At 64.6% G+C, this 113,801-nt stretch carries 96 protein-coding genes and 4 tRNA genes (2 of these 100 only partly in view); 63 read left to right on the top strand and 37 right to left on the bottom strand.

Annotated elements, in window-relative coordinates; all coding sequences use genetic code 11:
* From MJ122_RS01015 to MJ122_RS00945, 15 genes are all read left to right on the top strand, one after another.
* Positions 1–70, top strand: the 3' end of a protein-coding gene (locus tag MJ122_RS01015; RefSeq protein ID WP_239741835.1) for a FimV/HubP family polar landmark protein. Its footprint begins 1,070 nt before the window's first position; 70 of the gene's 1,140 nt are visible here — the last part of the coding sequence; its start codon lies off the left edge, out of view; it ends in the stop codon at positions 68–70.
* Positions 71–164: 94 nt separating this feature from the next.
* Positions 165–1,175 (top strand): aspartate-semialdehyde dehydrogenase, encoded by a 1,011-nt coding sequence (locus tag MJ122_RS01010; protein WP_239741833.1) that lies wholly within the window; start codon positions 165–167, stop codon positions 1,173–1,175.
* A gap of 168 nt (positions 1,176–1,343) precedes the next feature.
* Positions 1,344–4,241 carry a FimV/HubP family polar landmark protein gene (locus tag MJ122_RS01005; protein ID WP_239741830.1) on the top strand — a complete coding sequence of 966 codons (2,898 nt, stop codon included), beginning with the start codon at positions 1,344–1,346 and terminating at the stop codon, positions 4,239–4,241.
* Positions 4,242–4,260: 19 nt separating this feature from the next.
* The gene (truA, locus tag MJ122_RS01000) at positions 4,261–5,118 is read left to right on the top strand and encodes a tRNA pseudouridine(38-40) synthase TruA (protein ID WP_088416794.1); all 858 of its coding nucleotides are present in this window, start codon (positions 4,261–4,263) and stop codon (positions 5,116–5,118) included.
* A 57-nt stretch (positions 5,119–5,175) separates the two neighbouring features.
* Entirely contained in the window at positions 5,176–5,799 is a 624-nt protein-coding gene (locus MJ122_RS00995) for a phosphoribosylanthranilate isomerase (protein ID WP_239741828.1), read from the top strand.
* A 256-nt stretch (positions 5,800–6,055) separates the two neighbouring features.
* Positions 6,056–6,931, top strand: a complete 876-nt coding sequence (gene accD / locus MJ122_RS00990; protein WP_088416796.1) for an acetyl-CoA carboxylase, carboxyltransferase subunit beta — start codon at positions 6,056–6,058, stop codon at positions 6,929–6,931.
* On the top strand, positions 6,928–8,208 hold the full coding sequence (folC, locus tag MJ122_RS00985; protein WP_239741826.1) for a bifunctional tetrahydrofolate synthase/dihydrofolate synthase: 1,281 nt from the start codon (positions 6,928–6,930) through the stop codon (positions 8,206–8,208). The genes accD and folC overlap by 4 nt, the downstream gene beginning before the upstream one ends.
* A gap of 23 nt (positions 8,209–8,231) precedes the next feature.
* Positions 8,232–8,897, top strand: coding sequence for an SPOR domain-containing protein (locus MJ122_RS00980; RefSeq protein WP_088416798.1), 666 nt, complete (start codon positions 8,232–8,234; stop codon positions 8,895–8,897).
* A gap of 104 nt (positions 8,898–9,001) precedes the next feature.
* Complete coding sequence (locus MJ122_RS00975; protein ID WP_088416799.1) at positions 9,002–9,544, top strand: CvpA family protein; 543 nt, start codon at positions 9,002–9,004, stop codon at positions 9,542–9,544.
* Between the two features lie 106 nt (positions 9,545–9,650).
* Positions 9,651–11,156: an amidophosphoribosyltransferase gene (purF, locus tag MJ122_RS00970; RefSeq protein ID WP_017520383.1), complete on the top strand. Its 1,506-nt coding sequence runs from the start codon at positions 9,651–9,653 to the stop codon at positions 11,154–11,156.
* A gap of 27 nt (positions 11,157–11,183) precedes the next feature.
* Positions 11,184–12,395, top strand: coding sequence for an O-succinylhomoserine sulfhydrylase (locus tag MJ122_RS00965; RefSeq protein WP_017520384.1), 1,212 nt, complete (start codon positions 11,184–11,186; stop codon positions 12,393–12,395).
* 2 nt (positions 12,396–12,397) lie between these two features.
* Entirely contained in the window at positions 12,398–13,159 is a 762-nt protein-coding gene (locus MJ122_RS00960; RefSeq protein WP_239741825.1) for an SDR family oxidoreductase, read from the top strand.
* A 200-nt stretch (positions 13,160–13,359) separates the two neighbouring features.
* Positions 13,360–13,435: transfer RNA gene (locus tag MJ122_RS00955), tRNA-Val, on the top strand.
* A 16-nt stretch (positions 13,436–13,451) separates the two neighbouring features.
* Positions 13,452–13,528 (top strand) — tRNA-Asp (locus tag MJ122_RS00950).
* A 96-nt stretch (positions 13,529–13,624) separates the two neighbouring features.
* Positions 13,625–13,701, top strand: a tRNA-Asp gene (locus tag MJ122_RS00945).
* Between the two features lie 252 nt (positions 13,702–13,953).
* Here the strand turns inward: MJ122_RS00945 and MJ122_RS00940 are convergent.
* Entirely contained in the window at positions 13,954–14,991 is a 1,038-nt protein-coding gene (locus MJ122_RS00940; protein ID WP_088416801.1) for an AraC family transcriptional regulator, read from the bottom strand.
* A complete protein-coding gene (locus tag MJ122_RS00935; protein WP_088416802.1) occupies positions 14,988–16,106 on the bottom strand; it encodes a carbon-nitrogen hydrolase family protein in 1,119 nt (372 codons plus the stop codon). Before MJ122_RS00935 ends, MJ122_RS00940 begins: the two co-directional genes overlap by 4 nt.
* Before the next feature lie 210 nt (positions 16,107–16,316).
* Here MJ122_RS00935 and MJ122_RS00930 point away from each other — a divergent pair, with 210 nt between their 5' ends.
* From MJ122_RS00930 to MJ122_RS00920, 3 genes are all read left to right on the top strand, one after another.
* Positions 16,317–18,350, top strand: coding sequence for an NADPH-dependent 2,4-dienoyl-CoA reductase (locus tag MJ122_RS00930; RefSeq protein WP_239741823.1), 2,034 nt, complete (start codon positions 16,317–16,319; stop codon positions 18,348–18,350).
* Positions 18,351–18,621: 271 nt separating this feature from the next.
* The gene (locus tag MJ122_RS00925; protein ID WP_239741821.1) at positions 18,622–20,082 is read left to right on the top strand and encodes a chromosome partitioning protein ParA; all 1,461 of its coding nucleotides are present in this window, start codon (positions 18,622–18,624) and stop codon (positions 20,080–20,082) included.
* A 10-nt stretch (positions 20,083–20,092) separates the two neighbouring features.
* Positions 20,093–21,037, top strand: a complete 945-nt coding sequence (locus tag MJ122_RS00920) for a pyridoxal-phosphate dependent enzyme (protein WP_239741819.1) — start codon at positions 20,093–20,095, stop codon at positions 21,035–21,037.
* On the opposite strand, the gene MJ122_RS00915 is transcribed toward MJ122_RS00920, so the two are convergent.
* Positions 21,025–21,963, bottom strand: coding sequence for a DUF1853 family protein (locus MJ122_RS00915; protein ID WP_239741817.1), 939 nt, complete (start codon positions 21,961–21,963; stop codon positions 21,025–21,027). The genes MJ122_RS00920 and MJ122_RS00915 overlap by 13 nt on opposite strands.
* Positions 21,964–22,076: 113 nt before the next feature.
* Here MJ122_RS00915 and MJ122_RS00910 point away from each other — a divergent pair, with 113 nt between their 5' ends.
* The 10 genes from MJ122_RS00910 (at position 22,077) to MJ122_RS00865 (ending at position 36,545) form a co-directional block, all read left to right on the top strand.
* A complete protein-coding gene (locus MJ122_RS00910) occupies positions 22,077–22,964 on the top strand; it encodes an NAD(+) kinase (protein WP_017519352.1) in 888 nt (295 codons plus the stop codon).
* Positions 22,964–23,944 carry a metallophosphoesterase gene (locus tag MJ122_RS00905; RefSeq protein WP_239741814.1) on the top strand — a complete coding sequence of 327 codons (981 nt, stop codon included), beginning with the start codon at positions 22,964–22,966 and terminating at the stop codon, positions 23,942–23,944. Before MJ122_RS00910 ends, MJ122_RS00905 begins: the two co-directional genes overlap by 1 nt.
* Complete coding sequence (locus MJ122_RS00900) at positions 23,941–24,813, top strand: rhomboid family intramembrane serine protease (RefSeq protein ID WP_088416808.1); 873 nt, start codon at positions 23,941–23,943, stop codon at positions 24,811–24,813. Before MJ122_RS00905 ends, MJ122_RS00900 begins: the two co-directional genes overlap by 4 nt.
* A gap of 191 nt (positions 24,814–25,004) precedes the next feature.
* Complete coding sequence (locus MJ122_RS00895) at positions 25,005–25,265, top strand: DUF1315 family protein (RefSeq protein ID WP_017519349.1); 261 nt, start codon at positions 25,005–25,007, stop codon at positions 25,263–25,265.
* Positions 25,265–26,092, top strand: a complete 828-nt coding sequence (locus MJ122_RS00890; RefSeq protein WP_017519348.1) for a DUF2797 domain-containing protein — start codon at positions 25,265–25,267, stop codon at positions 26,090–26,092. Before MJ122_RS00895 ends, MJ122_RS00890 begins: the two co-directional genes overlap by 1 nt.
* A gap of 145 nt (positions 26,093–26,237) precedes the next feature.
* Positions 26,238–28,895 (top strand): aminopeptidase N, encoded by a 2,658-nt coding sequence (pepN, locus tag MJ122_RS00885; protein ID WP_239741812.1) that lies wholly within the window; start codon positions 26,238–26,240, stop codon positions 28,893–28,895.
* A gap of 488 nt (positions 28,896–29,383) precedes the next feature.
* The gene (locus tag MJ122_RS00880) at positions 29,384–31,351 is read left to right on the top strand and encodes a DUF1302 domain-containing protein (protein ID WP_088416810.1); all 1,968 of its coding nucleotides are present in this window, start codon (positions 29,384–29,386) and stop codon (positions 31,349–31,351) included.
* 62 nt (positions 31,352–31,413) lie between these two features.
* Positions 31,414–32,781 carry a DUF1329 domain-containing protein gene (locus MJ122_RS00875; protein WP_239741810.1) on the top strand — a complete coding sequence of 456 codons (1,368 nt, stop codon included), beginning with the start codon at positions 31,414–31,416 and terminating at the stop codon, positions 32,779–32,781.
* A 285-nt stretch (positions 32,782–33,066) separates the two neighbouring features.
* Positions 33,067–34,149 (top strand): YCF48-related protein, encoded by a 1,083-nt coding sequence (locus tag MJ122_RS00870; RefSeq protein WP_239741808.1) that lies wholly within the window; start codon positions 33,067–33,069, stop codon positions 34,147–34,149.
* A 14-nt stretch (positions 34,150–34,163) separates the two neighbouring features.
* The gene (locus tag MJ122_RS00865; protein ID WP_239741806.1) at positions 34,164–36,545 is read left to right on the top strand and encodes an RND family transporter; all 2,382 of its coding nucleotides are present in this window, start codon (positions 34,164–34,166) and stop codon (positions 36,543–36,545) included.
* 173 nt (positions 36,546–36,718) lie between these two features.
* On the opposite strand, the gene MJ122_RS00860 is transcribed toward MJ122_RS00865, so the two are convergent.
* Positions 36,719–37,516, bottom strand: coding sequence for a cyclase family protein (locus MJ122_RS00860; protein ID WP_239741804.1), 798 nt, complete (start codon positions 37,514–37,516; stop codon positions 36,719–36,721).
* A 120-nt stretch (positions 37,517–37,636) separates the two neighbouring features.
* On the opposite strand from MJ122_RS00860, the gene MJ122_RS00855 reads away from it, so the two are divergent.
* Positions 37,637–38,053 carry a carboxymuconolactone decarboxylase family protein gene (locus MJ122_RS00855; RefSeq protein WP_088416813.1) on the top strand — a complete coding sequence of 139 codons (417 nt, stop codon included), beginning with the start codon at positions 37,637–37,639 and terminating at the stop codon, positions 38,051–38,053.
* Between the two features lie 123 nt (positions 38,054–38,176).
* On the opposite strand, the gene MJ122_RS00850 is transcribed toward MJ122_RS00855, so the two are convergent.
* The 8 genes from MJ122_RS00850 to MJ122_RS00815 all read right to left on the bottom strand — a co-directional run bounded on the left by MJ122_RS00850 (position 38,177) and on the right by MJ122_RS00815 (position 47,073).
* Entirely contained in the window at positions 38,177–39,277 is a 1,101-nt protein-coding gene (locus MJ122_RS00850; RefSeq protein ID WP_239741802.1) for an alpha/beta hydrolase fold domain-containing protein, read from the bottom strand.
* 37 nt (positions 39,278–39,314) lie between these two features.
* Positions 39,315–40,958, bottom strand: a complete 1,644-nt coding sequence (locus MJ122_RS00845; RefSeq protein ID WP_239741800.1) for a BatD family protein — start codon at positions 40,956–40,958, stop codon at positions 39,315–39,317.
* Positions 40,955–42,715 carry a VWA domain-containing protein gene (locus MJ122_RS00840; RefSeq protein ID WP_239741799.1) on the bottom strand — a complete coding sequence of 587 codons (1,761 nt, stop codon included), beginning with the start codon at positions 42,713–42,715 and terminating at the stop codon, positions 40,955–40,957. The genes MJ122_RS00845 and MJ122_RS00840 overlap by 4 nt, the downstream gene beginning before the upstream one ends.
* Entirely contained in the window at positions 42,712–43,746 is a 1,035-nt protein-coding gene (locus tag MJ122_RS00835) for a VWA domain-containing protein (protein ID WP_239741797.1), read from the bottom strand. The genes MJ122_RS00840 and MJ122_RS00835 overlap by 4 nt, the downstream gene beginning before the upstream one ends.
* A complete protein-coding gene (locus MJ122_RS00830; protein ID WP_239741795.1) occupies positions 43,739–44,236 on the bottom strand; it encodes a DUF4381 domain-containing protein in 498 nt (165 codons plus the stop codon). The genes MJ122_RS00835 and MJ122_RS00830 overlap by 8 nt, the downstream gene beginning before the upstream one ends.
* Entirely contained in the window at positions 44,233–45,177 is a 945-nt protein-coding gene (locus tag MJ122_RS00825; protein WP_239741793.1) for a DUF58 domain-containing protein, read from the bottom strand. The genes MJ122_RS00830 and MJ122_RS00825 overlap by 4 nt, the downstream gene beginning before the upstream one ends.
* Before the next feature lies 1 nt (position 45,178).
* Positions 45,179–46,138 carry a MoxR family ATPase gene (locus MJ122_RS00820; RefSeq protein WP_017519334.1) on the bottom strand — a complete coding sequence of 320 codons (960 nt, stop codon included), beginning with the start codon at positions 46,136–46,138 and terminating at the stop codon, positions 45,179–45,181.
* A 62-nt stretch (positions 46,139–46,200) separates the two neighbouring features.
* Complete coding sequence (locus MJ122_RS00815; RefSeq protein WP_239741791.1) at positions 46,201–47,073, bottom strand: DUF1353 domain-containing protein; 873 nt, start codon at positions 47,071–47,073, stop codon at positions 46,201–46,203.
* A gap of 305 nt (positions 47,074–47,378) precedes the next feature.
* Here MJ122_RS00815 and MJ122_RS00810 point away from each other — a divergent pair, with 305 nt between their 5' ends.
* The gene (locus tag MJ122_RS00810; RefSeq protein ID WP_239741790.1) at positions 47,379–52,241 is read left to right on the top strand and encodes an NAD-glutamate dehydrogenase; all 4,863 of its coding nucleotides are present in this window, start codon (positions 47,379–47,381) and stop codon (positions 52,239–52,241) included.
* Positions 52,242–52,503: 262 nt separating this feature from the next.
* Here the strand turns inward: MJ122_RS00810 and MJ122_RS00805 are convergent, their stop codons facing one another.
* Entirely contained in the window at positions 52,504–52,719 is a 216-nt protein-coding gene (locus tag MJ122_RS00805) for a hypothetical protein (RefSeq protein WP_088416822.1), read from the bottom strand.
* Between the two features lie 198 nt (positions 52,720–52,917).
* On the opposite strand from MJ122_RS00805, the gene MJ122_RS00800 reads away from it, so the two are divergent.
* On the top strand, positions 52,918–53,448 hold the full coding sequence (locus MJ122_RS00800; protein ID WP_239741788.1) for a hypothetical protein: 531 nt from the start codon (positions 52,918–52,920) through the stop codon (positions 53,446–53,448).
* On the opposite strand, the gene MJ122_RS00795 is transcribed toward MJ122_RS00800, so the two are convergent.
* Positions 53,439–53,651, bottom strand: coding sequence for a DNA-binding protein (locus MJ122_RS00795; RefSeq protein ID WP_088416824.1), 213 nt, complete (start codon positions 53,649–53,651; stop codon positions 53,439–53,441). The genes MJ122_RS00800 and MJ122_RS00795 overlap by 10 nt on opposite strands.
* A gap of 121 nt (positions 53,652–53,772) precedes the next feature.
* Here MJ122_RS00795 and MJ122_RS00790 point away from each other — a divergent pair, with 121 nt between their 5' ends.
* A complete protein-coding gene (locus MJ122_RS00790; protein WP_081596683.1) occupies positions 53,773–54,186 on the top strand; it encodes a helix-turn-helix transcriptional regulator in 414 nt (137 codons plus the stop codon).
* A 9-nt stretch (positions 54,187–54,195) separates the two neighbouring features.
* Here MJ122_RS00790 and MJ122_RS00785 read toward each other — a convergent pair whose 3' ends face one another.
* Positions 54,196–55,077, bottom strand: coding sequence for a DUF6685 family protein (locus tag MJ122_RS00785; protein WP_239741786.1), 882 nt, complete (start codon positions 55,075–55,077; stop codon positions 54,196–54,198).
* 149 nt (positions 55,078–55,226) lie between these two features.
* On the opposite strand from MJ122_RS00785, the gene MJ122_RS00780 reads away from it, so the two are divergent.
* Together MJ122_RS00780 and MJ122_RS00775 are read left to right on the top strand one after the other, a co-directional pair.
* Positions 55,227–55,448 (top strand): DUF2835 domain-containing protein, encoded by a 222-nt coding sequence (locus tag MJ122_RS00780; protein ID WP_088416826.1) that lies wholly within the window; start codon positions 55,227–55,229, stop codon positions 55,446–55,448.
* Positions 55,449–55,501: 53 nt separating this feature from the next.
* Positions 55,502–56,527 (top strand): quinone-dependent dihydroorotate dehydrogenase, encoded by a 1,026-nt coding sequence (locus MJ122_RS00775; protein WP_088416827.1) that lies wholly within the window; start codon positions 55,502–55,504, stop codon positions 56,525–56,527.
* A gap of 103 nt (positions 56,528–56,630) precedes the next feature.
* Here MJ122_RS00775 and rmf read toward each other — a convergent pair whose 3' ends face one another.
* The gene (gene rmf / locus MJ122_RS00770) at positions 56,631–56,849 is read right to left on the bottom strand and encodes a ribosome modulation factor (protein ID WP_081519407.1); all 219 of its coding nucleotides are present in this window, start codon (positions 56,847–56,849) and stop codon (positions 56,631–56,633) included.
* Between the two features lie 480 nt (positions 56,850–57,329).
* On the opposite strand from rmf, the gene rlmKL reads away from it, so the two are divergent.
* Positions 57,330–59,516: a bifunctional 23S rRNA (guanine(2069)-N(7))-methyltransferase RlmK/23S rRNA (guanine(2445)-N(2))-methyltransferase RlmL gene (gene rlmKL, locus MJ122_RS00765; protein WP_239741785.1), complete on the top strand. Its 2,187-nt coding sequence runs from the start codon at positions 57,330–57,332 to the stop codon at positions 59,514–59,516.
* Positions 59,517–59,698: 182 nt separating this feature from the next.
* Positions 59,699–62,029 (top strand): diguanylate cyclase, encoded by a 2,331-nt coding sequence (locus MJ122_RS00760; RefSeq protein WP_239741783.1) that lies wholly within the window; start codon positions 59,699–59,701, stop codon positions 62,027–62,029.
* A gap of 39 nt (positions 62,030–62,068) precedes the next feature.
* On the opposite strand, the gene dacB is transcribed toward MJ122_RS00760, so the two are convergent.
* The gene (dacB, locus tag MJ122_RS00755; RefSeq protein WP_088416830.1) at positions 62,069–63,505 is read right to left on the bottom strand and encodes a D-alanyl-D-alanine carboxypeptidase/D-alanyl-D-alanine-endopeptidase; all 1,437 of its coding nucleotides are present in this window, start codon (positions 63,503–63,505) and stop codon (positions 62,069–62,071) included.
* Positions 63,506–63,754: 249 nt separating this feature from the next.
* Between dacB and MJ122_RS00750 the strand changes: the two genes are divergently transcribed.
* Positions 63,755–64,105 (top strand): YggL family protein, encoded by a 351-nt coding sequence (locus MJ122_RS00750; protein ID WP_239741781.1) that lies wholly within the window; start codon positions 63,755–63,757, stop codon positions 64,103–64,105.
* Here MJ122_RS00750 and MJ122_RS00745 read toward each other — a convergent pair.
* Positions 64,080–64,496 (bottom strand): response regulator, encoded by a 417-nt coding sequence (locus MJ122_RS00745; protein WP_239741779.1) that lies wholly within the window; start codon positions 64,494–64,496, stop codon positions 64,080–64,082. The genes MJ122_RS00750 and MJ122_RS00745 overlap by 26 nt on opposite strands.
* 796 nt (positions 64,497–65,292) lie before the next feature.
* Between MJ122_RS00745 and MJ122_RS00740 the strand changes: the two genes are divergently transcribed.
* Both MJ122_RS00740 and MJ122_RS00735 read left to right on the top strand, forming a co-directional pair.
* Entirely contained in the window at positions 65,293–65,919 is a 627-nt protein-coding gene (locus MJ122_RS00740; RefSeq protein WP_088416832.1) for a response regulator transcription factor, read from the top strand.
* Positions 65,920–65,927: 8 nt separating this feature from the next.
* A complete protein-coding gene (locus MJ122_RS00735; RefSeq protein WP_239741777.1) occupies positions 65,928–69,572 on the top strand; it encodes a transporter substrate-binding domain-containing protein in 3,645 nt (1,214 codons plus the stop codon).
* 14 nt (positions 69,573–69,586) lie between these two features.
* Here MJ122_RS00735 and MJ122_RS00730 read toward each other — a convergent pair whose 3' ends face one another.
* From MJ122_RS00730 to MJ122_RS00710, 5 genes are all read right to left on the bottom strand, one after another.
* Complete coding sequence (locus MJ122_RS00730; protein ID WP_239741775.1) at positions 69,587–70,918, bottom strand: deoxyguanosinetriphosphate triphosphohydrolase; 1,332 nt, start codon at positions 70,916–70,918, stop codon at positions 69,587–69,589.
* Between the two features lie 69 nt (positions 70,919–70,987).
* Positions 70,988–72,154 carry an EAL domain-containing protein gene (locus MJ122_RS00725; RefSeq protein WP_017519316.1) on the bottom strand — a complete coding sequence of 389 codons (1,167 nt, stop codon included), beginning with the start codon at positions 72,152–72,154 and terminating at the stop codon, positions 70,988–70,990.
* Positions 72,155–72,236: 82 nt separating this feature from the next.
* Positions 72,237–72,584, bottom strand: a complete 348-nt coding sequence (locus MJ122_RS00720; RefSeq protein ID WP_239741773.1) for a hypothetical protein — start codon at positions 72,582–72,584, stop codon at positions 72,237–72,239.
* The gene (locus MJ122_RS00715; RefSeq protein ID WP_088416836.1) at positions 72,581–72,961 is read right to left on the bottom strand and encodes a phage holin family protein; all 381 of its coding nucleotides are present in this window, start codon (positions 72,959–72,961) and stop codon (positions 72,581–72,583) included. Before MJ122_RS00715 ends, MJ122_RS00720 begins: the two co-directional genes overlap by 4 nt.
* A gap of 15 nt (positions 72,962–72,976) precedes the next feature.
* Entirely contained in the window at positions 72,977–73,294 is a 318-nt protein-coding gene (locus MJ122_RS00710; RefSeq protein ID WP_088416837.1) for a YqjD family protein, read from the bottom strand.
* Between the two features lie 403 nt (positions 73,295–73,697).
* Between MJ122_RS00710 and MJ122_RS00705 the strand changes: the two genes are divergently transcribed.
* The gene (locus MJ122_RS00705; RefSeq protein WP_017519312.1) at positions 73,698–74,906 is read left to right on the top strand and encodes an ammonium transporter; all 1,209 of its coding nucleotides are present in this window, start codon (positions 73,698–73,700) and stop codon (positions 74,904–74,906) included.
* Positions 74,907–75,059: 153 nt separating this feature from the next.
* On the opposite strand, the gene MJ122_RS00700 is transcribed toward MJ122_RS00705, so the two are convergent.
* The 3 genes from MJ122_RS00700 to MJ122_RS00690 all read right to left on the bottom strand — a co-directional run bounded on the left by MJ122_RS00700 (position 75,060) and on the right by MJ122_RS00690 (position 78,054).
* The gene (locus MJ122_RS00700) at positions 75,060–76,331 is read right to left on the bottom strand and encodes an OprD family porin (RefSeq protein ID WP_017519311.1); all 1,272 of its coding nucleotides are present in this window, start codon (positions 76,329–76,331) and stop codon (positions 75,060–75,062) included.
* Between the two features lie 177 nt (positions 76,332–76,508).
* Complete coding sequence (locus tag MJ122_RS00695) at positions 76,509–77,375, bottom strand: MBL fold metallo-hydrolase (protein WP_239741771.1); 867 nt, start codon at positions 77,373–77,375, stop codon at positions 76,509–76,511.
* Between the two features lie 82 nt (positions 77,376–77,457).
* Positions 77,458–78,054 carry a glutathione S-transferase family protein gene (locus tag MJ122_RS00690; protein ID WP_088416839.1) on the bottom strand — a complete coding sequence of 199 codons (597 nt, stop codon included), beginning with the start codon at positions 78,052–78,054 and terminating at the stop codon, positions 77,458–77,460.
* Positions 78,055–78,230: 176 nt separating this feature from the next.
* Between MJ122_RS00690 and MJ122_RS00685 the strand changes: the two genes are divergently transcribed.
* Positions 78,231–78,788 carry a TetR family transcriptional regulator gene (locus MJ122_RS00685; protein WP_088416840.1) on the top strand — a complete coding sequence of 186 codons (558 nt, stop codon included), beginning with the start codon at positions 78,231–78,233 and terminating at the stop codon, positions 78,786–78,788.
* 27 nt (positions 78,789–78,815) lie between these two features.
* Entirely contained in the window at positions 78,816–79,055 is a 240-nt protein-coding gene (locus MJ122_RS00680) for a glutaredoxin family protein (RefSeq protein WP_275590564.1), read from the top strand.
* Positions 79,056–79,226: 171 nt separating this feature from the next.
* On the opposite strand, the gene MJ122_RS00675 is transcribed toward MJ122_RS00680, so the two are convergent.
* From MJ122_RS00675 to mobA, 3 genes are all read right to left on the bottom strand, one after another.
* A tRNA-Pro gene (locus MJ122_RS00675) sits at positions 79,227–79,303 on the bottom strand.
* A gap of 145 nt (positions 79,304–79,448) precedes the next feature.
* Positions 79,449–79,670, bottom strand: coding sequence for a YgdI/YgdR family lipoprotein (locus MJ122_RS00670; protein ID WP_017519306.1), 222 nt, complete (start codon positions 79,668–79,670; stop codon positions 79,449–79,451).
* A gap of 94 nt (positions 79,671–79,764) precedes the next feature.
* Positions 79,765–80,349 carry a molybdenum cofactor guanylyltransferase MobA gene (gene mobA / locus MJ122_RS00665; RefSeq protein ID WP_239741769.1) on the bottom strand — a complete coding sequence of 195 codons (585 nt, stop codon included), beginning with the start codon at positions 80,347–80,349 and terminating at the stop codon, positions 79,765–79,767.
* Between the two features lie 70 nt (positions 80,350–80,419).
* Here mobA and moaB point away from each other — a divergent pair, with 70 nt between their 5' ends.
* Together moaB and glp are read left to right on the top strand one after the other, a co-directional pair.
* Positions 80,420–80,959: a molybdenum cofactor biosynthesis protein B gene (gene moaB / locus MJ122_RS00660; protein ID WP_088416843.1), complete on the top strand. Its 540-nt coding sequence runs from the start codon at positions 80,420–80,422 to the stop codon at positions 80,957–80,959.
* Positions 80,956–82,170, top strand: a complete 1,215-nt coding sequence (gene glp / locus MJ122_RS00655; RefSeq protein ID WP_239741767.1) for a gephyrin-like molybdotransferase Glp — start codon at positions 80,956–80,958, stop codon at positions 82,168–82,170. The genes moaB and glp overlap by 4 nt, the downstream gene beginning before the upstream one ends.
* Before the next feature lie 81 nt (positions 82,171–82,251).
* On the opposite strand, the gene MJ122_RS00650 is transcribed toward glp, so the two are convergent.
* A complete protein-coding gene (locus MJ122_RS00650) occupies positions 82,252–85,440 on the bottom strand; it encodes a VCBS domain-containing protein (protein ID WP_239741765.1) in 3,189 nt (1,062 codons plus the stop codon).
* 480 nt (positions 85,441–85,920) lie between these two features.
* Positions 85,921–86,949: an AraC family transcriptional regulator gene (locus MJ122_RS00645; protein ID WP_088416893.1), complete on the bottom strand. Its 1,029-nt coding sequence runs from the start codon at positions 86,947–86,949 to the stop codon at positions 85,921–85,923.
* 157 nt (positions 86,950–87,106) lie between these two features.
* Between MJ122_RS00645 and MJ122_RS00640 the strand changes: the two genes are divergently transcribed.
* From MJ122_RS00640 to MJ122_RS00615, 6 genes are all read left to right on the top strand, one after another.
* Positions 87,107–88,702 carry an FAD-binding oxidoreductase gene (locus MJ122_RS00640; RefSeq protein ID WP_239741763.1) on the top strand — a complete coding sequence of 532 codons (1,596 nt, stop codon included), beginning with the start codon at positions 87,107–87,109 and terminating at the stop codon, positions 88,700–88,702.
* A gap of 4 nt (positions 88,703–88,706) precedes the next feature.
* The gene (locus MJ122_RS00635) at positions 88,707–90,284 is read left to right on the top strand and encodes a glycerol-3-phosphate dehydrogenase/oxidase (protein WP_239741761.1); all 1,578 of its coding nucleotides are present in this window, start codon (positions 88,707–88,709) and stop codon (positions 90,282–90,284) included.
* Positions 90,285–90,310: 26 nt separating this feature from the next.
* Positions 90,311–91,870, top strand: coding sequence for an FGGY-family carbohydrate kinase (locus MJ122_RS00630; RefSeq protein WP_239741759.1), 1,560 nt, complete (start codon positions 90,311–90,313; stop codon positions 91,868–91,870).
* Between the two features lie 87 nt (positions 91,871–91,957).
* Positions 91,958–92,878, top strand: coding sequence for a lipid kinase YegS (yegS, locus tag MJ122_RS00625; protein WP_088416897.1), 921 nt, complete (start codon positions 91,958–91,960; stop codon positions 92,876–92,878).
* A 113-nt stretch (positions 92,879–92,991) separates the two neighbouring features.
* Entirely contained in the window at positions 92,992–93,921 is a 930-nt protein-coding gene (locus MJ122_RS00620) for a chemotaxis protein CheV (protein WP_017519296.1), read from the top strand.
* Positions 93,922–94,089: 168 nt separating this feature from the next.
* Complete coding sequence (locus MJ122_RS00615) at positions 94,090–94,899, top strand: MOSC domain-containing protein (RefSeq protein WP_088416898.1); 810 nt, start codon at positions 94,090–94,092, stop codon at positions 94,897–94,899.
* Positions 94,900–94,966: 67 nt separating this feature from the next.
* Here the strand turns inward: MJ122_RS00615 and MJ122_RS00610 are convergent, their stop codons facing one another.
* Together MJ122_RS00610 and MJ122_RS00605 are read right to left on the bottom strand one after the other, a co-directional pair.
* Positions 94,967–95,347 (bottom strand): lysozyme inhibitor LprI family protein, encoded by a 381-nt coding sequence (locus MJ122_RS00610; protein WP_239741757.1) that lies wholly within the window; start codon positions 95,345–95,347, stop codon positions 94,967–94,969.
* A gap of 62 nt (positions 95,348–95,409) precedes the next feature.
* Entirely contained in the window at positions 95,410–97,335 is a 1,926-nt protein-coding gene (locus MJ122_RS00605; RefSeq protein ID WP_239741755.1) for a transglycosylase SLT domain-containing protein, read from the bottom strand.
* 207 nt (positions 97,336–97,542) lie between these two features.
* On the opposite strand from MJ122_RS00605, the gene MJ122_RS00600 reads away from it, so the two are divergent.
* On the top strand, positions 97,543–99,453 hold the full coding sequence (locus MJ122_RS00600) for an ATP-binding cassette domain-containing protein (protein ID WP_088416901.1): 1,911 nt from the start codon (positions 97,543–97,545) through the stop codon (positions 99,451–99,453).
* A gap of 62 nt (positions 99,454–99,515) precedes the next feature.
* Positions 99,516–100,202 (top strand): hypothetical protein, encoded by a 687-nt coding sequence (locus tag MJ122_RS00595; RefSeq protein WP_017519291.1) that lies wholly within the window; start codon positions 99,516–99,518, stop codon positions 100,200–100,202.
* Between the two features lie 43 nt (positions 100,203–100,245).
* On the opposite strand, the gene MJ122_RS00590 is transcribed toward MJ122_RS00595, so the two are convergent.
* Positions 100,246–100,686 carry a universal stress protein gene (locus MJ122_RS00590; RefSeq protein ID WP_024766849.1) on the bottom strand — a complete coding sequence of 147 codons (441 nt, stop codon included), beginning with the start codon at positions 100,684–100,686 and terminating at the stop codon, positions 100,246–100,248.
* An 81-nt stretch (positions 100,687–100,767) separates the two neighbouring features.
* Here MJ122_RS00590 and MJ122_RS00585 point away from each other — a divergent pair, with 81 nt between their 5' ends.
* On the top strand, positions 100,768–101,202 hold the full coding sequence (locus MJ122_RS00585; protein WP_239741753.1) for a hypothetical protein: 435 nt from the start codon (positions 100,768–100,770) through the stop codon (positions 101,200–101,202).
* Positions 101,203–101,207: 5 nt separating this feature from the next.
* On the opposite strand, the gene MJ122_RS00580 is transcribed toward MJ122_RS00585, so the two are convergent.
* Positions 101,208–102,014 carry a hypothetical protein gene (locus MJ122_RS00580; protein WP_239741751.1) on the bottom strand — a complete coding sequence of 269 codons (807 nt, stop codon included), beginning with the start codon at positions 102,012–102,014 and terminating at the stop codon, positions 101,208–101,210.
* Between the two features lie 474 nt (positions 102,015–102,488).
* Between MJ122_RS00580 and fadB the strand changes: the two genes are divergently transcribed.
* The 6 genes from fadB to MJ122_RS00550 all read left to right on the top strand — a co-directional run bounded on the left by fadB (position 102,489) and on the right by MJ122_RS00550 (position 109,863).
* Entirely contained in the window at positions 102,489–104,636 is a 2,148-nt protein-coding gene (gene fadB / locus MJ122_RS00575; protein ID WP_017519287.1) for a fatty acid oxidation complex subunit alpha FadB, read from the top strand.
* Positions 104,637–104,666: 30 nt separating this feature from the next.
* Complete coding sequence (gene fadA / locus MJ122_RS00570) at positions 104,667–105,842, top strand: acetyl-CoA C-acyltransferase FadA (RefSeq protein WP_239741749.1); 1,176 nt, start codon at positions 104,667–104,669, stop codon at positions 105,840–105,842.
* Positions 105,843–105,964: 122 nt separating this feature from the next.
* Complete coding sequence (locus MJ122_RS00565; RefSeq protein WP_239741747.1) at positions 105,965–106,228, top strand: DUF1653 domain-containing protein; 264 nt, start codon at positions 105,965–105,967, stop codon at positions 106,226–106,228.
* Between the two features lie 92 nt (positions 106,229–106,320).
* Positions 106,321–108,927 (top strand): type I DNA topoisomerase, encoded by a 2,607-nt coding sequence (gene topA / locus MJ122_RS00560; RefSeq protein WP_088416905.1) that lies wholly within the window; start codon positions 106,321–106,323, stop codon positions 108,925–108,927.
* Between the two features lie 67 nt (positions 108,928–108,994).
* Positions 108,995–109,516: a DUF6586 family protein gene (locus MJ122_RS00555; RefSeq protein ID WP_088416906.1), complete on the top strand. Its 522-nt coding sequence runs from the start codon at positions 108,995–108,997 to the stop codon at positions 109,514–109,516.
* Positions 109,517–109,623: 107 nt separating this feature from the next.
* The gene (locus tag MJ122_RS00550) at positions 109,624–109,863 is read left to right on the top strand and encodes a hypothetical protein (protein WP_017519282.1); all 240 of its coding nucleotides are present in this window, start codon (positions 109,624–109,626) and stop codon (positions 109,861–109,863) included.
* A gap of 49 nt (positions 109,864–109,912) precedes the next feature.
* On the opposite strand, the gene sulA is transcribed toward MJ122_RS00550, so the two are convergent.
* Both sulA and lexA read right to left on the bottom strand, forming a co-directional pair.
* A complete protein-coding gene (gene sulA, locus MJ122_RS00545; RefSeq protein ID WP_239741745.1) occupies positions 109,913–110,386 on the bottom strand; it encodes an SOS-induced cell division inhibitor SulA in 474 nt (157 codons plus the stop codon).
* Between the two features lie 13 nt (positions 110,387–110,399).
* Positions 110,400–111,014, bottom strand: a complete 615-nt coding sequence (lexA, locus tag MJ122_RS00540) for a transcriptional repressor LexA (RefSeq protein ID WP_026079098.1) — start codon at positions 111,012–111,014, stop codon at positions 110,400–110,402.
* Positions 111,015–111,265: 251 nt separating this feature from the next.
* Here lexA and MJ122_RS00535 point away from each other — a divergent pair, with 251 nt between their 5' ends.
* The 4 genes in view from MJ122_RS00535 to MJ122_RS00520 are tightly spaced (at most 56 nt apart) and all read left to right on the top strand, a layout consistent with a single transcriptional unit that may run on beyond the window.
* Positions 111,266–111,982, top strand: coding sequence for a TetR/AcrR family transcriptional regulator (locus MJ122_RS00535; RefSeq protein ID WP_088416908.1), 717 nt, complete (start codon positions 111,266–111,268; stop codon positions 111,980–111,982).
* A 56-nt stretch (positions 111,983–112,038) separates the two neighbouring features.
* Entirely contained in the window at positions 112,039–112,563 is a 525-nt protein-coding gene (locus MJ122_RS00530; RefSeq protein WP_088416909.1) for a L,D-transpeptidase, read from the top strand.
* 11 nt (positions 112,564–112,574) lie between these two features.
* Complete coding sequence (gene nagZ, locus MJ122_RS00525) at positions 112,575–113,573, top strand: beta-N-acetylhexosaminidase (RefSeq protein WP_017519278.1); 999 nt, start codon at positions 112,575–112,577, stop codon at positions 113,571–113,573.
* Positions 113,574–113,582: 9 nt separating this feature from the next.
* Positions 113,583–113,801, top strand: partial view of an S-methyl-5'-thioinosine phosphorylase gene (locus MJ122_RS00520; protein WP_088416910.1) — the 5' portion only. The gene runs 519 nt beyond the window's last position; the window shows 219 of its 738 coding nt (coding positions 1–219); it begins with the start codon at positions 113,583–113,585; the stop codon falls past the right edge of the window.

Genomic DNA, 113,801 nt, shown 5'->3' with positions numbered 1-113,801 from the left:
GGCAGCGGAGGTCGCCCAGGCGAGCGCACCGCTGACGGCCCAGGCTACGGATGGCGCGCCGCGCCCCTGAGCTGCGGCGATAGGCGGCGGAGCCCTCGATTGCTTCGCCGCTGGTGGGGGCAGTAAAGTGCTGCGCTACTTTCCCACCGATTGTGAGACACCGGATGCCTGAAACACTCGACATCGCCGTAGTAGGCGCCACAGGACTCGTTGGCGAGGCTTTGGTCGAACTGCTGGAGGAGCGCGACTTTCCCGTCGCCAACCTGTATCTGCTGGCCAGTGGCGAATCTGCCGGCAAGTCGGTCGCCTTCCGTGGGCGCAACATCCGGGTCGGCAAGCTCGATGATTTCGACTTCGCCAAGGTGCGCCTGGCCTTTCTCTCCGTGGGGGCTGAAGCGGCTGCCGAGTGTGCCGCCCGCGCCCTCGAGGCCGGCTGCAGCGTGATCGATCTCAGCGGTGCATCGCTGGATAACGCTTGCGCGCTGCTGGCCCAGGCCTGCGTGAATGGCGATGCCGTCCGAACCCTGCAGGTTCCTGCCTTGATTGCCGCGCCGGCGGCGCCTGCCGCCGAGGTTGCCGAAGTGCTCGCCGCGCTGCGTGGTGTGGTGGAGCTGCGCCAGGTCGCGGTGAGCGCCTGCCTGTCCGCTTCTGCGCTGGGGCGCGAAGGTGTTCAGGAGTTGGCGCGGCAGACCGCCGAGCTGCTCAATGCCCGACCGCTGGAGCCGCGCCTGGTGGATCGCCAGTTCGCCTTCAACATGCTGGCGCAGCTGGGAGGCGTCGACGAACAGGGTTATTCCCCGGTGGAGCGTCGTATCGCCGCGGAACTCGCCGCGCTGTTCCCTGAGCTCGAAAAGGGCTTGAGCGTGAGTTGCAGCGTGGCGCCGGTGTTCTTCGGCGATACCCTGATGCTTTCCATCAAGACGGCAGCGCCGGTTTCCCTGGGCGCGATCAGTGTCGCGCTGAACGCAGCCGACGGCATCGAGCTGGTGGAAGACGATTACCCCACTGTCATCGGCGATGCGCAGGGGCAGGATAGTGTTTACGTCGGTCGCCTTCGTACCGGTCTGACAGATTCGTGCGAACTGAATTTGTGGATTGCGTCAGATAATGTGAGAAAAGGCGCAGCCCTAAATGCTGTGAACTTGGGCGAATTGTTGATAAAACACTATCTGTAAAAGATACTTACCGAATATTTGAAGAAGTATTCTAGCTTGGCAATACTGGCCGGGAACGTCGCTGACAGGGGAGAACACTGCCGTGAAAACGGACAGTGCAGTGGGCAGCGGCGCCCGTTAGACGTTGTTCTAATCCAGAAAAAAGCTATTAAAACAAGGGATTAATATATGGTCCGGCTTCGCAAACTGGTGCAGGCAATCGCAGCTGCTTCGGCACTGACCTCGGGCATGGCGCATGCGCTGGGGCTGGGAGACATCCACCTGCGTTCGGCACTGAACCAGCCGCTGGATGCGGAGATCGAGCTGGTCGAGGTTCGCGACCTGTCTTCGGCCGAGGTGATCCCGAAGCTGGCGTCGCCGGAGGACTTCAACAAGGCCGGCGTCGACCGTCAGTACTTCCTGACCGGGCTGAAGTTCACTCCCATCGTCAAGCCCAACGGCAAGAGCGTCATCCGCGTGACCTCGGACCGGCCGGTACAGGAACCCTACCTGAACTTCCTCGTGGAGGTGCTTTGGCCCAACGGTCGTTTGCTGCGCGAGTACACCGTGCTGCTGGACCCGCCGCTGTACTCCCCGCAGACCGCCGCTGCCGTGCCGCGCGCGCCGATGGCCGTACCCGCTCCGGTAGTTCGTCCGTCCGCCACCGCCGCGCCGCGCCCTGCCGCCGCGCCAGCGCGTAGCACGGCTCCCACTGCTGCCGCGCGTCGACTGGAAGGCAACGAGTATCGCACCGGCAAGAACGACACCCTCTGGGAGATCGCTGCCCGTGCGCGCCCGGACGGCAGCGTGTCCGTGCAGCAAACCATGCTGGCGATCCAGGACCTCAATCCCGATGCCTTCCTCGGCGGCAATATCAACCGCCTGAAGAGCGGCCAGGTGCTGCGACTGCCCGACGCCGGGCAGATCAAGGCGCGTACCCAGCCGGAAGCCGCGACCGAGGTCAACCAGCAATATACTGCCTGGCGCGAAGGCCGCAGCCTGCCCGCCGGCGGCGCCCGTCAGCTGGACGCCACTCCGCGCGCCAATGCCGGTAACGCTCCTGCCCAGGCAGAAACCAAGGACAGCCTGCGCCTGCTCTCCGGCGAGAACGGCAAGGCGAAGGGGGGCGACAAGGGGAGCAGGGACGGCCAGGCCGTCGCTGACAAGCTGGCCGTCACCAAGGAAAGCCTCGACAGCACCCGTCGCGAAAACGACGAGCTGCAGAGCCGCATGACCGACCTGCAGAGCCAGATGGACAAACTGCAGAAGCTCATCGCGCTCAAGGATGCGCAACTCGCCAAGCTACAGAGCGAACTGGGCAACGAGAAGGCCGCCGCAGCGAATGGCGCAGCTGCCGTGCCGGTTCCCGCGCCAGGTGCTGATTCGGCTGCCCAGCCGGGTACACCGCCAGCTCCGGCCGTTGCCGAACAGCCCGCTGCACCGGCGCAACCGGCCGCGCCCGCTGCCGATGCAGGCGCTCCGCCGGCGCCTGCCACCGAGGCGCAAGCGCAGTCGGTTCCGGCACCCACTCCGGCTGCTCCTGCGCCTGAAGCGCAGAAGCCCAAGCCAGCCCCGGCGCCCGTCGCGGCCCCGGCCGAGCAGGCGCAGATCAGCTTCATCGACGAGATCCTGGCCAACCCGATCTGGCTGGGCGCCATCGCCGGCAGCCTGCTGTTGGCGCTGCTGGTCCTGCTGATGATCATTTCCCGCCGTCGCGCTGCCAAGGAGCAGGAAGACCTCGCTGCCCTCGCCAACGATGACGAGCCGACCCTGGATGACGACCTGAGCCTGGCTGGCAGCGAGCTGGATACCCTGGACATTCCCCAGGCTGCCGAAGTCGCCGCCCCGACCCAGGCGTCCGAGCGCGTTGCCGCGCAGACCAGCGATGCGCTGGGCGAGGCGGACATCTATATCGCCTACGGTCGCTTCAACCAGGCCGCCGAATTGCTGCAGGGCGCCATCTACGACGAGCCGCAGCGCACCGACCTGCGCCTGAAACTGATGGAGGTCTATGCCGAGATCGGTGATCGCGAAGGTTTCGCTCGCCAGGAAAACGAGCTGCGCGAGATCGGCGGCGCCGAGCCGCAGGTCGAACAACTGAAGTCCCGGTACCCCGGCATGGTCGCCCTGGCTGCCGTGGGTGGTGGCCTGGCCGCTGCCGCCGCAGCTTCGGACGACGACCTCGACGGCTTCAGTCTGGACGACTTCGCCATCGATAGCCCGTCTGCGGGTAGTCCGGCTCTCGCAGCGGAGCCCGCTGCGCAGCCCCATGGCGACCTGGACGATGCCTTCGACCTGGCGCTGGACGACCTCGATCTGGGTGACGACAAGCCCGCCGCGCCGGTCGCGCAGCAGGACGACGAGCTTTCCTTTGGCAGCTTCGACCTGGACGACGACCTGGGCCTGGGCGGTTCGCCGGCCGCAGCGCCGAGTGCCAAGGCCGATGACGAGTTCGCCTTCGATCTGGACCTGCCGGAAGAGCCGGTTGCCAAGGCCGAGGCTCCGTCCCTGGTCGACGATCTGAGCGACTTCTCCCTGGACCTGGACAAGGGCCTGGAGAAGGACTCCCACTCCACCCTGGCTTCGGCAGAAGAGGACTTCCTGCTGGGCCTGGACGACGACACCGCTTCGCTGTCCGGCGTGAGCCCCGAGGAGTTCAGCCTGGATATCGAGAGCAAGGCGCCGCAAGCCGACGACCTGCCGGATGACTTCGACCTGTCCCTTGCGGATGACGAGCCGGCACCGGCCAGGGCGGACGACAGCTTCGCCGCCCAACTGGACGAAGTCAGCGCCGAGCTCGACCGTCTTTCCGCGCACAACGATGAGCCGCAGGCTCCCGTCGAGTCGCTGGCAGAGGAGAGCTTCTCCGCCAGCGAACTGGATCTGCCGGGCGAAGGTGCCGACGACGAAGACGATTTCGACTTCCTCTCCGGTGCTGACGAAGCGGCCACCAAGCTCGACCTGGCGCGTGCCTACATCGACATGGGCGACACCGAAGGCGCCCGCGACATCCTCGATGAAGTCCTCACCGAGGGTAACGACAACCAGCAGCAGGAAGCTCGCGAACTGCTCGGGCGTATCGCCTGAGCCGGAAGGCTCCAGATAGATGATTGAAGCAGTACCCTCAGCGGCGGCCGAATCGGCCGCCGTTGGCGTTTCCAGGATTGCCCTGGGCGTCGAATTCAAAGGCTCGCGTTACCGCGGTTGGCAGCGCCAGGAAAGCGGTGTGCCGACCGTGCAGGGCGCGCTGGAAAAAGCGCTGTCGCGGGTGGCCGATCATCCGGTTTCGTTGATGTGTGCCGGGCGTACCGATGCCCTGGTACATGCGAGCGGGCAGGTGGTGCATTTCGATACGACCGCCGAGCGCTCGCTCATCGCCTGGGTCATGGGCACCAATGCCAACCTGCCCAACGACATCAGCGTGACCTGGGCCAAGGTGATGCCCGCCCATTTCCATGCACGCTTCACCGCCATGGCGCGGCGCTATCGCTACGTGATCTACAACGACCAGATACGCCCGGCGCATATGGCCGAAGAGGTCACCTGGAACCACCGTCCGCTGGATGTCTCGCGTATGCGCGAGGCGGCCCGGGCGCTGGTCGGTACCCACGACTTCACCTCGTTCCGCGCGGTGCAGTGCCAGGCCAAGTCGGCCATCAAAACCGTGCATCACCTGGAGGTGATCGAGCATGGGCGCTTCATTGTGCTGGATGTCCGCGCCAACGCCTTCCTGCATCATATGGTGCGCAACTTTGCCGGGATGCTGATGACCATCGGCGCCGGCGAGCGCCCGGTGGAGTGGGCGGCCGAGGCGCTGGCCGCGCGCGATCGGCGTGCCGGCGGCATCACGGCGCACCCTTACGGGTTGTACCTGGTGAGCGTGGAGTACCCCGAGGAGTTCGTGTTGCCCAAGCGCTACCTCGGGCCACATTTCCTTTCAAGTTTGCCGGATATCGTCGGCTGACGATGCCTGGGGCATTTGCTACCATCGATCGATCACTTGCCTGAAGGTTGCTGCATCTTGTCCGCCGTTCGCATCAAAATCTGCGGTATTACCCGAGTCGAGGATGCCCTGGCCGCCGCCGAGGCGGGCGCCGACGCCATCGGCCTGGTGTTCTACGCCAAGAGTCCGCGCGCGGTGAGCATTCAGCAGGCGCGGGCGATAGTCGCTGCGCTGCCGCCCTTCGTCAGCACTGTTGGTCTGTTCGTCGATGCCAGCCGCTGCGAACTGGGGGAGATCCTCGATGCAGTGCCGCTGGACGTCCTGCAGTTCCACGGCGACGAGACGCCCGAGGCCTGCTCCGGCTGGCACAAGCGCTACCTCAAGGCTCTGCGTGTGAAGCCCGGCGACGACGTGGCGGCGCAGATCGACAAGTACCCGCAGGCCAGCGGCTTCCTGCTCGATACCTATGTGGAGGGTATTCCTGGTGGAACCGGGCTGGCCTTCGACTGGTCCCTGGTGCCGAACGACGTGCAGCGTCCGCTGATCCTGGCCGGCGGCCTGACGGCTGCCAACGTCGCCGCTGCCATCGCCCAGGTGCGCCCTTACGCCGTGGATGTCAGTGGCGGGGTGGAGGCGAGCAAGGGCATCAAGGATGCGCAGAAGATTCGCGATTTCATCGCGCAGTGCCGTTCGGTGGCCTGACGCGGAATCTTCATGTGACGACGAGCGGCCTGCCGCCGTCCACTACCCAATCGCTGCCCATGGGTGGCGCTGGGAGTCGTCGGTATTGGCAGTCTTGCCATCGGCGACCCGCATCGAGTGCTGTATCCGTGGCGACGCCCCAGGCGGCGCCTTTGTTTGCGAGGGGTTCCGGCCTTGAGGTCGGAACCGCGACGATGAATTTGCTCAGCGGCACGCGCAATCCATCGCGGCGTGTCACTGCACTGGAGACGAGAGCATGAGCAACTGGCTGGTAGACAAGCTAATCCCTTCCATCATGCGTTCCGAGGCGAAGAAGAGCTCGGTACCGGAAGGCCTGTGGCACAAGTGCCCGTCCTGCGAGGCGGTGCTTTACCGTCCGGAGCTGGAAAAGACCCTCGACGTCTGCCCCAAGTGCGATCACCACATGCGTATCGGCGCCCGCGCGCGCATCGATATCTTCCTTGATGAGGAAGGCCGCGAGGAGCTTGGTGCCGAGCTGGAGCCGGTGGACCGCCTGAAATTCCGCGACAGCAAGAAGTACAAGGACCGCCTGACCGCCGCGCAGAAGGATACCGGCGAGAAGGACGCGCTGATCTCCATGAGCGGCAAGCTGATGGGCCTGCCGGTCGTGGTCAGCGCCTTCGAGTTCTCCTTCATGGGCGGTTCCATGGGATCCATCGTCGGCGAGCGCTTCGTGCGCGCCGCCAACTATGCGCTGGAAAACCGTTGCCCGATGATCTGCTTCTCCGCTTCGGGTGGCGCGCGCATGCAGGAAGCCCTGATCTCGCTGATGCAGATGGCCAAGACCTCCGCCGCGCTGGCCCGCCTGCGCGAAGAGGGCATCCCGTTCATCTCCGTGCTGACCGACCCGGTCTACGGCGGCGTATCCGCCAGCCTGGCGATGCTCGGCGACGTGATCGTCGGCGAGCCGCGCGCCCTGATCGGTTTCGCCGGTCCGCGGGTGATCGAGCAGACCGTGCGCGAGAAGCTGCCTGAAGGCTTCCAGCGCAGCGAGTTCCTGCTGGAGCACGGCGCCATCGACATGATCATTCACCGTTCGGAAATGCGTGAGCGGCTGGCCAAGCTGCTCGCCAAGTTCACTCACACACCAAGTACCGCGCTCGCAGGATGACCCAACGTACCCTTGCCGACTGGCTCAGCTATCTCGAACAACTCCACCCCACGGCAATCGACATGGGGCTGGATCGCTCCCGTGAAGTAGCTGGCCGGCTTGGCCTGGGGCGCCCTGCGCCCCGCGTGGTGACTGTCACCGGCACCAACGGCAAGGGTTCCACCTGTGCCTTCCTGGCCGCCCTGCTCGGCGAGCAGGGCCTGCGCGTCGGCGTGTACAGCTCGCCGCACCTGCTGCGCTACAACGAGCGCGTGCTCATCGACGGCGTCGAAGCCAGCGATGACGCGCTCTGCGAAGCCTTCGCCGCCGTCGAGGCGGCTCGCGGCGAAACCTCCCTGACCTACTTCGAAATGGGCACGCTCGCGGCCTTCTGGCTGTTCGAGCGCGCCAACCTCGACGCCGTGGTGCTGGAGGTCGGGTTGGGCGGCCGCCTGGATGCGGTCAACCTGATCGACTCCGACGTTGCCGTAGTCACCAGTATCGGCATCGACCACGCCGACTGGCTGGGCGATACCCGTGAAAGCGTGGCCTTCGAGAAGGCGGGCATCTTCCGTGCCGGCAAGCCTGCCGTCTGTGGTGACCTGGAGCCGCCAGCGCCGATCCTCGAGCAGGCGCGCAAGCTCGGCTCGCCGCTGGTCCTGCGTGGCCGAGATTTCGACCTGGCGATGGGTGACGCCGATTGGCACTGGCGCGGCCGCTCCGCCACGGGCGAGGCGCTGAGCCTGCACAACCTGCCGCTGCTCGAGCTGCCGATGGAGAACGCGGCACTGGCCTTGCAGGTCTACGCCTGGCTGGATCTGCCGTGGCAGTCCGAGCAACTGGTCGCCGCGCTGCAGCGCACCCGCGTGACCGGGCGACTGGACCGCCGCACCGTGCAATGGCGCGGCGAAGAGCGCCACTTGCTGCTCGACGTCGGGCATAATCCGCACGCTGCGCAATACCTCGCCAGCCGCCTGCGTACGGCGCCGCCCAAAGGTGTGCGCCACGCGGTGTTCGGCCTGCTGGCGGACAAGGACCTCGACGGCGTACTGGAACCCGTGCTCGGCTTGGTGCAGGATTGGGCCGTCGCGCCGCTGCCCACTGGACGCAGCCGTCCGGCCGCGGAGCTGGAGGCCGCGCTGCAGGCTCGCGGCGCGCAGGTCAGTTGCCATGGCGATATCGCCGCGGCGCTGGCGGCGCAGTGCGATGCAGCGGGCGCCGATGACGAGATTCTGGTGTTCGGTTCGTTCTACAGCGTGGCGGATGCCCTGGAGTGGCTCGCCAAGGCTGCTCAATAAAGTAGACCTAAGGGGAGTTGTGCATGGCGTTGCTCGATAAGGGGCTCAAGCAGCGGGTAGTCGGAGCGCTGGTGCTGCTGGCACTCGCCGTGATCTTCCTGCCGATGCTGTTCTCCCGCGAGGATGAGGTACGCCAGGTAGTGGTCGAGGCGCCGGTAATGCCTAAGCCGCCGGCCATGCCCACCGTCGAAGTGCAGCCCACCGAAGTTCCCGAGCCCCAGGCCGAGGATGCCGATAACGCGGTGCAGCCGGCCGAAGTGGCGCCGGCGCAGACGCCGTCCGCCCCCATTGCCAGCCTGCCGGCCCAGCAGGTCCAGCCGACGCAACCCAAGGCTCCGGCTCAGCCAGCCGTTACCAGGCCGGCCGCGCCTGCGGCGCAACCGGCCCAGGCCAGTACCGCTCCCGCAGCGCCCGCGCAACAGCCAGCCCAGCGTCTGGACAGCAATAACCTGCCGGTGAGCTGGTCTGTGCAGCTGGCCAGCCTGTCCAGCCGCGCCCGCGCCGACGAACTGCAGAAGTCCCTGCGCAGCCAGGGCTACAACGCCTACGTGCGCAGCTTCGACGGCATGAACCGGGTCTTTGTCGGCCCGGTGGTCGAGCGAGCCGAGGCGGATCGTTTGCGCGACCAGCTCGGCAAGCAGCAGAAGCTCAATGGTTTCGTCGTGCGCTTCCAGCCTGAGCGCGGCTGAGCCCGTTCGTTAGCTTCTTTCAATCGGCCTCATGTCAAACTGGGGCTCTTCTAAATCGAAGGCCTCTGCTAAAATGCGGGGCCTTTCCGTTTCTGGGCCGCAACGTGGCATTTACCTGGGTCGATTGGACGATGATCGGCATCATCGTCATTTCCAGCCTGATCAGCTTGAGTCGTGGTTTCGTCAAGGAAGCCCTGTCGCTGGTCACCTGGATCGTAGCCGGTGCGGTCGCCTGGATGTTTGGCGGCGCCCTGGCCGAGCATCTCGCACCCTACATTCAGCTGCCCTCGGGGCGTGTCATCGCCGCTTGCGCTCTTCTTTTCGTCGTCACGCTGCTGCTGGGCGCACTCGTCAACTTCCTCATCAGCGAGCTGGTGCGGGTGACCGGCATGTCCGGCACCGACCGCGTGCTCGGCATGGTGTTCGGCGGCGCCCGTGGCGTGCTGCTGGTGGTTCTGCTGGTCGGGCTGCTGAGCCTTGCACCGGTGCAACAGGATCCGTGGTGGCAGCAATCGGTGCTGATGCCGCATTTCCTGATGGTCGCCGACTGGTCGAAGAACTTCATCCTGACTTTCGCCGGGCAGTGGATGTCCGGCGTGACCATCACTCCGCCATCCGGAGTGGGGACCTTGCTGCCGGCCCAGTGACGGGCGGGCAGAGGCGACGGGTAGCCGTCGCCGCTACGGCAGGTCCGGTGGATACTGCCGAATACGGAATTGTTTTAGCCTGAACACCAACTAGGGGTTGCGTCGCATGTGTGGCATCGTCGGTATCGTGGGCAAGTCGAACGTGAATCAGGCGCTTTATGACGCCCTCACTGTTCTCCAGCATCGTGGCCAGGACGCTGCGGGGATTGTCACCTGTCAGGACGACCGTCTGTACCTGCGCAAGGACAACGGGCTGGTCCGTGACGTCTTCCAGCAACGCCACATGCAGCGCCTGGTCGGCAAGATCGGCATCGGCCATGTGCGCTACCCGACCGCGGGCAGCTCCAGCTCCGCCGAGGCGCAGCCGTTCTACGTCAACTCGCCCTACGGCATTACCCTGGCACACAACGGCAACCTGACCAACGTCGAGCAGCTGGCCAAGGAAATCTACGAATCCGACCTGCGTCACGTGAACACCAACTCCGACTCGGAAGTGCTGCTCAACGTGTTCGCCCATGAGCTGGCGGTGCGCAACAAGCTGCAGCCCACCGAGGAAGATGTCTTCGCCGCCGTGGCTGGCGTGCATGCCCGTTGTGTTGGTGGCTACGCCGTGGTGGCGATGATCACCGGCTACGGCATCGTCGGTTTCCGCGATCCCCATGCGATCCGTCCGATCGTCTTCGGCCAGCGCCACACCGAGAACGGCGTGGAATACATGATCGCCTCGGAAAGCGTGGCCCTGGACGTCCTAGGCTTCACCCTGATCCGCGACCTGGCTCCGGGCGAAGCGGTATACATCACCGAAGACGGCAAGCTCTACACCCGCCAGTGCGCGGCCAATCCGCAGTACTCGCCGTGCATCTTCGAGCACGTCTACCTGGCCCGTCCGGACTCCATCATCGACGGCATCTCGGTCTACAAGGCGCGCCTGCGCATGGGCGAGAAGCTGGCCGACAAGATCCTGCGCGAGCGTCCGGACCATGACATCGACGTGGTCATCCCGATCCCGGACACCAGCCGCACCGCCGCCCTGGAGCTGGCCAACCGCCTGGGCGTGAAGTTCCGCGAAGGCTTCGTGAAGAACCGCTACATCGGCCGTACCTTCATCATGCCCGGCCAGGCTGCGCGCAAGAAATCGGTGCGCCAGAAGCTCAACGCCATCGAGCTGGAATTCCGCGGCAAGAACGTGATGCTGGTGGACGACTCCATCGTTCGCGGCACTACCTGCAAGCAGATCATCCAGATGGCCCGCGAGGCAGGTGCGAAGAACGTCTACTTCTGCTCCGCCGCCCCGGCGGTGCGCTATCCCAACGTCTACGGCATCGACATGCCGAGCGCCCACGAGCTGATCGCGCACAACCGCAGCACCGAGGAAGTCGGCGAACTGATCGGCGCCGACTGGCTGGTGTACCAGGACCTGCAGGACCTGATCGAATCCACCGAGGGCGGCAAGATCAAGATCGACCACTTCGACTGCGCCGTGTTCAACGGTGAATACGTCACCGGCGACGTCGACGAAGCCTATCTGAACAAGATCGACCAGGCGCGCAACGACGTCACCAAGACCAAGAGTGCCGCGGTAAGCGCCATCATCGATCTGTACAACGACTGATTCAGAAACGAATAGGGAGAGCAGGGCATGGCTCAGGATTGGGAAGCCGGCCGGCTGGACAGCGACCTGGAGGGTGTCGGTTTCGACACCCTCGCAGTGCGCGCCGGGCAACGCCGCACCCCGGAGGCGGAACACGGCGAAGGCCTGTTCACTACCTCCAGCTATGTGTTCCGCAGTGCCGCCGATGCGGCCGCGCGTTTCGCCGGTGAAGTGCCGGGCAACGTCTACTCGCGCTACACCAACCCCACGGTGCGGACCTTCGAGGAGCGCATCGCCGCGCTGGAAGGCGCCGAGCAGGCGGTGGCCACCTCCACCGGCATGTCGGCCATTCTTTCCCTGGTGATGAGCCTGTGCAGCGCCGGCGACCACGTGCTGGTCTCGCGCAGTGTGTTCGGCTCGACCATCAGCCTGTTCGAGAAATACTTCAAGCGCTTCGGCATCGAGGTGGACTACCCGCCTTTGAGCGACCTGAAAGCCTGGGAAGCGGCCTGCAAGCCGAACACCAAGCTGTTCTTCGTCGAATCGCCATCCAACCCGCTGGCTGAGCTGGTCGACATCGCCGCATTGGCCGAGATCGCTCATGCCAAGGGCGCATTGCTGGCGGTGGATAACTGCTTCTGCACCCCGGCGCTGCAGCAGCCGCTGAAACTGGGTGCGGACGTGGTGATCCATTCCGCGACCAAGTACATCGACGGCCAAGGCCGCACCATGGGGGGGGTGGTTGCCGGTCGCCGAGCGCAGATGGAGCCGGTTGTCGGCTTCCTGCGTACCGCTGGCCCGACCCTCAGCCCGTTCAATGCCTGGATCTTCATCAAGGGCCTGGAAACCCTGCGCGTGCGCATGCAGGCTCATAGCGCCTCGGCCCAGCAAGTCGCCGAGTGGCTGGAGCAACAGCCGGGTGTGGAGCGTGTGTACTACGCAGGCCTGGGCAGCCATCCGCAGCACGAACTGGCCAAGCGTCAGCAGAAGGGCTTCGGTGCGGTGGTGAGCTTCGAGGTGAAGGGTGACAAGGCTGCAGCCTGGCGCTGCATCGATGCCACCCGGATGATCTCCATCACCACCAACCTGGGTGACACCAAGACCACCATTGCGCATCCGGCTACTACTTCCCACGGTCGCTTGTCGCCGCTGGAGCGTGAGAACGCCGGCATTCGTGACAACCTGATCCGCGTTGCCGTGGGCCTGGAAGATGTCGATGACATCAAGGCCGACCTGGCGCGAGGCCTGGCGGCACTGTGAGCATGATGGACGCCCTGGGCAACGGCCAGGTGGTGCTGGTCACTGGTGCGGCGCATGGCATCGGCCTGGGCGTCGCCGCCTGGCTGGTCGCCGAGGGCTGGCAGGTGGTGCTGGCCGACATCGACCGCGAGCGCGGCCCGAAGGTTGCGGCGGCGCTGGGCGAGCGCGCCAGCTTCATCGCGTTGGACGTGGCCAATGAAGGGCAGGTCGCTGCAGCCGTCGCCGAATTGATCGGCCAGTTCGGCCGCCTCGATGCGCTGGTGAGCAACGCGGCCATTGCCCGGCCGCACAACGCGCCGTTGGAAGGCCTTGGCCTGAACGAGTGGAACCGTACCCTGGCGGTGAACCTCACCGGCCCGATGCTGCTGGCCAAGCACTGCGCGCCGTACCTGCGTGCGCACAGCGGTGCCATCGTCAATATCGCTTCCACCCGGGCGCACCAGTCCGAGCCGAATTCCGAAGCCTACGCAGCGAGCAAGGGTGGGTTGTTGTCGCTGACCCACGCCCTGGCCAGCAGCCTGGGGCCTGATATCCGCGTCAATGCGATCTCCCCGGGCTGGATAGACGCCCGCGACCTGCGTGAGCGCGAGGCCGAGCCATTGACCGAGCTGGACCATGACCAGCACCTGGTCGGTCGCGTCGGCACGGTGGAGGACATCGCCTCGGCGGTGGCCTGGCTGATCGGCGACAGCGCCGGCTTCGTCACTGGCCAGGAGCTGGTGATCGATGGGGGCATGACGCGCAAGATGATCTACCTCGACTGAATGTCGGGTGTGTAAGAGGAGGGCGGCCCGAGGGTCGCCCTTTTTCTTTTCCGGAGGTCCGGTGACGGGCGTTCGCGAGCAAGCCAACACCCAGGTACGGATCGGCATCCCCATCTTTTTTCGGAAAAATGAAAAAAAGTTCAATCAGGGCATTGACTTAGGAATCGCCGGCTGTAGAATGCGCCCCACTTCGAGACGAAGGGTGATTAGCTCAGCTGGGAGAGCATCTGCCTTACAAGCAGAGGGTCGGCGGTTCGATCCCGTCATCACCCACCACTCTCGCAAGTTACGCGCAGCGGTAGTTCAGTCGGTTAGAATACCGGCCTGTCACGCCGGGGGTCGCGGGTTCGAGTCCCGTCCGCTGCGCCATTTCCCCCTCCTTGGTTCCTGCCCCGAACCAGCTTGTCGAGTGATTCACTCCAGGCGCAAGGAGGTTGCTTTACTGGACGCAAGTCCAACCGACACGCAGCGGTAGTTCAGTCGGTTAGAATACCGGCCTGTCACGCCGGGGGTCGCGGGTTCGAGTCCCGTCCGCTGCGCCATATTCGAAAGCCCTCAGGTAGCAATACCTGAGGGCTTTTTCGTTTGCGTCCATAAATTCCAGTTGTTGTTCTGTAAGACGTTGTCACAGGTCGTTCACCTTCGCCGTCTAGCTTTTTCCCCATGGTCTTTGCTAAAACCGGATCGAACGGTCAGGAGAAAAGCCAATGGACGACTATCAGGAAGAACTGCTGGAACTGCACGCCGTGGAACAGGATCTGCCGGAGCCGGCCGACGACGCCACCGAGATGTGATCAGGCGCTATGGCGCTGGGCGCGGCGGAATTCCCCGGGAGTCTGCCCGCTCCAGCGCTTGAAGGCGCGCTGGAAGGCCTCGGCGGACGCGAAGCCGAGCAGGTAGGCGATCTCGCCGAAGGCGAGGTCCGTGTCACGGATGTAGATCATCGCCAGGTCGCGGCGAGTGTCGTTGAGGATGCTGCGGAACTGCGTGCCTTCCTCGGCCAGCTTGCGGCGTAGTGTCCAGGTCGGCAGCTTGAGCCGCGCGGCCACTTCCTCCAGGTCCGGTTCGCGGCCGTTGAGCATAGGGCCCAGCAGTTGGGCAACGCGCTCGCGCAGGCTGCGCGTTCGAGTCTGTTGTTCGAGCTCTTTCTCGCAGATATCCAGCAATTGCCGCCAGGTGCTCGGGCAATGGTCCGGATTGGCGCGCGCCAGTGTGGCCTGGTCCAGACGCAGTTGATTGTGCTGCGCGCCGAACTCCACCGGGCAGCCAAGCATCTCCTCGAAGCGTGATGCCCAGGCGGGTGCCGGGTACTCGATCTCGACCTTCTCCGCGCGCAGAGGCTGCGCGCCAATGCTGCCGAGCATGCTCACCCAGCCGGCCAGCACTGAATCCACCACGAAGCGGTTGTAGGCGTTGTAGGGGCTGATGGAATAGAAGCGCAGCCAGGCGCCGCCGGCGTCTTCGATGAAGCTGCTCTGGCCGCGGTAGTTCTGCGCGTAGAGCGGCTCGAAGCGGATCAGCGCGCGGGCGGCGGCGCGCAGGTTGGGTGCTTGCGCCGCAGTGACGCCGGCCAGGCCGCTCTGGCTCGGTCGGCTCAGTTGGCCCATGCGCAGGCCGAGGGCCGGATCGCCGCTCTGCTGGATGGCCGCATGGCCCAGGCGCATATAGCGGGGAATCGACAGGCGCGCGCCGGGTTCGCCCAGGCGCGCTGTGTCCAGCCCGTATTGTTCAAGCAGTGGGTGCGGGGCGACGCCGCTTTCCGCCAGCGCATCGGCGAGGCTGTGGACAAAACCTACCGAAAGGTCGCCGAGCCGCATGGTCGGGCGGGTCATAGCCAGAGGTTGATCAGGCGAGCGCCGGGGCCTTCGGGGGCCAGGGTGTGGCTGTCGCCGCTGACCACCAGGCTGCGGCCGTCGCTGCCCAGGTCCCAAAGGTGGCCGCGCATGAATACGGTGATGCCGGCGTGAGCGCCGCTTTCGCCAAGACGGCCAGCCAGGGCCAGGCGCTCCCAGGCTTCGCCTTCGGTGAGCTCGCCGGGCCTGAGGGTCACGTCACCCGGCGCGGCACCGCCGTTGTAGCCCTTCCACGGCTTGCTCCAGCTGCCGTTGCCGGTGAGGAAGGCGGGCACCGCGATGATATCGGGCTTGCTGGTGGCCAGCGCGCTGTAGCTGGCCGGGTACCAGCTGTCGGCGCAGACCAGTACGCCCAGGCGCCCGGCCGGAGTCTGCAGCACCTGCAGGTCGTCGGTATCGCCGCCGCGGGTAAAGCCTTTTTCCTCGTCGATGGGGAACAGCTTGCGTTGCGGCTTGCCCAGTGGCAGGCCGTCGCCGCCGAAGACCTGGGTGACGTTGTAGAGGCGGCCGTTGCCGGTACGGATTTGCCCTTCGACGATGCGCGGGTTGGGCAGCACGATGGAGCCGGCGACTATGGTCACGCCGAACTCCTTCGCCAGCGAGCCGAACAGCGTCTGGTAGTCGTGGGCCATGTCCACCGCCTTCATGCGGAACAGGGCGTCCGCCATGCGGTCCTCGCCCTTGGCGCCGAGCCAGCCGCGCGCCAGTTTCAGCGGGTTGCTGGCGGCCATCCATTCCATGGCCTCGGCGATGTGCTCGGTCTGGTAGACCTCGGGCTTCTCGCCGGCGGCCACCAGCCAGGTGCCGATGTGCTCGGGGAAGACCACTATGGTGCGCGGGTTGATCAGCCCCTCGTCGCGCGCCTTGGCCAGGTAGGCATGGAGTTTCAGGCGCAGGCGTTCAACGCTCTGGTAGTCCTGGGCGAACAGTTCCGGCTGCACGCCCAGCAGGTTGCCACGCTCGGACGGCTGGCCCTGGTTGAGCGAGACCTGGCTGCGCAGGTCGGACAGATAGTGGCCCACCGGGCGGCGCTCCGCCCAGCCGGCATAGCCGGCGAAGAGGATGACCAGGACGAGGAAGATCAGCTTGCGCATATAGGACGGGTACTCATGGGGTGCCCCACAGGGTAGGGGTTGGGCTGGGTCTTGCCAAGGCGGGGTGTCATCTTTGGTCAGTAACTTGTCATTTTCGATCATTGAGCGGCGAGGGTGCGCTCCTTAGAGTCAGCTCCATACCGACCGCGCCCCATGCCTTGCCGTTCCGCAGGCTGAGGGCGCGGCATCATCGTGAATGCCGGAGGAACCATGACCGCCACTTACCCGCACCTGCTCGCACCGCTGGATCTGGGTTTCACCACCCTGCGCAACCGTACCCTGATGGGCTCCATGCACACTGGCCTGGAGGAGAAGCCCCAGGGCTTCGAGCGTATGGCGGCGTACTTCGCCGAGCGCGCCCGTGGCGGTGTCGGCCTGATGGTCACCGGCGGCATCGGCCCGAACGAGGAAGGTGGCGTGTATTCCGGCGCGGCCAAGCTGAGCACCGCCGAAGAAGCCGAGAAGCACAAGATCGTTACCCAGGCGGTGCACGAGGCGGGCGGCAAGATCTGCATGCAGATCCTCCATGCTGGCCGTTATGCCTACAGCCCCAAGTCCGTCGCACCGAGCGCCATCCAGGCGCCGATCAACCCGTTCAAGCCGCGCGAGCTGGATGAAGAGGGCATCGAGAAGCAGATCGCCGACTTCGTCAACTGCTCGAGCCTGGCACAGGTGGCCGGCTACGACGGTGTCGAGATCATGGGATCGGAAGGCTACTTCATCAACCAGTTCCTGGTCGCCCACACCAACCACCGCACCGACCGCTGGGGCGGCAGTTACGAGAACCGCATGCGCCTGCCGGTGGAAATCGTCCGCCGCGTGCGTGAGGCCGTCGGCCCGAACTTCATCATCATCTATCGCCTGTCGATGCTCGACCTGGTGGAAGGCGGCAGCACCTGGGACGAGATCGTCCTGCTGGCCAAGGCCATCGAAAAGGCCGGCGCGACCCTCATCAATACCGGTATCGGCTGGCACGAAGCGCGTATCCCGACCATTGCCACCAAGGTGCCGCGCGCGGCCTTCACCAAGGTCACGGCCAAGCTGCGCGGGGAGGTCGGCATCCCGCTGATCACCACCAACCGCATCAATACCCCGGAAATCGCCGAACAGGTGCTGGCCGAAGGTGACGCCGACATGGTCTCCATGGCCCGTCCGTTCCTCGCCGATCCGGACTTCGTCAACAAGGCCGCCGAAGGCCGCGCGGATGAGATCAATACCTGCATCGGCTGCAACCAGGCCTGCCTGGACCATACCTTCGGCGGCAAGCTGACCAGTTGCCTGGTGAACCCGCGCGCCTGTCACGAGACCGAGCTGAACTACATCCCGACCACTCACGTGAAGAAGATTGCCGTGGTCGGCGCCGGCCCTGCAGGCCTCTCCGCTGCCACCGTGGCCGCCGAGCGTGGCCACGAGGTGACCCTGTTCGACGCTGCCGGCGAGATCGGCGGCCAGTTCAACGTCGCCAAGCGCGTGCCGGGCAAGGAAGAGTTCTACGAGACCCTGCGCTACTTCAAGCGCAAGGTGGAAACCACCGGCGTGAACCTGCAACTGAATACCCGTGTCAGTGTGGATGACCTGGTCAAGGGCGGCTTCGACGAAATCATCCTGGCCACCGGCATCGTGCCGCGCACCCCGGCTATTCCGGGCATCGACAACGCCAAGGTGATCAGCTACCTGGACGCCATCCTCGAACGCAAGCCGGTCGGCAAAACCGCCGCAGTGATCGGCGCCGGCGGCATCGGCTTCGACGTCTCCGAATACATCACCCATGCCGGCGAATCCACCAGCCTGGATCGCCATGCCTTCTGGCAGGAGTGGGGTATCGATGAGAACCTGGAAGCCCGTGGCGGCATCGCCGGCATCCAGGCGCACCCGCACGCCGCTGCGCGCCAGGTGTTCCTGCTGCAGCGCAAGAAGTCCAAGGTCGGCGACGGCCTGGGCAAGACCACTGGCTGGATCCACCGCACCGGCCTGAAGAACAAGCAGGTGCAGATGCTCAACAGCGTCGAGTACCTCCGGGTCGACAACGACGGCCTGCACATCAGCATCGCCGGCGGCGAGCCGCAGGTGCTGCCGGTGGACACCGTGGTCGTCTGCGCCGGCCAGGATCCGCTGCGCGAGCTGCACGACGGGCTGGTCGCTGCCGGCCAGAGCGTGCACCTGATCGGCGGCGCCGACGTGGCGGCTGAGCTGGATGCCAAGCGCGCCATCAACCAGGGCTCGCGCCTCGCTGCGGAGATCTGAGTAAAACGGGATCTGGCTCACAAGTCCGGGTCCGGAAAAGTTCCCTTCCGGGCCCGGATATCCTTTCGAAAATCCAACCGCGTCACAGAATTATCCAGCCAGTTAACCGCCCGGCCCGATCGCCGGGTCGGGTGCCAACCGAGTCACATTGCCTGCGACATTAATTCCCCTAGACTTGCTCGGATGTCGGGATTTTCCCGCTGTCTGGGTGCTGCATTTCTGACAGACCCTTTTTCCAGACTTCCTCCCGCACCAGCCCAGAGGTCAATCGATGAGCATGCAGAAGAAGCCTCAAATGGTGGAAGCCGTGGTCTTCTTCAACGACCGTGGCGTCTGCAGGGAAATGCTCTACCCCGAATTCGAGGCGCTGCTCGATAACGTCGTGCAGATGCCGGAATACGCCGATCAGCAGATGCAGCTCGCCTATGTGCTGATCAACCCGCGCCTGCTGGTCAAGGCAGTGGTGTTCTTCTACCTGGATTTCGACGAGAAGGGCGAAGCCGACAGAGGTTGGAACCTGCCGCTGCGCAACCTGGCCGACCGCGCCGGTCGTGGCCCCGACATGGGCGCCGGGCCGATTCGCCTGGCCTGCCGCAGCCAGTGTCCGGTGTCCTGGCACCAGATGCACCTGTGGGACCCGACCCTTGAGGCCGCGCAGAACCATCTGGTGCAACTGCGTGAAGCGATCAAGCGCAACAACCTTGGTGTGCTGGTGGAAGAGGAACCGGCCGCCGTCGAGCCGGCTCGCTTGCAGATGGCCGACGAGCACCAGTGGTACGCGCCCGCCGAAGAGTCCCGCGAGGAAGCCGAGAAACTGGCCCGCGCGATGCTCGAGGAGCACCAGCAGAAAACCACCGAGCTGCTCGGCCAGCATGAAACCCGCTTGTCGCAGATCAGCCGGCAGCATGAGCAGGAGCTCAGTCGCCTGAAGCTCTCTGCACAGGAGCAGGTCAGGGCGCTGCAGGCCGAGTTGGCCGCGCTGCGCGAAGGCCTGAAGCGCGAGGAAGAGATCAACGCCGGCCTGCGCCGTGAGCTGGATGGCCAGGCCAACGGCTTCCAGCGCGGACGCGAGGAGCTGACCGCTCAGTTGCGCCATATCGAAGAAAGCGGCCGCGACGAGCTGGAGCAACTGCGCCGCCAGATCGAGGAAGAATCCCGCTCCCGCCTGGCCAGCCTGGAGGCTCGCTACAAGGAGCAGATTGCTGCCCGCGACGTGGAACTGGGCTACCGCAACGAGCTGGACCAGCAGTTGCAGCAGGAAAATCAGCAACTGCGTCGGGAGGCGGAACAACTGCGCGAGGAAACCGCCCAGCTGCGCCAGCTTGCCGGGCAACTGCAGCAGGGCGCCGAAGGTCTGCGCCTGGAATTGGACGCGCTGGCGGCCAAGGCAGCCGATGGCTCGGTGCTGGAGCGCCTGGCCAGCCTGGGAGTGATCTTCGTGGTGTACCATCCCGGCGCCGGTCATCTGACCCTGTCGCTGCAGGATGTCCCCCGTTACCAGGAAAACCCCATGGCTTACGCTGCCGCCAAGTGCTTCGTCGCCGAAGACCAGTACCGCAGCTGGCTTGCCCATTACCAGCAACCCGCCTGCGAAGGACGCCTGTCCAATGGCGAGCGCTGCGCCATGCCCATCGACCGCGTCGAAACCCCCGGGCGCTTCGTCGACGGCGACAGCAACTGTTGTTCCCGGCACAAGACCGCCGGCCGACTGCGCAGCGTCACCGCTGGCTGACCGGGGCGCCTTGGAGTTTCCCGACTGGCGCCCCGAAGCACCCCTGCAACCTGTCCACCTGGATTGGCTCGATCGCGCCGGCGTTGAGCTGGCGTTGTTGCGCCTGGATCAGGTGGACACGCTGGTTTCTGGCAACAAGTGGTTCAAGCTTGCGCCCTATCTCCAGCAGGCCGCCGACCTTGGCTTGAGCGGCGTGATGACCCTGGGCGGAGCTCATTCCAATCACCTGCATGCGGTAGCAGCCGCCGGCGCGCGGTTCGGCTTCGAGACCGTCGGCTTGCTGCGCGGCGACGAGCAGGACAATCCCACGGTGGCAGACTTGCGCCAGCTCGGCATGCAGCTCCACTGGCTTGGCTATGGCGGCTATCGTCGGCGCCACGAAGCGGATTTCTGGACGCCCTGGCGCCAGCGCTATCCCCAGTTGCTGGCGGTAGGCGAGGGCGGTGGCGGGCTTGCCGGTGCGCAAGGTTGCTCGCTGCTGGTTGCGCAGATTCGCCGGCAGCTCGGCATTCTGGGGTGGGACGACTATCAGCAGCTCTGGGTAGCCTGCGGCACCGGTACGACCCTGGCCGGCCTGGTACTCGGCGAGGATGGCGCACATCCGGTGGTCGGTGCCATGGCAGTGCCGCCTCGGCACGGCGTCGAAACGCAGGTGCCCGAGCTGTTGAGGGCAGGCGGCGCAAGCGATACCGGCTACCGTCTGCTGGATGCCAGCCGTGGCGGCTTTGCGCAGGTCGACGCGACACTGGCGCGCTTCCTCCTCGCGACCGAAGCGGAGTGCGGCGTGCCGCTGGAGCCGCTGTACACCGGCAAGCTGCTGCTGGCGCTGCACGATGAAGTCGCCGCGGGGCGCATTGCGTGCGGCACCCGCATCGTCGCTATCCACAGTGGCGGTCTGCAGGGGCGGCGGGCGCTGGACGAGAAACTGCAGACCCTGGCCGCTCAGCGCGAATAGCCGCTGTGCACCCGTGGCCAGCGGTCACCCACCAGGAACAGGCGCTCCTGCTCCCGCCAACGCCCTCGGTGCAACTCCATCCGTACCAGCATCTGCGGGAAGCCGTCTTCCGGCAGTTCTGCCAGCCAGCTGGCAAAGCGCTCCGCGCTCCAGCTTTCGTCTTCGGCGGCCGGGGAAAGCCAGCCCTTGCGCGACAAGGGCTGCCAGCCGTGCGGATGCTGCGCCTGGTAGGCGGGCCAGGCGCGTCGATGCAGCCAGCGGCCGCGCTGGTGGTTGTCGCTGGCCCCCGCAGGCGGCGGGCAGGGCGTCGGCCAGGAGTAGAACAGGTAGCCGCCGAGCCAGAGGCCGGGTGAAGGTTCGGCGTCGCTGTACTCGCGGACCACGGCCAGCCCTTGGGCGGTGGAGGAAAGTGGCAGCTGGTGCTGGTAGAAGTGTTCGATCTTGCGCAGCAGATGGTCCTCGGCGCCCGGCCCGAGCCAGGAGTCGGGGCCGTCATCGCAGGGGCCGAGGTAGAGCTTGATGGCCAGTTCCAGGTGATGCAGGCCGTCGTCGTCTTCCAGCAGCAGGTCCAGTTCCCCGAGAGTCTGGCCGTTGTTGCGCACCGGCAGGTTGGCGGCCAGCAGGCGCAGGTCCGGCGCACGCTCCAGAGCGTACTGCCAGAGACGTTCGTAATAGCGCCCCAGACGCTGGTGCGGCGCTGATTCCAGTTGCCCCAGCAACTCGTCCGGCGAACCTTCCTGGGCGCGCAGCCAATCGGCCAGCAGCGAAGGCTGCGAGTACCAGCGGCTGGCCGTCAGCGGGTGGCGCAGCGCGGGGCTGCCCGGTTGCAGCAGGGGCGGGGAGAGCAGCGTCCAGGCGAGGTCGCGGACCTGCGGCTGGCGCAGGTCGATCAGCAGCTCGTCGAGCAGGGCGGTAAAGTCGGTCATGCCCCAAGCCTAGCCGCTGCATACCCGCTCCGGCCACGCTGCGGTTTGCCGCTGCTTCCGCCTTTCGCCCATAATTCCGCCATTCGAGCATCCGCAACGCCGTCCGGAGTCCCATGGAACCCTTTCGCAATATCGGCATCATCGGCCGCCTGGGCAGCACCCAGGTCCTGGAAACCATCCGTCGGCTGAAGAAATTCCTCACCGAGCGCCACCTCCACGTGATCCTCGAGGACACCATCGCCGAGGTCCTGCCGGGCCACGGCCTGCAGACCTGCTCGCGAAAGATCATGGGCGAGATCTGCGACCTGGTGATCGTGGTCGGCGGCGACGGCAGCATGCTTGGCGCTGCGCGCGCCCTGGCGCGGCACAAGGTGCCGGTGCTGGGGATCAACCGTGGCAGCCTGGGCTTCCTTACCGATATCCGCCCTGACGAACTGGAAACCAAGGTCGCCGAGGTGCTCGGCGGGCAGTACATAGTCGAAAGCCGCTTCCTGCTGGATGCCCTGGTGCGCCGCCACGGCGAATCCATCGGCCAGGGCGACGCGCTGAACGATGTGGTGCTGCACCCCGGCAAGTCCACCCGGATGATCGAGTTCGAGCTGTATATCGACGGCCAGTTCGTCTGCAGCCAGAAGGCCGACGGCCTGATCGTCGCCACTCCGACCGGCTCCACCGCCTACGCGCTGTCCGCCGGCGGGCCGATCATGCATCCCAAGCTGGACGCCATCGTGGTCGTGCCGATGTACCCGCATATGCTCTCCAGCCGCCCCATCGTGGTGGACGGCAACAGCGAGCTGAAGATCGTCGTCTCGCCGAACATGCAGATCTATCCGCAGGTCTCCTGCGATGGCCAGAACCACTTCACCTGTGCGCCGGGCGATACCGTCACGGTGAGCAAGAAGCCGCAGAAGCTGCGCCTGATCCACCCCATCGACCACAACTACTACGAGGTCTGCCGGACCAAGCTGGGCTGGGGCAGCCGCCTCGGGAGCAGCGAGTGATGGAACTCGACCCCGCACGCGGCTACGACCTGATCGGCGACATCCACGGCTGCGCGCACACCCTCGACCGCCTGCTGGAGCGCCTGGGCTACCGGCTGCAGGGCGGCGTTTGGCGGCATGCGCGGCGCCAGGCGCTGTTCCTGGGTGATCTCATCGACCGTGGCCCACGTATCCGCGAGGCACTGCACCGGGTGCATGACATGGTTGCCGCCGGCGAGGCGCTGTGCATCATGGGCAACCATGAATTCAACGCCCTCGGCTGGTCCACGCCCGCCGCGCCGGGCAGCGGCCGCCAGTACGTCCGTGAGCACACGCCGCGCCATGCCCGGTTGATCAAGGAAACCCTGGATCAGTTCGAAGGCCACCCGGCAGACTGGCGCGATTTCCTCGGCTGGTTCCAGGAAATGCCGCTGTTCCTCGACGCCGGGCGCTTCCGCATGGTCCACGCCTGCTGGGACCACGACGTGATCGACGCGCTGCGCCAGCAGTTCCCCGAGGGGCGCATCGACGAAGCCTTCCTCATGGCAACCGCCGAGCCGGGCAGCTTTGCCCAGCAGGCCTGCGACCGCCTGCTGCGCGGCACCGATATGCGCTTGCCCAATGGCCTGACACTGACCGGCAGCGACGGTTTTACCCGTGCCTTTTTCCGCACCAAGTTCTGGGAAGAGGACCGCGCGCCGGAGACCTACGGCGACATCGTGTTCCAGCCCGACGCGCTGCCCGACGAGGTCGCCAGCGAGCGGCTGAGCGAGGAGCAGAAATCGCGCCTGCTGACCTACGGCGCCGACGAGCCTCTGCTGTTCGTCGGCCACTACTGGCGGCGTGGCAACCCGGCGCCGATCCGCCCGAACCTCGCCTGCCTGGACTACAGCGCGGTGATGTACGGCAAGCTTGTGGCCTACCGCCTGGACGAGGAGACGCGGCTGGACCGCAACAAGTTCGTTTGGGTCGATGTGAAGCGTCCGGAGGGCGATGAGTGAGCGCGATTGAAGCAATGCGACTGCCGGCGGCAGTCGACCTGGGGCAGTTCGTCACCCTGCTGCAGCGGCTGAACGTGCCGTTCCGGGTCAGCGAGGAATCCGGCGAGCAGGTGCTCTGGGTGCCCAACGCGCAACTGGCGGAGCAGGTTCGCACGCTCTATGAGCGTTATCCGCAGGGCGACCCGCAGTTCGCCGTGCAGGCCGAGAGCCAGCGCCGTGGGCCGGGTTTCGTCCAGCAACTGAAGATGAGCCGCATGACGGCAGCGGTGCTGCTGGTGACCTTCGTTGTGGCCGCCATCACTCTGCTGGGCACCTCCCCGGAGACGCTGCGCTGGTTCACCTTCCAGGATTTCCAGATGGTCGGCGAGGACCGCGCGCTGTTCCAGCCGCTGTCCGACACCCTGGCGCAGGGGCAATGGTGGCGCCTGTTCACGCCCATGCTGATCCACTTCGGCTGGCTGCACCTGGCGATGAACGCCATGTGGTACTGGGAGCTGGGCCGGCGCATCGAGTATCGCCAGGGCGCCTGGATGCTGCTGGGGCTGAGCCTGGGCTTCGGCCTGGTGTCGAACCTGGTGCAGTACAGCTGGAGCGGGCCGAGCCTGTTCGGCGGCCTGTCCGGCGTACTCTACGGCTTGCTGGGCCATTGCTGGATCTTCCAGCGAATGGCGCCGACGCCGGCCTACCACCTGCCCAAGGGTGTGGTGGGGATGATGCTGATCTGGCTGCTGGTGTGCCTGTCGGGCGTGATCGACCTGCTCGGCTTCGGCTCCATCGCCAACGGTGCCCATGTGGGCGGGCTGGTGGCGGGTTGCCTGAGCGGCCTGGTCGGCGGGCTGCTGGCGCGGCGGAAAGCCGGCTCCCCGTAGGATGGTTGGAGCCTAGGCGATACCCATGCTGTCGCTGCGGGGATTGATGGGTATCGCTTCGCTCCACGCCATCCTGCGAAAGCACCCCTACGCCGAGCGGAAGCTGTGCAACCGATTGACCGGCGTTCGTGCGCGCAGGGCTTTCGCCCGGTAGAATGCCGGCTTCGTTTTTCCCCTGCAGGAGCCGGCCCATGTCGTCCTTCGCCGAAATGATCCAGAACATCACTCCCGAAATCTACGAGAGCCTCAAGCTGGCCGTGGAAATCGGCAAATGGCCCGATGGTCGCAAGCTGTCCCAGGAACAGAAGGAGCTGACCCTGCAGGCCATGATCGCCTGGGAGATGGACAACCTTCCCGAGGACCAGCGCACCGGCTACATGGGCCCGCAGGCTTGCGAGTCCCACGCCGAGCCGATCCCGAACATCCTCTTCTCGTCCAACTCGCTGCACTGATGCAGGAGCTTGGACGCGGCGCCCTGGACAAGATGTCGGCGCGCCTGGAAAGCCCCGTGCAATACGCCTTCCGCCTGGGTGATACGCAGGTCCCGGTCAACCCGCTGATCGGCAGGACGGTGCGCCTGGAATACCTGGGCGAGATCTTCTGCAGCCATTGCTCGCGCAAGACGAAGAAGAGCTTCGCCCAGGGCTATTGCTACCCGTGCTTTACCAAGCTGGCGCAATGCGACAGCTGCATCATGAGCCCGGAGAAGTGCCACTTCGAGGAAGGCTCCTGCCGCGACCCCGAATGGGGTGAGCGCTTCTGCATGACCGACCACGTGGTCTACCTGGCCAACTCCTCGGGCGTGAAGGTGGGTATTACCCGCGCCACCCAGGTGCCGACCCGCTGGATCGACCAGGGCGCACGCCAGGCGCTGCCGATCATGCGCGTGGCGACCCGCCAGCAATCCGGCTTCGTCGAGGACCTGCTGCGCAGCCAGGTCGCCGACCGCACCAACTGGCGCGCACTGCTCAAGGGCGAGGCCGAGCCGCTGGACCTGATCGCCATCCGCGAACGGATCTTCGACGCCTGCGCCGAAGGCATCGTCGCCCTGCAACAGCGCTTCGGCCTGCAGGCGATCCAGCCGGTGATGGACATGCAGCCCATCGAGATCAGCTATCCGGTGGAGGCCTACCTGCCCAAGATCACCAGCTTCGATCTGGACAAGACGCCGGTGGTCGAGGGTACCCTGCAGGGCATCAAGGGCCAGTACCTGATCTTCGATACCGGCGTGATCAACGTGCGCAAGTTCACCGCGTACCAGCTGGCCATCAGCGCCTGATCGAACCTGTATTGAATTTCCGGCACGAGGAACGCATCTAGGGATAGATGCGTTCCCGACTCGCCCGCGCCGTTTCCAATCGCTAGAGTCAAGTATTCCTCCGGCCGGCCCATCCCGCCTGCCGCCTTCCAAGGGGCCAAAAGCCATGCGTACCGAGCAACCGAAAGTCATCTACCTCAAGGATTATCAGGCACCCGAGTACCTGATCGACGAGACCAACCTGACCTTCGAGCTGTACGAGGACCACACCCTCGTCCACGCCCAGCTGGTGATGCGCCGCAACCCGGAGCGCGGCGACGGCCTGCCGCCGCTGGTGCTCGACGGCCAGCAACTGGAGCTGCTGTCGCTGGCGCTGGACGACCAGCCTCTCGAAGCCGGCCAGTACCAGCAGGACGAGAACCACCTGACCCTGCAGCCGACCGCGAAGTCCTTCACTGTCGACAGCACCGTGCGCATCCACCCGGAGAGCAACACCGCGCTGGAAGGCCTGTACAAGTCCGGCAAGATGTTCTGCACCCAGTGCGAGGCCGAAGGCTTCCGCAAGATCACCTACTACCTCGACCGCCCGGACGTGATGAGCAGCTTCACCACCACGCTGTCGGCCGAGCAGCACCAGTACCCGGTGCTCCTGTCCAACGGCAACCCGGTGGCCAGCGGCTCGGAAGAGGGCGGTCGGCACTGGGCGACCTGGCAGGACCCGTTCAAGAAGCCGGCCTACCTGTTCGCCCTGGTCGCCGGCGACCTCTGGTGCGTCGAAGACCAGTTCACCACCATGAGCGAGCGCGAAGTCACCCTGCGCATCTATGTCGAGCCGGAGAACATCGACAAGGTCCAGCACGCCATGGACAGCCTGAAGAACTCGATGCGCTGGGACGAGAAGGTCTACGGCCGCGAGTACGACCTGGACATCTTCATGATCGTCGCGGTCAACGACTTCAACATGGGCGCCATGGAGAACAAGGGCCTCAACATCTTCAACTCCAGCTGCGTGCTGGCCAAGGCAGAGACTGCCACCGACGCCGCGCACCAGCGCGTCGAAGGCGTCGTCGCCCATGAGTACTTCCACAATTGGTCGGGCAACCGCGTGACCTGCCGCGACTGGTTCCAGCTGTCGCTCAAGGAAGGCTTCACCGTGTTCCGCGACAGCGAGTTCTCCGCCGACATGAACTCGCGCACCGTCAAGCGCGTCGAGGACGTGGCCTTCCTGCGCACCAACCAGTTCGCCGAAGACGCCGGCCCGATGGCGCACCCGGTGCGCCCGGATTCCTTCATCGAGATCTCCAACTTCTACACCCTGACCGTCTACGAGAAGGGCTCCGAAGTCGTGCGGATGATCCACACCCTGCTGGGCGCCGACGGTTTCCGCAAGGGCACCGACCTGTACTTCGAACGCCATGACGGCCAGGCCGTGACCTGCGACGACTTCGTCAAGGCCATGGAGGACGCCAACGGCGTCGACCTCACCCAGTTCAAGCGCTGGTACAGCCAGTCCGGCACCCCGCGCCTGGCGGTGGAGGAGAGCTTCGACGCCGGGGCGCAGAGCTACACCCTGACCTTCCGCCAGAGCTGCCCGGCCACGCCGGGGCAGAACGAGAAGCAGCCCTTCGTCATCCCGGTGCAGATGGGCCTGATCGACAAGCTGGGCAACGCCCTGTCGCTGCGTCTGCAGGGTGAAGAACACGCCCATGGCAGTGACCGCGTGCTTCAGGTCACCGAGGCCGAGCAGTCCTTCACCTTCGTTGGCATCGCCGAGAAGCCCCTGCCTTCGCTGCTGCGCGGTTTCTCCGCGCCGGTGAAACTGAGCTTCCCCTACAACCGCGACCAGCTGATGTTCCTCATGCAGCACGACGAGGATGGTTTCAATCGCTGGGAAGCCGGCCAGCAGCTGTCCGTGCAGGTCCTGCAGGAGCTGATCGGCCAGCACCAGCGCGGCGAGAAGCTTGTCCTGGATGAGCGCCTGATCATCGCTTTCCGTACCCTGCTGCTGGATACCGGGCTGGACCAGGCCATGGTCGCCGAGATGCTCTCGCTGCCCAGCGAGGCCTACCTCACCGAGATCAGCGAAGTGGCTGACGTCGACGCCATCCACGCCGCCCGCGAGTTCGCCCGCCAGCAGATCGGCGCGGCACTGCACGAGCAGTTGTGGGAGCGTTATCAGGCCAACCGCAAACAGTCCCGCGAGACTGCCTACGTCGCCGAAGCGACCCACATCGCCCGCCGCAGCCTGCAGAACATTGCGCTTTCCTACCTGATGCAGAGCGGCGAGGCCGAAGTGCTCGCCGCGTGCCAGGAGCAGTACAAGGATTGCGACAACATGACCGAGCGCCTGACCGCGCTCGCCGTGCTGGTCAACTCATCGTTCGAGAAGGAGAAAGCCGACGCGCTGGCCATGTTCGCCGACTACTTCAAGGACGACCCGCTGGTGATGGACCAGTGGTTCAGCGTCCAGGCCGGGTGCACCCTGCCGGGCGGGCTGGAGCGCGTGCAGGCGCTGATGAGTCATCCGGCCTTCACCCTGAAGAACCCGAACAAGATCCGCGCGCTGATCGGCGCCTTCGCCAACCAGAACGCGGTGAACTTCCACCGCGCGGACGGCGCCGGCTACCGCTTCCTGGCCGACCAGATCATCACCCTTAACGCGCTGAATCCGCAGATCGCCTCGCGCCTGCTGACGCCGCTGACCCGCTGGCGCAAGTACGCGCCCGCGCGCCAGGCGCTGATGAAGGCCGAGCTGGAACGCATCCTCGCCTCCGGCGAGCTGTCCAGCGATGTATACGAAGTGGTCAGCAAGAGCCTCGCTTAACACACCCGCCGCGCCCCTTCCCAGGGGCGCCATGCACTTTCGAAAAGGTGTTACCAACGCTTGTTGGTAACACCTTTTTGTTACCTATCGAAATTAATCGATATCATTCTTATCGCTTTCCGATAGTGGGCGAATGGCGCCGATGTGTCTGCGTCGAGCCTTCAGGGGCGGATTGCGCCATTCGGGGTGCTGAGTGGCGCAATCGGTCACTTGATTTGATCAGTGAACGACCAGTCACAAAAAGTAGCGCGCAGATTCTTTATTTTTTGTAAGCAGAATCGGATACATCAGTGCTGTTGGCACTGGGGTTGCACCGCCGGACCCCGCTTCGCCTTTGCCCGTCCGATGGGGCGGGAGGCATGTCGAGCACCTTGGGGGAGTTTCCTTCAGATCGACGACAACAAGGCCGTGGAGTAACGGCTGAAAACGGTGAACCGCCCGCAGTGGCGGCACCGCCAAAGAATGATCAGTCCATGGAGTGAGTCCTAATGGAAATCCCAGTTCGCAAGCCTGTCTTGCGTTATGCGCCTGCTCGTGCGGGCTTTGCCCTGGCAGGCATCCTGCCGCTGCTGATGTCCGCCCAGGCGACCGCCGTCGAGTTCAGCTTCCTCGACAACGAGGTTTCCGGCTCGCTGGACAGCACCATTTCCTACGGCACTCTCTGGCGTGTACAGGGTCAGGACAAGACCAACAACGATATCAACGGCAACGACGGCAACCGCAACTTCGACACCGGCCTGGTTTCCGAGGTGTACAAGATCACTTCCGACCTGGAAGCGACCTACAAGAACTATGGCCTGTTCGTACGTGGCTCGGCTTTCTATGACACCCAGATCATGGACAAGCGCAACGACTACTACGACCACAACAAGCCGCCGCAGCCGAGCCAGAGCTACCCCAACAGCGACCGCTTCACCAGCGAGACCCGCGACGCCGCCGGCAACCGCGCCGAGATCCTCGATGCCTACGTCTACGGCAACTGGGACGTGGCCGACCATCCGCTGACCGCGCGCCTGGGCCGCCAGGTCTTCAACTGGGGCGAGGGCATCTTCTACCGCGGTGGCGTGAACACCACCAACCCGGTGGACGCCGCCAAGTTCCGCCTGCCGGGCTCCGAGCTGAAGGAAGTGCTGATGCCGGTCGAGGCCGCGAGCTTCAACATCGGCCTGACCGACAACCTGTCGATGGACGCCTTCTACCAGTGGAACTGGAAAGAAACTCGTATCGACCCGGTCGGCACCTTCTTCTCCGAGACCGACCTGTTCGCCGATGGCGGCAACACGGCCTACACCACGGTGGGTGCGCTCTCCAACCCGCTGTTCCAGAGCCTCTACCCGCAGCTTTCCGCGGCGCACGTGGGCGGTCTCCAGGGCACGCAGTACCTGGACTCCAACGGCGTGTTCAAGGTCGCCAACGTCGGCAAGGACATCAACGCCAAGAACGACGGCCAGTTCGGCGTGGCCTTCCACTATGTGGCCGAAGAGCTGAACTCCACCGAGTTCGGCTTCTACTTCGTCAACTACCACTCGAAAGAGCCGACCATCTACGCCGACCTGAACAGCGATTACGCCGGCGTGAACCTCGACCAGTTGGCAGGTGTGGGTGGCTTCACCTCCTACGACCAACTCGTCAGCGCCGCGGGCAGCGGCAACGCCCTGGCCGGCCAGGTGCTGAGCCTGGTCAACGGCGCGACCTCCGTGGATGTCGCCAACCAGGTCAATGCCCGTCGCGAGTACGTCGAGAACATCCGCATGTACGGCTTCAGTTTCAACACCACCGTGGGCGACGCCTCGGTGTTCGGTGAACTGGCCTACCGCCCGAACCTGCCGATCGGCATCGCCACCACCAACGACCTGCTCGGCGACCTGCTGGTCCAGGCTCCGGGGCTGGCCAGCGGCAAGTCGGTGAATATCGGCGGCGGCCAGGTCTCGATGAGCGACCAGATCCACAACTACGAGCGCGTCGAGGCCTTCAACACCTCCCTGGGCACCATCTACAACTTCGGCCCGTCGCTGTCCTTCGACTCGCTGATGGGCGTCGCGGAGCTGGCTTCCGAGCACCTGCGCGGCAGCGACCTGCAGTACACCGCGTATGACGGCAGCACCCGTTACTACTCCGGCCGCGGCAACGGCGCCTACATCTCCGGCTACGACCGCGACGATCAGGTGAACAAGAACGCCTATGGCTACACCCTGCTGCTGTCGGGTACCTGGAACGACGTCTTCGCCGGCGTGAACATTTCGCCCTATGCCGTCTACAAGGACGACTTCGAAGGCAACTCCTACCAGACCGGCAACTTCATCGAAGGCCGCAAGGCCTACACCCTGGGCGTCAAGGCCACCTACCTGAACGCCCTGGAAGCCGAACTGCAATACACCGAGTTCTACGGCGCCGGGCAGAACAACGCCAGCCGCGATCGCGACAACGTCGGCTTCAACGTCAAGTACTCCTTCTGATAACGACAAGCGTGCGGCGGGCTTCAGAAGTGCCCGCCGCGTGCCCCTCACGGAGAAGCAACATGCGCAACATGCGTACCCTGGTCGGCGCCGCCGTGGCCCTGGCCCTGTCCGCCGGCAGCGCCCTGGCGGCGGTTTCCCCGCAGGACGCGGCCAAGCTGCAATCGTCCCTGACCCCGCTGGGCGCGGAGAAGGCCGGCAACGCCGCGGGCACCATCCCGGCCTGGACCGGTGGCATCACCCAGGCGCCGGCCGACTACAAGCCGGGCCAGCACCACATCGACCCGTTCGCCGCCGACAAGCCGCTGTACACCATCACCAAGGCCAACCTTGACCAGTACAAGGCCAACCTGACCCCGGGCACCCTGGCACTGTTCGCCACCTACCCGGATACCTTCCAGATGCCGGTCTACCCGAGCCGCCGCAGTGGTTCGGCGCCGCAATGGGTGTATGACAACACCCTGAAGAACGCCACCAGCGCCAAGCTGGCCGAAGGCGGCAACGGTTTCGTCGATGCCTTTGGCGGCATTCCGTTCCCGATCCCGCAGAACGGCGTGGAAGCGGTGTGGAACCATATCGCCCGCTACCGCGGCACCTACATCGTGCGGCGCGCATCCGAAGTGGCCGTGCAGCGCAACGGCGACTATTCGCTGGTGACCTCGCAGCAGGAGGCGCTGTTCAAGTACTACGTCCAGGGCAAGAGCTTCTCCGACCTGGACAACCTGTTGTTCTACTACCTGTCGTTCACCAAGAGCCCGGCTCGCCTGGCTGGTGGTGCCGCCCTGGTACACGAGACCCTCGATCAGGTGAAGGAGCCGCGTCAGGCCTGGGGCTACAACGCCGGTCAGCGCCGCGTACGCCGTGCGCCGAACCTGGCCTACGACACCCCGATCGCTGCCGCCGACGGCCTGCGCACCGCCGACGACACCGACATGTTCAACGGCTCGCCGGACCGCTACGACTGGAAGCTGATCGGCAAGAAGGAAATGTACATCCCGTACAACAACTACAAGGTTTCCAGCCCTGAGGTTAAGTACAAGGATCTGCTGACCCCCAACCATCTGAACCCGAAATACACCCGCTACGAACTGCACCGCGTGTGGGTCGTCGAAGGTACCCTGAAGCCGGGTGCGCGCCACATCTACTCCAAGCGCGTGCTGTTCCTCGACGAGGACAGCTGGGGCGCCGCCGAAGTGGACCAGTACGACGGTCGCGGCGAGCTGTGGCGCGTATCGCTGGCCTACCTGAAGAACTACTACGAGCTGCCCACCACCTGGACTGCTCTGGATACCTTCCACGACCTGCAGGCCCGTCGCTACCACGTACAGAACCTGGATAACGAAGAGCCGAGCACCATCGACTTCAGCCAGGCCGTGCCGGACGATTCCTACTTCAGCCCGTCCGCCCTGCGTCGCCGCGGTACCCGCTGAGTTCGTGTCACGCCTGAAAGAGCCCGCCCTTCGGCGGGCTTTTTTATTCGGTGCCGAAACATCCTCAGAATCCGTAGGGCGGCGGCGAAAGTGTTACCGCTCAACCCGCGCAGAACCTTCAGCGCCGCGCCTTTTGGAGGAGGTGGCAAAATGCACTCATCCTTTCGAGTGAGGCGCTCCGGGCTTAACAAAAGATAACGTGCCGTTAATTGTCAGCCCCGGAAAAGGCTGGCTATATAGCTCCAAACTACATACCGCCTGCATAAGAAAAAGAGGTAAAGGCATATGCGTGAGCCCCTGTGGCGCACTTCGAGCGAGCAACCCGTATCGGGAGTGCGAAGCTCCTTCGCGATGTCGCGCAAGACGGTTTCCCTGCTCGGCGCGTTTTCCTTCCTGATGATGTCCCTGGCTCCGCTGCATGCCGTTGCCGCCACGGATGCCGCCAGCGATTCCAACTCGATCGTTTCCGCCAAGGCGTCCAGCAGCCTGCTGTTGAGCATCGCCCATGCCGGCAAGCGTCTGGTCGCGGTGGGTGATCACGGGCACATCCTCTATTCCGACGACGCAGGCAAGAGCTGGACCCAGGCCACCGTGCCGACCCGCCAGCTGCTGACCTCGGTATTTTTCGTCAATGACAAGAAGGGCTGGGCCGTCGGCCACGACGCCCAGGTCCTGGCCACCACCGATGGCGGCACCACCTGGGTGCGCCAGTTCGAGGACTTGAAGCGCGAAGCGCCGCTGCTGGACATCTGGTTCCAGAATGAGAGCCACGGCATGGCCGTGGGCGCCTATGGCGCGCTGCTGGAAACCACCGATGGCGGCCAGCACTGGGAAGACGTCAGCGACCGCCTGGACAATGAAGACCAGTTCCACCTCAACGCCATCGCGGCAGTGAAGGACTCCGGCCTGCTCGTAGTCGGCGAGGCGGGCAGCATGTTCCGCTCCAAGGACTGGGGCCAGACCTGGGAAAAACTCCAGGGCCCCTACGAAGGCTCGCTGTTCGGCGCCACCGGTACCACCCAGGCCGGCACCGTCCTGGCGTACGGCCTGCGTGGCCACCTGTTCCGCTCCACTGATTTCGGCGACAGCTGGCAGCAGGTCAGCCTGCCCACCGCCAACGGCGGCGAGCTGGAGTTCGGCCTCTCCGAAGGCAGCCTGCTGGATGACGGCACCATCGTCGTCGTCGGCCATGGCGGCAGCGTACTGGAGAGCAAGGACGACGGCGTGAGCTTCAGCGTCGTCAACCGTCCGGACCGCCTGTCCCTCGCGGGCGTGAGCGCGGCCGGCAATGGCAACCTGGTCCTGGTCGGCCAGGGCGGTATCCACCTGGCTTCGGCGACCGGCGCCGAGCTGACAGAACAACAATAAGCCGGGGAGCCGCAATGAACGCTCTGAACAAGCATCAACAGGACAAGGCGACTTTCCTGGAACGCATCATCTTCACCCACCGGCCGTTCGTGATCATCGCGTGCCTGCTGGTGACCCTCTTCCTCGCCTGGTCGGCCACGCAGGTGCGTCCGTCCACCAGCTTCGAGAAGATGATTCCGCTGCAGCATCCGTTCATCCAGAACATGCTGGAGCACCGCAACGACCTGGCCAACCTCGGCAACACCGTGCGCATCTCGGTGGAAGCGGTGAACGGCGACATCTTCACCAAGGAGTACATGGAGACGCTGCGGCAGATCCATGACGAGGTCTTCTACATCCCCGGCGTCGACCGCTCCGGCATGAAGTCGCTGTGGAGCCCGAGCGTGCGCTGGACCGAGGTGACCGAGGAAGGCTTCGCCGGTGGCGAAGTCATCCCGCAGACCTACGACGGTTCCGCCAAGGCCCTGGACCTGCTGCGCAACAACGTGCTCAAGTCCGGCCAGATCGGCCGCCTGGCGGCCAACAATTTCAAGTCGAGCATCGTCGACGTGCCCCTGCTGGAGGTCTACCCGGACCCGAAGGACCAGGGCAAGCTGATGAAGCTGGACTACCGCCAGTTCTCCCATGAGCTGGAAGAGAAGATCCGCGACAAGTACCAGCTGCAGAATCCCAACGTGAAGATCCACATCACCGGCTTCGCCAAGAAGGTCGGTGACCTGATCGACGGCCTGCTGATGGTGGTCGGCTTCTTCGGTATCTGCTTCGTCATCACCCTGGTGCTGCTGCTGTGGTTCACCAAGTGCGTGCGCTCCACCATCGCCGTGCTGTCCACCACGCTGGTGGCGGTGATCTGGCAGCTGGGCATCCTGCACCTGATCGGCTTCGGGCTGGACCCGTACTCGATGCTGGTGCCGTTCCTGATCTTCGCCATCGGTATTTCCCACGGCGTGCAGAAGATCAACGGTATCGCCCTGCAGTCCAGTGACGCGGAAACCCCGCTGCTGGCCGCCCGCCGTACCTTCCGCCAGCTGTTCCTGCCGGGCATGATCGCGATCCTCGCCGACGCCGTGGGCTTCATCACCCTGCTGGTGATCGACATCGGGGTGATCCGCGAACTGGCCATCGGCGCCTCCATTGGCGTGGCGGTGATCGTGTTCACCAACCTGATTCTGCTGCCGGTTGCGATCTCCTATATCGGCATCAGCAAGAAGGCGGTGCAGCGCAGCAAGGAAGACGCTGTGCGCGACCATCCCTTCTGGCGTGCCCTGTCCAACTTCGCCAGCCCGAGCGTGGCGCCGATCTCCGTGGTCATCGCCCTGGCGATGTTCGCCGGCGGCCTGTGGCAGGGCCATCACCTGAAGATCGGCGACCTCGACCAGGGCGCGCCGGAGCTGCGTCCTGACTCGCGCTACAACCTGGACAACGACTTCATCATCCGCAACTACTCGACCAGCTCCGACGTGCTGGTGGTGATGGTCGCGTCCGAGGCCGAAGGCTGCTCCACCCACAAGACCCTGTCCGCCATCGACGATCTGGCCTGGCGCCTGGAGAACACCCAGGGCGTGCAGTCGGCGATCTCCCTGGTCACCGTCTCCAAGCAGATGATCAAGGGCATGAACGAAGGCAATCTGAAGTGGGAGTCGCTGTCCCGCAACCAGGACGTGCTGAACAACTCCATCAGCCGCGCCGAAGGCCTGTTCAACAGCAACTGCTCGCTGGCGCCCCTGCTGGTGTTCCTCAACGATCACAAGGCCGAGACCCTCGACCGTGCTGTGGCTGTTATTCAGGACTTCGCCAAGGCCAACGAGAAGGACGACCTGAAGTTCAAGCTCGCCGCCGGTAACGCCGGTATCGAGGCTGCCACCAACGACGTGATCAAGCACTCGGAGCTGACCATTCTGATCCTGGTGTACATCTGCGTGGCGCTGATGTGCCTGATCACCTTCCGCTCCTTCACCGCGACCCTGTGCATCGTGCTGCCGCTGATCCTCACCTCGGTGCTGGGCAACGCGCTGATGGCCACCCTGGGCATTGGCGTGAAAGTAGCGACCCTGCCGGTGATCGCACTGGGTGTGGGGATCGGCGTGGACTACGGCATCTACATCTACACCCGCCTGGAGTCCTTCCTGCGCCAGGGGCTGTCCCTGCAGGAGGCTTACTACGAGACCCTGAAATCCACCGGTAAAGCGGTGCTGTTCACCGGCCTGTGCCTGGCCATCGGCGTCGCCACCTGGATCTTCTCGGCGATCAAGTTCCAGGCCGACATGGGCCTGATGCTGACCTTCATGCTCCTCTGGAACATGTTCGGCGCCCTATGGCTGCTGCCGGCACTGGCGCGCTTCCTGATCAATCCGGAGAAGGTGCGTCAGAAGAAGGCTTCGATCCTGGTTCACTGATCGACTGCTGTAGCGGTAAACGAAAACCGCGGCCTCAGGGCCGCGGTTTTTTTATGGTGCCGGATCGGGGCCCGGAGCCGCCGGGGACCTATCGCGGACGGAGTCCGCTCCTACGATTTGTCAGGCCGCGTAGGAGCGGACTCTGTCCGCGATAGACTTCGCCCCACGCGACGTCACGGCAGGATGGCGAACACCCGTGCCGGGAAGCCCGTGCCCTGGGCTATCTTCGGGAAGCTCACCACCGCCAGCGCGCCGGCTTCGGGCACCTTGTCGAGGTTGGCGAGCAGCTCGATCTGGTAGTGGTTGGTGCCCAGGATGTAGGACTCCAGCGAGTAGTCGTCCTTGCTGGTGGCAATGCCCGGGTCGGTGTCGGTGGTCTCGTGTCCGGAGGCGGTGATCTTGCGCGTCTCGTAGAGGTACACCAGCGCTTCCTTGCTCCAGCCCGGATAGTGCGCCACGCCCTTGGCATCCTGGTTCTGCATCTTCGCCTGGTCCGGCCAGCGCTGCGACCAGTCGGTACGCAGTGCCGCGGAGGCGCCTTGGGGAACGGGGCCGTGCTTGGCTTCCCAGGCCTTCACATCGGCCAGGCTCAGCACATAGTCGGGGTTCTTCGCCACCCGCTCGTGAATGTCGAACACCACCAGTGGCAGGAACTGCTCCTTCACGTCCAACTGGTCGACGCTGCGCAGGCCCTTGTGGAAGTGCACCGGCGGGTCGACGTGGGTGCCCCACTGGCCGACGTGGCTGTACAGCTCCACCTGGAAACCGTCCTTGTCCACCGTGTAGAGCGTCTTGCGGCCCATGGGCTCGAAGCCTTTCCAGTGCGGGGTGTTGCTGTCGAACGAATGGGTCAGGTCAATCCAGTCGTGTTGTTTGAGGCTGGCATAGGTGTCCCACAGGCCGGGTTGGGCGGCCTGACTTGCGGCGGGCAGCAGGGCAGCGGCGAAGAGCAGGGCGGGAAGGCGTTGCATGGGTCTGATTCCTTGACGGGGATGGGAGAAAGCGCCTTATCTTTCTCCATCGTCTGATCCGTCATCCAATTCTGAATTCTACTTTTCTTATTCTGTTTCGTTATTCCATCAGGAGCCTCCATGTCCTTCCAGCTCATCGAATACGCCGACGCCAGCCCCGAGGTCCGTGCCGTCTACGACGACATCATGGCGACCCGCAGGATCGACTGGGTGAACAACTTCTGGAAGGCGCTGGCCAACCACCCGCAGACCCTGAAGCGCACCTGGGAGAGCCTCAAGGAAGTGATGGGGCCGGGGCAGCTGGACCCGCTGGTAAAGGAGCTGATCTACGTCGCCGTCAGCGTCACCAACAACTGCAACTACTGCATCGGCTCCCACGGCGCCGCGGCGCGCAAGGCCGGGATGGACGACAGCATGCTCGGCGAGTTGATGGCGGTGGTGGCCATGGCCAACGAGACCAACCGCCTCGCCATCGGCTACCAGGTGCCGCTGGACGATGTGTTCAAGGGCGCGGTGATGCAGAGCAGTGCCAGCTGAGCCGGTTTCCGGATCGGGTTCGGACCTGCTGGGAGACTCTCGCGGACGGAGTCCGCTCCTACGCAATTTCGTGCCCCGTAGGAGCGGACTTCGTCCGCGATTGTTTTCGCCCCGCTCGAACCATCAGGGGCGGGATGGGGACAACCGCTGGATCGCCTTCACCGGTGTCCCGTCGCTCCAGCGCCCCATGGACAGTTGCGCGGGCCCGCCGCCCAGTGCGTAGTCGCGGTCCTGGCCATGGAAAGCCGCATCGCACAGCGCATCGAACAGCTTCCACGGCCCGAACCAGTCCATCGCATCGGTCGCCAACGCGTTGTGTGCTGATGGCTGCCCCTGCTTGAGCCGCTGTTTCACACGCTCCTGCACGCGGTTGAGCAGCCAACTGGAAGAGTCGCTGGGTGGGTAGCGCGGATCGAAGCGTGGCGCGGTCGGCGCCGCATGGTTGGCCAGCAGAGGCGGGTTGCCGTGGCGGTCACTGCGCAGCAGGAGCAGGTCCTTGTCGCGCGGCGCAACCTGGGTACTTTCTTCGTAGATGCGTCGCGCGTCGTCGCAGCCGACGCGTTCGTCCTCGTCACCACACACGGCCAGCAGCAACGTACCAGCGGGAATGTTCGCCAGCGGCTCCAGCGGGACCTGTCGCCAGCGCGGGCCGCTGCTCTTGCCGGGCTCAACCGCCATCAGCGCACGTGGCCTCGGCACGCCGAGGCGTTGCCAGGAGGCTGCCAGCCCGCTGGCGATCAGTCCGCCGGCCGAATGGCCGACATAGGCGACGTGCTCCAGTTCCGGCTTCACTCCCAGCTTGCCGGCTTGCAGATCGGCGATGGCGCGGCGCACGGAGTCGGCGGCGTTGGGCAGGAACTCCGCCGCCGGGGTCTTCAGCGTCGCCTGGTAGCGCGGGTAGATGAGAATGGCGCCGCGCCGGACGATGTGCTCGATCCAGGCGCGATAGAGGTCGGGTTGCATGACGCTCCAGCCGTGGGTGAAGGCCACTATGGGGGCAGTGGCCGGGGCAGGGCGATCCGGGGTGAATACCCAGTATTCGTTGCCTTCGGCAGTGAAGTGCCACTGACGTACGTCGGCATGGGCGTAGTTCGAACCGCCGGGGCCCTGGAGCGGCTGCGCAGGTGGCAGCGCGTCGGCCGCGTTCAGCGGGTTGGCGCGGAGCAGGTTGCAAGTCAGCAGCAGGCTGGCGGCCAGCGCCGGGATCAGCCGATGGCGACGCATGGAGACACCTCTGGCGGGGATGCCTCCAGCATAGCCGTCAGCGCGGATAGAGCGGCGGCAGGCTGCTGGCTTCCGTTGCTGGCGGTGCGTCCGGATCGGCGCCGGGCAGGGTGCGGATGGCGCGCCAGAGGTCTTCGCCCTGCCAGTTGCGCCCACCTTCGCTGTCGCTGTAGAGCGCACCGTTGAGACCGTCCAGCGCATCGGACAGCGGCACGAAGCGCGCCGCCATGTCGGCCAGGGTTTCCGGCTGCTGCCGGGCCCAGGCGTCCAGCGCCTGGCGGGTGGCGTGGGAGTCGTTGGCCTGGCAGGCGCGGCGCAGTTCGTCGAGCAGCGTGCGGGTGCTCGGCCCGGCCTGCGCAGCGCGGATCACCGCCGGCTGGCTGCGGGCTCGCCACCACAGGCCGAAGCCGAGCAGGGTCGTCAGGCTGAGCAGTGCGCAGGCCAGTTGCCAGGGCCAGAGCACTGTATCGCTGACGACCGTCTCGCCGGGGATGGCAGGGGCTTCGGTGTGTTCCTCCAGCTGCGAGTTGGCGGCGACCTGCAGGGTGCGGGCCGGCAGGCTGGTGCGTTCGACACGATGTTCCTGGGTATTCCACCAGACGATTTCCACCGGCGGCAGTTCCACCGGGCCGGCCTTGTCGGCGATCAGCGCCTCGCGCTCTTCGCGGCTGCCGATCATGCCCTGGTCGCTGCTTTCGTTGGCCAGTTGGGGCTGGTCCGGGTAATGCCGCAGGCCTTCGGGCAGGGCGACCGGCAACGGCGGCAGCTGGGCGCTGGACAGCCCCTCCACGCGCAGCATGATGTTGCGGGTCAGCGCCTCGCCGGCCTTGGCCTCCTCCGGCTGCGGGCTCCAGGTCTCGGTCAGGCTGAGCGAACGGGCGGGCAGCCAGGGCGCGTCCTTGGGATAGTCGGCGGGCTTGGGGTCGACCTGCAGCGGAATGCTCGGCGAGACCACCCGCACCTGCTTGCCCGGCGGCGGGCCGAAGGGGTTGTACTCGTCGTTGCGGCGCTGCGCGGCCTGGGTGGCGTTGAAGGTCTGGCCGGGGATTTCCAGGGTGCCGCTTTTCTGCGGGAAGATCGCATAGCGCACTTCGATCACGCCGTGGCGGACGCCGTTGATTTCCTTCTCGTAGGTGCGCGGCTCGCCCAGCTGCTCGACCCGCGCATCGTTCATGCGCAGCGGGCTGAGGCTGCTGTCGTCGTACAGCGACACCGAGTGGTAGATGCGCAGGGTGAGGATGACCTGGGCCTGCACCCAGCTTTCCTCGTGGTCGACGCTGGCATCGATGAACACCGGGGCGAGCTTCTGGCCCTCGGCGCTGTCCTGGGCCTTGAGCACGTCCAGGCTGATCGGTTCGCTGGCGTTGCCGCCCAGGCGGATCGGTGGGATTTCCACCTTGCCCTCGCTGCGCGGCTGCAGGGTGATGATCCAGCGCGTGGTGGCCTGGGCCTTGCCGTTGAGCGTGGTCAGGCGGTTGACCTGGCGAGTGCCGAGCACCACGAAGCGCTCGTCCAGCGGCTTCAGGTCGGGCTTGCCGAACAGCGTGGGGTCATCCGACTCCAGGGTCAGTTCGACGCTCTCGCCTGCAGTCAGGCGCGCGCGGTCAACACTGGCAGTGAAGCTGGCTTCGGCGCGCATCGCGGCGAGGCAGAGCAGGGTCAGGCAGATCAGCCTTTTCATGGGGTGGGTTCCTGGCGCTGCTGCTGTTGCTGGTACCAGAACTTGCGGCGCAACAGTTCGGACGGGTCGTCGGGAATCTGCCGCAGCCACTGTTCCAGGGCCTGACGGCGCTCATCCCCCAGTGGACCGGCTTCTTCCGGGTTGGTTTCCTGTTCTTCGCCGGCGTGTTCGCCGGGTTTGTCGCTCGTGCTGGCGGAGGGGCGATCAGCCTCCTGCGAAGGGTTGTTCGCTGCTGGCGCCGGCCGCGAGTCGCGCTCGCCGGAGTGTTCGTCGTCCTGCTGCTGATCCTGCGGCTGGGCGGCCTGCGGGTCGTTGTTCTGGGCCGGGTCCTGATTCTGTTGCAAAGGCTGGTCCTGGCCATCGCCTGCGGGATTTTCCTTGCGCTGGCGCAGCAGGTCTTCGAGCAGGGCCTTGTTGCGCTTGGCCGATTCCAGCTCGGGGTCGCGTTCCAGCGCCTGGTCGTAGGCGTCGATGGCGGCTTCCAGCTCGTTCTGTTTCGCCAGGGCATTGCCGCGGTTGTAGTGGTCGGCGGCTTCGTCTCCATGAGCGAAGGCCTGGGCGGCGTCGACGTAATCGCCGGCGCGGTACAGCGCCAGGCCCTTCCAGCGGAAGTCGTCGAAGCGCTCGGCGGCTTCGGCTGGGTGTCCGGCATCGAGCAGGCGCTGGCCCTGCTGGTCCGGTCGCAGCCAGAGGTCATTGAGCTCGAAGGCGTTGGCATCCTGCGGCGGCGCCCACAACAGCGGCAGCAACAGCGGCAGGCAGAACAACCAGCCGCGGCGGCCGGCGCAGGCGGCAAGCAGGAGCAGCGGCAACAGCAGCCAGTAGCCCTGGTCGGCCCAGCGTTGCAGGCGCAGCAGGGCATCTTCCTCGCTCACCTGCAGACCCTGGGTGCTGTCCAGCAGGCCGAGGGAACGCAGGTCGCTGCTGCTGGTGCGCAAGCGCTGGAAGCGTCCGCCCATGTCGGTGGCGAAGGTGCGTAGCGAGCTCTCGTCAAGGCGCGGCACGAGGATGTTGCCCTGGTCGTCCTTGAGGAAGGTGCCGTCTTCCTGGGCGATGGGGGCGCCGCCGGGGGTGCCCACGGCGAGCAGCAGCAGATCCTTGCCCTTGCCTTTGAGTGCCTGGCGGATGCCCTGGCGCTCGCGGGCGTCCAGTGCGCTGGTGACCAGCAGGATCCGGCCGTTGCCCTGCGCGCCATTGTCCAGCAGGCGGCGCGCCTGGGCCACGGCAAGGTCGGCGCGCTGGCCCGGCTCGGGCATGATCGACGGCTTGAGGGCATCCAGCAGATTGCGCGCAGTGCCCAGGTCATTGGACAGCGGCACCAGCGTGTGGGCGCTGCCGGCGTAGACGACGATGGCGGTCTGCGCGTCGCTGCGGCTCTGCAGCAGGTCGAGCAGTTTGTGCCGGGCCTGCTCCAGACGGGTCGGCTTGAGGTCGGTGGCGAGCATCTGCGGGGTGAGTTCCAACACCACCACCAGCGGGTCGCTGCGCTCCAGGGTCGGTTGTTCAACCTGCTCCCAGCTCGGGCCAAGCAGCGCGAGCACGGCCAGCAGCCAGGCAATACCGAGGTAGATCCACGGGCGGCGCTCATGGCGGCCGTTGCCGCCGGACAGCAACCACGGATGGAATGCCTGGGGCAGCAGCAATTGCCAGCGGCCGGCGCGGCGTTCGCGGTGCCAGAGCTTCCACAGCAGCCAGCCGAGCGGCAGCAGCAGGATCAGCCACAGCGGGTGCAACAGATGCGGCCAGACGTGGCTCATGGCCGGCGCTCCTTCTGCAGGCGCGCCATCCAGGCCGGCCAGCGCCAGTCCTCGGGCGGCCAAAGGGTACCGACCACGAGCGCGGCGCTGATCATCAACGCCAGCAGCAGCGGCCAGCGGTACAGCGCGATGGCGGGGCGCGCCTGGGTCGGCTTCTGCTCCACCGGCTCGAGCTGGTCGAGGCTCTCGGAGATGCGTTGCAGCTCTTCACCGTTGCGCGCGCGGAAGTACTCACCGCCGGTGCTTTCGGCGATGGCCTTGAGCGTGGGTTCGTCCAGGTCCAGACCCGGATTGAGGCCGAACAGCCCGACGACTCCGCCCTGCTTGGGATCGGCGCCGATGCCGATGGTGTAGACCTTCACGTGTTCTTCGGCAGCGAGCCTGGCAGCGGTCTGTGGGGAAATCTCGCCGGCCGTGTTGGCGCCGTCGGTGATCAGCACCAGCACGCGGCTTTCGGCCGGACGCTGGCGCAGGCGCTTGACCGCAAGACCCATGGCGTCGCCCAGGGCGGTGTCCTTGCCGGCGATGCCGATCAGCGCCTCGTCCAGCCAGATGCGCACAGTGTGGCGGTCGAAGGTCAGCGGCGCCTGCAGGTAGGCGCGGGTGCCGAACAGGATCAGCCCGACGCGATCGCCCCGGCGGCTCTCGATAAAGTCACCGAAGAGCCTCTTCACCAGGTCAAGGCGGCTGACCTCCGCGCCGTCCCAGGTCATGTCGACGTAATCCATGGAGCCTGAAACGTCCACCGCGACCAGCAGGTCGCGGCCGGTAGCCGGGATCGGCAGCGGCTCGCCGACCCATTGCGGGCGCGCGGCGGCCAGCAGCAGGCAGAGCCAGAGCAGGGCGAAGGGAGCCTGTTGGCGCCAGGCCGGCAGGCGTGCGCGGGCCCGGCGGCCGGCGAGGCCTTCAAGTTCCTTGAGGAAGCTGACCTTGATCGCTGCCTCGCCGTTGTCGGCCGGCGGCAGGATGAGACGCATCACCCAGGGCAGCGGGGCGAGCAGGAAGATCCAGGGCCAGGCGAACTCAAACATGCTTGCGCACCCAGGTTTCCACCGCGGCGGCGAGACCGTCGATGGCCTTGTCGTCCAGCTTGCACTCGGCGCGGTAGCCGCCTTCCACCAGGATCATCCAGCGGGTCAGGCCGGCGGCCGGGCAGCGGGTGTCGAGGAAGGCCAGCCAGGCGCGGCCGCTCAGGGTGTGGCTGTGGCTCTCCGGCCAGCGTGCGCGCGACAGGCGCTTGAGCAGACCGTTCAGCGCTTGCAGCCAGGGGCCGGCCGGGGCGTGGTCGTAGGGGCGCGGCAGGCGCTTGAGTTCTTCCAGCGCGGCTTCGCGAAGCGGGTCAAGCGGCGCCTCGGCGACGACCTTGGCCTTGCGCTTGGGCAGCCAGCGCTGGCGGTTGCGCCACAGCAGCCAGAGCAGCAAGGGCAGCAGCGCGGCGAGCAGCCACCAGCCCGGCGCCGGCGGCCACCAGGGCACCGCGGCGGGTTCGATCAGCGGTTGCAGCTGGTCGAGGGGATTCATTTCGCGTAGCCCGGCTGGTGCTGTTCCAGCAGGTTGCGCAGCTGTTCCACCAGTTCTTCCTGGGTGGTCAGCGGCAGCAGCGGCACGCCCAGGCGCAGGGCGAGGCGCTGCCAGCGTTCGCGGCGGGCTTCGCCAAGGGCGCGGTAGGCCAGGCGTTGCTCGTCGATGTGGGTGTCCAGCTCCAGCTGCGCCTGACCCTCGGCGAATCTCAACAGCCCGGCGGCAGGCAATGCGTGGTCGAGCGGGTCGGAGACCGGCAGCATCACCAGGTCGGTGTGGCGTGACAGCAGGGAAAGCTGTTGTTCGGCGACGTCACTGAGCGCGCGCTCGTCGCACACCACCATGATCAGGCTGCCGGGACGCAGCACCTCGCGGGCGCGGCGCAGGGCCATGCCGAAGCCGTCGCCGCTGTGGCTGAGGTTGGAGCCGGTGAGCAACGCGTTGTTGGCGCGCACGATCAGGTTGAACAGCTGCAGCAGGCTCTGCTTGCTGCGCCGCGGCTTGATTTCATGGCATTCGCTGTCGGTGAAGACCAGCCCGCCGATGCGGTCGTTGTGCGCCAGCGCAGCCCAGCCGACGAAGGCGGCGGCGCGGGCGGCGAGCACGGACTTGAAGCTCAGCCCGGAGCCGAAGAACAGCCGGGCACTCTGCTCGACCAGCACGAACACCGGGCGTTCGCGTTCTTCATGGAACAGCTTGGTGTGCGGCTCCTGGGTGCGTGCGGTGACACGCCAGTCGATGGTGCGCACGTCGTCGCCGGCCTGGTAGATGCGCACCTGGTCGAAGTCCACGCCGCGGCCGCGCAGGCGCGAGTGGTGCAGGCCGATCAGCGGGCTGCGCCGCGAGGGCGTGGAGAACAGCTGGACTTCACGCAGGCGGTGACGGATCTCGATCAGCTCGCCGAGCGAGACGGCCACGCCGGGCGCCAGGACGTTGTGCATGTCAGGCGACGGCGACCACGTCGAGGATGCGCTGGACCACACGGTCCTGGTCGATCCCGGCGGCTTCCGCCTCGAAGGTGAGGATCAGGCGATGGCGCAGCACGTCGAAGAGCATCGCCTGGATGTCCTCGGGGCTGACGAAGTCGCGCCCGGCCAGCCAGGCATGGGCGCGTGCGCAACGGTCCAGGGCGATGGAGCCGCGCGGGCTGGCGCCGTAGGACAGCCACTCGGCCAGTTCGGCGTCGTACTTGGCCGGGGTGCGCGTGGCCATGATCAACTGCACCAGGTACTCCTCCACGGCATCGGCCATGTACAGGCCGAGGATTTCCTGGCGGGCGGCGAAGATGGCTTCCTGGGTGACCCGGCGCTCCGGCTTGGTCTCGCCGTGCAGCGCTTCGCCGCGGGCCTGCTGGAGGATGCGGCGTTCCACGGAGGCCTCCGGATAGCCGATCTTCACATGCATGAGGAAGCGGTCGAGCTGCGCCTCGGGCAGCGGGTAGGTGCCCTCCTGCTCGATGGGGTTCTGCGTCGCCATCACCAGGAACAGCGGCGGCAGGTCGTAGGTGCTGCGCCCCACGCTGACCTGGCGCTCGGCCATGGCTTCGAGCAGGGCGGACTGCACCTTGGCCGGCGCGCGGTTGATTTCATCGGCCAGCACCAGGTGGTGGAAGATCGGTCCCTGCTGGAACACGAAGCTGCCGTTTTCCGGGCGATAGATCTCGGTGCCGGTGATGTCGGCAGGGAGCAGGTCCGGAGTGAACTGGATGCGGTGGAAGTCGGCCTCCAGGCCCTCGGCCAGGTCCTTGATCGCCTTGGTCTTGGCCAGGCCCGGCGCGCCCTCCACCAGCAGGTGGCCGTCGGCGATCAGGGCGATGAGCAGCCGCTCGATGAGCTTTTCCTGGCCGAGGATCTGGCTGGAGAGATACTGGCGCAGTGCAAGGAGCGACTCACGATGTTCCATCGCGTGGATTTCCTGGGACTAAGGGTGGGGCTGTCGGGCCGCCTATTTTACTGCATCGGTCGTCACTCTTGCAGCGCTGCGCTTCGTGCCTTGTGCGGCGCTGCCGGTTCGCGAACGGTTTCTACGCCGGGCAGCGGTGTCAGGCAATGCAGCGCGGAATTGGGGTTGCGCTGCTGGCGCATACCGCGCGCGCCGCCATGGACCACCGCGAAGCGGTAGACCCAGGCCACCAGGCGCGGCATGCCGGCGCGCAGCAGCATGCGGTGGAACAGCTCGTCCGCCTCGGACTTGGTCACCGGGGCGACGTTGAGGAACTGGTACAGCGCGTCGTGCACCAGGCTCGCGTGGTGCGCCACCGGCCAGAACATCGTGCGTTCCTTCTGCTGCCCGTGGCGCAGGCACTGCACGCTTTCCAGGTGTTCCCACCAATCCGGCGTGCCGAGGGTGGCGATCCAGAAGAACGGCACCTTCGGCGAGCATCCGTCCCAGGCGTAGGTGCGCGTGCAGCCGAAGTCGTAGCTCACGGTGCCGGCGGCAAGGTCCACGCTGGCGGGCCCGGGGTTGATGATGAGGCGCCCGTCATGCACCACCAGCCACTCGCTGTAGAAGAAGCGACCCTGGAACAGCGGCTCCTCGCAGACCAGCGGGAAGTCGATGTAGTTGATCCACGGGCCGTTGCGGTCGCGACTGCAGAAGCCCCACTCGCGCACCGAGCGCTCCCGCGCGGCTTCGACCCGGCGCAGGCGCTCGTTGCGGCCGACGATGCGTGGCAACAATACGCCGAGATAGACCGGGACCGCGCCGATCAGCAGCGGCCGTACGGCTTCGTCGAGGAACAGCCAGGCCAGCACCAGCAGCGTCGCGCCCAACAGGGTGACCAGCAGGTTGTCCAGGTGGCGCAGCAGCGGGCGGTGCAGGGGTGGGTGGCGTTGCATGGCGTCCGTTCCAGAGCAGGAGGCTGCATGATAGCGCTTTGACATTTCCTGCGGCACATACGGAACGATCGTACGGAGAAATCAGTCGTCTCTGCGTGAGCGTAGCCTCTGCATGCCGTTGAACGAATATGTCGCAGCCCCGTAAGCCACGGCCTGGCCACTCCCGATAAGCTCGCTGGGATCGGTGACCGCCCGGTCGGGGTTGTCAATCGAGGGTCACACTGCCCGTCTATATCTGTGGCCCGACACAAGGCGATATGCGTTCTACGCTCAATCCAACAAAACGAGCCCAGCGGAGTACCAACATGGCGTTCTTCACCGCAGCCAGCAAAGCCGACTTCCAGCAACAACTGAAAGCGGCCCTGGCGCAGCACGTCGACGACAAGGGTCTGCCACAAGTGACCCTGTTCGCCGAGCAGTTCTTCGGCTTCATCTCCCTCGACGAATTGACCCAGCGCAGGCTGTCCGACCTGGTCGGCTGCACGCTGTCTTCCTGGCGCCTGTTGGAACGTTTCGACCCCGCCCAGCCCATCGTTGCGGTCTACAACCCCGATTACGAAAAGCACGGCTGGCAGTCCACCCACACCGCCGTGCAGGTGCTGCACCCGGACCAACCGTTCCTGGTCGACTCGGTGCGCATGGAGCTGAACCGCCGCGGCTACAGCATCCACACGCTGCAGACCAACGTGCTCAGCGTGCGCCGCAACGCCAAGGGCGAGCTGCTGGAAATCCTCCCCAAGAACAGCACCGGCAAGGACGTGCGCCAGGAATCGCTGATGTACCTGGAGATCGACCGCGTCTCCCAGGCCGGCGAACTGCGCACCCTGGAAAAAGCCCTGCTGGAGGTGCTGGGCGAAGTCCGCCTGGCGGTAGCCGACTTCCCGGCCATGCGCACCAAGGCCGAAGAGCTGCTGGCCTGGCTGGGCAAATCCAAGGTCAAGGCTCGCGCCGAGGAAACCGCCGAGGTGCGCGCCTTCCTCGAGTGGCTGCTGGACAACCACTTCACCTTCCTCGGCTATGAAGAATTCACCGTGCAGGAGGAAGCCGACGGCGGCCACCTGGTGTACGACGAGAAGGCCTTCCTCGGCCTGACCCGCACCCTGCGCGCCGGCCTGAACAAGGACGACCTGCACATCGAGGACTACGCGGTGGCCTACCTGCGCGAGCCGGTACTGCTGTCCTTCGCCAAGGCCTCGCAGCCCAGCCGCGTGCACCGCCCGGCCTACCCGGACTACGTGTCGATCCGCGAGATCGACGCCAAGGGCAAGGTCGTCCGCGAGTTCCGCTTCCTCGGCCTGTACACCTCGGCGGTCTATGCCGAGAGCGTATTCGACATCCCGTTCATCCGTGGCAAGGTCGCTGCGGTGTTGAAGAATTCCGGCTTCGACAGCAAGGCGCACCTGGGCAAGGAACTGGCGCAGATCCTCGAGGTGCTGCCGCGCGACGATCTGTTCCAGACCCCGGTGGACGAGCTGTACAACACCGCCATGTCCATCGTGCAGATCCAGGAACGCAACAAGATTCGCCTGTTCCTGCGCAAGGACCCGTACGGCCGCTTCGCCTACTGCCTGGCCTACGTACCGCGCGACATCTATTCCACCGAAACGCGGATGAAGATCCAGCAGGTGCTGATGGAGCGCCTGAAGGCCAGCGACTGCGAGTTCTGGACCTTCTTCTCCGAATCCACCCTGGCCCGCGTGCAGTTCATCCTGCGCGTCGACCCGAAGAATCGCATCGACGTTGATGCCGCCCAGCTGGAGCAGGAAGCGATCCAGGCTTGCCGCTCCTGGCAGGATGACTACGCCGCACTGGTGCTGGAGAACTTCGGCGAAGGGCAGGGCAACAACCTGCTGGAAGACTTCCCCAAAGGCTTCCCGGCCGGCTATCGCGAGCGCTTTGCACCGCACTTCGCGGTGGTGGACCTGCAGCACCTGTCCAGCCTGTCCGACAGCCGCCCGCTGGTGATGAGCTTCTACCAGCCGCTGGCCCAGGGTGAGCAGCAGCTGCACTGCAAGCTGTACCACGCCGACACGCCGCTGGCCCTGTCGGACGTCCTGCCGATCCTGGAGAACCTCGGCCTGCGCGTGCTCGGCGAATTCCCCTACCGCCTGCGCCACACCAACGGCCGCGAATACTGGATTCATGACTTCGCCTTCACCTACGCTGAAGGCCTGGACGTCAACATCCAGGAGCTCAATGAGACCCTGCAGGACGCCTTCGTCCATATCGTCAACGGCGACGCCGAGAACGACGCCTTCAACCGCCTGGTGCTGACCGCCGGCCTGCCGTGGCGCGACGTGGCGCTGCTGCGTGCCTACGCCCGCTATCTCAAGCAGATCCGCCTGGGCTTCGACCTGGGCTATATCGCCAGTGCGCTGAATGCCCACGTGGACATCGCCCGCGAACTGGTGCGACTGTTCAAGACCCGCTTCTACCTCGCCCGCAAGCTCACCGCCGAGGACCTGGAAGACAAGCAGCAGAAGCTCGAACAGGCCATCCTCGCGGCACTGGACAACGTCCAGGTGCTCAACGAGGACCGCATCCTGCGGCGCTACCTCGACCTGATCAAAGCGACCCTGCGCACCAACTTCTACCAGCCGGACGCCGCTGGGCAGAACAAGAGCTACTTCAGCTTCAAGTTCAACCCCAAGGCCATCCCGGAAATCCCGCGGCCGACGCCCAAGTTCGAGATATTCGTCTACTGCCCGCGTGTGGAAGGCGTGCACCTGCGCTTCGGCGACGTGGCCCGTGGCGGCCTGCGCTGGTCCGACCGCGAGGAGGACTACCGCACCGAAGTGCTGGGGCTGGTGAAGGCGCAGCAGGTGAAGAACGCGGTGATCGTGCCCACGGGGGCCAAGGGCGGCTTCATCCCGCGTCGCCTGCCGGTGGGCGGCACCCGCGATGAAATCCAGGCCGAGGCCATCGCCTGCTACCGCATCTTCATCTCCGGCCTGCTGGACGTGACCGACAACCTCAAGGAAGGCAAGGTCGTGCCGCCGGCCAACGTGGTGCGTCACGATGCCGACGACCCCTATCTGGTGGTGGCGGCCGACAAGGGCACCGCGACCTTCTCCGACATCGCCAACGGCATTTCCGCCGAATACGACTTCTGGCTTGGCGACGCCTTCGCCTCCGGCGGTTCCGCCGGCTACGACCACAAGGGCATGGGCATCACCGCCCGTGGCGGCTGGGTCTCGGTGCAGCGCCACTTCCGCGAGCGCGGCATCGACGTGCAGAAGGACAGCGTCACCGTCATCGGCATCGGCGACATGGCCGGCGACGTGTTCGGCAACGGCCTGCTGATGTCGGACAAGCTGCAGATGGTCGCAGCCTTCAACCACATGCACATCTTCCTCGATCCGAATCCGGATCCGGCGGCGAGCTTCGCCGAGCGCCAGCGCCTGTTCAACCTGCCGCGCTCCAGCTGGGCGGACTACGACGCCTCGCTGATCTCCGCCGGCGGCGGCATCTTCCTGCGCAGCGCGAAGAGCATCACCCTGACGCCGGAAGTACGCGCGCGCTTCGACATCGATGCCGAGCGCCTGACGCCCACCGAGCTGATCCACGCGCTGCTCAAGGCGCCGGTGGACCTGCTGTGGAACGGTGGCATCGGCACCTATGTGAAGTCCAGCGACGAAACCCACGCTGACGTCGGCGACAAGGCCAACGACGGCCTGCGCGTGGACGGCCGCGACCTGCGGGTGAAAGTGGTGGGCGAGGGCGGCAACCTCGGCATGACGCAGCTGGCGCGGGTCGAGTTCGGCCTCAACGGCGGCGCCTGCAACACCGACTTCATCGACAACGCCGGTGGCGTGGACTGCTCCGACCACGAGGTAAACATCAAGATCCTGCTCAACGAGGTGGTGACCGCCGGCGACATGACCAGCAAGCAGCGCAACAAGCTGCTGGCGGAAATGACCGACCAGGTGTCCGACCTGGTGCTGGGCAACAACTACAAGCAGACCCAGGCGCTGTCCCTGGCCGAGCGCCGCGCCCGCGAGCGCATCGCCGAGTACAAGCGGCTGATGAGCGACCTGGAGGGGCGTGGCAAGCTGGACCGCGCGCTGGAATTCCTTCCCACCGACGATGGCCTTGCCGAGCGCATCGCTGCCGGCCAGGGCCTGACCCGCGCCGAACTGGCTGTGCTGATTTCCTACAGCAAGATCGATCTGAAGGAACAGCTGCTGGGCTCGCTGGTGCCGGACGACGACTACCTGACCCGCGACATGGAGACGGCCTTCCCGCAGACCCTGGTCGATACGTTCGGCCCGGCCATGCGCAAGCACCGTCTGAAGCGCGAGATCGTCAGTACGCAGATCGCCAACGACCTGATCAACCACATGGGCATCACCTTCGTGCAGCGCCTGAAGGAGTCCACCGGCATGACGCCGGCGAACGTGGCGGGCGCCTACGTGATCGTGCGCGATGTCTTCCATCTGCCGCACTGGTTCCGCCAGATCGAGGCGCTGGACTACCAGGTGCCGGCGGAGGTGCAGCTGACCCTGATGGACGAGCTGATGCGTCTGGGCCGCCGCGCGACCCGTTGGTTCCTGCGCAGTCGTCGCAACGAGCAGGACGCCGCTCGCGACGTCGCGCACTTCGGTCCGCGCATCGCAGCCCTGGGCCTGAAGCTCAACGAACTGCTCGAAGGCCCGACCCGCGAACTGTGGCAGGCGCGCTACCAGGCCTACGTCGATGCGGGCGTGCCGGAGCTGCTGGCGCGCATGGTCGCCGGTACCAGTCACCTCTACACCCTGCTGCCGATCGTCGAAGCAGCGGACGTCACCGGCCGCGATCCGGCCGACGTGGCGCGCGCCTACTTCGCCCTGGGCAGCGAGCTGGAACTGACCTGGTATTTGCAGCAGATCAGCTCCCTGCCGGTGGAGAACAACTGGCAGGCGCTGGCTCGCGAAGCCTTCCGCGACGACCTGGACTGGCAACAGCGGGCAATTACCGTGTCGGTGCTGCAGATGCAGGACGGCCCCGCGGAAATCGACGCGCGCGTGGCGCTCTGGCTGGACCAGCATGCTCCGATGGTTGCGCGCTGGCGCGCCATGCTCGCTGACCTGCGTGCATCCACCAGCACCGACTACGCCATGTACGCCGTGGCCAATCGCGAGCTGCTCGACCTGGCGCAAAGCAACCAGCAGGGCGCTGGCCCGGTCTGACGGTCAACGCCTGAAAACCTTTTGATGCTCCAGCCCCGCCTCGTGCGGGGCTTTTTTTCGGCGCCAAGTTTCCTTGGCACCGACATCAGGCTGATGCACGAATATGGGATGGCGTGGCGCGCAGCGATACCCATGGGCGGTGGCGCCCAGGGCTGCAGGGAGGAGCGCGTTCCGCCGCGAGGACTTCGCGGAGAAGCGCTGCTCCTACAGAAACTTCGCTCCTACGGAAATGGAGCGGATACGAGAACGACGACCAGCAGAATCAGCTGCCGCTTCGCCCAGCCTCGCGCGGTTCGGTCAGTGCCCGACGGTACTTGGCGTACAGCTCATCGGACATATTGCTGGCCCCCAGCATCTTCAGCGCGAAGGATTTGACTTGCTCGTCGCTGTAGGGCTCTGGCTGCGGCGCCGGTTGGCTGGCGCAGCCCACCAGCCACAGGGGCAGGGTCAGGGAGAGGAGGGCGAGGGCACGATTCATGGTTTCACACGCAGGCTGGTTCGGGATGAGGGAAAGGCTATCAACCGCTCGAGGCGAGCAGAAATCATCCCGTTCAATAGTGGTTATCGTTTCTGGCGACTTCCGACGCTTCAGTCCTACAGAAAGTTCCCGGCTGCGGCGTTTTACAGCGAATGCGGATATCCTTCCCCGCTGTTTATCCCTATTCAGGACATCCCCATGAAAGCGCAACTCGTCGAACTCCTCACGCTGATCAGCTCCGGCTGCCTGGGTGAGGATGAGATCCAGCAGGTCGCCGACGAGGCTTCGCAGGCCTATGCCGATCCGGCGGCCTTCCTCGCCGCCAATCCGGACATCAATTACGACGAAAGCTTCCCCATTCCGCTGGGTGAGTGGGTGGTGGTGGGCAGCCTGCCGGAGATCGTGCTGTTCATGGGCGACAGCTACGAGGAGCTGTTCGGTGAGATCCGCGCCTCCTTCGACCCGAGCGTGAGCTTCGTGCTGCAGGCCAAGCAACTGCGCAAGACCGAGCCGCTGGCCGCGCTTAACCGCATCCAGACCCAGCTCGGCGCGCTGTACCCGGAAAAAGGCGGCTATGTACTGGTGAACTTCAGCGAGCCGCTGGACACCGAGCTGCAGTGCGTACTGGTGTACCGCAATGACCTGGAGCGGGTCATGGCGCTTTGCGTGGAGATCGGCATTCCTGCCGTGCCGGCGCTGCAGGCCGCCCAGCAAGCCGATCAGGACTGATCCGGCTGGGTCATCAGCAGCAGGGCGCCCAGGTCCACCAGGACCCGGCCGCCTATGCGTCGAGTCGGTATCGCTTCTTGATCGATCCAGAGTTGCACAATGGCTGGTCGGTCGTTCAGCCCGACCAGCTGTGCAAAGCGCTGGGGCGTCACGTAATAGCCACCTTCGTCAAGGTCCGGGCTGAATCCGCTTTCCTCGTTCATATCGTGTCCCGCACCATCCCGTCTGATTGGTCCATGGCCTCTGCTACGGCCTGGACGACGAATTAATCCTAGTTATTAGGGTGTTTATCCGGGCTTTATCGGTCTCGGAGATGGATGACGCATGATGAAGAAACGTTTCCTATTCACTGCAGGAGAAAGACTACGCGCACTGCGCTCGCTGACGGGCCTGTCTCGCCGCGCCTTCGCCGAGGTGGTTGGTATGAAGGCCAAGGATGTGGAAAACATCGAGTACGGCAATCAGCGCATGCGTGACCTCGATTTCCAGAAGGTCTGCAGCGTTTACCCGGATTTCAGCCGGTGGATAACCTACGAAGGGCCGATCGACCAGGCAGAGGTGACCTGGAAGGTCGAGGACTCCGCCCAGCGCGCGGCGGTTTATCTGGTCAGGAGCAATCCGCAGCTGTTGGCCACGCTCGGTCTGACTCTGCAGGAGTGGCGGGCACGGCACCATGAGGTGCTCGATAGCCTGGAGGAGGAGGAGCGCCAGCTCTGGGAAGAGAGCCGCGAGGAGTGAGGTGTCGCGTCAGCCGGCCGTGCCGGTCTGGCGCAGGTAGGTGATCACGTCCGGAGCGCCGGCTTCGCGCAGCCCCTGACCGAAGCCATCCGACTGGGGGTCATCCCTGGGCAGCAGCAGGCTCTCCGGGGTTTCCGAATTGAACAGGCCGAAGCGCGCGTAGGGCATGCCGGTCTCCAGCAACAGTTCCATGAAGGACGCGTCGCTCCAGGCCTTGGCCGGCATGGCCAGCATATGGAAGCCGTGCTCCAGTTCATCCAGCACAGGGGCCTGCAGGGCAAAGCGCTGGATGCTCGCTGGCAGGATGATCTCCAACCCGCGGCGGCGGGCATAGACCACCGCGTTGGCCAGTTCGCACGGGTGATTGTCGTCGTCCCAGAACAACCGCACGCCGTGCCAGCTCGCGCTACGCAACTGCAGAGGCGCCTTGCGCTCGAAGCCGGGCAGGGCCACACCCAGTACCTTGGTGAAGTCGTTATAGCTGATGATCCGCACCTTGCGGCACTGCTCGCAGTTGGAGAGGTCTTCGAGCCCTGCCAGGGGGCTGTCGAGCAGGCTGCGGCAGCAGAGGCCATCGATGCTTCGAATGTCGACGGCGGGGTGCTCTTCGCGGTAGCTGGTCACCAGGCGCTTGAGTACGGCGTGGATGCGCGCCTTGTCTTCCTGTACCGGACCGGACAGCGCGCCGCGCGGCAGGTCGATCAGACGGTACAACGGAGGGCCCGATTGCCAACCGAGACCCGCGGGCCCGTTGGGCAGTGGCTCGAAGGGCAGGGAAAGGCTCCGGCTGCGCTCAGCCACGTTACGCCCATCGGAGCTGCCAATACCCAGACGCTGGGCGAGGGCAGCCAGCCGACTGGTCACGCTGCGGGGGCGGGATGGTTGACTCATGGGCGACGCAAGACTCTCGATGGCCGGCTGGTGAGTGCAGGAAGCGCCGGGCGTGATGCACGGCGAATTGCCCTAAGCATAGAAAACCCTGGCGCCGTTGGGCGCATGCGTTGTGGCAAAATTCTTTCCTTCATTTGCTGGAGGCCTCCATGGCTTGCGTTGTGCTGGATATATGCCTGCCGGTGGACCGGCTGCAGGCGCTCTATCGCGGGCATGTCAACCGGGTAGAGGTGGTCAGTCGCGATGGTCGGCGGATCAATCTGCCGGCGTATCACCTGCGTCCATTCGTCACTCACTCCGGAGTTCATGGCAGCTTCGAGCTGGAATTCGACGATTCCGGGCGGCTGCTGGCGCTGCGTCGCCTCGCCTGAGCGAGAGTGGGCTGGCTATAATAGCGCCCCATTTTGCCGACCGATGCCCGACCATGTACAGCCTGGCCCGCGAGCTCCTGTTCAAGCTCTCCCCGGAAACCTCCCATGAATTGTCCATCGACCTGATCGGTGCCGGTGGCCGCCTGGGCCTCAACGGCTTGCTGACGCCGGCGCCGAGAAGCCTGCCAGTAAAGGTCATGGGTCTGGAATTCGCCAACCCTGTGGGGCTGGCCGCCGGCCTGGACAAGAACGGTGACGCCATCGACGGCTTCGCCCAACTGGGCTTCGGTTTCGTCGAAATCGGCACCGTCACCCCGCGTCCGCAGCCGGGCAACCCCAAGCCGCGCATCTTCCGCCTGCCGCAAGCCACCGCAATCATCAACCGCATGGGCTTCAACAACCACGGGGTCGATCATCTGATCGAGCGGGTCAAGGCGGCGAAGTACAAGGGTGTGCTGGGCATCAACATCGGCAAGAACTTCGATACCCCGGTCGAGCGCGCGGTGGATGACTACCTGATCTGCCTGGACAAGGTCTACGCCCACGCCAGCTACGTCACGGTCAACGTCAGCTCGCCGAACACCCCCGGCCTGCGCAGCCTGCAGTTCGGCGATTCGCTCAAGCAGTTGCTCGAAGCGCTGCGCCTGCGCCAGGAAGACTTGGCGGTGAAATATGGCCGTCGCGTGCCGCTGGCGATCAAGATCGCCCCGGACATGAGCGACGAGGAGACCGCGATGGTCGCTGCCGCGCTGATCGAGGCGGGTATGGACGCGGTGATCGCCACCAACACCACCCTGGGTCGCGAAGGCGTCGAGCACCTGCCGTTCGGCAACGAGGCGGGTGGCCTGTCGGGTGCCCCGGTGCGCGAGAAGAGTACCCATATCGTCAAGGTGCTGGCCGGTGAGCTGGGTGGTCGCCTGCCGATCATCGCCGCGGGCGGCATCACCGAAGGTGCGCATGCCGCGGAGAAGATCGCTGCGGGTGCGAGCCTGGTGCAGATTTACTCGGGCTTCATCTACAAGGGTCCGGCGCTGATCCGCGAGGCGGTGGACGCCATTGCGGCGGCCAAGCGGGCTTGAATTCGGAAAGCAGAAATAAGTAGGGCTCCTTTCGGAGCCCTTGGGCTTGCGCCCTTTTCCGCCCGGATGGGGCGGCTTGGGGAAGTCGGGGGTGACCCTGGATTCAGCCTGTTGCGTGCTGCAATTGGTTCACACGTTGAATACCGGCGGCGCCGGTCAAACCATCCCAGTTGTCGCCGCGGCCCTCACGCCAGCCGTTGAGCCAGGATTGCCGGGTAGTGGGATGGGTAAACGGACAGAGGTCGCGAGATTTTCCAGTAATGCCGTGCTGATAACCACGCAAAAAGGCTCTTTCCAACGGATCACGCTTAAGTCTTCTCATAGGGTGTAGCCCTCACTTGTTGACTGTTATGTCCCGTTGGCCCCCCAGGGAGGCCGGGCGGAAATTTCCGCCAATGGGGCGCATTGCCGGCGTGACGCGCCCCGCCCGACACCGTTGCGGTGAAGGATTACCCCGAGTTCTATCGAAAGGTTCCGGGGCTGTGAATGACCAATTTGTCATAAGGACGTAACTCTTATGGGTTTGGGCCATAAGGTTCGTGCGGTTTGCAAAGTGCCAGTACGGCATAACCCGCCAGGGGCGGGAGCTTGCCAAGGATCAAGAGGAATGTGTGTCTAATTGAGACCATCTCTCGTTCCGACGAGTGGGGTGACTTTCTGCGACGCGAGGCCGCAGGCCGGTTCGCCGGTCCATCCCGGAAAATGAATTAACGGGGTCGCTTTGGTTCGCGGATGAACAAAAGGTGGCCGACAAGGCCGTAAGCGGCTTTGCTGAATGGGCTGAGGCCCGGGAATTATTTGCATGGCGGATTTGCACGATCTCTTCCTCACCTGCCCGAAAGGGCTCGATGGCCTGTTGCTGGAGGAAGCCCAGGCGCTCGGGCTGACCGAAGCGCGTGCCCAGGTTTCGGCCATTCGCGGCAAGGGCGACCTGGAGACGGCCTACCGCCTGTGCCTCTGGTCGCGACTGGCCAACCGTGTGCTGCTGGTGCTGTCGCGGTTTCCGGTGAATAACGCCGAAGATCTCTACCTGGGCGTCAACGCCGTGTCCTGGAGCGACCACTTGGATGCCGGCGGCAGCCTGGCGGTGGAATTCAGCGGCAAGGGTTCGGGCATCGACAACACGCACTTCGGCGCGCTGAAGGTGAAGGACGCCATCGTCGACAACCTGCGCGCCGAATTCGGCAAGAGGCCGACCGTCGACAAGGTCAACCCGGACATCCGGGTTCACCTGCACCTGGATCGTGGCCAGGCGGTTCTGTCGCTGGACCTTTCCGGGCACAGCCTGCACCAGCGTGGCTACCGCCTGCAGCAAGGGGCTGCGCCACTGAAGGAAAACCTCGCCGCTGCCGTGCTGATTCGTGCCGGTTGGCCGAAAATCGCTGCCGAAGGCGGCGCATTGTCCGACCCGATGTGTGGCGTCGGTACCTTCCTCATCGAAGCTGGCCTGATCGCCGCCGACGTCGCGCCGAACCTCAAGCGCGAGCGCTGGGGCTTCAGCAACTGGCTGGGCCACGTGCCGGCGATCTGGAAGAAGCTGATCGAGGAAGCCCAGCAGCGTGCCGAAGTCGGTCTGGCGAAGACGCCGCTGTGGATTCGCGGCTACGAGGCCGACCCGCGCCTGATCCAGCCTGCGCGCAACAACATCGAGCGTTCGGGGCTCGCCGAATGGGTGAAGATCTACCAGGGCGAACTTGCAACCTTCGAGCCGCGCCCGGACAAGGGCCAGAAAGGCCTGATCATCTGCAACCCGCCTTACGGCGAGCGCCTGGGCGACGAGGCCAGCCTGCTGTATCTCTACCAGCACCTCGGTGAACGCCTGCGCCAGAGCTGCCTGGGCTGGAGCGCCGGTGTGTTTACCGGCGCGCCGGAGCTGGGCAAGCGCATGGGCATTCGCAGCCACAAGCAGTACGCCTTCTTCAACGGCGCGCTGCCGTGCAAGCTGATCATGCTGGATATCGATCCGCGCCAGTTTGTCACCGGTGAGCGTGGGGAGCGCAGCGAAGCCTCTCAGGCGCAGCAGAGCGCCGCTGTGATCGAGCAGGCGCGCCTGAGCGAAGGCGGGCAGATGTTCGCCAACCGTGTGCAGAAAAACGTCAGGACGCTCGGCAAGTGGGCGCGCAAGGAAAAGGTCGAGTGCTACCGCGTGTATGACGCCGACATGCCCGAGTACGCCCTGGCAGTGGACCTCTACCGCGATTGGGCGCACGTGCAGGAATACGCCGCGCCCAAATCCATCGACCCGGAGAAGGCCCAGATCCGCCTGCTCGATGCGCTCGCCGCGTTGCCGCAGGCGCTGGGTATTCCCACCGAGCGCATCGTCATCAAGCGTCGCGAGCGCCAGACTGGCAAGAAGCAGTACGAGCGGCAGAACGCCGAAGGCCGCTTCATGGAAGTCGAAGAGGGCGGCGTGAAGCTGCTGGTCAACCTGACCGACTACCTCGACACCGGTCTGTTCCTCGATCACCGTCCGATCCGCCTGCGCATCCAGCGCGAGGCTGCCGGCAAGCGGTTCCTCAACCTGTTCTGCTATACCGCCACGGCCACCGTGCATGCCGCCAAAGGCGATGCGCGCAGCACCACCAGCGTCGATCTGTCGAAGACCTACCTGGACTGGGCGCGGCGCAACCTGTCGCTCAACGGTTTCTCCGACAAGCAGCGCCTGGTGCAGAGCGACGTGATGGAATGGCTGCGCGAAGACCGGGGCGAATACGACCTGATATTCATCGACCCGCCCACCTTCTCCAACTCCAAGCGCATGGAAGGCGTGTTCGATGTGCAGCGTGACCATGTCGAGCTGGTCGATCTGGCCATGGCTCGCCTGGCCAAGGGCGGGGTGCTGTATTTCTCCAACAACTTCCGCAAGTTCGAGCTGGACGAAGGGTTGGCGGCGCGTTATCAGGTCGAGGAGATCAGCGCGCAGACGCTGGACCAGGACTTCGCCCGCAACAGCAGGATCCACCGGGCCTGGCGCATCACCGTACGCTGACGCCCGAGCGGCGCGCGGCCTGGGCCGTGCGTCGCAGCATGGCTGGGCAAATGGCCATCGGCTGCTATAAGAACTGAGTACCCCTGAGATCGGGAATCCACATGACTCAGTTGCCGGCCTCCAAGCAGTTGCCCGCCGCTCAGGGAGTCGCCAGCCAGAAGAAGGCGCTGCGCGCCGCCGGTGTGGTGCTGGTGGCAGGCTTTTTGCTGACGGCGCTGCTGGGCTGGAATGTTTGGCGCAACGCCCACATCGCCCTGGAACAGCAGTTCGCGCTCACGGCCAATGAGCGGATCGACCGGGTTCGAGAACGCCTGTCGACGCAACTGAGTGAACTGGAATCGATCCAGCGCTTTTTCGAGAACTCCGAGAAGGTCTCTCGCGAGGAGTTCGAGCACTTCGTCAGCCCGTTGTTGGGCGATACCCTGGGTTACGCCTGGCTGCCCCGCGTTGACCAGCGCCACCGCGAAGCCTTCGAGGCCAGCGCCCGCGCCGCCGGCATGCTGGATTACATGCTGTTCGACCTCGATCTGCAGGGGCGGCCGATTCCTGCTCAAGTCCGCGAGCGCTATTTTCCCGTCCTCTATGGCGCCTCCGAATACCTTGAGGAAATGCCCCTCGGGCTTGATCTCAATTCGACCCTGCCGGGCCGGGAACTGACGCAACGTGTGCTGAAGTCCCGCTCGGTAGCCGCATCGATGCCTGTCGTTCTGCCCGGAGCTCCGCCAGCGGACTCCACCGGCCTGCTGCTGGCGGCCCCGCTCTATCGCACCAGCGCGACACCCAGCCCGACGGCGGAGACTCGCGTTGGCATCCAGGGCATCCTCCTGGCGGCAATCAGTTATCGACTGCTCATCGAGCAGGGAACGGAGGGGCGCGGCGAGCAACTGGCGTTGACCCTGCGCGACGCCAGTGATCCACGTCCGGACGTACCGCTCTATCGCAGCCCGGTCGCCGCTGACCAGACGGCGGGGCTCGTCTCGGAGCGCCACCTGCCTTTTGCAGGCCGTGACTATCTTGTCCGGGTCGAGCCTTCCAGCGACTTCCTGCGACGCAATCAGGGACATCCGCAGCTGTGGGTGGTGCTCGCCGGCAGCCTGACCTCCATGCTGCTGGCCGGTTATGTCCTGACGCTGCTCGGCCAGCGTCAGCGCGCCCTGCAATTGGTGGATGAGCGCACCGCCGAACTGCGGGCCAATCAGCTGGAACTGCAGGAAAACCAGGCGCGCCTGCACTTCGCCATGGATAGCGCTGGGCACGGTGTCTGGGACTGGAACCTGGATAGCGGGAATGTCTTCTATTCCCACGCCTGGAAAGCCATGCTCGGCTTTCGCGACAGCGAAGTGGGGACGACGACCGATGAAAGCCTGAGCCGAGTCCACCCCGACGACAAGCAGTCGCGCTGCGAGGCGCTGCGGCGGCATCTGCGCGGGGAGTCCTCGCTGTATCAGAGCGAGCACCGGCTGCGTTGCAAGAGCGGACGCTGGCTTTGGGTGCTCGATCGTGGACAGGTGGTGGAGCGCGGCAACGATGGCGCGCCGCGGCGCATGATCGGCACGCAGACCGATATCAGTTCACGCAAGGCCGCTGAACTGGAGCTGGGCGAGGTCAATAGTCGCCTCCACGGTCTGCTCGATGCGGCGACCCAGGTGGCCATCGTTTCGACCGACTTGCGTGGGTTCGTGCGCAGTTTCAACGTGGGGGCCGAACGGATGTTCGGCTACAGCGCCCAGGAAGTGATCGGGCGGCCGGTGCCGGAGAACGTTTTCGTCAAGGACGAGATCCGGCGCCGCGCCCAAGACCTGTCGGGCATCCTTGGCCGCGAGATTCGCGGCTTCGAAGTCGTCGGCGCTCTCGTCGGAGAGGGCCATGAGGAGCACGAATGGACCTGCGTGCGCCGAGATGGTCGGCAACTGAAGATCAACCTGATCATTACCGGTGTCCGCGATTCTGCCGGCAACACCACGGGCTATCTGGGCATTGCGACCGACATCACCCGGCGCAAGGAGGCGGAGCTCGAACTGCGGCGGCTGTCGGTCACCGATGCGCTCACTGGCATCCACAACCGCCGCTATTTCAAGGAACAGCTGGACCAGGCCATGGCGCGTTGCGCCCGCAGCGGCGAGCCGTTGTCGCTGGTGATGTTCGACATCGATCACTTCAAGGACATCAATGACCGCTTCGGTCACGAGGCGGGTGATACCGTGCTGGTTACCCTGTGCCAACGGATTGCCCAGCGTCTGCGCAAGGTGGACGTGTTCTGCCGCCTCGGCGGCGAGGAACTGGTGGTGCTTTGCCCGGGCAGCTCGACTGACCAGGCCTGGCAGTTGGCTGAGGCGCTGTGGCAGGCGCTGCGTGGCCAGCCGATGGATGGCGTCGGCGTGGTGACGGCGAGCTTCGGGGTGGCGTCCTGGTGTCCTGGCGAGAGTGCGGACGACCTGATGCGCAAGGTGGATCGCGCGGTCTATCGTGCCAAGCGTCTGGGGCGGGATCGCCTGGAGAAGGTTGAAGCCTGATGCGAAAACCCCGGCCAGTTGGCCGGGGTTCCTGTGGGATCAACGCTTGGTGCTGCTGTACAGGTCCAGCAACACCTGGTCGAGGATCGACGAGGCGCCCCACGGTCGGTTGCTGTTGAGGATCGCTACCACCACCCAGGTACGGCCGTTGGCATCGCGACTGAAGCCGGCGAGGGCGCGTACGGTGTTCAGGGTGCCGGTCTTCACGTGGGCTTCTCCGGCCATGGGCGTGCCGCGCAGGCGTTTGCGCATGGTGCCGTCCTTCGCCACGATCGGCAGCGAGGAAATGTACTCGGCGGCATAGGGGCTGTGCCAGGCAGCTTGCAGCATGGCCGCCATCTCACGGGCGCTGACGCGCTCATCGCGGGACAGGCCCGAACCGTTTTCCATCACCAGGTGGCTCGCGGTGATGCCCTTGCGCGCCAGCCACTGGCGGATCACCCGCTGCGCGGCCTGGGCATCGTCGGCGTCGGCGCCGTTGCGGTACTGGCGGCCCACCGAGAGGAACAACTGGCGGGCCATGGTGTTGTTACTGAACTTGTTGATGTCGCGGATGATTTCCACGACGTCCGGCGACATGGCGCGGGCCACCAGGGTGGCGTTCTTCGGCACGGTTCCTTCGCGATCCTTGCCGAGGATGCTGCCGCCCAGCTCCTGCCAGATGCCGCGCACGGCACCTGCGGTGTAGGCCGGATGCTCGAGCAGCGACATGTAGGTCTGCGCACTGCAGCCTTGCGGAATCTGCCCGGTGGCGACCAGAGAGGTACCGTCGAACTGGGTCACCGGATTGAAGCGCAACTTCGGCCAGGCCGGGCAGGCTGCGGGCTTGCTTACCTGGATCTGATTGTCGATGCGCACGTTCGCCAGCGGCGGGTCCATCAATACGGTGGCCTTGCTGCCTTCGGTGCGGATCACCAGGCGCACGCTCTTCAGGTTGACCATCAACGAGTCGGGGCCGACCAGGAAGGGCTTGTTGTCGTCACCGCCGTCATCGTTGAACACCGGCAATTGCGGGATGTTGAAGTAGCTGCGGTCCAGCACCAGATCGCCGTTGACCTTGCGTACACCATTGGCGCGCAGGTCGCGCATCATCAGCCAGAGCTTCTCCAGGTTCAGCTTCGGATCGCCGCCGCCCTTGAGGTAAAGATTGCCGTTGAGCGTGCCGTCCTTGAGCTGGCCGTCGGTGTAGAACTCGGTCTGCCATTGATAGGTCGGGCCGAGCATTTCCAGGGCGGCATAGGTGGTGAACAGCTTCATGGTCGACGCCGGGTTCACCGACACATCAGCGTTGAAATAGGTCGCATTGCCGGGGCCTTCCAGCGGAATCATCACCAGCGAGAGGGCGTCATCGGTGAGTTTGCTGGCCCGCAGCGCCTTCTGTACGCGCTCGGGCAGGGTGGAGTTGATCTGGGCAACGGCCGGCAAGGCGAAGGGCAATAAAGTAGCGAGAGCGAGGACGCGCAGAGACTTGAGCATAGAAAAGATGACATCCCAGTGGTCGGGCATTGACTTGAAAAAATGAAAAGATGAAGCGCAACACTACAGATGAAATACTCCCTGTTGGATCGGGAGGGGCGACTCATTATGCCGCAAGCCGATCCTGTATGCGCAGGCCTTCTAATGCCGGTCGTCTCGCAGCAGCGCTTTGCAACCGGGGTGTACAAGTCTGTGAATTTACTGCTGCATGTTCAACGAGAGACGATTGTCCCCCTGAGGAGAGTTCGGATGGCTACTCATCGTTCCCGTCGTTTGCGCAAGAAGTTGTTTGTCGACGAATTCCAGGAGCTCGGATTCGAACTGAGTTTTCAGTACAAGGAAGGGCTGGGCGACGATGCGATGGACGCATTCATCAAGCGCTTTGCGATCATCGTCGAATCCAATGATCTGGTTTTCAGCGGTTGCGACGAGTATGGGTTGGTCTGTCTTGCCAGGCGTGGCTCGGTAAGCCCGGAACAGCGGGAGATGATCGCAGGGTGGCTGAGGCAACAGCCGGAGCTTGCGGGTTTCAACGTCAGCCCGCTGATCGATGCCTGGTATCCGGATCAGCCGGTCAATCCGCCTGCTCCAAAAGCTTGAAGGCTTCGTCGCCCTGGAGAGCTTGCATCAGTGCGGTTTGATCGAGCGGTTTCGGTAGGCAGGCCAGGATGGGCAAGCCGCGCGCCTTGAGCGACTGCTGCAGGGTGCGCAATTCTGAATCGTCGCGACAGCTCAGCAGCACTGCGTGCCGGATCCGCCCTGCGGCGGCCAGTTCGATGGCCAATTCGACACCGTCCGTGCCCGGGAGGTTGATGTCGCACAGCAGCAGGTCGAAGGGCCCCGAGCGACGGGCACACTCTTCGCGCGCTTCAGAGGCGTCCAGCGCGGGAGTCAATCTGAAGAAGCCCAAGCGGTTCAGATGCATTTGTGCGGCAATCAACTGGAACGGATGATCTTCCACCACCAGAATGCTGAGTTTGTTGTCTTGCATGAACAGGGGCTCCCAATGTTTGTGAAGGGCACCTTGTCAGTTGGGCCACAACGTTGCCATGACGATCTGTGTTGCCACCTTAGGCCGAACTCTGCCGCTGGAATGTCTTGCTCGAAATGTTGATCTGAATATGCCGGGTTTGGCGTTCTGACTGTCGTCCGATTTAGATTGCCAGCAGGCTTTGTCGTCCTTGCTGTCCTGCATGTATGTCTGCAGGGGCTCCGGTAAATACGATTCGGTAAACTTATATATATCGTGGCTTGTAGCTTCTGGTTTTCGCTTGTTGTTGTCGAAGAGTTTTACCAAGGGGTATGCGGGTTGTGACGGAACCTTTGCCTCGACAGGGCGTCGCCTCATGGACCGGATGGGCCTCGTGGCGCCTGTCCGGCCAGCAGTTCAGTCTGTCGAGCTTCATCAGTGTGCCTTAATGGCCGATCTAGAGCCTCTGGTTCCAGGCTTTAACCGCTGCCGGCTGACCTGACTGCGAGAAATAGCTTGTGCCTTGGGCATTAAGTCGTGAGGGCATATCGAAACTCGGCTAGGTGACATATGCAGAGATAGTGCCGAGGTTTCTCAGGATTCGAAGTCAGCCTTTCTACTCTTTCGCGTCGGAATTTTCTGGCGGAATGGTCGGTGGAGGGACGGTGTTAAGAGTTGCTTGTAGGAATTATTTAGTTGTTGCGTAGGAAAGTCCTCTATTGACCAATAATGAGGGGATTCAATCTCGACATAATAGGCTTGGCATATATCTTACCGAAGGATGTCTTATTTCAATGAGTCTTCGGGAGGAAGCTTGATGAGCAAAGTTCTTATTGTCGATGATCACCCGGTCATTCGCATGGCGATGCGTGTACTGCTGGAAAAGGAAGGCCATGTCATCGTTGGGGAAACCGACAATGGTGTGGATGCGCTTTCGCTTGTCAAGGATCTTGTCCCCGACCTCGTCGTCCTGGATATCGGCATTCCCCGGCTCGATGGTCTGGAGGTCATCAGCCGTATTTCCGCTTTCGAGCTTCCGCTCAAGGTCCTGGTCCTCACGGGACAGAGTGCCTCGCTGTTCGCCATGCGGTGCATGCAGGCCGGTGCGTCGGGCTTCGTCTGCAAGCAGGGCGGCCTGTCGGAGTTGATCAGCGCGGTCAACGCCGTGGTCGCCGGATACAACTATTTCCCCAGCACTGCGGTTCGCCAGACCCGCCGCAACAACGGGCAGATGGATGATCAGGAGCTTATCCAGCGCCTCTCCGACCGAGAAATGGCCGTGCTGCAGTATCTGGCCAATGGCTATTCGAACAAGGAAATCTCCGAGCAAATGTTCATCAGCAACAAGACGGTCAGCACCTACAAGACCCGTCTGCTGCTGAAACTGAATGCCCATTCGCTGGTCGACCTGATTGAGTTCGCCAAGCGGAACGCTCTGGTCTGAGGTGTGTGATGTTCCGCTTCCGCATGCTCATTGGTGTGTTGCTATTCATCTGTTGCGGATGGGTGACGGCGGAGCAGCACGACTGGACCGAAATGAACCTGCTGGCTCGTTCCACGGACGAGCCGGTCAGGGTGCAACTCAGCGATTCCGACTGGCACTGGCTCCGTGACAAACGGACGCTGCGCCTGGGCGTGACGGCGCCCGACTACGCCCCGTTCGACATCACGGGAAGCGGAACGGACCTGGAAGGTATCACCGCCGATGTGAGCGGGATCATCGCCGACACCCTTAATGTACGGATGGAGGTGCGGCGCTACCCTGACCGAGATGCGGCGATCGCCGCCCTGGCGCGTGGCGATATCGACCTGTTGAGCCGAGCCACCGGTTACGAGGGCGCGCGGCCTGGTATCGCGTTGTCCGTTCCCTACTTCACCAACCAGCCTGTGGTGGTCGGTCCGGAAACCGCTCGTCTGGAAAGCGCGGAACCGTTCGTGGGAAAGCGCATTGCGGTAGTCGGCGATTACTTCCCAGCGGAAGAGCGTGACAAGTACTTCGCTGGCGCCACCGTGCAAACCTATCAATCCGTGCGTCGCGCACTGGAAGCTGTCGCCTTTGGTCAGGCGGATCTGTTCGTGGGCGATGCCTTCAGCGCGCAGTACCTGATCAGCCAGGGCTATCTGGCCAACCTCAAATTGCTCAACTTCGCCAACTTCAATGGCGAAGGTTTCAGTTTTGCGGTGGATGGAGCCGACCGCACCCTGCTGAATATCCTCGACCGCACCCTGGACGCCATTCCAAGACAGGCCGAGAACGTCATCCAGCGTCGCTGGAGCCCCGGCGGCACCAGCTCCATCTCCGGCCAGCAACTGGTCCTGACTCCCCAGGAACAGCGCTGGCTGGCCCGCCATCCGCATCCGAAAGTGCTGATCGATCAGGCCCTGGCGCCGGTGTCGTTCTTTGACTCCCAGGGACAGTTCCGTGGCATCGCCGCTGATCTGCTGGACCTTGTTCAAAGTCGTACGGGCATCGATTTCGAAGTGCTCCCGATGCCCAGTGTCCCGGCGATGCTGGATCAGCTGCGCACAGGCAAGGCCGATGTCATCGCAGCGTTGGTGCCTACCATGCAACGTGAAGAATGGCTGGGCTTCACCCGGCCGTACATGGCGGCATCTTTCGTTGTCGTTGCCTCGGGCAAGAGCGAGTGGCTGAACTCATTGAGCGATCTGGACGGACGCAGCGTTGCGGTCCCCAAAGGCTCCATCGTTGCGGACTTCATGCGCACCCATCACCCGTTGGCCAAGCTGGTGGAGGTGGAGAACAACGTCGACGATCTTGCGATGATCAGTGAGGGGAAGGTGGATGCCGGCGTTCATCTGATGTCCTCCGCCAACTACCTGATATCCCGCTATTACCCGGACCTCAGAATCGCCCTGGCACTGGACCGGGAGCCTGGACAGTTCTCGCTGGCGGTGTCCCAGTCGGAGCCGGAACTTCTGAGTATTCTCAACAAGGCAATCCTGGCCATTTCGCCCGAGGAACTGAGCAACATCACCACGCGCTGGGCCCTTGGCGTGGAACGGCCGGACAGCGTCTGGCAAGGCTACCGTACCCAGTTCATCCGGCTGGCATGGGGCGCGGCTCTGGCGCTGCTCGCCGTGCTGTTCTGGAATGGGTGGTTGTGGCACAAGATGCGTCGGCGCCGGGATTCCGAGAAAGAGCTCAGCTATCGTCTCGAGTTCAAGCGTGCCTTGATCGATGGCATTCCCCAGCCTGTAGCAGTGCGCGATCGCGAGGGGAGGCTGGTTACCTGCAATATCGGCTTTCTCAAGGAGACCGGCATGTCCCGCGAGTCGGTGGACGGTTCGCGCGTCGTGGATTGCTCCTGGCTGGAGGCAGGCGATGCGCAAGCGTTGCAGCAGATCCATCAGCAGGCCATGGAGCAGGACGCAAAGGTGGCGTCCGACCTTATCCTGCACATGCGGAACGAGGTCCGGGAAATTCATTACTGGGCCACCCCCTACCGTGGGCCCGGTGGGGATATATCCGGCGTGGTGACGGGCTGGATCGATGTCACCGAACGCGAGCGGTTGCACCATCAGCTCGAGGCGGCAAAGGAGCAGGCCGAGGAAGCCAACCGTGCCAAGAGCACCTTCCTCGCCACCATGAGCCATGAAATCCGCACTCCGATGAACGCAGTGATCGGTATGCTGGAACTTGCGCTGACCCGCGCCGACCAGGGGCACTGGGAGCGTGAGCCGGTCGAGGTGGCCTACGATTCTGCACGGTCGCTGTTGACCTTGATTGGTGACATTCTCGACGTGGCCAAGATCGAATCCGGACGCCTGACGCTGATGCCCGAGCGTGCTCATCTGCGCGAGTTGGTGGAATCCGTGGCGCGTGTGTTCGATGGGCTGGCGCGACAGAAGGCGCTGGAGCTCAGATTGGAAATCGAGGCGGACGCCGCCTGCGATGTGCTGATCGACCCGCTGAGGTTCAAGCAGATTCTGTCGAATCTGGTCAGCAATGCCATCAAGTTCACCGACTTCGGGCATGTGAAGATCCGGGTCCATGGCAAGCGTGTCGCCGGCGAGCGGCTGGCACTGGAGGTCAGCGTACAGGACAGCGGAATCGGTATTTCCGAAGATGAGCAGCGCCAGTTGTTCGAGCCATTCAGCCAGGTTGTCCGCAGTGCTGATGCGAGTCGCGGCGGCACAGGACTGGGGCTCACCATCTGCCGCAAGCTGGCGGAGATGATGGGGGGCACGGTACGCATGGAAAGCAGACCGGGAGCCGGTACCACGGTCACGGTGCGGCTGTTGCTGCAGACCCTCGAAAGCCTGCCGGAATGCGAGGTGGGACCGGTCGCGACAGTCGCCGGCACTCTCCATTCGCTGAAGGTGCTGGTGGTCGATGACCATGCTGCCAACCGGATGTTGCTGACTCAGCAGTTGGAACACCTGGGGCACCGGGTCGAGGTGGCGTCCGACGGCGCCCAGGCGCTACAGCTATGGCATCCAGGCGACTTCGACCTGGTGATCACCGACTGCAACATGCCGGTGCTCAATGGCTACGGACTGGCCAGGCGAATCCGTGAGCTGGAAGAGGAGATGGAAGCCGAGCCTTGTGTGATCTTCGGTTTCACGGCCAACGCCCAGCCTGACGAGATAGAGAACTGTCGGCGCGCCGGTATGGACGACTGTCTGTTCAAACCTATTGGCCTGGACAACTTGCGATTGCGCTTGGCAGTGGTGCCGAGGATTTCAATCGATGACGATGGCCCCGCGGCCGAAGAGGAAAAGCGAGCCGACGGTTTCGATCTGAAGTCCTTACGGGAAATGACCGGCGGAAACCCTGGATTGATTCGCCGCCTGCTGGAGGAGCTGCACAGCAGCAACCGCATCGATATCGATCAGGTCCGTCCGCTGTGGGAGGCGGGTGACTGGAAGCAGCTGGCTGACCTCGCGCACCGAATCAAGGGCGCGGCTCGGCTGGTCAACGCGGACACGCTGCAGGATCTTTGCGGCAAGCTTGAAGAGGGTTGCAAGGGCGGCCTCGACAGCAAGGAGCTGCGCAATCGGGCAATGGCGGTTGAGCAAGCGATGGCGGCCTTGCAGGATGATCTGCAGCAGCAACTGCGCAAGCTGGCCGCCTAGCCTGTACGGCCGCTTCAGCTTGGGCTGGAGCGGCCGGTCATCTCGCGAGCCATTTCGGTGGCATAGCTATCGGTCATGCCGGCGATGAAGTCTGTTACGCGCAAGAAGGAGCGATAGAGCGTCCAACTCGGGTCCGGTGCATAGTGACTCAGCAAGTCGAGGATGCGCTGGTTCTTGAACGACGGCGTACGCTGGCGGTGCTGTTCCAGCACGGCACCACAGAAGGAATTCAAGAGGATTTCCAGGGTGGTGTAGGCGCCGATCTCATGCAGCGTCTTGCGCTTGTCCTGGAAGATCTTTTCCCGCGCCATACCCTTGGCTCGTTGCACGCAGCGTTTGGCCTGGCCGTGCATGTGCTCCACCAGATCGCCCTGCAGGGTGCCTGCGAGCAGGGCCGGCTCCTGCTCGACGAAGGCCCGCGCGGCGGCATTGGTCAGGTGTTCTATGGCCTTGCCCCGCAGGATCGCCATCTTGCGCCGGCGGGAGTCCTTCGGGCCGAGCTGACGGTAGGTTTCCGGCAGGTCGTCGCCAACCAGGTCAAGCAGCAGCGTTTCCACTTCGCTGTAATCGAGCAGCTCCATTTCCACACCGTCTTCCAGGTCGATCAGGCCGTAGCAGATGTCGTCCGCCGCTTCCATCAGGTACACCAGTGGGTGGCGCGCCCAGCGTTCGTCCTCCAGTTGCGGCATCCCCAGCTTCTGGGTGATCTGCTCCAGCAGCGGCAACTCGCTGCGGTAGCAGCCGAACTTGTGTTTCTTGTAGCCCAGGGAGTCAGCGTGGCGCGCCGTCCAGGGATACTTCAGGTAGGTGCCGAGCGTTGCGTAGGTCAGTCGGGTACCGCCATCGAACTGGTGGTATTCGAGTTGGGTGAGCACACGAAAGCCCTGGGCGTTGCCTTCGAAGTGCAGGAAATCCGAGCGTTCCTCCTCGCTCATGCCATCCAGCCAACCGCGCCCGGCAGCCTGCTGGAACCAATGGCGGATGGCGTCTTCACCGGAATGGCCGAAGGGCGGGTTGCCGATGTCATGTGCAAGGCAGGCGGACTGGACGATCACACCCATGTCCGCCGGGTCGCACCATTCCGGCAGGCGATCACGGATGATCTCGCCGACGCGCATGCCCAGTGAGCGGCCGACACAGCCGACTTCCAGCGAGTGGGTGAGGCGGGTGTGGATGTGGTCGTTGCTCGATACCGGATGTACCTGGGTCTTGCGCCCGAGGCGGCGGAAGGCGCCGGAAAAGATGATGCGGTCGTGGTCCTTGTGAAAGGCGCTGCGGCCCAGCTCGGTGCTGCTGTGCACGGGTTTGCCGAGGCGCTCCCGGGGGAGCAGGGTGTGCCAATCCATTCTTCAATCCGCGAGCAAAAGTGTTACCGGCAACGCTAGCTGTTCGCGCCGGCAATCTCAATCTTGGCGCTAGAGGCCTTCGGCATCGATGTCGATGAGCAGAAGGCGTCGACCCTCGTCGATGAACTGGCCGGCGGTCATGCAGTATTGGTTGGTGGTGGCGTCGCGGTAGGTGTTGGAGAGTGTCAGGCGGCGCTCTTCCCAGCCTTCTGCGAGCAACTGATAAAAATAGGGACGCCATGACCAGTTGTGCCCCAGGTAGCGACGGTTCTCCTTCCAGAACAGGCCGTTCCATTCCAGGTTCGGCGAGGTCTGGGTGCCATGGCGGTCGCATTGGTAGATGCGCAGCAGGCGGCTGAAGGATTCCGGCGCCGGCGGCAGGCTGCTGAGCATGGCGCCGCCTTCGGCCCACGGGCGCAGCATGTTCATCAGTTCGGAGAGTTGCTGGCGCAGGTGGATGAGGTTGGCGCGCTCGTGCAGCTTGCGGTGCACGTAGTGGTCGCGGCGTTGGGCGAAGGCTTCGCGGAAGGCATCGCTGGTCGGGAATTCCAGAGCCGGTTTGGCGAACAGGAAGCCTTGTACGTAGCGCGCGCCGCACTCCAGGGCGAAATCCATTTCCTCTTCGGTTTCCACGCCCTCGGCGATGATCCAGCAGCCGGTCTTTTCCGCCATCTGCGCCAGGGCCTTCACCACTTCGCCGCTGGGGCCGCCGCGGGCAGCTTCCTGGAACAGACGCATGTCGAGCTTGAGGATGTCCGGTTGCAACGCCAGCACACGATCCAATTGCGAGTAGCCGGCGCCGAAGTCGTCGATGGCAATACGCGCGCCGGCATCCCGGTAGCGTGCCACAACCTCTGGCAGACGCTGATGGGCGCCGCCCAACTCGGTGATCTCGAAGACCACGCGCTCCGGCGGCACTCCTTGCTGCTGCAGTTGTTTGAGGCTCGGCAGGGGCTGGTTCGGGCGCAGGCGGCTGATCCAGCGCGGCGAGATGTTCAGGCTGAGGAACCAGTCCTTGGGCGCTTCGTGGATGCGGGCGAGAGCGGCATCGCGAATCTGTCGGTCGAGCCGGCGAAGTTCGGCCAGGCCGACCCGCGGATTGAAGAACAAGGGGCCTACCGATTGCAGGTCGCCATTGTCCTGGCGCAAGCGCCCCAGTGCTTCGACACCGGCGATGAGCCCGGTTGCGGTGTCGATGAAGGGTTGGAAGCAGGCGATTGGTTGCCCGTCGATCAAGGGACACATCCTTAGTGGCGTGACAGGAGCGCGCCGGAGCGCGGCTTCCTGTCACTTAGCAAGAATGTGGCCAGTCTAGACGTCAGAGGTGTGTCGTGGGGGCGGGAGGGCCCTGGTGCTCGGGCTTCCTGCGCATCTGCAGGATGATCGGTGCGAGGGCGAGTCCTACGCGCAGCAACCGCACCCAGCGGCGCTTGCGGCCGAACAGCAGGGCCAGAGCCGCGGCGCCGCCAGCCCCCCAGAGCGGGGTACTGCTACTGCTGAAGCTGCTGCGCACATTCTGACCCAGGCTGCGGGCCTGACGGAGCGGGTGCAGGAGCAATTCGCCTTCCTGGCGAATCTGCTGGCGCTGCATTTCCAGGCGCAGACGAACGATGGCCTTGCGCAGCTCCGCACGACTCAGGTTGCGGGCGTCGGGCATTTCACTCATGGCAGCAGTCGCTCCCGGTCACGGGCCAGCTCATCGAGAGTGGCATTGAATGGCGAGCCTTCGTCGGTGACCAGCAGGTGCAGGCGCCAGGCACACAGCAGACTACCGCCGATATAGAACAGGCACAGGCCGATGGCCGCCTGCAGGCGATAGCTGTCCCAGAAGATGATCAGCACCAGCACCGACAGGGCGACCAGCAGCAGCAGCGCGAAGACCAGCGCCAGGCCGGCCATCAGCAACATCTTCACCGTGCGGGTCTTCTGCTCCTGCAGTTCGATGCCGAGCAACTCGACGTGCCCGTGCAGCAGCCCGAGGACTGCGGCGCCGAAGCGCCGCAGGGAAGGGGAGTTGGCCGGGTTTTTCGGCCCGGCGTCCATGGGCTCGCTCATGGATCAGCGCCGGCTGACCAGCAGCCCGAGAAGGAAGCCGACACCGGCGGCGATGCCCACCGCTTGCCAGGGATGTTCTCCCAGGAATTCCTCAGTGGCGTCGACGGCGGCTTTGCCCTGGTCGCGGACCGAGTCCTTGGTGGAGTAAATGGCCTCACGGGCGCGCTTGAGGCTTTCGTGGATCTGCTCGCGCATCTGGTCGGCTTCGGCACCTGCCAGCTCGGCCGAGGTTTGCAGCAGTTTCTCGGTGTCGCTGACGAGGGCTTGGAATTCGGCCAGGAGTTCGTCCTTGGCGGCGTTCACTGCGGTCTTGCGAGGCATGTGATGCTCCTTGTGCTGGTTGAGGTTCCTAGGGTTCGAACCCCGCGGGTGCGGGAAAGTTTCTCATAAATTCACCCCCCGGCCGCGGGGCCGATGCGAGCTAAAGCCTAGCCGCGGATCAGGAGAGTGCTGGTATGCCGCTTGCATTTCTCTGGTGCGCATGGAGTGCCGAGCGCCCCATGGCGGGGCGGTTCCGGTGCGGTGAATGGCCGGAAAAATAAGCTCAAACCACTGAAAAACATAAGGAAGTACAGGAAATTGCGAAGCGGGTCGGATGGTCTGTGGACCAATCTGAACCAGCACTCGGCCCCTCTGTGGTGCATCGCTGCTTCAGTGTGGTGCGATCCCTGGGTGCCGCGAGCCGTTTTGGTGCTTTCCCCAACCTCCGGGGCTGCCTGTAGTGATGGAAAACCTCAATAGTGCCGTAGAGACGCTGGTCCACGGTTCCAACACGCTGTTCCTTCTGATCGGTGCGGTCATGGTCCTGGCCATGCACGCGGGCTTCGCCTTCCTCGAAGTGGGCACGGTGCGCCTGAAGAACCAGGTGAATGCCCTGTCGAAGATTCTCTCGGACTTCGCCATCTCGACCCTTGCGTATTTCTTCGTTGGCTACTGGATAGCTTATGGCGTCACGTTCCTGCAGCCGGCGGCGACGCTGGCGAACGAAAACGGCTACGCGCTGGTGAAGTTCTTTTTCCTGCTGACGTTCGCCGCAGCGATTCCCGCGATCATTTCCGGTGGCATTGCCGAGCGTGCCAAGTTCGGTCCGCAACTGTGCGCGACCGCGCTGATCGTGGCCTTCGTCTATCCGTTCTTCGAGGGGTTGATCTGGAACGGAAACTTCGGCTTGCAGAACTGGCTGAAGGCGGAGTTCGGTGCTGCCTTCCATGATTTCGCCGGATCCGTAGTGGTTCATGCCTTTGGCGGCTGGTTGGCGCTGGCCGCAGTGGTTCTGCTGGGGCAGCGCAATGGTCGATATCGAGAGGGCCGACTGGTCGCTTTCGCGCCGTCGAACATTCCGTTCCTGGCGGCGGGTTCGTGGATCCTCATTGTCGGCTGGTTCGGCTTCAACGTCATGAGCGCGCAGTCGCTGGCGGGAGCCAGCGGGCTGGTGGCGGTGAACTCGCTGCTGGCGATGGTCGGCGGCACCGTGGCGTCGCTGCTGGTCGGTCGCAATGACCCGGGCTTCCTGCACAACGGGCCGCTGGCCGGGCTGGTGGCGGTCTGCGCCGGCTCCGACCTGATGCATCCCATCGGCGCCCTGGCCACCGGCATGGTGGCGGGCGCGTTGTTTGTCTGGGCCTTCACCGCGACTCAGGTGCGCTGGAAGATCGACGATGTGTTGGGTGTCTGGCCGCTGCACGGTCTGTGCGGTGCGTGGGGCGGCATTGCCTGCGGCATCTTTGGTCAGCAGGCGCTGGGCGGACTAGGTGGGGTCAGCCTGGCCAGCCAGGGCATCGGTACGCTGCTGGGCGTGGCGGTGGCGTTCGCCGGCGGCCTGCTGGTGTATGGCCTGGTGAAATCGGCTGTGGGCATCCGTCTGTCGAAGGAGGAGGAGTACTACGGCGCCGATCTGTCGATCCACAAGATTGGAGCTCTCAGCCAGGACTGAGACGGCAAGCTGTAAGGGCGAGCCTGCTCGCGAACAGTCTCACTGGCAGCAACGATGTCGCGGAGGCGCGAGCAAGAACTGGGCGCCCTCCCACGCTCCAAGAGCAAGAAAAAAGCCCGGCAGACGCCGGGCTTTTTCGTCATGCCGTGCGGGTTACCAGAGCGGCATGGTGTAGCTGACGATCAGACGGTTTTCGTCGTAATCGTTGGTGTAGTTGGTGCGCATGGTCGCGTTACGCCATTTCACGCCCAGGTTCTTCAGCGGGCCGTCCTGGAAGACGTAGGCGATGTCGGTGTCGCGTTCCCATTCCTTGCCTTCGCCGTCGGTGGTGATCAGGTCGATGTTGTCGCCTTTCACGTAGCGGGTCATGAAGGTCAGGCCGGGGATGCCGAGGCCGGCGAAGTTGTAGTCGTAGCGCGCCTGCCAGGACTTTTCGTCCTTGTTGGCAAAGTCGCCGATCTGGATGTAGTTCACCAGGTAGGGGTCAGTGCCGTTGATGTAGGCGAAGCCGGTGTCGCCGCTCATCTTCTGGTAGCCGACGCCGAAGGCGTGGTAGCCCAGGGCGTAGGTGAACATGGCGTTGAGCGCCTTGTTGTCGACGTTGCTGCCGCCATCGTCATCGGACTTGGCCCAGCGGATGTCGGACTTCAGCGACTGCTTATCGGCAATCGGCAGCACATGGATCAGGCCCAGGTAGTGCTGCTTGTAGATGTCCTCCAGGCCGCCGTAGTGGTAGCTGGTGCTCAGGCTGTCGGTCCACTTGTAGGTGAGGCCGCCGAACAGGAACTTGTTGGACGTGAGGCTATCGCCCAACTTGATGTTGCGCTTGCCGCCGCCGGTGATGGTCATGTCCTCGTAGTCCGAGGAGTCGCGCTGGTTGACCTGGTAGAGACGTCCGCCGTCGACGGTCAGGCCCTCGAGTTCTGCGGAGTTCAGGGCGAAACCGCTGAAGGTCTGTGGCAGCAGGCGCGTGTCGTTGAATTGCACCACCGGCATCTTCGGCATCAGGGTGCCGCCCTTCAGGGTGGTCTTGGAGGCGCGAAGCTTGGCGGTAACGCCCAGGTCGCCGTAGCTGTCTTCGGCGCGCTTGTCGCTGGAGGAACGCTGCAGCAGGCCGGTGCCGCTGCGGTCAGGCGAGGAATCGAGTTTCAGGCCCAGGGTGCCCAGGGCGTCGACGCCGACACCGATGGTACCGTCGGTGTAGCCCGATTCGTATTTGAGGATGAAGCCCTGTGCCCACTCCTCGGCCTTGTTCTGGCTGGGGGCCGGGCTGTCCTGGCGGAAGTCGCGGTTGAAGTAGAAGTTGCGCAGTTCGACGGTGGCCTTGCTGTCCTTGATGAAGTCGGCATGGGCAATGGTCGGAACGGTCAAGCTGGTACCCAGCGTGGCCAAGGCCACGGCACGGGCGATCGGGGTCTTGCTCATTGTTATTGTCTCCTCGAGCGCTTGGGGCAGTTTGATGATGCCGACTGGATCAGGGCCGGCATGTCAATCTGTTACAGCCTATCTACTAAATCATTACCGAATGTTGACGACTCTTAGACCTTAGTCGCTGATTAGTAAGCGGGCTATTGAAGCGCCAAGCGGCGACTGGCGTGGCTTTCACTGCACCCAGTGGGGGTAATAGCCCAGCTTGTCCTGCACTTGAGCGTCGTGGGCGGGCACAACGGTGAGCTTTGGATAGGCAAGCATCAGCTCATGCACGCGGGCCACTTCGGCGAGGGTCTGCTCGCGGTTGTTGTCCACCATGTTGCGGCTGATCCAGAACTTTTCGTGGGGGCCGGTGAAGCCGGACAGCCGCCAGGTGGTGTCGCCGCTGAAAAAGTAACGCCGACCATCGTCGAGGGTGATGAACAGACCCACCGCCCCAGGGGTATGGCCGCCCATGGGTACGAGCACCAGGCTGCCGTCGCCGAACAGGTCGAGGCTGCGGTCGTAGCTCAGGAAAGGGCCGGATTCGAACTGGAAGGGCACCCATTTCACCGGATGACGGAACTGGCTGGGGAACACCGCCGGCGGCTGGGCGATATGGGCGTAGTTGATCTCATCATAGGTTGCCCAGACCTGGACTTCGGGGAAGTCCGACAAGGCTGAGGCATGGTCCCAATGGGCATGGGACAGGATGATCCGGTCGATGGCGATGCCGCTGCCCTGCAGTTGGTCCCGCGCGGGTTTCAGGCCCTCGTAACGGAACAGTGGCTTGTCCCACCAGGGCATGTCCTGCTTGAACTGCGCGTCCGCCTGGCTGCCCAGACCGGTATCGAAGAGCAAGGTGGCGGCATGATGCTGGACCAGCACGGCGGTGTGGTTCATCGGAACCTTTCTCGTCCAGTCCCCGCCTGCCACGGTCAACGCATCCAGCGTGGTGATGCCTGAGGTGCGGATCAGTGAGAAACGCAGGTCCGCGGCCTGGAGGCTCAGACAGGTGAGGGCGAACAGCCCGGCCAGCAGCAGGGATGGGAGACGCATCGGATTTTCCTTTTTCTGAAGCGAAGGGGAGCGCCGCCGCTTGAACGACGACGCGGGCAATCAACAGGGCGTTAGAGGAGCGTCAGAAGGCGGGTTGCGCGACGTAGCCTGGCAGGGCACGCACACGGGTCAGCCAGTCCTGCACATAGGGATAGCCGCACGGCTCCAGGCCGCCCTCAGGCGCCAGGGTGACGTAGGGATAGATGGCAATATCGGCGATGCTCGGCCTGTCGGTCTGCGCCAGCCAGCGATGATCGGCCAGCGTCGCATCCAGCAGTTCCAAGGCATGGCGGCCCTTGGCCTGGGCGGCGGCCAGGTCACCGGGGCGCTTGAACAGCTGGATTACCCGGGCCATCGCCAGGCCGTGCTGCACCTCGTTGGCCGAGAAGCTCATCCAGTTGGCGATGCGCCCCTGGGTGATGGCGTCCTGCGGGTACCAGTGCGGCTCGGCGTACTGCCGGGCCAGGTAAGCGAGGATGGCGTGGGAGTCGCCCAGGCGCAGCTCGCCATCCTCCAGCGCCGGCACCTGGCCGCGCGGGTTGATCGCCAGGAAGGCCGGGCGCTTGTGCGCGCCACCCATCAGGTCCACCGGCAACAGCTCGGCTTTCTGGCCGATGAGCCCGAGAAACAACCGAACCTTGTAGCAGTTACCGGAAAGTGCGACGTCGTGGAGTTTCATGGCGTGAGTCCTTGCGATGTTGCCGGGTCGGCGATGCGGTAGATATTAGACAGACAGGTCTGTATAGTTCAAGCGAAATGATTGCCGGCCAATCGGATTTCGCTGTCGCCCCTGCAATTGTCCGGCTCCCCTGGGCGTCGAGCCTCGCGCATAATGTCCGGTCAGGAGGGAATGCCATGGCATCCAGCAAACGCGAGCTGCTGCTCGCCACCGCACAGGATCTGTTCTACCGCGAGGGTTACCACGCCACCGGTATCGACCGGATCCTCGCCGAGTCGGGCGTTGCGAAAATGACGCTGTACAAGCACTTCAAGTCCAAGGACGAGCTGATCATGGCGGCGCTGGAAGAGCGTCACGCCCGCATGGTTGAACGCATGGAAGTGGCCGAGCGCATTCTGGCGCCCCGCGAGGCGATCCTGGCGGTTTTCGACGGCTTGCAGGAAGTGCTCAACGCCCCTGATTTCTGCGGCTGCGCCTTTATCCACGCCGCCGGTGAATTCCATGATCGCGAACACCCCATTCATCAGCAGGCCGCCGAGCACAAGGCTTTCCTGGGGCGTTTCTTTGCCGCCCAGTTGGCGCGCCTCGGCGCCGCGGAGCCGGAAGCGCTGGCTCGGCAACTGCAATACCTGCTTGAGGGCGTGCTGGTGATGGCGCACATGCAGGGGCCGGCGCATCAGGGGCGCGAAGCCCGTGCCGTGGCCGATACTCTGCTCAAGCACGCCGGAGTCTGAAGCATGTCGCCAACCAACGAGCCCAACCTGCCGCCGGAATGCCAGCTCTTCGGCACCCTCGGCTGCCATCTTTGCGAAGTGGCCGAAGCGGTGCTGATGCCCTTTGTCGAGCATGGCCTGATGGTCGAACTGGTGGACATCGCCGACCGCGAGGATTGGGTCGAGCAGTACGGCCTGACTATCCCCGTGTTGCGTCGTTGCGATTCTGGCGCCGAACTCAACTGGCCGTTCGACGCCGAGCAGGTCGCCGCTTTCCTCAGTCGCTGAGGCATTGCGGGCTCGAGCGCCGCTCAGCCTTGAGCGGCGCCGGTGCGACAGCGGGGGATTGCCCATGAAAATAACCCGTCCTTGCGACGGGCTTTTTGTGCCTGCGAATTCACATCTGGGGAAAAATCGCAGGCAATAAAAAACCCGCTGTTAGGCGGGTTTTTCGGGATTTGGTCGGAGCGACTGGATTCGAACCAGCGACCTTCTCGTCCCGAACGAGACGCGCTACCAAGCTGCGCTACGCTCCGTTTGATGGCGCGCATTCTACCGAAAAACTTTTGATGCACAAGGGGTTAGCGACAAATTTCTGAAAAAAGATTTTCCCGCCCCAGGAAACGCGAACGCCCCGCAGACCGATCAGGGGCCTGCGGGGCGTTTTCACCACCGGGAGAATCAGAGGTCCTTGACGGTCCGTACCTGATCCTTGTTCACACGGGCGGTTTTGCCATCCAGCTGTTCGAACTCATAGAAGCCGGATTCTTCGTCGTACTTGGGCTTGTCGACCGACTGAATCTCGCGACCATCGTTCAGGGTGATGACCGACGGAGTGGAGCAACCTGCGAGCACTCCGAAGCCCAGGGCGAGCAGGAAGGCGGGAAGCATCCGTTTGTTCATTAGTGAATCTCCTGATGAGCGAACAAAAAAGTACGAAAAGTCTGACCGAGAGGACTACGGCATAGTTCCCGGAAAATTTTCGAATGCGTTGCTATCAGGCGCGATAGAGCAGCTCCGGGGTATTCAGGTTGGCCAGGCGGGGGTCGTCGGCCGGGCAATCCACCGCTTGCAGGCCCAGCTTCGAGAAAACGTAACGGGGGCTGCGATCGCCCTGGTTCCAGGCTTCCTCTATCGACGCGCGCATCGCCACTGGGATGATGCTGAATAAAGGCTCCCACTGCGTGCCGCAGCGCAGCATGTGGACGACATCCGGCTCTGCGGCCGATGCGCGCAGCAGGCGCTGCAGCAGCTCGGCATCCAGGCGCGGCGCATCGCAGGGAAGAACCAGCAAGTGCGAATGACGCGCGGTGGTCAGGCCTGCCCGGATACCGGCCAGCGGGCCGGGGAAGTCCATGCTGTCATCCTGTACCAAGCGGTCGGCGAAGCCGGCGTAGACGTCCGCGTTGCGGTTGCAGGAAATAATCAGATCGTCGCTGAATGGGCGGGCGAGGGCGGCGGCATAGCTCACCAGCGGGCGGCCCTGCCACTCCAGCAGGCCCTTGTCCTGGCCGCCCATGCGCTGGCCGCGTCCTCCGGCGAGAATCAGGACGGAGCAGGGGGGGAGCGGGGCTTGTGGCATGTCAGGGTCTCCAGGACGGGCCTGTGATATAACACCGCGCATTCCAACCTCACAAGCAAGGGCCCTCATCATGAGCCACAAGGCCGAGCAGCCATTCGTCCCGCTGAACATCGCCGTCCTCACCGTCAGCGATACCCGCACCCTGGAAACCGACACCTCCGGCCAGCTGTTCGTCGACCGCCTGAAGGCCGCCGGCCACAACCTCGCGGCCCGCGTCCTGCTCAAGGATGACCTCTACCGCATTCGCGCCCAGGTCGCGACCTGGATTGCCGAAGACGAAGTGCAGGTCGTGCTGGTTACCGGCGGAACCGGCTTCACCGGCCGCGACAGCACCCCGGAGGCCGTAACCTGCCTGCTGGACAAGGTAGTGGACGGCTTTGGCGAGCTGTTCCGGCAGATTTCCGTGGCCGACATCGGCACCTCCACGGTCCAGTCCCGTGCGCTGGCCGGCCTCGCCAACGGAACCCTGGTCTGCTGTCTGCCGGGCTCCACCAACGCCTGCCGCACCGCTTGGGACGGCATTCTCGGCGAGCAACTGGACGCCAGCCACCGCCCTTGCAATTTCGTGCCGCACCTGAAAAAGGCGGCGCCCTGCGAGAGCCGCGGATGAGCGGCTGCGACAAGCCGGGACTGCTGCCGGTCGAGGACGCCCTGGCGCGCCTGCTGAGCCTGGCGGAGCAGGCGCCGATCCTCGATACCGAAACCCTGTCGCTGAGCGAGGCTGACGGCCGCGTGCTCGCCGAGCCGCTGTTGGCCGGACTGGACTTGCCGCCGTGGCCGAACAGCGCCATGGACGGCTATGCGCTGCGCCAGGCCGACTGGCAGGGTGAGGCGCTGCCGGTCAGCCAGAAGATCTTCGCCGGGCAGGCGGGCGAACCGCTGGTGCCGGGCACCTGCGTGCGCATCTTCACCGGCGCGCCGGTACCCGAGGGCGCCGATTGCGTCGAGATGCAGGAAAACGTCGAAGTGCTGGAAGACGGCCGCGTGCGTTTCCTCGAGGCACTCAAGGTGGGGCAGCACGTACGCCCGCAGGGCCAGGAAACCCGCAAGGGAGACTGTGTGCTGCCCGCCGGCACGCGCCTGGGGCCGATCGAGATCGGTCTGGCGGCATCGCTAGGTCGTGCCGATTTGAGTGTGCGTCGCCGCCCGCGCGTGGCGCTGCTGTCCACCGGCGATGAATTGGTCGAACCGGGCCAGTCGCTGGCGCTCGGGCAGATCTACAACAGCAACCGGCACCTGCTGCGCACCTGGCTGCAGCGCTTTGGTTGCGAAGTGGTGGACGCCGGGATCCTTCCGGACGACCTGGAGCGCACCCGCGCGGCCCTGGCCGGGTTGTCGAATGTGGACCTGATCCTGTCCACCGGCGGCGTTTCCGTCGGCGAGGCGGATTTTCTCGGTGCGGCCCTGCGTGAAGCGGGCGAGCTGGCGCTGTGGAAACTGGCGATCAAGCCGGGCAAGCCGCTGACCGTGGGCCAGTATCAGCAGGTGCCGGTGATCGGCCTGCCGGGCAACCCGGCGTCCACCCTGGTGACCTTCGCGCTGCTGGCGCGACCCTACCTGATGCGTCGCCTCGGTATGCAGAAGGTAGAGCCTTTGCGCCTGCAGGTGCCGGCTGGCTTCACATGGACCAAGCCAGGCAATCGCCGCGAGTACCTGCGCGCGAGACTGGAGAACGGCCGTGCCGTGCCTTGCGCCAACCAGAGTTCCGGTGTGCTGCGCAGCGCCGCCTGGGCCGAGGGACTGGCAGAAGTGCGCGAAGGAACGACGCTGGCCGAAGGCGATTGGCTGGTCTTCATCCCGTTCAGCGAGTTGCTCGACTAAACGGCCGACCGGTATCAGCCGGAAACAAACGGGGCCGCAGAACGCGGCCCCGTTTGTTTTTGCGAGTTCCTCCACCAGGGCTCAGGCGATATCGGTCGTTGCAAACCCAGCTGCCGTATTCACCCCGGTCAGCACGATCAAGCTGTCGCCACTGTCCACCGAGTTGCTGTGGTTCTCGTCGATGACCAGCCACCCGTTGCCCGTGCCCGCAGCGTTCCAGGCCATGTAAGAACCGCTGGTTGCCGTGCCCGTCGCCATCGATGCGTTTGCGGCGGCGACGAAGGCATTGAAGTCGGACAACGAGGAACCATTGGCAATGGTGACATTGCCCGCCGCCAGCGAGGTGACGATGGTGTCGTTCGCCGAGTTGAAGTCGCCAATGGTATCCGCGGTGGCCAGGGTGATGCCGGTGTTGCCGGTGGAAAACACGAAAGAGTCGTTGTCCTTGCCGCCGAACAGCAGGTCGATGCCGGTGCCGCCATGGATCTCGTCGTTGCCGTCCTGGCCGAACACGGTGTCGTCGCCCGAACCGGCGAGGATGATGTCGACGTTCTGCCGGCCGTAGATGACATCGTCGCCCGAGCTGAAGTCGTACCCCCCACCGGGCAGGGTTTCCGTCCCGGCGTTGGTGCCAGTGACGACGCTGAAGGTCTCGTTGTAGGTGGCAAGCGTCGCACCGGAACCCTGGCTTGCCTGGACCGTCACCTCGTAGATGGTGCCCGAGGCCAGCCCCGTCGTGCTGCTGAGCGCCCCCGCGCTGCTGACGGCGAACAGCCCGCTGGCATCGGTGCTGATGCTCGCCGCGCCCAGGACGCCGGATTTGGCGCTGAAGAGGCTGAAGGAATAACTGCCACCCGCGTCCGGGTCGGAGCCGGCGGTCACGCTGATGGTGCCGATAGCTCCGTTGTTGCCGGGCACGCCATTGCCCGTGATGAAGGCGTTGGAGGTGTCCGCCGTCAGCGTCAGGTCGCGCGGCGCATCGTTGCCGCCGGTGATGCCGAGGGTGATGGATTGGCTGGCCGAAGTCGCGCCGTCAGCAGAGGCTGTGACGGCGTACACCAGACTTGGATTGCTGCCCGACTGCAGCGCTTCAATGGCTGCGTCGTTGGCGACGAACTTGTAGGCGCCGCTGGTGCTGTTGAGGTACAGCGTGCCGAAGGGGCTGCTGGTGTTCTGCAGGTCATAGTCCAGTTGTCCCGTCGCGCTACTGCCAGCCAGAGCGAAGGTGAAGCTGGAATCGCCGTCGCGGCTGGTGACGCCCAGGGTGCCGGTCTTGTCGGTGAAGGTGTCGTCGGCGGCCGTGTCGGTGTAGCTCGCCACCACGGGAGCCACCACCGGCGCATCTTCGGCGCCGTTGAGGTTGATGGTGATGGTCTGGTCGGACGAGGTCGCGTTGTCCGCTGCAGCGGTAACGTGATAGATCGCGCTCGGGTTGCTGCCACTTTCCAGGCCTTCGATGGCCGCGTCGTTGGCAACGAACTTGTACGCGCCCGTGCTGCTGTTCAGGTACAGGGTGCCGTAACCACTGCTGGCGTTCTTCAGGTCATAGTCCAGTTGTCCCGTCGCGCTACTGCCAGCCAGTGCGAAGGTGAAGCTGGAATCGCCGTCGCGGCTGGTGACGTCCAGGGTGCCGGTCTTGTCGGCGAAGGTGTCGTCGGCGGCCGTATCGAGATAGGACTCCACCACGGGAGCCACGACCGGCGCGTCTTCGGCGCCAGCGAAGGTGATGGTGATGGTCTGGTCCGCCGAAGTCACGCCGTCGGCCGCAGCGGTGACGTGATAGACCGCGTTGGGAATGCTGCCGTTTTCGAGCGCCTCGATGGCTGCGTCATTGGCGATGAACTTGTAGGCGCCACTGGTGCTGTTCAGGTAGAGCGTGCCGAAGGTACTGCTGGTGTCCTGTCGGTCGTAACCCGATAGCACCGAGTCACTGCTGCCCGACAGGGTGAAGGTGAAGCTGCTGTCACCGTCGCGGCTACTGACGTTGAGCGTACCGGTGGTGTCGGGGAAGGTGTCGTCGGCCTCTGTGTCGGCATAATCCGCAACTACCGCCGTCACCTCCGGCGCATCTTCGGCCCCGGTCAGGTTGATGGTCAGGGTCTGGGTGGCGGTTGCATTCGAGCCATCGGTCACCTTGAGCGTGAAGCTTTCGCTGGTGCTTGCCTCCAGCGCCTCGACGGCGGAGTCGTTGGAGACGTACTCGTAGGCGCCACTGGTATCCAGGTAGAGCGTGCCAAAGTTGCCGACCAGTTTCTGTTGATAGACGTGGCCGTTCACATCGAAGGACCCGGTCGCAGCACTGGTGTCATCGATGGCATAGCTCGCCGTATCGCCGACGTCGCGGTCCGCGCTGGTCAGTTGGCCAGTCACGCTGGTGAAGCTGTCGTTCCCCGAGGTGTCGATGAAGGTGAAGGCGGTCAGCGAGGCGCTGAGCTCGGGGGTATCGTTGACGCCGTCCAGGCTGATGCTGATGGTCTGGGTGGCGCTATCGGCGACGCCATCGGTCGCGTTGACCGTGAAGTCTGCGGTCTGGGTGGTCTTCAGGCCCTCCATCGCGGCATCGTTGGCGACGAACTTGTAGGCCCCGCTGGCGGTGTTCAGATAGAAGGTTCCGTAGTCCGAACTCTTCTGCACGTTGAAGCCGGCACTGTCCCCGGTGCCGCTCGAGGCGCTGGAACCCGCCAGTTCGTAGCTCACCGGGTTGCCGTCGGCATCGCTGCCGTGCAGGGTCCCGGTCACGTTCGCATAGCTGTCGTCGCCCGCGGTATCGGTGACCGTGCCGTTGCTGACCGTGGCCAGGGTCGGCGCATGGTTGACGCTCGAGATCAGCGTGCCGCTGGTGTCGACGTACTTGCCCTCGCCACTGGTCGAGCTGTCGCTGGTGACTCGCACGCCAATGGTCAGCAGTGTCGGATTTGCCAGCAGTGAGCTGATGGATTCCGGCAGGTCGAGAGTCGCCAGCGAGAACGACATCGACTCGCCGGCGGTGAGGAAGCTGGCCTTGTTCGTGCCCGTCGAGCCAAGCCCGGTGCTGGAAACCTTGTAGACGTCATCCCAGGTAATGCCGGTGCCGTTCATGTTGAGGCTGTTATCGGATTTGGCCAGGGTCACCGTCCCCTCGGTACTCTTGTCGCCGTCCGAGAACCAGAGGGCGTTGAGATCCAGATAGCCGGAGGTGCAGGTCACCGTGAAGCCGGTGCCATCGAAAACGATCTTGAATTGCAGGCCGGATGCAACCGAACCGAAATCCCACTGATACGACTCGCCCATGATTCATCCCTCAGTTCAAAGCTGACACGCCTCGGACAACCTCTGTATCAAGCTCGCGGCCAATCAGTCCCTGAGTCGGGAGCCTGCGGGTTCTGGGGGCAGGGAGCCTTTGTGCCGCCAGAGGGCGGCAGGCGTGTCGAGCGATGGCGCCAGTGCAGGGCGACCTTGCGTCACCCGGAGTTCCGTGCACCGAACGATGCCAAGGCTCGTTGAAACCTCCCATCCATGCATCCATCAGGTCGTTGTTATCTTGATTCTCCGCTCGCTCCAGACCTTCTCGGAGGCACGGGATGTTCGAAGTCCCGAACCTGAACAGGTCTGTACTGACTTCAGACGGTAGCTCAATGCCATCAGTGTGCTCGTCGTTTCGACAGAGGTTTGACGAAAGCGTGGGGTGAATCCGACAGATGGCGAAAAGCGTCAATATCCAAACGCCATGTGCTTTGACGGGTGGCTTCTGTGCAATGAAAAACGCCGGTCTCAGACCGGCGTTTTCTTGTGCTGCTGGCGATATTCGCCGGGCGTCTGGTCCGTCCAGCTCTTGAAGCTGCGATGGAAGGAGCGCGACTCGGTGAAGCCCAGGTACTGGGCAATGTCCTGGATCGGCAGGTCGCTGTGCACCAGGTAGTGTTCGGCGAGTTCCTGGCGCAGTTCGTCGAGGATCTGCTGGTAACTGGCGCCGGCCTGCTGCAGGTGGCGCTGCAGGGTGCGCACGGTCATGTCGAAGCGTTCGGCGACGCGCTCCTTGCGCGGCAGGCCGTCCTTGAGCAGCAGTCGCAGGGCGTTCTTCACCCGCAGCGGCAGCGGCTCGTCGTCGTCCAGTTCGGCCATCAGCGCCAGGGCGTGTTCTTCCAGGGTGCGCAGCAGATTGGCGTCGGCCTGGCGCAGCGGGTAGCTGAGCAACTGCAGGGGCACCAGCAGGGCGCTGAAGGGTTGCTCGAAACGCACCGGGCAGCCGAACAGTTGCTCGTACTCGGCAACATCGGCGCCCTCGGGCTGCGCGTGCTCGAACCAGACTTCCTGCGGCGAGCCATCGGTGTCGGCGATCCAGCGCGCATAGAGCAGCCAGGATGCCAGCACGTTTTCCACCATGTGCCGACGGATCTGCGCGGCCTCGTGACGGCAGTTCCAGATCAGCTTGATGTGGTCCGTGCCCGGTTCCAGGCGGCTGACGCCCATGTCGCCGACCAGCTTCTCATAGGGAATGATGCGGCCCATGGCTTCGCCCAGGTTGGCGCAGTTCATGGTGATGTAGCCCAGCACGCTCCAGGAGCCTGGCTGCACGAAGCGTGCGGAGTGCAGGCCGAACAACGGATCGCCGGAATGCGCGCAAAGGTGCTGCAGCAGGCGTTCGTGGGCCTCGCTCGGCAGGCGCTGGCTGTTGTCGCTCAGTTGCGAGCGTTCCAGGCCGGCAGCCTTGAGGGCAGCGTCCTGGTCCATGCCGAGGGACTCGGCGTGGCGCAGGTATTTCAGCAGTGCGGGGACGGAGGTGTAGCCGAGGGAATGCATGGCGTGAGTTCTTGTTCTTCGGTGTCTCGATCGGCAACTGCGCCTGTCTTGATCCGACAGTGACAGGGCAGGGCGGCTGGCTAGTATAGGCAGCCATCAAGCGGCACCGGAATAGCTATCGAAATGGCAGACAGAGACCTGGATAAAAGGAGCGGGCATGCGACGCTGGAACGGCTGGGGTGAAGAAACGACGGTGGTGGAACTGCCCGATAACGGGCGTGGGTTCCTCGCCGAGCTGGTAGGCCCGGGCCTGACGCTGCCGGACGCGACGCTGGAGCAGGTACTGGCCAAGGTGCCGGCCTCGCGCCTGCCCGAGCATCCGCTGGTGGTGCGCGAAGCCCGCGACCGCCTGCTGCACGCCCGCGGCCAGAGCCTGCCGGACTGGCTGGCGATGCGCGAAGGCGAATTCGGCGTGTTCCCCGATGGCGTGGCCTACCCGCAGACCGCCGAGCAGATCCGCGAGCTGCTGAAGTTCGCCGAGCTCTGGGACTGCCTGGTGATCCCCTATGGCGGCGGCACCTCGGTGGCCGGCCACATCAACCCGCCGGCGTCCGACAAGGCGGTGCTCACGGTTTCCCTGGAGCACATGAACCGCCTGATGGAACTGGACGAGCAGAGCCTGATCGCCACCTTCGGCCCCGGCGCCAACGGCCCGCAGGTAGAAAGCCAGCTGCGTGCCCGTGGCTATACCCTCGGTCACTTCCCGCAGTCCTGGGAGCTCTCCACCCTCGGTGGCTGGGTTGCCAGCCGTTCCAGTGGCCAGCAGTCGCTGCGCTACGGGCGCATCGAGCAGCTGTTCGCCGGCGGCACCCTGGAAACTTTCGCCGGCAGCCTGGAGATTCCGACCTTCCCGGCGTCCTCCGCCGGCCCGGACCTGCGCGAAGTGGTCATGGGTTCCGAAGGTCGCTTCGGCATCCTCTCGTCGGTGAAGGTGCGGGTCACGCGCATCGCCGAGGACGAGCGCTTCTACGCGGTGTTCCTGCCGTCCTGGGAGCAGGCGCTGGAAGGCATCCGCACCCTGGTGCAGGCGCGCGTGCCGCTGTCCATGCTGCGCCTGTCCAACGCCGTGGAAACCACCACCCAGCTTGCACTGGCAGGTCATCCGGGGCAGATCGCCTGGCTGGAGCGCTACCTGAAACTGCGCGGCGCGGCCGAGGGCAAATGCATGCTGACCTTCGGCGTCACCGGCGACCGCGCCCAGAACGCGACCTCGCTGCGTGCCGCGCGGCGCCTTCTCAAGGCCTTTGGCGGCGTGTTCACCGGCACCCTGCTGGGCAGGAAATGGGCGCAGAACCGCTTCCGCTTCCCCTACCTGCGCGAGGCGCTGTGGGAGAACGGCTACGTGGTCGACACCCTGGAAACCGCCACCGACTGGTCCAACGTCGACAACCTGCTCAACCGTATAGAAGCCAGCCTGCGTGAGGGCCTGGCCGCCGAGGGCGAGCGCGTGCATGTGTTCACCCACCTGTCGCACGTCTATGGCGAAGGCTCGAGCATCTACACCACCTATGTGTTCCGCCCGGCGGCCAGCTATGCGCAGACGCACGAGCGCTGGCGCAAGCTCAAGCACGCTGCCAGCCAGACCATCGCCAACCACCGCGGAACCATCAGCCACCAGCATGGCGTGGGCAAGGACCACGCGCCCTATCTGCCGGTGGAAAAGGGCCCGCTGGGCATGGCGGCGATCAAGGCGCTGGCCGGGTATTTCGACCCGTCCGGCCGGCTGAACCCCGGCACGCTGCTGCAGGACTGAGACGATGCCTGCCTGGAATGCAGCCTGGCGTGCCGAGGCGTTGCCGGAACTGGCGGCGCGCGACTGGGACCTGATCGTGGTCGGCGGCGGCATCACTGGCGCCGGCATCCTGCGCGAGGCGGCGCGGCGCGGCTGGCGCTGCCTGCTGATCGAGCAGCGCGACTTCGCCTGGGGCACCTCCAGCCGCTCATCGAAGATGGTCCACGGTGGCCTGCGCTACATCGCCAAGGGCCAGTTCGGCCTCACCCGCGACTCGGTGCGCGAGCGCCAGCGCCTGCTGGGCGAGGCACCGGGGCTGGTCGATCCGCTGAGCTTCATCATGCCGCACTACCAGGGCGGCTTCCCCGGCCCGCGGGTGTTCGGCACCCTGCTCTCGCTCTACGACGCGCTGGCGGGGCGGCGAAACCATCTGTTCCATCGCCTGGAAGAACTGCGCTACCTGGCGCCGGGGCTGAAGGAAGACCGCCTGTTGGGCGGTACCCGCTTCCAGGACGCGGTGACTGACGACGCACGCCTGGTGATGCGTGTGCTGGGCGAAGCACGCGCCGACGGCGGCGAAGCCCTGAACGGCTTGAAGGTGATCGAACTGGACCGCCGCGATGGTCGCGTTCAGGGACTGGTCGCCGAGGACAGCGAGAGCGGCCAGCGCTTCAGTTTCCGTGCCCGCGCCGTGGCCCTGGCCACCGGCGCCTGGGCCGATACCTTGCGGCAGAAGCAAGGCAGCGAGCACATCCGCCCGCTGCGCGGCAGCCACCTGTTGCTGCCGGCCTGGCGCTTGCCGGTCGCCCACGCCTTCAGCTTCATGCACGGTCAGGACAAGCGTCCGGTGTTCGTCTTTCCCTGGGAGGGCGCGACCGTGGTCGGCACCACCGACCTCGACCATCGCGACACGCTGGACGATGACGCCGCCATCAGTCGCGAGGAAGTGGACTACCTGCTGGCGGCCTGCGCGCAGCAGTTCCCGTCTGCCCGGATCAGCTCGGCAGATGTGCTCTCCACCTGGGCCGGCGTGCGTCCGGTGGTCAGCGATGGCGCACCAATGCTCAAGCCGTCGGACGAGAAGCGCGAACATGCGCTGTGGGTCGAGCCCGGCTGCGTGACCCTGGCCGGCGGCAAGCTGACCACCTTCCGCCTGCTGGCGCTGGAAGTCCTGGCGGCTTGCGCGCCGATGCTGGAGCGCCCGCTGGAACCCGCTGGCGAGCAGGTCTTCGAGCCGGTGGCAGACATCGACTTGCCAGGACTCACCGCGCCACAGAAGCGACGCCTGAGCGGTCGCCATGGCCGCGCGCTGCCGGAGCTGGCGCGGGCAATCAGAACCCTGGGCAGCGCACGCATCGGCAACACCGATTGTCTCTGGGCCGAGCTGGCCTGGGCGGCGGAAGGCGAACTGGTGCTGCACCTGGACGACCTGTTGCTGCGTCGTACCCGTATCGGCCTGCTGCTGGCCGATGGCGCCGCCGCCGAGCTGCCGAAGATCCGCGCACTGTGCCAGCCACGCCTGGGCTGGGACGACACGCGCTGGAAACGTGAAGAACAGGACTATCTGGCCTTGTGGCGTCGCTGCTACAGCCTGCCGCACTGAGCGCGGCCCCATCGAACGAGAGCCCCATGGATAACAACAACTACCTGCTGGCCATCGACAACGGCACCCAGAGCGTGCGCGCGCTGCTCTTCGATCTCCAGGGCAACCTGGTGGGCAAGGGCAAGGTCGAGCTGGAAGCCTATTTCTCCTCGCAGCCCGGTTGGGCCGAGCAGCACCCGGATTACTACTGGGAGCAGCTGGGCGAGGCCTGCAAGCGCCTGTGGGCCAGCGTGGACATCGACCGCAGCCGCATCCGTGGCGTCTCGCTGACGACCCAGCGCGGCACCGTGATCCACGTCGACGAAGCAGGCCAGGCCCTGCGCCCGGCGATCATCTGGCTGGACCAGCGCCGCGCCGAGCCGGGCGAATCGATCAAGGGCCCCTGGGGTTGGCTGTTCAAGCTGCTGGGCGCGCAGGGCGCGGTGGATTACTTCCGTACCCAGGCCGAAGTGAACTGGGTCGCCCAGCAGCAGCCGGACATCCACCAGCGCACGCACAAGGTGCTGCTGCTCTCCGGCTTCCTCACCCAGCGCCTGTGCGGACGCTACGTGGATTCGGTGGCCTGCAGCGTTGCCTACCTGCCGTTCGACTACAAGAAGCTGCAATGGGCCGCGCCGCGCGACTGGAAGTGGCAGGCGCTGGACGTGCGCCGCGAGCAACTGCCGGAGCTGTTCAAGCCCGGCGAGAAACTGGGCGAGATCACTGCCCAAGCCAGCCGCCTGACCGGCATTCCCGAAGGCCTGCCGCTGATCGCCGCCGGCGCCGACAAGGCCTGCGAAGTGCTCGGCGCCGGCGCCATCGACCCGACCGTGGCCTGCCTGTCCTACGGCACCACCGCGACCATCAACACCACTCGCTCGCGCTACCTGGAAACCATCCCGTTGATTCCGCCGTACCCGGCGGCGATCCCCGATCACTTCAATACCGAAGTGATGATCTACCGCGGCTTCTGGATGGTCAGCTGGTTCAAGCGCGAGTTCGGCCTGCGCGAGATGCAACGCGCGCAGGAACTCGGCGTCGAGCCGGAAAAACTGTTCGACGAACTGGTCGACAGCGTGCCCGCCGGCTCCATGGGCCTGATGCTGCAACCCTACTGGACGCCGGGCATCCGCGAGCCGGGGCTGGAAGCCAAGGGCTCGATCATCGGCTTCGGTGACGTGCACACCCGCGCGCACATCTACCGCGCCATCCTCGAAGGCCTGGCCTATGCGTTGCGCCAGGGCAAGGAGCGTATCGAGAAGCGCTCCGGCACCCGCATCCAGCGCCTGCGCGTGGCCGGTGGCGGTTCGCAGAGCGATGCGGCGATGCAGCTCACCGCCGACATCTTCGGCCTGCCGGCGGAGCGTCCGCATGTCTACGAAGCTTCCGGCCTGGGTGCAGCCATCGATTGTGCGGTGGGGCTCGGCCTCTATCCGGACTTTACCCACGCCATCGCCGCCATGACCCGCGTCGGCGATGTCTTCCATCCGCGCCCCGAGGCGCAGCGCACCTACGAGCGGCTGTACAGCGAGGTCTACCAGCGCATGTACAAGCAGCTCAAGCCGCTGTACCAGAGCATTCGCGAGATCACCGGCTACCCGGCCTGATCCGCCGTTGAAGGTTGGCGAAATTTTCCCGCGCTACTCTGGGTCCATTAGTTGACGCTCAATGGACCATTCGCGAGGAAGCCGACCATGATGCAACCCAAGGCCCTGTTGATCCTGCATGGCAAGCAAGCCGCCAACGAGGAGGTGCGCGCCGCTGTGCTGGCTGCGCGCGAGGCGGGGCAAGCGCTCGACGTGAGGGTGACGTGGGAGGGGGGCGACGCCCGGCGCCTGGTGGAGGAGGGCTTGGCAGCGGGCTATACGACGCTGATTGCCGGCGGTGGAGACGGCACCGTGCGCGATGTCGCCGAGGCGCTGGCCCAGGCCGGTGGCAAGGCCAGCCTGGCGATCCTGCCGCTGGGCACCGCCAACGACTTCGCCCGTGCCGCCGGCGTGCCGCTGGAGCCGGCCGCTGCGCTGGCCCTGCTGGACGTGCCGGCGCGGCCCATCGACCTGGGCGAGGTGGACGGGCAGATGTTCCTCAACATGGCCACCGGCGGCTTCGGCTCCAAGGTCACGGCCAATACTCCGGAAGACCTGAAGAAGCTGCTCGGCGGCGCGGCCTACCTGCTCACCGGACTGACGCGCTTCTCCGAGGTGCATGCAGCGCAGGGCCGTTTCAGCGGCCCGGATTTCAGCTGGGAAGGGGAATTCCTCGCGCTGGGCATCGGCAACGGCCGGCAGGCGGGCGGCGGCCATGTGCTCTGTCCCCAGGCGGCAGCGGACGATGGATTGCTCGACGTGAGCATCCTGCCGACGCCACAGGACATGGTCGGCACCCTCGGCGCGCTGCTGGGCGGTGGGCTTGGCACCCAGGACCTGTTCGTCCGTGCGCGCCTGCCGTGGATAGAGGTCGAGGCGCACGAGGGCCTGGACGTCAATCTCGACGGCGAGCCCCTGGAGGGTTCCAGGCTGCGCTTCGAGGTGCGCCCGGCAGCGATTTCCATGCATCTGCCAGCGGACTCGCCCTTGCTCTCGTCGACCCAGCGGCTCATGGGCGCGAACAGCTGATCGGCCTGGCCGTGACCGGGCAAGTCGTGCATGATGGCTCTGGGCCAGTATCTTGTTTCCAAACGGATGGCCGATAGCTTTCCCGCACGACTCATTCCGAATCTGGAGCAGGCATGGCCGGTATTCTCGACACTGTCGATCAACGCACCCAACTGGTAGGCGAGAACCGCCTGGAAATCCTGGTCTTCCGCCTGGCCGGGCGGCAGCAGTTCGCGATCAACGTGTTCAAGGTGCAGGAAGTGCTGCAACTGCCGCGCCTGACCCTGATCCCGCAGCGCCACCCGATGATCTGCGGGGTGATCAACCTGCGCGGCCAGACCCTGCCGGTGATCGACCTGTCCCGCGCCATTGGCATGCGTGCGCTGACTCCGGATGCCAACAGCACCATCATCGTCACCGAGTACAACCGCTCGGTGCAGGCCTTCCTGGTGGGCGGGGTAGAGCGCATCCTCAACCTCAACTGGGAGTCGATCCAGCCGCCGCCCGGTGGCGCGGGCCGCCAGCACTACCTGACCGCGATCACCAAGGTGGAAGACCGCCTGGTGGAAATCATCGACGTGGAAAAGGTGCTCGCCGAGATCGTGCCGATGAACACCCGCGTCTCCAGCGACCGCCTGGACGACAAGCTGCTCAGCCAGACCCGTGGCCGCGAAGTGCTGGTGGTGGATGACTCCAGCGTGGCCATCTCCCAACTGCGCGACACACTCGGCCAGCTTGGCCTGCGCCTGCATGTTGCGACTGACGGCCTGCGCGCGCTGCAGCAGCTCAAGCGCTGGGCGGACGAAGGCAACGACATGGAAGAGAAGCTGCTGATGGTCTTCACCGACGCCGAGATGCCGGAAATGGACGGCTACCGGCTGACCACCGAGATCCGCAGCGACCCGCGCCTGCGAGACCTCTACGTGGTGCTGCACACCTCGCTGTCGGGCAGCTTCAACGATGCCATGGTGAAGAAGGTCGGCTGCGACGACTTCCTCTCCAAGTTCCAGCCGGACCAGTTGGTGGAAGTGGTGCGTCGCCGGTTGCAGAAAGTCCCCGCCTGATCGCATCGCCTGTCCGTCGGCTTTGCCGATGGTTGGCGGGCATGGTCCGCTGCCGCAGGTTTGCTCTTGTAGGGGCGGGTCATGCCTGCGACAAGGCAGCGCCCCATTGCTAGACATCCGCTGCACCCCGTATAAGGTCGCTTTCGCCTGCATGAAAGGAAGCTTCCGATGTACAGCCTGAGCGAGCTCTACCGCTACCCGGTCAAATCCACCGCCTACGAATCCCTGGAGTCCGTCCGCCTCGATTCCCTGGGCCTGGCAGGGGATCGACGCTGGCTGGTGGTAGAGGCCTCCAATGGCCGCTTCCTCACTCAGCGCCTGTTGCCGCAGATGGGCCGCATCGAGGCACGCTGGCAGGACGATTTCGCCGCCCTGCGCCTGCGCGCGCCCGGCATGGATGACCTGCTGGTGAATGTGCCCGGCCGCGACGACAACCTGCGCGGCGTACTGATCTGGCGCGACATGCTGCAGGTGCCGGATGCCGGCGAAGCCGCCGCCCAGTGGCTGAGCACCTTTCTCGGTCGCGACGTGCGCCTGGTGCAGATGCCCGAGCAGCGCGCCCGGCAGGTCGACACCGCCTACGCCGAGCCCGGCGAGCGTGTGCATTTCGCCGACGGCTTCCCGCTGTTGCTGATCGGCCAGGGTTCGCTGGATGACCTGTCGGCCAAGGTCGGACGCCCGCTGGAGATGCTGCGCTTCCGCCCCAATCTGGTGGTCACTGGCGCCGAGCCTTTCGCCGAAGATGGCTGGAAGCGCATCCGCATCGGCGACGTCACCTTCAAGGTGGCCAAGCCCTGCTCGCGCTGCATCCTCACCACCATCGACCCGCATACCGGCGAGCGCGATGCCGCCCGCGAGCCGCTGGCGACCCTGCTGGGCTATCGCAACGTCAATGGCGAAGCGCTGTTCGGCCAGAACCTGATTGCCCTGAACAGCGGCGAGCTGCGTGTGGGCATGGACGTGGAAGTCCTGGAGTAGGTCCCGCCATCGGGACGCTACAGGTACTCAAGGCATACACCTTTCGTGGGTGTATGCCGTCTGCGCTTTACAGCTTGGCGTCGACGCAACCGGTGCTCTGGCACTCGCGCTCACGCTCGCGCAGCACCGCCAGGCGCTCGTTGGTCTTGTCCACTGCGCACTGCAGGTTGACGAAGTAACCGCCGTCGCGCTCGTAGCTGCACTGGGCGTCGCGGTCCTTGATCCAGGCGATCTGGCTCTTCTTCAGCGCGGCCTTCTGGCCGTCGTTGAGCATCTTGCGCAGGGTGCCGAATTCATTGTTCAGCTCGCGGTCCACCTGGGCGTATTCGGTGCTCAGGCAGTACACGCTGTCGAAGGCGTTGCGCGGCTTCTCGCAGGCGGCCAGAGCCAGGTCGGTGCTCAGCAGGCCGGCGGTGACGACGGTGACGGAAAGCAGGGTCTTGCGCATGGGAATTTCCTTTTCCTTGAAGGGATGAAGACCGTCCGGCGGGTGCCGGGCGGGGGAGTGGATCAGAGTTCGTCGAAGAAGCGTTCGTGCCAGTCGACGATGGGCTGCGGCGCGTTGAGCTTCTGCCCGTAGATCACCGCGTAGGACAGCACATTCTGCACGTAGGAGCGGGTCTCATCGAACGGAATGGTCTCGACCCAGACGTCGAACGCCAGGTGACGCGCATCCTTCAGCCACTGCCGTACGCGGCCGGGACCGGCGTTGTAGGCGGCGGTGGCGAGCACGCGGTTGCCGTTGAACTGGCCATGCACCTGGCTCAGGTACGCGGCGCCGAGCTGGATGTTCACATCCGGCACGATCAATTGCTGCGGCGAGGCCAGCGGGATACCGAATTTCTTCGAGGTTTCCTTGGCGGTGGCCGGCATCAGCTGCATCAGGCCGGTGGCGCCAACGCCGGAGCGCGCGTCGGACATGAAGGCGCTTTCCTGGCGGGTAATGGCGAATACCCAGCTGGAGTGCAGGCCGCGGTTGCGCGCCTCGCGCACCAGGGTGTTGCGGTAGGCCATGGGGAAGCGAATATCCAAGTCGTCCCAGTACTTGGCCTGGCTGATCGCGCGGATGGCCGGGAAGTACCACTGCATGTCGTAGGCGATCTTCGCCTGGGCCAGCAGCTCGTCGTGGCTCAGGTGGCGGGCAGCGTGGTACCACTCGCGGCGGGCGTTGATGACCTCGCCGCGGGCGTAGAACTCCAGGGCGCGGCGGGTGCTCGGCGCATTGCGCACGCGCTGCATCGTCGCCGCGTCCAGCGATACCGGGCGATTGTTCAGCTGGTAGGGGGCGTTGATCCGGTCGGCGGCAAGGAAACCATAGAAATCACGCTCGCCGGCCACCGGCTGGTACAGGCTGATGGCCTGCTTGTTCTGTGGCTGCGCCAGTTGCAGCGAGCGCGCCTGCCAGTATTTCCAGCGGTTGGTCTCGGCCAGCGACGGTGGCAGGGCGCGGGTCAGCTCGTAGGCGTCTTCCCAGCGGCCCAGCCGCAGCAACAGGCGCAGGCGCCATTCGGTGACGGTGTCGTCGCGCAGTTGCGGGTCGTACTTGACCATCATCGGCAGTGCGCGTGGGTCGTAGCGGCGCGCCAGGCTCAGGCCGATTTCGCGGGCGATGGAGACTTTCTCGTCGCTGGAGAAGGGCAGCACCGAGCTGTAGTAGTCCAGCAGGTTGATGGCCTTTTCCGGGTCCTGCTTGGCCAGGCGGCGCAGACCGAGGCCGACCACGTCGGCGGTGGCATGGTCGCGGGCGCCGAAGCGCGTGGTCTGGCTCAGCTGCGAAGGGTTCTGCGCGACGTTGATCATCAACGCGCCCTGGCTGCCGAGGGTCGGCAGGCGCTTGGAGAGTACGGTGGCGAGGCTGTAGTTGCCTTTTTCGGCAGCCAGCTTCAGGCGCTTCCAGACCTTCTCCTCGGTGAGCTGGCCGTCGGCCTGCCACAGGGCGAAGGTGGTGTCGCAGGCATCGGGCTGCGGCTTGCCCACCAGCCAGAGCTTCTCGGCGGTGGCGTAGCCGTCGGCCTTGTTGCCATGGCCCAACTGATACTGGCCGTAGAGGCAGTCCAGTTCGGTGAAGTTCATCTTCGGGTCGTAATAACGGACGAAGGTGTTCCAGTCACCGCGGTCGGCGAGCTGGCGCATCCAGCGCAGCTTCAGCCAGTTGATCTGCGGCAGGTCGCCGTGCTGCTCGATGAACCGCTCGATCTCGGCGTTGCTGGCGCTTTTCAAACGGCTGGTCAGTTCGTCGTAAGCCAGGTACGGCTGCAGGGGATAATCGGCCAACGCCGACTGGTAGCTGAAGTACGGGCCGCTGTCGCCGCGCGCAAGGGCCTTCTGCGCCTCGTCGTACATCTGGCGCTGCTGGGGCAGGGACGCTGCGTTGGCTGTCGAGGCGGACAGGCTGAGGATCAGGCAGGAAAACAGGGAGAAAAGGCGACCGCGCATGGCTCTTCCGGGAAGATGATCGGTGGGCGCTGGAGGGCGCGCGCCCGCTGCCGGGTAGCTTAGCCTGTTGCGCGCAGGGGGTGAAAGCGCCACCAGAGCTGCCTGGCTCAAAGATGGACGAATGTCTCGCCCTGGCACTTTGTCCGCACCCCTCTGACTTTTCCGCGCTTTCCCTTAAACTGCGCGCCCTGTTTGTGGAGATACCCAATGACCCTGCTCAAGTTAACCGACGTGTCCCTTGCCTTTGGCACCACTCCGCTGCTGGATAAGGTGTCCTGGCAGATCGGTCGCGGTGAGCGGGTCTGCATCATCGGCCGCAACGGCACCGGCAAGTCGAGCATGCTCAAGCTGGTCAAGGGCGAGCAGAAGCCCGATGACGGCGATATCTGGCGCGCGCCCTCGCTGAAGATCGGCGAGTTGCCGCAGGAACTGCCGCGTGCCGACGACCGTACCGTCTATGACGTGGTTGCCGAGGGCCTTGCCGAAGTCGGCGAGCTGCTGGCGCAGTACCACCACCTGAGCATGCACATCGAAAGCGAAGAGGACCTGAACAAGCTGGCGCGCGTCCAGCAGGACCTCGAAGCCCGCGACGGCTGGCGTCTCGGCCAGCTGGTGGATACCACCCTGAGCCGCCTGCAACTGCCGGCCGACAAGACCCTCGCCGAGCTCTCCGGTGGCTGGCGCCGCCGCGTGCTGCTGGCCCAGGCGCTGGTGGCCGAGCCCGACCTGCTGCTGCTGGACGAACCGACCAACCACCTGGACATCGGCGCCATCGCCTGGCTGGAAAACGCCCTGGCGGATTTCCCCGGCGCCGTGCTGTTCATCACCCACGACCGCTCCTTCCTGCAGGCCGTGGCCACCCGCATCCTTGAACTGGACCGCGGCCACCTCATCGACTGGAACGGCGACTACGCCAGCTTCCTCGTGCATAAAGAGCAGGAACTGGCGGCGGAAGAAGCGGCCAACGCACTGTTCGACAAGCGTCTTGCCCAGGAGGAAGTGTGGATTCGCCAGGGCATCAAGGCCCGTCGTACCCGTAACGAGGGCCGCGTGCGCGCGCTGAAAGCGATGCGCAACGAGCGCGCCGAACGCCGTGAGCGCCAGGGCAAGGCCAGCTTCCAGATGGAGACGGCCGAGAAGTCCGGCAAGCAGGTGATAGTCGTCGAGAAAGCCGGCTTCGCCCACCCGGGCGGCCCGGCGCTGATCCGTGATTTCTCCCTGGTGCTGCAGCGCGGTGACCGCATCGGCCTGCTCGGCGCCAACGGCACCGGCAAGACCACGCTGCTCAAGCTGCTGCTGGGCGACCTGCAGCCGACTTCCGGCAGCGTCAAGGAAGGCACCCGACTGGAAGTGGCTTATTTCGACCAGCTGCGTCACCAGCTGGAGCCGGAAAAGACCGTTATCGACAACATCTCCGAAGGTCGCGAATTCATCACCATCAACGGGCAGAATCGCCACGTCCTCAGCTACCTGGGCGACTTCCTGTTCTCGCCGCAGCGCGCCCGCACCCCGGTGAAAGCGCTCTCCGGTGGCGAGCGGGCACGCCTGTTGCTGGCGAAGTTGTTCAGCAAGCCGGCCAACCTGCTGGTGCTGGACGAACCGACCAACGACCTGGACGTGGAAACCCTGGAGCTGCTGGAAGAGGTGCTGCTGACCTTCGACGGCACCGTACTGATGGTCAGCCACGACCGGGCCTTCCTCGACAACGTGGTGACCAGCACCCTGGTGTTCGAAGGCGAAGGGCGCGTGCGCGAATTCGTCGGCGGTTACCAGGACTGGCTGCGTCAGGGCGGCTCGCCCAAGTTGCTTGGCGTGGGTGAGGAGAAGGGCGACAAGCCTGCTGCCGCCCCCGCTCCCGAACAACCGGCAGCTGTGAGTGCGCCGGTGGAAGCCGCGCCGAAGAAGAAACTGAGCTACAAGCTGCAACGCGAACTGGAAGCCATCCCCGGGCAGATCGACGCACTGGAGGCAGAAATGGCCGCGCTGCAGGCAGAAACCGCGGCGCCGAATTTCTACCAGCGTCCGCCAAGCGAGGCGCAGGCGGTTCTGGATCGCCTGGGGTCGCTGCAAGGGGAGTTGGACCAACTGATCGAGCGCTGGGCCGAACTGGAAGAGTGATCCGTTCGGTCCGGTGATGTGCCCGTGCGTATCGCTGATCAAAGACTGTTAGGGACGGCCGAATGGCAATCGAGTACCGCATCACCCTGGATGATGAGCACGAGTTCAGTTACCGCATCGAGCTGGAGCGCCAGTACGACGCCCAGATAGCCGCCCAGACGCCACGCTGGACGCGCCTGGAGAACAACCGTTGCAGCAATTGCCCGCTGAACCCGGCGCAGCATAGCCACTGCCCGGCGGCGGTGGACCTGCACCGGGTGATCGAGGACTTCCGTGGTTTGCCGGCCTTCAAGAAGGTCACGGTGCAGGTGCGCACGCCTGAGCGCGAATACATCAAGCATGCGGGGCTGGAAGAGGGGCTGCGCGCGCTGCTCGGCGTGATCATGGCCACCAGCGCCTGCCCGCTGCTGGGCCGGCTCAAGCCGATGGCGCAGCAGCACCTGCCGTTCGCCAGCAACCAGGAGTTCATCCTGCGCGCGGTGTCGCTTTACCTGATGCGGCAGTATTTCAATTTCCGCGAGGGGCGCCATGCGGACTGGGAACTGAAGGGACTGGTAAAACAATTCCAGCAGTTGCAGCTGGTGAACCAGGCGTTCTGGCAGCGGATTCACGAGACCTGCGACGGAGACTCGAACCTGAAGGCCTTCCTCAGCTTCTTCTCCATGGCGTCGAGCATGAGCTATTCGCTGGAGGCGCAGTTGCAGAAGGTGCGGCCGTTGCTGATGAGCGGCGACATGCTCGGGGCCTGAAGCGAAGCGGGCCCCTCGGGGCCCGCTCTCTACATGGGTTGGCTCAGCTGGTTTTCTGCAGGCGCACGGCGAGAACATCGCAGGGCGCACCGTGCAGCACGTCGTTGGCGGTGGAGCCCAGCAACAGGGCGAGACCGTGGCGGCCGTGGCTGCCGACGACGATCAGGTCACAGTCCTGCTCATCGGCGAGACGGTGGATTTCCTGGCGCGGCTGGCCATAGACCAGGTGGCACTGGGAGCTGGTGATCTCGGCGTAGGTGAGGGTGAACTGGTGCAGGCGCTCCTTGGCCTGGTCGAATTGCTGCTGTTGCAACATCGACAGGTCCATCGGTACGTCGCCGCCGAAGGCCATGGCCATGGGCTCGACCACATGCACCGCCGAGAGCCGGGCATCGTTGGCCTTGGCCAGCGCGACCGCCCGTTTCATCACCGGATCGCATTCCTCGGTTAGGTCGACGGCGACCAGAATGTGTTGGTAGGGCATGAGCGTCTCCTCCGGGGGACTCGTTAGTAAACAGTATGGCCCCAATGGCCGTGCTTGACCTGTTTGACCGGTATAACCGATATGACTACCTGGATGGTAATTCTTCTCATCGCTCTGGTGCTAAGCCCGCTGACCTGGCTGATCCCGTCGCGCGGTCAGCGCGGGCAAATGAACCTGCGCCTGCAGGCGCGCCGCCTGGGCCTGGCCATGCAGATGGCGCAGCAGGAATGGCCGCACTGGCTGGAACGGCAGCCGCCGCGCCAGTGCGCGCAATACCATCGCGCCCGCGGCAAGAGCCGCGACGTGTGGTGCTACTGGCAGAGCGAACCAGGCGTCTGGCTGGACCGCTGGAGAGAGGCGAGCGCACCCGCCGAGCTGGCGCAGGCGCTGGCCAGCCTGCCGAAGGATGTCTACATGGTCGAGGCGACGCCGCAGTTTCTCGCGCTGTACTGGGGCGAGCGCGGCGACAGTAGCGACCTCGAGCGGGTCGCCAGCTTCCTCAAGCAGCATGCGTGAGGCGATCAGCTCTGCTGCGCGGCATAGAGCCCGGAGACTTTCTCCAGGTCTTCGATGATGCGGTCGGAGTATTTGTTGATCAGGAAGGGCACGCTGTTCTGGTTGTAGTTCTGCAGCGACTTCTCGATGTAGCGCCACTTGATCGCCACGCCGCGTAGTTCCTGACCGATCTCCGGTGTGGTCTGCGGCGCCTGTTGCAGCTTCACCAGGTTGATCGCGAAGCGGTTGGCCAGGTCGTCCAGCGAGCGCTCCTCGCCGCCGCCGAAGAAGCTCGCGCCCACCGAAGCATTGCGCGAGGCGTAGTCCACCGCGATGTCCTGCATCAGCAGGCTCTGCTCGCGGGTCTGCTGGGTCAGCGGCGGCACCTTGCTGCCGCTTTCCTCCTGGATCTTCGTGTAGAGCTGCTCGGCGGTCTCCAGCAGCTTGCGGTTCTGCGCGGCGAGGTCGGCCACCGGTTGCAGATCGGTGTAGCCGCTCTTGTCCAGTGCACCGGTGAGGGTGTGCAGTTGGGCCGCATAGGCCTTCCATTCGTCCAGCAGCTCGGTCTTGAGCTTCTTCGATTCGTTGCCGGGCATTTCCCCAAGCTTGCCCAGCGCGTCGGTGGCGCTCTGCGACGAGGCCTCGACCATCTTGGCGTACTTCTGGTCGCCCTCCATCGCGTTGAACATGAAGAAGTCGCCGAGGCTGCGCTGGGCGGCGAGGCGTGTCTGGTGGACGTTGAGCAGGTCGCTGGCGGCGTCGGCGGCAGCGAGGAAGGGCAGGGCGGTGAGCGCGAGCGCGGACAGCAGGCGCGCGAGCGGGCGGCTGGACATCGTTCCAACTCCTTGGAGCCATGGGCTTCTTGTTGTTTTGTATTGCACAGGTTCCAGGCGTCTGCCGGTGTTGGCAGGAGGCAGATCGCCATTGCGCCCGACTCTAGCGCGGGCCATGGGGTTTGAACAGAGGGATTCAGGACGGCGGTGCCAGGTGACAATTGTCACGATAGGCGCGGTGAATAGGGCATCAGGGCTGCGCTGAATGCTCCGGGCCAGACGCCCCGGCCGCTTTGCGACTGTTACGTCTCGCCGATTGACAAGCATTGGCTTTTGCTAGAAGGTGGGCGCACCCAAATCAAACGGGCGTATGAATCGATCGTTTGCCACGTGCGAAGGATCCAACATAACGCCCCGGCTATCGCGTCGGCGGGTGTGCCGCAAGCTTTGGGACTAACCTCGGCACTGCCGAACGGTCCCGATACACGGTGTCCGACGTGTGATTTCAAGCTTCCCTAGCGTGGAGATCAGTTGATGATTTACCAAGGTAAAGCCATCACGGTTAAGGCTCTTGAGAGCGGCATCGTCGAACTGAATTTCGACCTCAAGGGCGAGTCCGTCAACAAGTTCAACCGACTCACCCTGAATGAACTGCGCCAAGCAGTCGATACCATCAAGGCCGATGCGTCCGTCAAGGGCGTGATCGTGACCAGCGGCAAGGGCGTGTTCATCGTCGGCGCCGACATCACCGAGTTCGTCGACAACTTCAAGCTGCCTGACGAAGAGCTGCTGGCCGGCAACCTCGAAGCCAACAAGATCTTCAGCGACTTCGAAGACCTGAACGTTCCGACCGTCGCCGCGATCAACGGCATCGCCCTGGGCGGTGGTCTGGAAATGTGCCTGGCTGCCGACTTCCGTGTCATGAGCGCCACCGCCAAGGTCGGCCTGCCGGAAGTGAAACTGGGCATCTACCCGGGCTTCGGCGGCACCGTGCGCCTGCCGCGTATCATCGGCTGCGACAACGCAGTCGAGTGGATCGCCTCGGGCAAGGAAAACAAGGCTGAAGATGCGCTGAAAGTCGGCGCCGTCGACGCCGTCGTGGCTCCGGAACAGCTGCAAGCTGCCGCCCTGGACCTGGTCAAGCGCGCCATTGCCGGCGAGCTGGACCACAAGGCCCGTCGTCAGCCGAAACTGGAAAAGCTCAAGCTCAATGCCATCGAGCAGATGATGGCCTTCGAAACCGCCAAGGGCTTCGTCGCAGGCCAGGCCGGCCCGAACTACCCGGCCCCGGTCGAAGCGATCAAGTCGATCCAGAAAGCCGCCAACTTCGGTCGTGACAAGGCGCTGGAAATCGAAGCCCAGGGCTTCGTGAAACTGGCCAAGACCTCGGTTGCACAGAGCCTGATCGGCCTGTTCCTGAACGACCAGGACCTGAAGAAGAAGGCCAAGCAGTACGACGAGATCGCCAAGGATGTGAAACTGGCGGCCGTACTGGGCGCCGGCATCATGGGTGGCGGCATCGCCTACCAGTCCGCCTCCAAGGGCACTCCGATCCTGATGAAGGATATCCGCGAAGAGGGTATCCAGATGGGTCTGAACGAAGCCGCGAAGCTGCTGGGCAAGCGCGTCGAAAAAGGCCGCATGACCCCGGCCAAGATGGCCGAGGCGCTGAACGCCATTCGCCCGACCATGTCCTACGGCGACTTCGGCAACGTCGACATCGTCGTCGAAGCCGTGGTCGAGAACCCGAAGGTCAAGCAGATCGTTCTGGCCGAAGTTGAGGGCGTGGTGAAGGAAGATGCGATCCTCGCGTCCAACACCTCCACCATTTCCATCAGCCTGCTGGCCAAGGCCCTGAAGCGTCCGCAGAACTTCGTCGGCATGCACTTCTTCAACCCGGTGCACATGATGCCGCTGGTGGAAGTCATCCGTGGCGAGAAGTCCAGCGAAGAAGCCGTCGCCACCACCGTGGCCTACGCCAAGAAGATGGGCAAGAACCCCATCGTGGTGAATGACTGCCCCGGCTTCCTGGTCAACCGCGTGCTGTTCCCGTACTTCGGCGGCTTCTCCAAGCTGCTGGGCTTCGGTGTGGACTTCGTACGCATCGACAAGATCATGGAGAAGTTCGGCTGGCCCATGGGCCCGGCCTACCTGTCCGACGTGGTCGGCATCGACACCGGCCACCATGGCCGCGACGTGATGGCTGAAGGCTTCCCGGACCGCATGGCCGTGGAAGGCAAGACTGCCGTCGACGTGATGTACGACGCCAACCGCCTGGGCCAGAAGAACGGCAAGGGCTTCTACGCCTACGAGACCGACAAGCGCGGCAAGCCGAAGAAAGTCACCGATCCGCAGGCTTATGAGCTGCTGAAGTCCATCGTCACCGAGCAGCGCGAGCTGACCGACGAGGACATCATCAACTACATGATGATCCCGCTGTGCCTGGAAACCGTGCGCTGCCTGGAAGACGGCATCGTCGAGACCGCTGCCGAGGCCGACATGGGCCTGATCTACGGTATCGGCTTCCCTCCCTTCCGTGGCGGTGCCCTGCGTTACATCGACTCCATCGGTGTGGCCGAATTCGTCGCCCTGGCCGACAAGTACGCCGACCTGGGTGCGCTGTACCACCCGACCGCGAAGCTGCGTGAAATGGCCAAGAACGGCCAGAAGTTCTTCGGTTGAGTGCGCAACGAATAGAGCGAGAGTGAATTTATGAGCCTGAATCCGAGAGACGCCGTCATTGTCGACTTCGGCCGCACCCCGATGGGCCGTTCGAAGGGTGGCATGCACCGCAACACCCGCGCGGAGACCATGTCCGCGCACCTGATCAGCAAAGTCCTGGAGCGCAACCCGAAGATCGACCCGGCGGAAGTCGAGGACGTAATCTGGGGCTGCGTGAACCAGACCCTGGAGCAGGGCTGGAACATCGCGCGCATGGCGTCGCTGATGACCCAGATCCCGCACACCAGTGCCGGCCAGACCGTCAGCCGTCTGTGCGGCTCGTCCATGAGCGCCCTGCACACTGCCGTGCAGGCAATCCAGACCGGCAATGGCGACGTCTTCGTCATCGGCGGCGTGGAGCACATGGGCCACGTCGGCATGATGCACGGCGTCGATCCGAACCCGCACCTGTCGCTGTACGCCGCCAAGGCGTCCGGCATGATGGGCCTGACCGCCGAAATGCTGGGCAAGATGCATGGCATCACCCGCGAGGCGCAGGACAAGTTCGGCGTGCGTTCGCACCAGCTGGCCTGGAAAGCCACCCAGGAAGGCAAGTTCAAAGACGAAATCATCCCGATGGAAGGCTATGACGAAAATGGCTTCCTGAAGGTGTTCGACTTCGACGAAACCATCCGCCCGGACACCACCCTGGAAAGCCTCGCTGCCCTGAAGCCGGCGTTCAACCCGAAAGGCGGCACCGTGACTGCGGGTACTTCCTCGCAGATCACCGACGGCGCTTCGTGCATGATCGTCATGAGCGCCCAGCGCGCCCAGGACCTCGGCGTGCAGCCGATGGCCGTGGTCCGCGCCATGGCCGTGGCGGGCGTTGATCCGGCGATCATGGGCTACGGCCCGGTTCCGTCGACCAACAAGGCGCTCAAGCGTGCCGGCCTGACCATCAACGACATCGACTTCTTCGAGCTCAACGAAGCCTTCGCCGCACAGGCCCTGCCGGTGCTGAAGGACCTCAAGATCCTCGACAAGATGGAAGAGAAGGTCAACCTGCACGGCGGCGCCATCGCCCTGGGTCACCCGTTCGGCTGCTCCGGTGCGCGTATCTCCGGCACCCTGCTGAACGTGATGAAGCAGAACGGCGGTACCCTGGGCGTGTCCACCATGTGCGTGGGCCTCGGCCAGGGCATCACCACCGTCTTCGAACGCGTCTAAGCTTTCGTCGATGGGAGAGCCGGGGCCTTGTGCCCCGGCTTTCGTTTTTGTCGGGTGGGGATTGCCCGACGACCTTGCAATGAGCACAATCGCCGCCTTTTGGCCGGCCGAGGGGAACCGACATGCGCTTGCAGCCCGGACTGTATCGACACTACAAGGGACAGCAGTACCGCGTGCTCGGCGTCGCCCGGCATTCGGAGAGCGAGGAAGAGGTGGTGATCTACCAGGCGCTGTATGGTGAATTCGGCCTCTGGGTACGCCCGCTGAGCATGTTCACCGAAGCGGTGGAAGTGAACGGCGAACGGCTTCCGCGCTTCGCCCTGGTGAGCGCCGAAGACGATCCGCTGGGTCTTGCAACCGGCCCGTCCGGCGAAACCCAAGCTTGACCTTGGCGCGACCGCCACTATATATAGCGGTGCCGCTCCTAGCTCCTCCCTCCTTATAAATTCATCTTTTCGACGCAGGAATCTTCCGATCCATGGGTAAATCGCTGGTCATCGTGGAATCACCGGCCAAGGCCAAGACCATCAACAAGTACCTGGGCAACCAGTACGTGGTGAAGTCGAGCATCGGCCACATCCGCGACCTGCCCACCAGTGGCTCGTCCGCGTCGAAGGAGCCTGCGGCGAAAGCGCGCAAGACGGCTTCCGAAGCGCCGGCCCTGTCGCCCAAGGAGAAGGCCAAGCGCCAGCTCGTCACCCGCATGGGCGTCGACCCGGAGCATGGCTGGAAAGCCAAGTACGAGATCCTGCCCGGCAAGGAAAAGGTGATCGAGGAACTGCGCCGCCTGGCCAAGGATGCCGACACCATCTATCTCGCAACCGACTTGGACCGCGAAGGGGAGGCCATTGCCTGGCACCTGCGCGAGGCCATCGGCGGCGACGACTCGCGCTACAAGCGCGTGGTCTTCAACGAAATCACCAAGAAGGCCATCCAGGAGGCCTTCTCCCAGCCCGGCGAGCTGGATATCAACCGCGTGAATGCCCAGCAGGCGCGCCGCTTCCTCGACCGCGTGGTGGGCTACATGGTCTCGCCGCTGCTGTGGGCCAAGATCGCCCGCGGCCTGTCCGCCGGTCGCGTGCAGTCGGTGGCGGTGAAGCTGGTGGTCGAGCGTGAGCGCGAAATCCGTGCCTTTGTCCCGGAAGAGTACTGGGAAGTCCATGCCGATCTCGGCACGCCGAAAAACGACAAGGTCCGCTTCGAAGTGGTGCGCGAGAAGGGCGAAGCCTTCAAGCCGCTGAATGAGGCCCAGGCCACTGCTGCCCTGGAGAAGCTCAAGGCCTCCAGCTACAGCATCGCCAAGCGCGAAGACAAGCCGACTTCCAGCAAGCCTTCGGCGCCGTTCATCACTTCCACCCTGCAGCAGGCTGCGAGCAACCGCCTGGGCTTCGGGGTGAAGAAGACCATGATGATGGCCCAGCGTCTCTATGAGGCCGGCTACATCACCTATATGCGTACCGACTCGACCAACCTGTCGGCCGATGCCATCGACATGGTGCGCGGCTTCATCGACAGCGAGTTCGGCAAGAAGTACCTGCCGGCCAAGCCGAACTTCTACTCCAGCAAGGAGGGCGCCCAGGAAGCGCACGAAGCGATTCGTCCTTCCGACGTCAACCTGCGTCCGACCCAGCTGTCGGGCATGGAGCGCGACGCCGAGCGCCTGTACGACCTGATCTGGCGCCAGTTCGTGGCCTGCCAGATGCCGCCGGCCGAATACCTGTCCACCACTGTCAGTGCCGCTGCCGGTGACTTCGAGCTGCGCGCCAAGGGCCGCATCCTCAAGTTCGACGGCTATACCAAGGTGCTGCCGCAGCAGAGCAAGCCGGGCGAGGACGACGTTCTGCCGGAAATGAACCAGGGCGATGCGATGAAGCTGCTCAAGCTCGACCCGAGCCAGCACTTCACCAAGCCGCCGGCGCGTTTCTCCGAAGCCAGCCTGGTCAAGGAACTGGAGAAGCGCGGCATCGGCCGACCGTCCACCTACGCGGCGATCATCTCCACCATCCAGGAGCGCGGCTACGTCACCACCCACAACCGCCGCTTCTACGCGGAGAAGATGGGCGACATCGTCACTGACCGCCTTAACGAGAGCTTCTCCAACCTGATGGACTACGGCTTCACTGCCGGCATGGAAGAGAACCTCGATGACGTGGCCCAGGGCGAGCGCGACTGGAAAAACGTGCTGGACGAGTTCTACGGCGACTTCCGCAAGAAACTCGACCTGGCCGAAGCCTCCAACGATGGCATGCGCGCCAACCAGCCGACCCTGACCGACATCCCCTGCCGCGAGTGCGGCCGGCCGATGATGATCCGTACTGCCTCCACCGGCGTATTCCTCGGCTGCTCGGGCTACAGCCTGCCGCCGAAAGAGCGCTGCAAGGCGACCGTGAACCTGATTCCGGGCGACGAGATCGCCGCGGATGACGAGGGCGAATCCGAATCCCGCGTACTGCGTGGCAAGCACCGCTGCCCGATCTGCAGCACCGCGATGGACGCCTACCTGGTCGACGAAAAACGCAAGCTGCACATCTGTGGCAACAACCCGGACTGCGCTGGCTACGAGATCGAAGAGGGCCAGTATCGCATCAAGGGCTACGAAGGCCCCAGCCTGGAATGCGACAAGTGCGGCAGTGAAATGCAGCTCAAGACCGGCCGCTTCGGCAAGTTCTTCGGCTGCACCAACCCGACCTGCAAGAACACCCGCAAGCTGCTGAAGAACGGCGAGCCCGCGCCGCCGAAGATGGACGCCATCCGCATGCCGGAACTCAAATGCGAGAAGGTGGACGACATCTACGTACTGCGTGATGGCGCTTCCGGTCTGTTCCTGGCCGCCAGCCAGTTCCCGAAGAACCGCGAGACCCGCGCTCCGCTGGTGGCCGAGCTGCTGCCGCACAAGGAAGAGCTGGATCCGAAGTACCACTTCCTGCTGTCCGCTCCGGCGAAAGACCCGGATGGCCGCCCGGCGGTGATCCGCTTCAGCCGCAAGACCAAGGAGCAGTACGTGCAGTCCGAAGTCGACGGCAAGCCCACCGGCTGGCGTGCGTTCTTCGACGGCGGCAAGTGGAAGGTCGAAGACAAGCGCTGATGGAAGGCGCGCCCCGCCAAGGCGGGGCGTGCTTATACTGCCGAAGTCGACTGCAGAGGGCCCGGTCATGGCGAACGAACTCTATACCCGCACCAACCAGAAGCTGTTCTTCGCCGGCCTTGCTCTGGAAGCCTGGCGCAACGCTGAAACCACGCGTGCGATGAATGCCCAGGCGCGCATCCAGGCCGAGCGCGAAGCGGCGCTGTTCCATCTCTACGGAGCGGTGCTGGGCGTGGCTCATGAGATCGCCGGTTACTACCGCCTGCCCCAGGCCGGTGCGCCGCGCGTCGATATGCTGCTCAATGCCGAGGTGCTGGCTGCGGCTCCCAGCCCGGAGCTGGCGGAGATGGTCGAGCTGGCGCAATCGCCGGAGGCCTGGTTGGGGCGCCTGCTGGCGGCCTATGCCGCGCTGTTCCAACCGCCGACCGAGCCGAAGAAAGCCAAGGTCGATCCGACCCAGCCGCTGATCCAGGCGGTGAATGTCGATGACGAGGCGCCGGTCGAACTGGGCAATGATGAGCTGGAAGCCTGGCGTAAAGCCCTGAAGGATCTGGTGCTGCGTTTCCGCGCTTCGCTCACCGAGCTCTGATTCGCTCATCACACTGCGCCGGCCTTCCGGTCGGTCCATGCAAGCTTTGGCTAGGGTGTAGCGGATGTGGCTGTTACACTACGCGTTCTGCTGTGGAGAACGTCGCTATGCCAACCTCATTTCTGGAAATTGTCGAGCTGCCTGACGGGCGTATCGTGCTGCGTCGTGCGGACGAGGAGGAGGCACTGGTAACCCTGGAGTTTTCCGCCGATGCCAAGGGGTTCCTGCAGGGGCAGCACATCGAGATCGCCAAGGCAATGTTCAATGTCGGTGTACAGATGGCCGGTCGTCTTGCAGAAGGCGGCGACATGAGCATGGACGAAGAAGGTCCGCGCGTCCTGCACTGAGTTCTGCTGTTTCGCTTCGCCGCGCTCGCGGCGAAGCTCCTCGATCAGATCATCCCAGACGAATATTCAGGCTCTGCGCCTGGCCGGCAATGGCGGCGCGGGATAGCTGCGTGCGCGCATTCGGGCTGAGGTTCAGCCAGCTCACTACGGTGTGGCTGTTGCCCAGGCGAAGCGCCTCGCAGGCCAGGGCCTGGGCGGATGCCTGATCGCGGGCGGGCAGCAGCAGGATGCCCTGGCGGTTCAGGCCGGCCTTGCGCAGCCAGTCCGGAGTCAGGCTGGCTGGCGGGGCGATCAGTGTCAGCCAGCGCGAGTCGCTTTCCTCGCTCAGCTCGCGGAGCATCGGCGCCAGCAACATCAGGCACTGGCCGGGGAGGCCGCTCAGGGCGATCTCGCTGAATGCGCTTTCGTCGGCGACGGGCTCTTCTTCCATCAGCTCCGGGAGCAGGGGAGCAGTACCGCTTGCCCAGAGTGCTTCCTGGAACAGCGGGAGTTGCGGCAGGTTCTGCGGCTGCGGGTACTGCATGGATGTCTCCTGTTCAGCGGCGGATCACGCCGACGCTCAAGCCTTCGATGACCAGTTCCTGTTCCTTGAGATCGACCTCGATGGGGGCGAACTCCGGGTTTTCGGCGAGCAGCCAGACCTTGCTGCCTTCGCGCTTGAAGCGCTTCACCGTTACCTCTTCACCCAGGCGGGCAACGACGATCTGGCCATTGCGCGCCTCACGGGTGACATGTACGGCGAGCAGGTCACCGTCCATGATGCCGACATCCTTCATGCTCTGGCCGCGTACGCGCAGCAGGTAGTCGGCCGGCGGGTTGAAGAAGGTGGGGTTGATCCGGCAGGTGTCGTCGACGTTCTGTTCGGCGAGGATCGGCGCGCCGGCGGCGACGCGGCCGATGATCGGCAGTTCGTCGTCATTGGCGGCGGCCTTGGGCTCGAAGCCGGGAATGCGTATGCCGCGGGAGGCGCCCGGGGTCATCTCGATGGCGCCTTTGCGGGCGAGGGCTTTCAGGTGCTCCTCGGCGGCATTGGGCGACTTGAAGCCGAGTTCCTGGGCGATTTCAGCGCGGGTAGGCGGGTAGCCGTTCGCTTCCAGGCAGCGTTTGATGAAGGCAAGGATCTCGGCTTGGCGCGGCGTGAGCTTCAGCATGTCCATACTCTGGCTTTTTATACAGTGCCTGGAATTATATACAGTGATGGCCGGCTGGCAATGCTTTTATTGGTCGCGGCTGTCGCTGGAACGTTCGCGCATGTAACCTTTTGATCTTGGCAGGCGTCTTGCTATACAGAAGGTGTCTCGTCGCATTGCCATGATATTGGTAACAATCCATCGCACTTTGCTTGACAATACAAGACGCTGAAACGTATGTTTCAAACAAGTGTTTGTCAGGCGGAGTAGCCATGGCCCAGTCGGAAACCGTCGAACGCATCCTGGATGCTGCGGAACAGCTGTTCGCGGAGAAAGGCTTCGCCGAAACCTCCCTGCGTCTGATCACCAGCAAGGCGGGGGTGAACCTCGCGGCGGTGAACTATCACTTCGGCTCGAAGAAGGCGCTGATCCAGGCGGTCTTCTCGCGCTTCCTCGGTCCGTTCTGCGCCAGTCTCGAAAAGGAACTGGATCGCCGCCAGGCCAAGCCCGATGCGCCGCGCGCAACCCTCGAAGAGCTGCTGGAGCTGCTCGTGGTCCAGGCCATGGCGGTGAAGCCGCGCAGCGGCAACGACCTGTCCATCTTCATGCGCTTGCTGGGCCTGGCGTTCAGTCAGAGCCAGGGGCACCTGCGCAAATACCTCGAAGAGGTCTACGGCAAGGTATTCCGCCGCTACATGCTGCTGGTCCATGAATCCGCGCCGCGCCTGCCGCCGCTGGAGCTGTTCTGGCGCGTGCACTTCATGCTGGGTACTGCGGTGTTCAGCATGTCCGGCATCAAGGCGCTGCGCGCCATGGCCGAGAACGATTTCGGGGTGAACACTTCCATCGAGCAGGTGATGCGCCTGATGGTGCCGTTCCTCGCCGCCGGCATGCGTGCCGACAGCGGCGTCAACGATCCTTCGCTGGCCGGCGCTCAGCTCAAGCCGCGTAGTAAGTCGAGTACTTCCCAGGCTCCCGCCAAGGTCTGATCCTGGCCCGGCTTCGTGCTGGGCTGCATCGGCTCGATCGGCTACAGTAGCCGGCCATGGCTGATCTCGATCTTCTCCATATCTCCCTCGCTGACCAGATGCTCTACGGCTTCGCCGCGGAGCGTCTGGTCGTGCGTGCTCCGGTTTCCAGCGCCGCCAAGGGGGCGGGGGAGGGCAACGGTTCTGGCTGCACGCCGCGCGGCTTGCACCAGGTCCGCGCACGCATCGGCGATGGCCTGCCCAGGGCTGCTGTGCTGAAGGGGCGACGCTGGACCGGCGAGACCTGGACGGCTGAGCTTCACGAGGCGTTTCCCGGTCGAGACTGGATACTCTCGCGCATCCTCTGGCTCAGCGGCTGCGAGCCGGGGCGCAACCGGATGGGCGCGGTCGATACCTTCCGCCGCTATATCTATCTTCACGGCACGCCTGACTGCGAGCCCATGGGCATGCCGCTATCCCATGGCTGTATCCGCCTGCGCAATGACGACCTGCTGGAACTCTTCCCGCAAGTTCCCCTCCATTGCCGGGTCCGAATCGAAGAGGCCGCCTGTCCCGATTGGCAGACGGCGCAACTGAATTGAAAGGAATGCACATGCAAGGCTCCCTGATGCTCGACATCGGCGGCACCTGGCTGACCGCCGAGGACCGCCAGATCCTGCGCCACCCTGAAGTCGGTGGCCTGATCATCTTCGCCCGCAACATCGAATCGCCGCGCCAGGTGCGCGAGCTGATGACCTCCATCCGCGCGGTGCGTCCCGATCTGCTGCTGGCGGTGGACCAGGAAGGCGGTCGCGTACAACGCCTGCGCCAGGGTTTCCTGCGTCTGCCGGCGATGCGCGCCATCGCTGACAATGCCAATGCCGAGCGGCTGGCCGAGCAGTGTGGCTGGCTGATGGCAACCGAAGTGCTGGCGGTTGGGCTCGACCTGAGCTTCGCCCCGGTGCTGGATCTGGATCATCAACGCAGCGCCGTAGTTGGCAGCCGCGCTTTCGAAGGCAATCCGGAGCGTGCCGTCACACTGGCGGGCGCGTTCATCCGCGGCATGCGCGCCGCCGGCATGGCTTCCACTGGCAAACATTTCCCCGGCCACGGCTGGGCGGAAGTCGATTCCCATGTCGGCATTCCGGAGGACGAGCGCACGCTGGAGCAGATCCGGGCGGTGGACCTGGTGCCGTTCCAGCGCTTGTCCGGCGAACTGGACGCGCTGATGCCCGCCCATGTGATCTACCCGCAGGTCGATCCGAACCCCGCCGGCTTCTCTCGCCGCTGGTTGCAGGACATCCTGCGCGGCGAACTGGGCTTCGACGGCGTGATCTTCAGTGATGACCTGTCCATGGCCGGTGCCCACGTGGTCGGGGATGCCGCCAACCGCATCGAGGCCGCACTGAGCGCCGGCTGCGACATGGGCCTGGTGTGCAACGACCGCGCCTCCGCCGAGCTGGCCCTGGGCGCCCTGCAGCGCCTGAAGGTCACGGCGCCGCAGCGCCTGCAGCGCATGCGCGCCAAGGCCTGGCCGGGCACCGAATACAAGCAGCTGCCGCGCTGGCAGCAAGCCGTCGGCGAACTGCGCGCCGCTCAACTGATCGACTAAGGATTTGCCATGACTGTCTACGCCATCATCGGCGGCACCGGCCTGACCCAGCTCGAAGGGTTGACCCTGAAGGACGCCATCGAGCTGGATACGCCTTACGGCGCGCCTTCGGCGGCCATCCAGCGCGGCGAGTTCGCCGGCCGCGAGGTGCTCTTCCTTGCCCGTCACGGCCATCCGCATCGCTTCCCGCCGCACCAGGTGAACTATCGCGCCAACCTCTGGGCGCTG

Source organism: Pseudomonas sp. DP-17 (assembly GCF_022380625.1).
Classification (GTDB): Bacteria; Pseudomonadota; Gammaproteobacteria; order Pseudomonadales; family Pseudomonadaceae; genus Pseudomonas; species Pseudomonas nitroreducens_A.
The sequence above is the reverse complement of the archived record's forward strand: the minus strand, read 5'-3'. Positions and strand labels throughout refer to the sequence as shown.

Excerpts from the sequence above, each read along its gene's own strand:
- MJ122_RS01010 (WP_239741833.1), top strand. The coding sequence starts at position 165 with ATGCCTGAAACACTCGACATCGCCGTAGTAGGCGCCACAGGACTCGTT.
- MJ122_RS01005 (WP_239741830.1), top strand. The coding sequence starts at position 1,344 with ATGGTCCGGCTTCGCAAACTGGTGCAGGCAATCGCAGCTGCTTCGGCA.
- truA (WP_088416794.1), top strand. The coding sequence starts at position 4,261 with ATGATTGAAGCAGTACCCTCAGCGGCGGCCGAATCGGCCGCCGTTGGC.
- accD (WP_088416796.1), top strand. The coding sequence starts at position 6,056 with ATGAGCAACTGGCTGGTAGACAAGCTAATCCCTTCCATCATGCGTTCC.
- folC (WP_239741826.1), top strand. The coding sequence starts at position 6,928 with ATGACCCAACGTACCCTTGCCGACTGGCTCAGCTATCTCGAACAACTC.
- MJ122_RS00980 (WP_088416798.1), top strand. The coding sequence starts at position 8,232 with ATGGCGTTGCTCGATAAGGGGCTCAAGCAGCGGGTAGTCGGAGCGCTG.
- purF (WP_017520383.1), top strand. The coding sequence starts at position 9,651 with ATGTGTGGCATCGTCGGTATCGTGGGCAAGTCGAACGTGAATCAGGCG.
- MJ122_RS00965 (WP_017520384.1), top strand. The coding sequence starts at position 11,184 with ATGGCTCAGGATTGGGAAGCCGGCCGGCTGGACAGCGACCTGGAGGGT.
- MJ122_RS00960 (WP_239741825.1), top strand. The coding sequence starts at position 12,398 with ATGATGGACGCCCTGGGCAACGGCCAGGTGGTGCTGGTCACTGGTGCG.
- MJ122_RS00940 (WP_088416801.1), bottom strand. The coding sequence starts at position 14,991 with ATGACCCGCCCGACCATGCGGCTCGGCGACCTTTCGGTAGGTTTTGTC.
- MJ122_RS00935 (WP_088416802.1), bottom strand. The coding sequence starts at position 16,106 with ATGCGCAAGCTGATCTTCCTCGTCCTGGTCATCCTCTTCGCCGGCTAT.
- MJ122_RS00930 (WP_239741823.1), top strand. The coding sequence starts at position 16,317 with ATGACCGCCACTTACCCGCACCTGCTCGCACCGCTGGATCTGGGTTTC.
- MJ122_RS00925 (WP_239741821.1), top strand. The coding sequence starts at position 18,622 with ATGAGCATGCAGAAGAAGCCTCAAATGGTGGAAGCCGTGGTCTTCTTC.
- MJ122_RS00915 (WP_239741817.1), bottom strand. The coding sequence starts at position 21,963 with ATGACCGACTTTACCGCCCTGCTCGACGAGCTGCTGATCGACCTGCGC.
- MJ122_RS00910 (WP_017519352.1), top strand. The coding sequence starts at position 22,077 with ATGGAACCCTTTCGCAATATCGGCATCATCGGCCGCCTGGGCAGCACC.
- MJ122_RS00905 (WP_239741814.1), top strand. The coding sequence starts at position 22,964 with ATGGAACTCGACCCCGCACGCGGCTACGACCTGATCGGCGACATCCAC.
- MJ122_RS00895 (WP_017519349.1), top strand. The coding sequence starts at position 25,005 with ATGTCGTCCTTCGCCGAAATGATCCAGAACATCACTCCCGAAATCTAC.
- MJ122_RS00890 (WP_017519348.1), top strand. The coding sequence starts at position 25,265 with ATGCAGGAGCTTGGACGCGGCGCCCTGGACAAGATGTCGGCGCGCCTG.
- pepN (WP_239741812.1), top strand. The coding sequence starts at position 26,238 with ATGCGTACCGAGCAACCGAAAGTCATCTACCTCAAGGATTATCAGGCA.
- MJ122_RS00880 (WP_088416810.1), top strand. The coding sequence starts at position 29,384 with ATGGAAATCCCAGTTCGCAAGCCTGTCTTGCGTTATGCGCCTGCTCGT.
- MJ122_RS00875 (WP_239741810.1), top strand. The coding sequence starts at position 31,414 with ATGCGCAACATGCGTACCCTGGTCGGCGCCGCCGTGGCCCTGGCCCTG.
- MJ122_RS00870 (WP_239741808.1), top strand. The coding sequence starts at position 33,067 with ATGCGTGAGCCCCTGTGGCGCACTTCGAGCGAGCAACCCGTATCGGGA.
- MJ122_RS00865 (WP_239741806.1), top strand. The coding sequence starts at position 34,164 with ATGAACGCTCTGAACAAGCATCAACAGGACAAGGCGACTTTCCTGGAA.
- MJ122_RS00860 (WP_239741804.1), bottom strand. The coding sequence starts at position 37,516 with ATGCAACGCCTTCCCGCCCTGCTCTTCGCCGCTGCCCTGCTGCCCGCC.
- MJ122_RS00855 (WP_088416813.1), top strand. The coding sequence starts at position 37,637 with ATGTCCTTCCAGCTCATCGAATACGCCGACGCCAGCCCCGAGGTCCGT.
- MJ122_RS00850 (WP_239741802.1), bottom strand. The coding sequence starts at position 39,277 with ATGCGTCGCCATCGGCTGATCCCGGCGCTGGCCGCCAGCCTGCTGCTG.
- MJ122_RS00845 (WP_239741800.1), bottom strand. The coding sequence starts at position 40,958 with ATGAAAAGGCTGATCTGCCTGACCCTGCTCTGCCTCGCCGCGATGCGC.
- MJ122_RS00840 (WP_239741799.1), bottom strand. The coding sequence starts at position 42,715 with ATGAGCCACGTCTGGCCGCATCTGTTGCACCCGCTGTGGCTGATCCTG.
- MJ122_RS00835 (WP_239741797.1), bottom strand. The coding sequence starts at position 43,746 with ATGTTTGAGTTCGCCTGGCCCTGGATCTTCCTGCTCGCCCCGCTGCCC.
- MJ122_RS00830 (WP_239741795.1), bottom strand. The coding sequence starts at position 44,236 with ATGAATCCCCTCGACCAGCTGCAACCGCTGATCGAACCCGCCGCGGTG.
- MJ122_RS00825 (WP_239741793.1), bottom strand. The coding sequence starts at position 45,177 with ATGCACAACGTCCTGGCGCCCGGCGTGGCCGTCTCGCTCGGCGAGCTG.
- MJ122_RS00820 (WP_017519334.1), bottom strand. The coding sequence starts at position 46,138 with ATGGAACATCGTGAGTCGCTCCTTGCACTGCGCCAGTATCTCTCCAGC.
- MJ122_RS00815 (WP_239741791.1), bottom strand. The coding sequence starts at position 47,073 with ATGCAACGCCACCCACCCCTGCACCGCCCGCTGCTGCGCCACCTGGAC.
- MJ122_RS00810 (WP_239741790.1), top strand. The coding sequence starts at position 47,379 with ATGGCGTTCTTCACCGCAGCCAGCAAAGCCGACTTCCAGCAACAACTG.
- MJ122_RS00805 (WP_088416822.1), bottom strand. The coding sequence starts at position 52,719 with ATGAATCGTGCCCTCGCCCTCCTCTCCCTGACCCTGCCCCTGTGGCTG.
- MJ122_RS00800 (WP_239741788.1), top strand. The coding sequence starts at position 52,918 with ATGAAAGCGCAACTCGTCGAACTCCTCACGCTGATCAGCTCCGGCTGC.
- MJ122_RS00795 (WP_088416824.1), bottom strand. The coding sequence starts at position 53,651 with ATGAACGAGGAAAGCGGATTCAGCCCGGACCTTGACGAAGGTGGCTAT.
- MJ122_RS00790 (WP_081596683.1), top strand. The coding sequence starts at position 53,773 with ATGATGAAGAAACGTTTCCTATTCACTGCAGGAGAAAGACTACGCGCA.
- MJ122_RS00785 (WP_239741786.1), bottom strand. The coding sequence starts at position 55,077 with ATGAGTCAACCATCCCGCCCCCGCAGCGTGACCAGTCGGCTGGCTGCC.
- MJ122_RS00780 (WP_088416826.1), top strand. The coding sequence starts at position 55,227 with ATGGCTTGCGTTGTGCTGGATATATGCCTGCCGGTGGACCGGCTGCAG.
- MJ122_RS00775 (WP_088416827.1), top strand. The coding sequence starts at position 55,502 with ATGTACAGCCTGGCCCGCGAGCTCCTGTTCAAGCTCTCCCCGGAAACC.
- rmf (WP_081519407.1), bottom strand. The coding sequence starts at position 56,849 with ATGAGAAGACTTAAGCGTGATCCGTTGGAAAGAGCCTTTTTGCGTGGT.
- rlmKL (WP_239741785.1), top strand. The coding sequence starts at position 57,330 with ATGGCGGATTTGCACGATCTCTTCCTCACCTGCCCGAAAGGGCTCGAT.
- dacB (WP_088416830.1), bottom strand. The coding sequence starts at position 63,505 with ATGCTCAAGTCTCTGCGCGTCCTCGCTCTCGCTACTTTATTGCCCTTC.
- MJ122_RS00750 (WP_239741781.1), top strand. The coding sequence starts at position 63,755 with ATGGCTACTCATCGTTCCCGTCGTTTGCGCAAGAAGTTGTTTGTCGAC.
- MJ122_RS00745 (WP_239741779.1), bottom strand. The coding sequence starts at position 64,496 with ATGCAAGACAACAAACTCAGCATTCTGGTGGTGGAAGATCATCCGTTC.
- MJ122_RS00740 (WP_088416832.1), top strand. The coding sequence starts at position 65,293 with ATGAGCAAAGTTCTTATTGTCGATGATCACCCGGTCATTCGCATGGCG.
- MJ122_RS00735 (WP_239741777.1), top strand. The coding sequence starts at position 65,928 with ATGTTCCGCTTCCGCATGCTCATTGGTGTGTTGCTATTCATCTGTTGC.
- MJ122_RS00730 (WP_239741775.1), bottom strand. The coding sequence starts at position 70,918 with ATGGATTGGCACACCCTGCTCCCCCGGGAGCGCCTCGGCAAACCCGTG.
- MJ122_RS00720 (WP_239741773.1), bottom strand. The coding sequence starts at position 72,584 with ATGAGTGAAATGCCCGACGCCCGCAACCTGAGTCGTGCGGAGCTGCGC.
- MJ122_RS00715 (WP_088416836.1), bottom strand. The coding sequence starts at position 72,961 with ATGGACGCCGGGCCGAAAAACCCGGCCAACTCCCCTTCCCTGCGGCGC.
- MJ122_RS00710 (WP_088416837.1), bottom strand. The coding sequence starts at position 73,294 with ATGCCTCGCAAGACCGCAGTGAACGCCGCCAAGGACGAACTCCTGGCC.
- MJ122_RS00705 (WP_017519312.1), top strand. The coding sequence starts at position 73,698 with ATGGAAAACCTCAATAGTGCCGTAGAGACGCTGGTCCACGGTTCCAAC.
- MJ122_RS00700 (WP_017519311.1), bottom strand. The coding sequence starts at position 76,331 with ATGAGCAAGACCCCGATCGCCCGTGCCGTGGCCTTGGCCACGCTGGGT.
- MJ122_RS00695 (WP_239741771.1), bottom strand. The coding sequence starts at position 77,375 with ATGCGTCTCCCATCCCTGCTGCTGGCCGGGCTGTTCGCCCTCACCTGT.
- MJ122_RS00690 (WP_088416839.1), bottom strand. The coding sequence starts at position 78,054 with ATGAAACTCCACGACGTCGCACTTTCCGGTAACTGCTACAAGGTTCGG.
- MJ122_RS00685 (WP_088416840.1), top strand. The coding sequence starts at position 78,231 with ATGGCATCCAGCAAACGCGAGCTGCTGCTCGCCACCGCACAGGATCTG.
- MJ122_RS00670 (WP_017519306.1), bottom strand. The coding sequence starts at position 79,670 with ATGAACAAACGGATGCTTCCCGCCTTCCTGCTCGCCCTGGGCTTCGGA.
- mobA (WP_239741769.1), bottom strand. The coding sequence starts at position 80,349 with ATGCCACAAGCCCCGCTCCCCCCCTGCTCCGTCCTGATTCTCGCCGGA.
- moaB (WP_088416843.1), top strand. The coding sequence starts at position 80,420 with ATGAGCCACAAGGCCGAGCAGCCATTCGTCCCGCTGAACATCGCCGTC.
- glp (WP_239741767.1), top strand. The coding sequence starts at position 80,956 with ATGAGCGGCTGCGACAAGCCGGGACTGCTGCCGGTCGAGGACGCCCTG.
- MJ122_RS00650 (WP_239741765.1), bottom strand. The coding sequence starts at position 85,440 with ATGGGCGAGTCGTATCAGTGGGATTTCGGTTCGGTTGCATCCGGCCTG.
- MJ122_RS00645 (WP_088416893.1), bottom strand. The coding sequence starts at position 86,949 with ATGCATTCCCTCGGCTACACCTCCGTCCCCGCACTGCTGAAATACCTG.
- MJ122_RS00640 (WP_239741763.1), top strand. The coding sequence starts at position 87,107 with ATGCGACGCTGGAACGGCTGGGGTGAAGAAACGACGGTGGTGGAACTG.
- MJ122_RS00635 (WP_239741761.1), top strand. The coding sequence starts at position 88,707 with ATGCCTGCCTGGAATGCAGCCTGGCGTGCCGAGGCGTTGCCGGAACTG.
- MJ122_RS00630 (WP_239741759.1), top strand. The coding sequence starts at position 90,311 with ATGGATAACAACAACTACCTGCTGGCCATCGACAACGGCACCCAGAGC.
- yegS (WP_088416897.1), top strand. The coding sequence starts at position 91,958 with ATGATGCAACCCAAGGCCCTGTTGATCCTGCATGGCAAGCAAGCCGCC.
- MJ122_RS00620 (WP_017519296.1), top strand. The coding sequence starts at position 92,992 with ATGGCCGGTATTCTCGACACTGTCGATCAACGCACCCAACTGGTAGGC.
- MJ122_RS00615 (WP_088416898.1), top strand. The coding sequence starts at position 94,090 with ATGTACAGCCTGAGCGAGCTCTACCGCTACCCGGTCAAATCCACCGCC.
- MJ122_RS00610 (WP_239741757.1), bottom strand. The coding sequence starts at position 95,347 with ATGCGCAAGACCCTGCTTTCCGTCACCGTCGTCACCGCCGGCCTGCTG.
- MJ122_RS00605 (WP_239741755.1), bottom strand. The coding sequence starts at position 97,335 with ATGCGCGGTCGCCTTTTCTCCCTGTTTTCCTGCCTGATCCTCAGCCTG.
- MJ122_RS00600 (WP_088416901.1), top strand. The coding sequence starts at position 97,543 with ATGACCCTGCTCAAGTTAACCGACGTGTCCCTTGCCTTTGGCACCACT.
- MJ122_RS00595 (WP_017519291.1), top strand. The coding sequence starts at position 99,516 with ATGGCAATCGAGTACCGCATCACCCTGGATGATGAGCACGAGTTCAGT.
- MJ122_RS00590 (WP_024766849.1), bottom strand. The coding sequence starts at position 100,686 with ATGCCCTACCAACACATTCTGGTCGCCGTCGACCTAACCGAGGAATGC.
- MJ122_RS00585 (WP_239741753.1), top strand. The coding sequence starts at position 100,768 with ATGACTACCTGGATGGTAATTCTTCTCATCGCTCTGGTGCTAAGCCCG.
- MJ122_RS00580 (WP_239741751.1), bottom strand. The coding sequence starts at position 102,014 with ATGTCCAGCCGCCCGCTCGCGCGCCTGCTGTCCGCGCTCGCGCTCACC.
- fadB (WP_017519287.1), top strand. The coding sequence starts at position 102,489 with ATGATTTACCAAGGTAAAGCCATCACGGTTAAGGCTCTTGAGAGCGGC.
- fadA (WP_239741749.1), top strand. The coding sequence starts at position 104,667 with ATGAGCCTGAATCCGAGAGACGCCGTCATTGTCGACTTCGGCCGCACC.
- MJ122_RS00565 (WP_239741747.1), top strand. The coding sequence starts at position 105,965 with ATGCGCTTGCAGCCCGGACTGTATCGACACTACAAGGGACAGCAGTAC.
- topA (WP_088416905.1), top strand. The coding sequence starts at position 106,321 with ATGGGTAAATCGCTGGTCATCGTGGAATCACCGGCCAAGGCCAAGACC.
- MJ122_RS00555 (WP_088416906.1), top strand. The coding sequence starts at position 108,995 with ATGGCGAACGAACTCTATACCCGCACCAACCAGAAGCTGTTCTTCGCC.
- MJ122_RS00550 (WP_017519282.1), top strand. The coding sequence starts at position 109,624 with ATGCCAACCTCATTTCTGGAAATTGTCGAGCTGCCTGACGGGCGTATC.
- sulA (WP_239741745.1), bottom strand. The coding sequence starts at position 110,386 with ATGCAGTACCCGCAGCCGCAGAACCTGCCGCAACTCCCGCTGTTCCAG.
- lexA (WP_026079098.1), bottom strand. The coding sequence starts at position 111,014 with ATGCTGAAGCTCACGCCGCGCCAAGCCGAGATCCTTGCCTTCATCAAA.
- MJ122_RS00535 (WP_088416908.1), top strand. The coding sequence starts at position 111,266 with ATGGCCCAGTCGGAAACCGTCGAACGCATCCTGGATGCTGCGGAACAG.
- MJ122_RS00530 (WP_088416909.1), top strand. The coding sequence starts at position 112,039 with ATGGCTGATCTCGATCTTCTCCATATCTCCCTCGCTGACCAGATGCTC.
- nagZ (WP_017519278.1), top strand. The coding sequence starts at position 112,575 with ATGCAAGGCTCCCTGATGCTCGACATCGGCGGCACCTGGCTGACCGCC.